The organism is [Clostridium] colinum (assembly GCF_940677205.1).
Classification (GTDB): domain Bacteria; phylum Bacillota; class Clostridia; order Lachnospirales; family CAG-274; genus Tyzzerella; species Tyzzerella colina.
The window spans coordinates 922743-1038085 of the sequence record NZ_OW712331.1 but is presented as its reverse complement, the minus strand read 5'-3'; the positions used below and the strand labels follow the sequence as shown (position 1 = coordinate 1038085).

Sequence of the window (115343 nt, the reverse complement as noted above, 5' to 3'; positions counted from 1 at the left end):
AACAATAAAAAACCTAATGATATATTAAATAATAGTTCGGGAGGTAGTTCAAGTTCTGGTAGTAGTTCAAATACTAGTAGCTCAAACTATAATAGTATAACTTCTGGAAGAAGTGCTAATATTGGTATAAATACTACAATTAATAACAATCTTCCTACAAATAATAATCAAGTAGTTACTCCAGGCCAAAAACTTAGCTTAGATATTATCAAGTTACCTACAGTAGAAGGACAAGCTAAAGTATTTAGTGATATTTCTTCTAATCATTGGGCAAAACCTCATATTGACAAATTATCTGCTGCTGGTGTTTTAAATGGTGCAAATGGAAAATTTAATCCTAATGGCCAAACTAAACGTGGTGATGTAACAATTATGCTTGTTAACCTTTTAGGCTTAACTCCACAATCTAATAATAAATTTGCAGATGTTAAAGATAACACATATTATGCTCCTTATATAGGAACAGCTTCTACATATGGTATTGTTAATGGTTCTAATGGTATGTTTAGACCAGAAGACATCATTTCAAGACAAGATACTATGGTTATGATTGCTCAAATTTTAAAATCTTTAGATGTTAATGTTAATATGGATACTAATACTCTATCTAAATTTAAAGATGTTAATGATATATCTAGCTATGCTAAAGAAAGTGTTGCTATATTAGTTAATTCTGGTATTATTTCTGGTAGTAATGGTAAATTAAATCCTACTTCTCCTGTTACTAGAGCAGAAATGGCTACTATTATGTCTAAATTATATGATGTTTTAGCCAAAAAGAATAATTAATTATATTAATAAATAAAGATTATATATAAAAATGGACTCAATAAGCTATATTAAAAAATTTAAATTATTGGGTTCATTTTTATTGTATATTTTTTATAAATTAGATATTATTAAGTTATATATTTAGCTTTAAGTAATAAAGACTTATAATATTTACAAGAATAAATAGAAATAAAAAATAATCAATTAGATTTATTTATATCAGTATTTGAGTCAATCATTAGCAGAATTTAAATTGAATACATACATTTAGTTGATAACTAGATTAGAAAAAAATATATATAATTAACACTAACATAGAATAAACAGGTATTGAAGATTATAAGATTAAAGATGGATAGGGTTTACTTCTTAAATTATAAAAAAAGTAAAGTCAAATTATTATATGTTTTTAATATGGTATTTTATATTTATTTTTTATAAAAAATAGATAATTGGAGAATAGTATATAATTAAATAAAAACAAGAGAAAGAAAGTTTTTATTATTAAAGAACAAAAAAGACTATAAGTTATCTTATCCTTAATTTACTTGAATTATAAATATATTAAAATTATAATGTAGATTTTTGTTGGGAATTATTAATTCATTAAATTAATTTAAATAATATAAAGATAAATTTAAAAATAAAATAAGGTTTATATAATTAAAGTCAGTGCATCTTAGTTATTAAAATATTATAACAAGAAATTAAAAAATAAAAAAATTACTTGGTTGAAATTATATAAAGTTAAAAATAATATATTATAAATACTAAAATATATAATAATTAATAATACTATTTTATATATTTTAATTAATTGACAATATTCTAGCTTTATTATATAATAACTATAATTTATATTTAAATAAGCTTGGAGGGATTATTATGGCAAATTTATTTAATAAAATAACTTCAGATGTATTAGGTACATCAGATATAGGAAAAATTATATCTCCAAAAGACTTCGATAAAGTAGAAGGTGACGACTACATATTATATGAAAGTGGTGAAAAGATTTATTTTGTTATAAAATCTAAAATGGATGAATATGTTTTTACTAATAAAGCATTAATTCATGTTGATGGAGAAAGTGCAATAAGTAAAAAAAGACAAGTTATAAGATATGATTATTGCAAGACTATTATTCAATCTGTTATATTAGAAACAGCTGGGACTATAGACTTAGATGCTGAGCTTAAATTTTATGCAAATGAGAAATTTTTTAGTATTGATGTTTCTATTAAACAAATAGAACAACTAAAAGATTTATATAAAGCTTTAGTTGAGATAGAAATTTGTCAAAGAAGCTTAAAATCTACTTTTTATAATGCAATTAAATCTTTAGAGCTTGCAAATAAATGTGTAATTAAAGATCTAAATAATCAACAAGCATTAGAACTAATTAAAGAACTTACTAAATTTAATTTTGAATATACAGAACAAGTTAAAAAAGAATATATTTATTGTGACTATGGATACATATTTGAAAAATATATTAATAACTAATTTTTATAAAATATAATTACTAAATAAAATAATATATATGACGTATATAAATATTCTTTTACAACATGAGTAACTCTTATTTTTTATTTAATTTTAAGATAAAAAATAGGGGTTATTTTAATGGATAAAGAAATATATAATAATATTATTAATTTTAAATAATAGAGTTTAAATATAATTTTAATGATATTTAAGAAAAAATTAAAATATTTTAAGTTATAAATTTTAGTGAAAAAATAAAAAACTTATATTATCTTTAAAATATGGTATCAATGATATTATAAGTTTTATAAATATAATATTTTAAAACTTTTTAAAATTGTAAAATTAAGGGAATAAGTATTTAATAGAGTAATACAATAAAAAACTTACTTATTAATAATAAAGCCTATAAAAATGTAAATTTAAGAATTATATATAGTATACTTAATATATTTAAAGATTAAAATTGATAAAGAAGTAAAACTTATAATTAAAATAAAGAATAGTAAAAAAATAATTAATTAGGTATATTTACAAATGTTATTATTGTTATATAGAATAAAATATATTATAAATTAATAATAATAACAAAAATATTCAAAAAATCAATAAAATTTAGATATAAAAAACTCTTATTAAAAGTAATGAAAATGAATTTTTGAAATTAAACTATAAATTAAAAAATTAATACTAATTATAAAATAAAAGTATCAAAACTTAATTAATTAAAATATAAATGATATATATTATATTGTTTAATAACTACAATATAATATATATCATAAAATATAACCTTTGTTAATACTGTTTAATTAAAAATTCTACAACTATTTCCAAAGAAATCTATAATTAAAATGTTTTTATTGTACTGGTGTTGCGTTTTTATCTTTTAAAACAACATCATGAGCTCCACCTTCTATAATACTTGTAGATGAAACTAGAGTTATTTTAGCTTTTTGTTGTAATTCTTCTATTGATAATGCTCCACAGTTACACATAGTATGTTTAACTTTACTAAGTGTTAATGCTAAGTTATCTTTAAGTTTACCTGCATATGGTACATAAGAATCGACACCTTCTTCAAAAGAAAGTTTACTTTCTCCACCCATATCATATCTTTGCCAGTTTCTAGCACGAGCAGAACCTTCTCCCCAATATTCTTTCATATAATTTCCATTAACTATAACTTTATTTGTTGGGCTTTCTTCAAATCTTGAGAAGTATCTACCTAACATACAAAAATCACAACCCATAGCAAGAGCTAATGTTATATGATAATCTTGTACTATACCACCATCAGAGCAAATAGGGATATATATACCAGTTTCTTCAAAATATTCATCTCTAGCTTTAGCAACTTCTATTACAGAGGTAGCTTGTCCTCTACCAATACCTTTTTGTTCTCTTGTTATACATATAGAACCACCACCAATACCTATTTTAATAAAATCGGCACCAGCTTCTGCTAAAAATCTAAATCCTTCTCTGTCTACAACATTTCCAGCACCTACTTTAACACTATCACCATATTTATCTCTAATCCATTTAATAGTTATTTTTTGCCATTCGCTAAATCCTTCAGATGAATCTATACATAATACATCGGCACCAGCTTCTACTAATGCAGGAACTCTTTCAGCATAATCTCTAGTATTTATACCGGCTCCTACTATGTAACTTTTATTGTCGTCTAAAAGTTCTAATGGATTTTCTTTATGAGAATCATAATCTCTTCTAAATACAAAAGCTACTAATCTTTGGTCTTTATTAACTATTGGTAAAGCATTTACTTTTTTATCCCAAATGATATCGTTAGCTTCTTTAAGCGTAGTTTTTTCATCTGCATAAATCATATTTTCAATAGGTGTCATAAAATCTTTAACTTTTGTAGATTTATCCATACGACTAACTCTATAATCTCTACTTGTTACAATACCTAAAAGTTTACCATTAGCTGTTCCATCATCTGTTACAGCAACAGTAGAATGTCCTGTTTTAGCTTTAAGGTTTAATATATCTTCTAATGTATCATCTGGTTTAATATTTGATGAGCTTGTAACAAATCCCGCTTTATGAGATTTTACGCGTCTTACCATATCTGCTTGGTCTTTAACAGTTTGTGACCCATATATAAAAGAAATACCACCTTCTTTAGCTAAAGCTATTGCCATTTTATCATCAGATACAGCTTGCATAATAGCAGATACTAAAGGTATATTCATTGTTAAGCTTGGTTTTTCTTTACCTTTTCTATATTTTACAACAGGTGTTTTTAAACTTGCATTATCTGGTATACATTCTGTTGAAGAATAACCAGGTACTAATAAATACTCACTAAAAGTTCTTGAAGGTTCTTCGTAATAATAAGCCATTTTTTTCTCTCCTTAAAAATATTTTTTAAAATTATACTAGCTTTTATAAAAAAAGGCAATACATTTTTTAAGTTTTTTTAATTTTATGAAAATAATATATTTTTTATAATTTTATTGTATTTTTTTGTATATTTTTTATAATAATTTTTTATTTTTTTGTATAATTATTAAGGTAAAATATTACCTGCTGATATATATAACTTATACCATTCTTCTCTAGTTAAAGTTATATTTGTAGCTTTAGAAATAGCTTCTAATCTATCTATATTAGTTGTACCTACAATAACTTGCATATTAGCAGGGTGTCTTAATATCCAAGCAGTAGCTATTGCCATATTTGTTACATTATATTTTTTAGCTAAATCATCTATTACTTCATTAAGTTCTTTATATTTTTCACTATTTAAAAATACACCTTCAAAAAATCCATATTGAAAAGGCGACCAAGCTTGTATAGTAATATTATTAAGCCTACAATAATCTAACACACTACCATCTCTATTTATAGCACCATATGTTGCCATATTAACTTCTAATCCTGAACTTATCATACTAGAATGTGGTATACTAAGTTGTAACTGATTTGCTATTATATCTTGTTTTAAATATTTTTTTAAGAGCTCCATTTGCATAGGGTTATGGTTAGACACACCAAAGGCTTTTACCTTACCTTGCTTATGTAGGCTATCAAAAGCCTCACTTACTTCTTCTGGCTCAACAAGTGTATCTGGTCTATGTAATAATAAAACATCTAAATAGTCTGTGTTTAATCTTTTTAAAATACCATCAACAGAATTTAATATATGTTCTTTAGAAAAATCAAACATTTTTTTAGGTATAATACCACATTTAGACTGAATAATTATATCTTCTCTTTTAATAATTGAATTTTTTAATATTTTACCAAATATTTGTTCACATTCACCTCTAACATATATATCTGCGTGGTCAAAAAAATTAATACCTAAATCATAAGCTTTTTCTATTAATTTTTGCGCTTTATCTTGCTCCAAACCATTTATTCTCATACAACCTAAAGATATAGCAGATGCATTTATATTACTATTACCTAAATTAAATTTTTTCATAAATATCAACCTTTCAAACTAATTTTAATATATTTTTTAAAAAGGTATGGTTTAACCATACCTTTTTATTAACTTAAGTAATTAAAATTCTAGCCTTTTATTAACATATTCTAACAATTCATCTATTTTTATACGTTCTTGCTCCATAGAATCTCTATGACGAATAGTTACACAACCATCTTCAACGCTATCAAAATCATAAGTAACACAGAAAGGTGTACCTATTTCATCTTGTCTTCTATATCTTTTACCAATACTACCAGCATCATCATATTCACAATTAAAATGTTTACTTAATGTATGATAAATTTTTATAGCATCATCATTTAACTTTTTAGATAAAGGTAGTATAGCAACTTTTATAGGAGCTATAGCTGGATGAAAACGTAAAACTATTCTAATATCTTCTTTTCCTTTATCATCTGTAAGTATTTCTTCGTCATATGCTTCACATAAAAAGGCTAGAGTAACTCTATCTGCACCTAAAGAAGGCTCTATACAGTAAGGTATATATTTTTCATTAGTAGTTGGGTCAAAATATTCTAACATATCTCCAGAATGTTGGCTATGTTGTTTAAGGTCAAAATCTGTTCTAGAAGCTATTCCCAAAAGTTCACCTTTACCAAATGGAAATTTATACTCTATATCAGTTGTAGCGTTACTATAATGAGAAAGTTCTTCTTCATCATGGTCTCTAAACCAAACATTTTCTTCTTTGATGTTTAGAGATTTCAACCAATTCATACAATATTCTTTCCAATAATTAAACCATTCCATTTCTGTTCCTGGTTTACAGAAAAATTCTAATTCCATTTGTTCAAATTCTCTTGTTCTAAATGTAAAGTTACCAGGTGTAATTTCATTTCTAAAAGATTTACCTACTTGTCCTATACCAAAAGGTATTTTTTTACGAGTAGTTCTTTGAACATTTTTAAAGTTAACAAATATACCTTGAGCAGTTTCTGGTCTAAGATAAACAACATTTTTGCTATCTTCTGTAACACCAGCATGAGTTTTAAACATTAAGTTAAATTCTCTAATATCTGTAAAGTTATGAGAATTACAAGTAGGGCAACCTATGTTATGCTCGTTTATAAAATCTTTCATTTGTTGGTGGTTCATACCATCAGGATTACCGCTAATATTATTTTGTGCCATATAATCTTCTATTATTTTATCTGCTCTAAAACGTTCATGACATTCTTTACAATCCATTAATGGATCACTAAATCCTCCTACATGTCCAGATGCTACCCATACTTGAGGATTCATTAATATTGCACAATCTACACCTACGTTATATTCACTTTCTTGTATAAATTTTCTCCACCAAGCTTTTTTTACATTATTTTTAAGTTCAACACCTAAAGGACCATAGTCCCAAGTATTAGCAAGACCACCATATATTTCTGACCCAGCATATACAAATCCTCTAGATTTAGCAAGAGCAACTATTTTTTCCATATTTTTTTCCATATATCTTCCTCCAAAGTTTAAAATATTGTAAATATATGTAATTCTATTTATTTTTATTATCTATTGTAGCTTGTACAAAATCTTTAAATAGTGGATGAGGTCTATTAGGTCTAGATTTTAACTCCGGATGGAACTGAACACCAACAAACCAAGGATGTACCTCTTTTTTTAGCTCTACAATTTCTACAAGTTTTTCATCTGGAGAAACACCAGCTATAATTAATCCTTTTTCTATCATAGCATTTCTATATTCATTATTAAATTCATATCTATGTCTATGTCTTTCATATATAAGCTCGTCTTTATAAGAGTCAAAAGATAGGGTATCTTTCAATAATTTACAAGGATAAGCACCAAGACGCATTGTACCACCAAGTCCATCAATGTCTTTTTGTTCTGGCATTAAGTCTATTACTGGAGCAGATGTATTTGGTACTATTTCAGATGTATGAGCATCTTTAAGACATAAAACATTTCTTGCAAATTCTATAACAGTACATTGCATACCAAGACATATTCCTAAAAATGGAATTTTATTTTCTCTAGCATATTTTATAGCCATTATTTTACCTTCTACACCACGTTCTCCAAAACCACCTGGAACAAGTATGGCATCTATATCTTCTAATAATTTTGTAGAACTAGTTTGCTCCAATTCTTCAGCATTTATCCATTTAATATTTACATTACAGCCTGTATGTATACCAGCGTGATTTAAAGATTCAACAATAGATATATATGCATCATGTAGTTCAACATATTTACCAACTAATCCAACTGTAACAGTTTCTTTTAGATTTTTTTGTTTTTCTACAACATCACACCAATCGGATAAATTTGGTTGTCTATTTTCAATTGATAACTTTTTACAAACTATATTAGCAAGATTTTCATTTTCTAAAAGAAGTGGAACTTCGTATAAAGAATCACAATCTATATTTTGAATAACGCAATCTTTATCTACATTACAAAATAGAGCTAGTTTTTCTTTAGCTTCTTTGCTTATTTCATTTTCTGTCCTACAAACAATAATATCTGGTTGGATACCTATAGATAATAACTGTTTAACAGAATGTTGAGTAGGTTTTGTTTTCATTTCTCCAGATTTTGCTAAATAAGGTATTAAAGTAACATGTATGTAAAGTACATTTTCTTTAGATACTTCGTGAGAAACTTGTCTTATAGCCTCTAAGAATGGTTCACTTTCTATATCCCCAACAGTACCACCTATTTCTGTTATAACTATATCAGATTGAGTTGTTTTGCCCGCTCTATAAACTCTTTCCTTTATTTCATTTGTAATATGTGGTATAACCTGAACTGTTGCGCCTAAATATTCACCTTTTCTTTCTTTATTTAATACAGACCAATATATTTTTCCAGTAGTTATATTATTATTTACTGTAAGATTTTCATCTATAAATCTTTCATAATGTCCTATATCAAGGTCTGTTTCTGCACCATCATCTGTTACAAAAACTTCTCCATGTTGATAGGGACTCATTGTACCTGGATCTATATTTATATATGGGTCAAATTTTTGTATAGTAACCTTATAACCTCTAGCTTTTAAAAGCCTGCCTAAAGAAGCGGCTGTAATCCCTTTACCTAAACCAGAGACAACTCCACCTGTAACAAAAATATATTTTGTATCCATATTTTCACCTCTATTGTAATTTTTTCTAATTTTATCATAACCTGTTAATTATATTACTATAAATAAAACTTGTCAATACATATGAAAATAGTATATCATATAATGTATTAAAGTGTCAAACATAGGATATAATTAAAAAATTTATTTATTAAATTAATTATTATTCTCAAATATCTTACTAAAAATAAAATAATTTTACAATATTTTTTATTTTTAGTAAAAATTTAATTAAAAAATATCATTTTTAATCTTTTTTATTAAGATATTTCGTGATATAATATAAAGAAAATATTTATTATGAAAAAATGTGAGGTTTTTATGAAAAAGTTTAATTTGTTTTTTTTAATATTTACTATATGTTTTGTAAATACAGTAAATATATTTGGACTTACAGATAACAATATATTTAAAGATCCAGTTTACAACACATATGAAGGAACAACAGAAGCTAAAGCATTAATAAACAATTTAAAATTTTCAGATGTTTATAATGGTTATTGGGCAAAAGAGGCTATAACAAAAGCAGGGGCTTTAGATATGGTTAAAGGATATGAAAAAACATATAAGCCTAATAATTATGTTTCAAATCAAGAGGCATTAGCTTTTGCAATTAGAGTTAGCGGGCTTGAGAAGCAAGCTCAAGAAGAAGGGCAAAGACTTAAAGCACAAGCTCAATCTCAAAATCCTTTAAATATTTGGTCAATTGGTTATTTAAGTTTAGCTAGAAATAACGGACTTATAACAAATCAACAATATAATGAAGCTATAAGCCAAAACCAAAGTTCTTTACCAGAAGGAGCATTTAAGCGAGATGCAAATGCTACAAGAGAGCAAGTAGTTAGTTGGATTATAAAGTCTTTAAATAGTATAAGAGTAGAACCATTAGTTTCTAATAGTCAACAAAGTATTTATAACTTTTCAGATTGGCAAAATACTTCAGTTGATTTTGTAGAAGATATAGAAATAGCTTTAGATAATGGTATATTAAAAGGAAACAATGGTAAGCTAAATCCTAAAGGTGCTTTAACTAGAGCAGAAATGGCACAAATATTAAGTAATATGGATAGTTTATATAATGAAGCAGTTGGTCTTACTAAAAAAACTGGAACAATTGCTGGTATAAAAGATGAACAAACAACTCAAACAGGGCAAGCTAAATTAGAAAGAAATATATATATAAGAAGTGCAGATGGTAAAGTAGATGTTATAAAATATATTATGCAAAGTAGTTCTTCACCACAAGCTTTAGATAAAGATACAGTAGTATATAATAATGGTGCTGTTACAGGGCTTGCTAGTGTTAGGGAAGGTAGTCAAATAGAATATTTGGTAGATGATCTTAACAAAACTATCAAATTTTTAAGTGTAAAAGATAAAACAATAAATACAACAGAAGCAAATGGTAAGATTAATAAAGTAGATTTTGCAAATGGAATGATACAAATAAAAGATAATGCAAACAAAACTTATAATTACTATGTAGCAGATGGCATAATAGGAACAGATAATAATGGTAATTATCTTGTTATGGAAGGTAAACGAAGAAAAGAAAAAGATTTACCTATAGGAAGTATGGTAAAATTAGAGCTTAAAAATAATATTGTAACTAAAATAACTTATGTAGGGGATGCTACATTATCAAATGAGCTTAGAGGTGTTGTTATAGAAAACAATGCACAATATGGATATCTTACAATAATAGATAACAATGGTAAAAAAGTTACAAAAAATTATTTTGCAGACCAAATAGAAGTGGAAAAACAACCATATTATGAAAATGGAGATAGTATTGGTTATTTAGACCAAATGTTTCCTCATTTTGAATACGACCCTAGGGATACTAGTATAGACCAAATAGAGGATGGAGATATTGTATTTATCACAAGCCGTAAAGATGACCCAACTTATATAGAAAAATTAAGTGCTTCACCTAATTATATTATGAAACGAGGTAAAGTTACTCAAATAAATAACAATGTTGATATAGTAAAAATACTTGTACAATTTGATAATGGACAAACTGCTTGGTATGATATACCTAGTGGGGTTTATACATCTAAAGGTGGTAAACCAATAAATTTATCTAGTGTAGTAGCTGGAGATTATGTTAAGTTACTTGTAAATGAAGCTATTTTATCTCCAGGTGAAACAATGGATTCTGTTAAAGAGGTATTAGTAGAAGATTCTGGTCATTTAATAGGTGATATATTAAAAGGTCAAATAGGTGCTATTGATTCTATTCAAAAAACACTATCTTTACAAAATTCATATAAACTTGGTAAATCTGGTTGGGAAGGATATCAACAAGTAAGAAAGCTTAGTATATCTAACAAAAATATTATGTATTATTATAATGGAAATAGAGTTTCTAAAGACTTTGTAAATTCTAAATTAAAAAGAGCTAATGGTGAAGTTTATGTTGCATTAGAAAATGGTTATTCAGGTAACACTATTAGTAAAATAACATTTAGAACAGGTAGAGATGAACCGTTAAACCCAGACGTTGTTACATTTGTAGATGGTGTAGGTGGATTTACATTAGCAAGTGGAAAAACTATAAAAACAGATGCAGGTACTATTGTTAGAAAAAATGGAAATCTTGTAGAGGCTACCAATATTAGTGTTAATGATTATGCTAGAGTATCTTTAAATGGTGATGGAAAAGCTGGTATTGTAGATATTTATGATGCACCAGTAGCAAATTCTGTAACAATAGCTAGAGGTAGAGTTAAACAAATAGAAGATAATAAATGGTTTGTTGTAAAATCTATGAGTCAATTAAATGGAGATAAATGGGAATATAGTCCAGTAGAAAGAAAATTCACAATAGATGAACAAACACTTTATATAACTGAAGAAGGTATTAAAAATATAAATCAATTTATTGGATATACAACAAATACTAGTATAGATAAAGCATTTACTATTATATTTAATGGTGATAAAGCAACGCACATTATAGATGCTCCATATCCTACAAAACTTGTGTCTGGTGTTGCTTATGAAACAGGGGATACGATAAAATTAAAAGATGGTAAATATATGAAAGACAATAAGTCTTGGGATGCTATTAGCGTTAAAGATGCATCAATAAATTTAAAAACTAAGCCAAATACTATTGTTGTTAAAAATAATAAAGTAACATCTGTAAATAGCATACAAAAAGGAGATAAACTAAGAGTAATGACTCAACAATTACCAAAAATAGAAAGTGGTATGACAATAGATGCAGTAATTATTTTTGTAGAAAACTAGTATTGTAAAAAATATATAGCTATTAATTTATTAAAAAATTAATAGCTATATATTGAAATTTTAATGGAGGAATAATAATGAAACTATTAAATAGATTAATGGCTTTAACCATAGGATTGTCTATTTTTACTACTAATGTTTATGGTGATCCATTAGATTTTGGAGTTTTTGGTGGAATAACAGAGGGTAGAAAGCTACCAAGAACAACTGAACAATTGTTAAATTCTAAAAAGAATACAAAAAATGAATTAAAATCTACTTATAAAGAAATGATATTTTTAACTGGCGAACCTAAAGAATATAGCGGTAATATTACTGTAAGCTCTAAAGCTACTAATTTAGCTGATAAAGGTAGCTATAAAGTTACTTATAAAGTTGCAAATGGAGATACAACGCCAAAAGGTATGACTGTTAATAGAAATATTGAATATAATGTTAATTATAGAAAAGAAGAAAATCAAACAATAAAAGACTATGATACTTCTAAATGGACAGAAACAATAACAATAGATGGAAAAACTTATACTATAGATAATAAGGCTTCAAAGTCATCTGTAAGTATAATAGAAGATAAAACACCAGGTGTAACTTACTATAAAGGTGATATATCTCATAGAGCAGTATATACATCTGGTGAAGATAAAATAACTCAAGACATAAGTGGAGTTATATATGGATATAATAGTGCTTGGTCTTCTACAGAAACTCAAAGATTGAATTGTACTATATCTACTAAAGATTGGCAAATGGAATATCAAATAAGACCTAGTGTATCTGTTAACAAAACTTTAGAATATTCTAAAAATGAACCAACAGCTATAAGCTTTGAAGGTAACTATAAAGAAGTTATGCAAAATAAAAGTGGTTTAAGTTATAATATTTATGTTTTACCACAACAATTTACTTACAAAACACCTACAACAGGTAATATTTCTATACCTAGTTTTAATACTTTTGAACAACTTGTAGCACCAGATGTAAGTTATTTAAAAGGCCATTTTGCAGAAGAGGACATTAAAAAAATGTTTAGTATGCAAATATTAACAGGAGACCCTAAATTTTATAAACCTAATGAAGCTATAACAAGAGGGCAATTTACTCAAATGTTGGTAAAGGCTATTAAGTTACCAATTGAAGATAACACTACATCTAATAATAAAAAAGCTCCAGTAGATATTGCATTTTCAGACGTTTTACCAGAAAGAAAAGAATATCCATATATTATGGCAGCATATAAGGCAGGACTTGTAGCTGGAGAAACAAATGGAAGTTTCTCTATAGATGACCCAATAGAAAGACAAGAAGCAATAGTAATTTTACTTAGAGCTTTAGGCCTTGAACATTTAGGGTTAGACCCAACACCTATTACACCTTTTGTAGATGATAGCAATATAGCTAATTGGGCAAAAAGAGAGGTATATGCGGCTAATAGAATAGGGATAATATCTGGTGATGAAGACGGTAAATTTAAGCCTAAATCATTTATTAATAAGGCAGAGGCGGCAGCTATCGTTAATAGATTAATAAATTATATGAGATATGATATGCAAGTAGATTATACAGAAAATATAGTAAATTTTCCTGACTAATTTGAATTAATATTTAAATATAAATAAGGTTGTATACATTATTTAGTTAAAATTAACTCTAAATGTATACAACCTTTTTATATAATTTTAAATTAAAATATAACCAAATTGTAAATAAAATCTTTTAGAAAAATTTTTATAATTTACATAAAAATTCTAATCACAAAACGGGACTTCATCTCGTATTGTGTAAAAAGCTAGATTTATGTGAAATTCAAGCCTTTGTGCCAAAAAATCAACAGTACTTTAAAAACTTAATAAGATTATTTTTTTTGAAAGATTGTAAACAAAGTCTACAACCTTATATAACTTCTATCTTTTTTTATCAAAATATAAATATATAAAAAATGGAGCTCCTATAGCTGATGTTATGGCTCCAACAGGTAGTTCAATAGGTGATGCAATTGTTCTTGCTATTAAATCACATAAAACCATAAAAGTTCCACCCAAAATTAGAGACATAAACAAAACATATTTATGCTTAGCCCCAAATATTTTTCTTGTTATATGTGGTGTAAATAAATCAATAAATCCAATAACACCAACAATAGAAACAATAAATCCAGTTAATAAAGATGACATAGCTAATAAAAATAACTTTAATTTTTTTACTTCAACTCCACTAATACTAGCTTGTTCATCACCAAATGTTAATATATCCATTTCTCTATGCTTAAAAAAAACTAAAATAAAAACAATAAATATAGCAGGATATAATACAAATAAATAGATATTATCTTTCATGGAAAAGCTTCCCATTTGCCAAAAAATAAGACTTTGTAAATCCTCTTTGGCAAATGTCATCATAATAGATAACATAGCATTGGCAAATAAAGAAAAGGCCATACCAGTAAGTATAATAGCATTATTTTGCATTGTTTTATCCATTTTTGTTGCTATAGTAATTGCCATAAAAACAGTTATTATACCAAAAATAAAACCAAAGATTTGCATAGAAAAAATACCAAAAATATATATTTTAAATAGTATGCATATACTAGCACCTAAAGCAGCTCCAGATGAAACACCCAAAGTATAAGAAGATGCTAGTGAATTTTTTAATAAAGATTGTATAATAGTTCCGCTTAATGAAAGACCAGCTCCACAGATAAAAGCTAATAATACTCTAGGAAATCTAATTTTCCATAATATAGCTAAAAAAGTTTCATCTATATCAATAAAATTAAAGTTAAATATTTTATATAGTAAAATATTTATAGAGTGTATAGGTGGAATAAAAACACTACCTATTCCCATAGCTAATATAAGGACTATACCACTAATTATTAAACATAATACTACTTTAAATATATTTTTCATAAAAACCTCTATACTAATTAGAATTTATAAGAATAGCACATAACATTTCTCTAAGTATTTTACAAGCAACAGCAGTAGAAACACCGCTATGGTCATAATGTGGAGAAAGTTCCACTATATCCGCACCAACAATATTAAGCTTAGACACTTCTTTAATAGCATTTATAAGCTCATTAAAACTAACTCCACCAGCTTCTGTTGTACCAGTACCAGACATAATAGATGGGTCTAAAACATCTAAATCAATTGAAAAATACACTGGTTTATTTTTTAATTTTTCTACTATTTTATCTAATGTGTCAAAATTAAATTTATTAATATAAGTATGACCTTGTTTAGCCCAATAAAATTCTTCTTTAGTACCACTTCTTATACCAAATTGATAAATTTTATCATCACCAATAAAATCCCAAACTCTTTTAAACACACTAGAATGTGATAATTTTTCACCTAGATATTCTTCTCTTAAATCTGTATGAGCATCAAAATGTATAATGTGTAAATCAGGATATTTATTAAAAGCTTCTTGTATAACAGGTAATGATATTAAATGTTCACCACCTATCATAAGAGGTTTTTTATTATGTTTAAATATATTTTTAGCTTGTTCTTGTATCATATCTAGAGCACCTTGAGTAGAACCAAAAGGTAAGTCTAAATCACCATTATCATTTACTTTATAGTCTTCTATATCTAAGTCAAAATATGGGCTATATGTTTCTAGACCTATAGATTCCATACGCATTGTTTGTGGAGCAAATCTAGTTCCTGGTCTAAATGTTGTTGTTCCATCAAATGGAGCACCAAAAATAATAATTTGGGACTCTTCAAAGCTACAATCACAACCTAAAAACTTTTTAGGCAAAAAATTTATATCCATATATTCAATCCTTTCTAAAAAATTATTCGTTTTCTTCTTCTCCAAGAACTTTTATTATTCCAGGTTCTTCGTCATCGTTCATAACAACACAATTTTGTTCCATATAATATTTATAAATAGAAATAATTTTTTCTGTTATAAGCTCACCAGGGATTATTAAAGGAATTCCTGGAGGATAAATCATAATAGATTCACCACATACTTGACCTAAAGCATCATCTATAAACATAGTACTTTTAGGTGAAAAATAAGCATCTCTAGGTAAAACTATTGTTTTTGGTTTTTCAAAAAAGTTAGCTATTTCTATTTTAAAAGCCTCTTTTTTACCATAAAATCTTTTAGATAAATCTTCAAAAGCACATACAAGCTTGTCTATTGTTTCATCTGTATCTCCAATACCAACAACAGCTAAAACAACATAGCTTTCTGCAAGTTCTAGTTGAATATTATATTCTTCTTTTAATATTTTATAAACTTGAAATCCAGAAAGACCTAGTTCATTTACTTTTATAACAAATTTTGTATCATCAAAATCATATATACCATGTTCATCATTTTCATCTATATAATCTTCAGATATAACAGATATTCCAGGAACTTTAGACAATTTTGCTTTTGCCTCTGCACATTTTTTTAATAGTTCAGCAAATATTTTTTTACCTTTTAAAGCAAGATTAGAACGAGCTATATCCATACTAGCTAACAATAAATAAGATGCACTTGTTGTTTGCATAAGATTTATAGTTCCTCTTATTTTATTTATATCTATTATTCCTTCATTATGGAATAAAGCCGAACTTTGTGTAAGAGACCCTGCTGTTTTATGTAAACTAGCAGTAGACATATCTGCACCAAGCTTCATAGCACAATCTGGAAGATATGGATGAAAAGGAAGATGAGCTCCGTGTGCTTCATCTACTAATACTGCTATATTGTGTCTATGACATATTTTTATTATTTTTCTAAGGTCAGATGCTACACCAAAATAGGTAGGATTTATGATAAAAATAGCTTTAGCATCTGGATGTGCTTTAATAGTTTCTTTAACAGTTTCTACTTTAACACCATTTGCTATACCATAATTATAATCTATCTCTGGTTGTATAAATATAGGGGTTGCACCAGATAAAATAATTGCATTAATAACAGATTTATGAACATTACGTGGTATAATTATTTTATCTTTTGGTGAACAAGCACTAAGTATCATTGTTTGCACACCAAATGTAGAACCGTTAACCAACATAAATGCATTATCTGCACCATATGCTTCTGCTAAAAGTTCTTCTGCTTCTAATATTACTCCAACAGGATGTGAAAGCATATCAAGTTCTTTTGTAGAGTTAGCATCAAAAGAGATTATATCTTCACCCATAGCTTTAGCAATAAAAGTATCTTTATTTTTTTTATGACCCGGAACGTCAAAGTGTACTATATTTTCTTCTCTATATTTTGATAGAGCAGTAAAAATAGGAGTTAACTTTTGTTTTTCTAAGTTCATTTTATATAACACCCTTAAATATCCTTTTGAGATATCGCACCCATTCTATAATTTATTTTTGAAAATTTATTTTATATTTAATTATATACCAAAAAAATAAATAGTCAACTTACATTTTAACATATTTTATATTAATTTCAACATAAATATTATAATTTTTTATAAATATTTATATTTTTTCCGTATAATTAATAAAATGTTGGGAATTTGTAGCAAAAGTATATAGCTAAAATATAATAAAGTATATTTAACGTATAACTAAAACATAATATATTAAATAATAATACTTATAATTTTTATAATTTCTATGATTTTAATAAAAATTTTAATAAAAATTTTTATTATCTATTTTTAAATTATATATATTATAATTTTAAATAAATATTCAACATATTTTTAGATAATTTTAACTAATGATATAAAATATCCTAAAATTTTACTAAACATATTATGAAAAAATATGTTGAAATTTATTTTTAAAGGTGTAAAATATATGATATATGATAAATAAATATACGAGGTGTTAAAAATGGAATATGATTTTTTATTAATCATAGCAATTATATTGCTATCAACTAAATTTTTTGGGCTAGTATCAGAAAAAGTTCATATGCCACAAGTTGTTGGTGCATTATTAGCAGGTGTTATATTAGGACCTTCTGTATTGGGTGTATTAACAGAAACAGAATTTGTTGTTCAAACTGCTGAAATGGGCGTTATATTGCTTATGTTTTTGGCAGGTCTTGATACAGATTTAGAAGAAGTTAAAAAGACTGGTATAGCCTCTGTTATAATAGCTATAATAGAGATTGTTGTATCTTTAGCTGGAGGAACTATAGTTTATTATCTATTTTATAAAGAAAATGCAAGTGTAGACCCATTATTTATGCTAAAATCAGTATTTATGGGTGTTATTATTACATCAACATCTGTTACTATCGCAATAGAAGCCTTAAGAGAAATGGGCAAATTAAAAGGTAAAATGGGTACAACTATATTAGGAGCTGCTATAATAGACGATATAATAGGGATTATTATATTAACAGTTATTACAAGTGTTACAGATTCTAATGTAAAACCTTCTAGTGTTTTTATAAAAATAGTTTTATTCTTTATTTTTATTGGTATATTATATTGGATAATACACAAATTAAAAGGATTTATTGAAAAACAAGACGGTAAAAGAAGATCTTCTATATATTCTTTAGCTTTTTGTTTTATTCTTGCCTATATATCTGAAAAGTTTTTTGGAATAGCAGATTTAACAGGTGCATATTTTGCAGGTATAATTCTTTGCAATATTGGCGTTAAAGATTATATAGCAAGAAAAGTTAATATACTATCATATCTAATATTTTCACCTATATTTTTTGCAAGTGTAGGTATAAAAACTAATGTACACGGTATAACAATGGGAATATTAATTTTTGCTGTAGTTCTTTTAATAGTATCTATTTTAACAAAAGTTGTTGGTTGTTTTATAGGTGCTAAAATCTGTAAATTTAATAGCTTTACTGCGTTAGCTATTGGTACAGGTATGGTAGCTAGAGGTGAAGTATCTTTAATAGTTGCTCAAAAAGGTGCTAAAGCTGGCTTATTAGATGAAACTCTTTTTCCAGCTGTTGTTATTGTTGTAATATTTACAACATTATTAACACCTATTATGTTAAAATTAGTATTGTCTGGTAAAAAAGCATCAGAACAAATAGATTAAAATTAAAAATATATAGAAATATAATAAAATTTATACAGTATTTAAAAGCCATATTGAAAATATTTTAATATGGCTTTTTATAAAATAAGTAATTTTAAAGATATTTTATAAAAATAGTTTTAATAATTTAAAAAAATAATGAGTATAAATTAAATAATGAATAACTTTAATTATATTTAAACTTATTTATTATAATATTTCAAGGATAGAAGGTGTTTTTAAATGCTATATAATATAGGCATTTATTTGAGAGTTTCTAAAGAAGATGAAAACAGTCAAAATGAAAGCAATAGTATAACTAATCAAAGACAGTATATTTATAATTATATATTAAGTAATAATTTAAAATATTATAAAATTTTAGAATATGAAGATGATGGAAAAACAGCTACAAATTTTATGAGAAAAGGAATTATACGTCTTTTAAATGATGTTAATAATAAAAAAATTAATTGTATCATAGTAAAAGATTTATCACGATTTGGAAGAAATTATATAGAAACTTCCCAATATTTAGAAAATATATTCCCAGTTTTAAATGTAAGGTTTATATCTATTAATGATAATTATGATAGTAATAATGAAATTACATATAATAACTATTTTAATTTAAATTTTAAAAATATTTTGTATAATTACTATAGTAAAGATTTATCAAAAAAAGTTAAAACAACACAATTAAATAATGCTAAAATAGGGAAGATACCAACATCTTCTGCGCCCTATGGTTATATTATATCAAGTGAAGATAAACATAAATTTGAAATAGATGAAAATGTGTCAGATATTGTTAAAAAAATTTTTAATATGGCTTGTGAAGGAAAAAGTTTTACACAAATAGCTAAATTTTTAAATGAAAATAAAATAGAAACACCCTTAGAATATAAAATAAATAGTGGTAAAATAAATAAATTGGGTAGATGTAAAGGAAAATTATTTTGGAAAAGTGTAACAGTTAGAAACATATTAAAAAATGAAGTTTATATTGGCAAAAGAGTTTATGGAAAGACAGAAATAAAAGAAGTGGGAAGTAAAAATTATATAAATATAGATAAAGAAAATTGGATTATTTTTGAAAATCATCATTTACCAATTATTTCTAAAAATACTTTTTATGAAGCTCAAAAAATTTTTAAAAATCCTAAAATAAAATGTAAAAGTAATGATAATATTTTTAAAAATACTTTAAAATGTGGATATTGTAATTATTATTTACAAAGAATAAATAAAAAAGACATTAAATATAAATGTAGTACTTTAAGATATACAAATAAATATAATTGTAAAGATTTTATAATAAAAGAAAGTGAAATAAAGGAAATAATTTTTAAGTATATTTTATATAGAGCTAATTTGGTAGAATATAATAAGGTATTTAAAAACATAATTATTAAAAAATATGAAAAAGAGTTACAACAAATAAAAAATATTAAAGATAATCTTTATGATAAATATTTAAAAGAAAATTTAACTAGAGAAATATATATGCAGAAAAAACAAGAATTTAATAAAAAAGAAGAAGCGTTGAAAAAAAATATAAATGATAATTTTGAAAATTTGATTTATTCTAATTTAAATAATGAAAATTCAAATAAATTTATTAAAACTTTTGTAAAAGAAATTAGAGTATTTGAAGAAAAAATAGAAATAGAATTTAATTTTTATGATTCATTAAATTTATAATAATATAAATAAAAATAAAGGTGGCAAAATAGGTATATAAATTTAGTTAAGTGTAGAATTAAAACTTGAATTTAACTCAAAGTAATTTTTATTAAAATTTAATAACCCTTCTTTACGCATTTTTGATAATTCTTTTGACATTGCACTTCTATCAACGCATAAATAATCTGCTAATTGTTGTCTATTAAAATATATATAAAAAGAAGATGATTTATTTTTAATAGATTGCTCAGATAAATATGACAATAATTTGTTTCGTATTGTTCTCTTAGATAAATGTTCAAATTTTTCAGTAATAGTTTTATTTCTTGTTGCAAGTGCTATTATTAGGTTTTGGATTAATTTTGTATTAAAAGAACAATATGGACAAGAAGGATTAAAAGCCTTTTTTATGTCAAAAAGTATAACTTTACTATTAGATGAAGAAATTGCATTAATCGAAATTGGTTCATTATTAATACAAGCATAAGATTCTCCAAACACTTCACCTTCACAGATTTCTATTAAAATATTTTTATTTCCCCAAAAGTCTTCTTTTTCTATATGTACAGTACCACTTACTACTAAAGATAAATAATTAATAGTATCTCCTACTTTATAAATATATTCACCTTTTTTATAAGTTTTTACATCAACAGCTAAACATTTTAAAATATTTTTTATCTCATCGTCAGAAACATTATAAAATAATCTTGATTTTTTTATTATTGGTATATATTTTTCCATTTTATCCACCTTTTTGTTGTTTATGCAACAGATTTAATAATTAAAATATTATATAATAAATATACAATAATTTTATTTTAATTATATATTAAATTTTATTTATTGTAAACAGATATTAACAGATATTAACTTTAATTTATAAGGAGATTTATTATGAATAAAATGTTTTGTTATCAATGCGAGCAAACAGCTGGAGGTAAAGGCTGTACTAAAATAGGTGTTTGTGGCAAAACACCAGAAGTTTCAAGACTACAAGACTTAATTATATATCAGTTAAAAGGAATAAGTTATTATGCAAATAAATTAATAGAAGATGGTAAAAATATAGATAAAAATATCGTTGCATTTGTTGAAAATTCATTATTTACAACGCTTACAAATGTAAATTTTGATGAAGATGTACATGAAGAAATATTAAGAAAATCTCAATCTATAAAAGAAGATTTAAGAAAATTAGTTACTAATTGTGAAGACATTAATGAACAAGCTCTTTATAATTTAAGTAGTACTAGAAAAGAAATGTTAGAGGATTCTATCCGTGCAGGAATAATGTATGATGAAAATTTAAATGAAGATATTCGTTCTTTAAGAGAAACTATAACATATGGTTTAAAAGGTATATCTGCATATGGACACCAAGCTAGAGAGCTAGGATATTATGATGATGAAGTAGATAAATTTTACTTTAAAGCACTATATTTAATTACAGATAATAGCTTGACATTAGAAAATTTAATAGAATTAGCATTAAAAACTGGCGAAATGTCTGTAGCTATTATGAAAAAACTAGATGAAGCTAATACTAGTATATATAAAAATCCAACACCAACAAAAGTAAATATAAATATTAAAAAAGGTCCATTTATTATAGTTTCTGGTCACGATTTAAAAGATTTAGAAATGTTATTAAAGCAAACAGAAGGAAAAGGAATAAACATTTATACACACGGTGAAATGATACCTTCGCACGGATATCCAGAATTAAATAAATATCCACATTTAGTAGGAAACTTCGGTGGAGCTTGGCAAGACCAACAAAAAGAATTTGATAATATTCCTGGTTGTATTCTTATGACAACAAATTGTATTATGAAACCTAGAGATTCTTATAAAGATAGAATATTTACAACAAGTGTAGTTGGTTGGGAAGGTATTAAATATATAGGTAAAAATGAAAATGGTGAAAAAGACTTTAGCGAAATAATAGAAAAGGCTTTAGAACTTGGGGGATTTGAAGAAGATAAAGAAAGAAAAGAGATAACAGTAGGGTTTGGACATAGTGCTTTATTAAGTAAAGCAGATAGAATAATAGAATTAGTTAAATCTGGAGATATAAAACATTTCTTCTTAATAGGTGGATGTGATGGTGCAAGGGCTGAAAGAAAATATTATACAGAATTTGCTCAAATTGTACCAAAAGATTGTGTAATATTAACTTTGGCTTGTGGTAAATATAGATTTAATAAGTTATCATTTGGTGAAATATTAGATATACCAAGACTTTTAGATGTAGGTCAATGTAATGATGCTTATTCTGCAGTGAAAATAACTTTAGCTTTAGCAGAAGCATTTAATACTAGTGTAAATGATTTACCATTATCTATAATATTATCTTGGTATGAGCAAAAAGCAGTAGCAGACTTATTAGCACTTTTATCATTAGGTATAAAAGGAATGTATATTGGACCAACATTACCAGCATTTTTAAGTGAAAATGTACTTAACTATTTAGTTAATACATTTGATATAAAACCTATTACTAATGCACAAGATGATTTAAAAAATTGTTTAAAATAAAAAATATATATAATAAAAGTTGTATATGATTTTAGTGGCGATTTAACTAATCAGTATGCAACTTTTTTGTGTAATTTTGGAAGTAAATAATACATTAAACCCAAAATTACTATTTTTAGAATAAATGAAAAAATAGATAATTTTAAATGTTTAATATAATACTGTTAATTTTGTAACAGTATTTATATTTCAAAATAAAGAGTGCATCAAAAAAATTTTTTTAATACATATATTTAAAAATAATTAGATATCAATTTAACTACTATAATAAATATTTTTCTAAAATAGGAATATTTTAGATGAAAAATTTAAACTATATTTTATATTTAAGAATATTATTAATCTTAAGTGTTATAGAAAATCATAATATTAAAAATCATTAAATTTACATGTTAGTGATAGTCAAAAATAAAGTATTTTAAATTGCATTTCTATAAATAATAATAAACTTATGAACATATTTTAATTGACAATTTATATTTCAAATAATAAAATATAAGTTAATAATAATTTAAAAGTTAGGAGTAAAAAATGGAAGTATATATTTCAATAATAAACCTTAAAACTTGGGATATTTTTAATAATACAAATATAAATACAGTAAATACATTTATAGCTAATAAATCAATGCGTAAAGGGTATAAAATATTGTTTTATATAAGTGGAAATAGTAAATAATATCCCAAAGGTATTATGGTTATGGTACTATAATAAGTGATACTCCAGAAATAATTCAAAAACAAAATGATTATTGTAACAATAAATTATCTGTATATGTAAATATAGAACGACTAGAAAAAATGTATTAATAGATTTTGAAACATGTAAAAAGTTTATTAAACAATTTAGAAATACATATAAAATTGATAAAGAAATTTTAAAAGAGTTACATTAATATATAATAAATTTTAACTATCTATTAAATAAAGTAAATAGTAATACTAATAAAAATTATCTAATACATAAATAATTAGAAATATTTAATAACAATTATTGATTATGTAATAAATATTAATAATTGTTATTTTTTATTTGATTAAAATAATTAATACTAATTGAACATTTAAAAATAAAGTTAAAACTTTTTGATATATTCTTTGAACATAAAACTTTTACAATAAATTTTATACATTATCAATTACTTCTAATAATTTTATAAAAGTTTTTAAATCAGATATTTTTTGAGATTTATTATTTTTTAAATCATTTATAATATTGTTTAATTTTGTAAAATCTAAATTTGTATTATTTTTTTCACCAAAAACATGATTATCAAGAGATAGCCCAAATATTTTAGATATTTTTATAAGTGTATCTAATGATGGAAAAGAAATAGCATTTTCTATTTTACTATAATGACTGTATGATAGTCCTAATTTTTCAGCAATATCTTCTTGAGTATAAGCTAGAGATTTTCGTCTTGATTTTATTCTTGATGATAGTTGTATTAAATCATTTTTTGTCATAATAAATCACTCTATGATAAATTATATTATGTATTTATATAGAATAAAATACTACTATTTAACTTTTATAACTTATAAATATTAAAATTTATATTAAAAAATACTAGAATAATTATAAAATATATGTTATAATTAGTTGAAAAAATTATTAAATATACAAAATTTAAGAAAAGGTGGTTTTTATGAACTGGTATAAGAATTTGAAAATTAAAATTAAATTTTCTATTTGTTTTGGGTTAATATCTATTTTAGTATTTCTATTAGGTTTATTAGGAATAAATTCTATTGACTTTATGAACAAACATTATCAAGAATCTATAACTTCTAATGAACAAATAGTAACTCAAGGCATAAATGTTATAGAAGATGTTACTAATTTAAGGGTAGTAGCATTTAATAGTATTTCTAAAATAAATGCTAGTAATGCTAATAGTATAAAATCTGAAATTGAACAAGTTTATACAATAGCTAAAAAACATCTGGAGGAATATCTATCAATTGTACAATCAGATAATAAAAATAATTTTAGAAAAGAAGAAATAGACCTTTTAAATTCTATAATAAGTTGGCTAGATGAGTATTATAATGGATTTATAGAATCTATTAATTACATTGCTTCTGGAAATACTACTAAAGCTAAAGAATTAGATGCTAAATTAACAGAAGTAGGCAATAATCTATTTTCAGCAGTATATAATACACCTATGGAAGCATTTCAAAGTCTATCAGATGATTTAAAAAAATCTGAAAAACAGTCTATAATACAAAAAATAATATTTTTAATAATTTTTGCTATAATACAAATATTTGTAATGTTATTTGGAATAAAATTAACAAGAGATATTAGAAAACCTTTAGAAAAATTAAAGGGTATAGCTTTAGATGTTTCTAGAGGAGATTTAAACACAAGTTGTAGGACAAACACTAGAGATGAGCTAGGTGAATTATCTAATGCTATTTCCGATATGTCTGAAACTTTCCAATCTATACTTGAAGATATAAATAAATTATCTGCCGAGCTTGATAAAGGAAATGTATCTTATAGAATAAATATTGATAAATATGAAGGCTCATTTAAAGAAGCGACTAATGCAATAAATATTGCAACTAATAACTTAATAGATGATTCTTTATATGTATTAGATAAAATAAAAGATTTTGGAGAAGGAAATTTTGATGTAAATGTTAAAGATTTCCCAGGAGATAAGTCTTTAATTAAAAATGGTATTATTGCAGTGCAAAGTGCATTAAAAAGTGTTTCAAAAGATATATCAAGCCTTATAAAAGCTGCAAATGAAGGAAACTTAGAATTTAGGCTTAATACTTCAAAATATGTAGGACAATGGAAAGAAACTACAGATGGATTAAATCAATTTGTAGAAAATGTAGTTACTCCTATTAAAGAAACTCAAAATGCTCTTAATCAATTTGCAATGGGTAATTTCTCACATAGAATAACAAATGAATATAAAGGTGAATTTAACATAATTAAGAAAACAGTAAATTATACTGCTGAAACTATTGATTCTTACATTTCTGAAATCTCTCATATATTAAATGAAATGGCAAATAAAAACTTTGACGTATCTATAGATAAAGATTATGTAGGAGATTTTGAAGAAATACAAAGATCTGTTAATTTAATTGTTCACAATCTTAATATACTTACAAAAGATATTATATCATCAGCCGAACAGGTATCTGTTGGTTCTAAACAAATATCACAAGCTAGTACATCTTTAGCGGAAGGGGCAACACAACAGTCTAGTTTTGTTGAAAAGCTTAATGAAACTATTAGTGTAATTTCTAAACAATCTATTGATAATGTAAATAGTTCTGAAACAGCTAATGAACTTGCATTACAAGCTAGAAATAATGCTAATGAAGGTAGCAAACAAATGGATAATATGTTATTAGCTATGGATGAAATAAATAATGCTTCTAATAGTATATCTAACATAATAAAAGTAATAGATGATATAGCTTTCCAAACAAATATATTAGCACTTAATGCAGCCGTAGAAGCCGCTCGTGCTGGTGAACATGGTAAAGGATTTGCAGTTGTTGCAGAAGAAGTTAGAAGCCTTGCTGCTAGAAGCCAACAAGCTGCTAAAGAAACAACAGAGCTTATAGAAAGTTCAGTTGAAAAAGTATCTGAAGGTTCAAAAATTGCAAATGATACAGCTAAATCTTTAGTTAGTATAGTTAAACAAATAGAGGAAATTTCTGTTCTTACTTCTTCTTGTGCAATGTCATCTAAAGAACAAGAAAAATCTATTGAGCAAATAGCAGATGGAATTGAACAAATATCATCTGTTACACAAAATAATGCTAGTGCAAGTGAACAATCAGCATCAGCATCAGAAGAGCTTGCAAGCCAAGCAGAAATTTTCTATTCTTCAGTGTCAGATTTTAAATTAAAAAATTTATAATAACTAATTATTATTTTGATAGTAAAAATAAATATTATATACTAATAGAAACTATTATAAACAGTGTAATCTCCTATACTAAATTAAATGTATAGGAGATTTTTTAATATAAAAAATAATGAAGCTATAATTATTAATTACTTAAATACTAAAAATAAAATATATAATTTTAGTTTATAAATTTTATATATTAAAAATAAGTATATTTTAATTTTTTATACTAATATTATATTTTATAACTTTCAAATAATAAATTTATTAGTATTATTGACTAAAAATATAATAATTGATATAATAATGTAAAATAAATTTTATGTTTAAAGCTTTTATTATTATTTTTAGGAGGTTTTTATGAGTAAGCATAATTTAATAGATATTAGAGTTCCTATAGAAGAAGATAATCCAGCTATTATCTTACATGAAGATAAATGTATAAAATGTAAATTGTGTACTAAAATATGTCGAGATTTTATAGGGGTTTATGGTAATTTTGATTTAGAAAAAACAAATGATACTGCTATATGTATTCATTGTGGTCAATGTGCTAATATATGTCCTGTAGATAGTATAACAGAGAAATATGAATATAAAGATGTAGAAAATATTATTAATGCTAATGATAAAGTAGTTATAGTTAGTACGGCTCCTGCTGTAAGAGTTGCCCTTGGAGAATTATTTGATATGGAAGAAGGGGAATTTGTCGAAGGTAAGATGGTTTCCCTATTAAGAGAATTAGGGTTTAATTATGTATTAGATGTAAACTTTGGTGCAGATATGACAATAGTTGAAGAAGCCTCTGAGTTTATAGAAAGAATAAAAGACGAAAATGCTGTATTACCTCAATTTACAAGTTGTTGTCCTGCTTGGGTAAAATATGTTGAAACATATCATCCAGATTTTATACCAAATTTATCATCTGCTAAAAGTCCTATTGGTATGCAAGGTGTAACAATTAAAACTTATTTTGCTAAAAAAATGAATATTGACCCATCTAAGATAGTAACAGTTACTATAACTCCTTGTTCTGCTAAAAAATTTGAAGTTAGACGTGATGAAATGAATGCATCTGCAAAATATAATAATGTAGAAGGCATGAGAGATAATGACTATATTATTACAACAAGAGAACTTGCTCTTTGGGCTAAAGAAAAAAATATAGATTTTACATCTTTAGAAGACAGTAAGTTTGATAAATTTATGGGTGAAGCTTCTGGAGCTGGTGTTATTTTTGGTAATACTGGTGGTGTTATGGAAGCTGCATTAAGAACATCTTACAATTATTTAACTAATGAACCAGTACCAGAGACTTTATATCAATTAGAAAGTGTTAGAGATTTAGAAGAAATAAAAGAAGCTACTGTTAATATTAAAGGTAAAGAAGTTAATGTTGCTGTTGTATATGGAACGGCTAATGCTACTAAGCTTATAGAAAAAATTAAAAGTGGTGAAAAAAATTATCATTTTGTTGAAGTAATGGCTTGTCCAGGTGGTTGTATAGGTGGTGGTGGCCAACCTAAAAAGAAAATACCAAAAAGAGATGCAGCACTTAAAAAACGTATTGAAGGTTTATATCAAAGAGATAATCAATTAAAAATAAGATCTAGTCATGAAAATGAAGAGATTAAACTATTATATAAAGAATTTTATGAAAAACCTTTAAGCCACCTTGCTGAAGAGCTTTTACATACTTCATTTACTAATAGAAGTAGTGATTTAGGCAATTAAATTCATATTTTATAAACCCTCCACATATATTATTATATAAAATATATATGGAGGGTTTAAATGTCTGAAGATAAAAAAAATAAACATAATATAAACATATTAGATAGGACAAACATAAAAATTACAGGCGTTTTAGATGTTATCTCTTTTGATGAAGAAATGATAGTTTCTGAAACAGAACTTGGAATCTTAATATTAAAGGGAATAAATTTTCATATTAATAAATTAAATTTAGATAGTGGTGATTTAGAAATAGATGGTGAAATATATAGCTTAGTGTATGAAGATAAATCTTCTTATGGAAAACCAGCTAGTGGTATATTAAATAAAATCTTTAAATAAGGTGTTTAAATTTGATTTTATCTGTTTCTTATCAACTTAAAATATTTTTAATATCACTATTTATAGGTTTAATATTAGGATTTTTTTATGATTTGCTTAAAATATTTAGAAAATATATTATACATAATAACTTTATAATAAACATAGAAGATACCATATATTGGTTATTTATGTCTATTATTATCTTTTTAATATCACTTTATCAAAATAATGGTGAAATTAGAATATTCTTTATAATAGGTATATTTACAAGTATGATTTTATACACTTTTTTAATAAGTCCAATATTTTTAAATATATCTACAAAAATTATAAATGTACTTATAAAAATAATTTTATTTATTTTTAGAGCTATTTCGATGCCATTTTTAATTATTTTTAATATTATACTTAAACCTTTAAAAAAATTAATTTATTTGTTAAAAAATATATTAAAAAAACTATTGAAAAAATATAGCTTTTGTGTAACAATATATAATAAAGGTAGAAATATTAAGTTTTATTTAAAATCTTTAATTATAAAAGGGGATAAGACAAAAGATGAAGAATTTAGAAAATAAGAAAAAATCTTCTAAAGTTGATAAGTTATATTTTATTATTATGATTTTTATAGTTTTAAGTTTTTCTTCATATTTATTTTATAAGTATAATTCATTAATTAAATATAACGAAAAGATTAATGAACTTAATATGAAAATTGACACAGCTAATAAAAAAAATGATGAATTAAAATATCAAACAGAATATAAAAATAGTAATGAGTATATCGAAAAAATAGCTAGAGATAAACTTGGTATGGTTAAAAGTAATGAAATAGTTTTTTATAATAGTAACAAATAAAAAAGTTGTATACTGTATTAGAGATAGTTAAAAATTTTAATTAAATCAAAGCAGTATACAACTTTTTTAAATTATAAATAATCAAAATGTACATAATAAAAATTCAATTATAATATAAATTTTAATAAAAAAAAGATTAATTTATATTAATTTACTAAACAATAAAAAAATCAATAATATAAATTATAAATAGTTTTAAATATATTTAATATAAAATCGTTAATTTTACCAAAAAACACTATATAAAAGGTTAAATGTTGAAAAAGTATCCTATATATGCTAGTATATAATATGTCTTATTTAATTATGAAAGGAATAATTTATTTATGGCAATAAATATAAAAAAAAGAGATGGTAGCTTAGAAAAATTAAGCGTTGAAAAAACTAAAAAGGTCATAGCCTTTGCTTGTGAGGACATAGAGGGTTGTTCTCCACAAGAATTAGAGCTAGATGCAAAGTTACAGTTTAGAGATGGTATGACAACAAAAGAAATACAAAAAACACTCATACAAACTGCTATTGAAAAAGTTATATATGTAGAAGATGATGGATATGGTAATTTAGTTAAAAAAATAAATATAAACTGGCAATATGTAGCATCTAGACTATTAATATATGATTTATACAAAGAGGCTGCTATAAATAGGAATTACAACCATTTTGGTTATGGAGATTTTTTAGAATTAGTAAAAAGTCTTACAGAACAAAATTTATATGGAAATTACATATTAGAAAACTATTCGGAAGAAGAAATAAAAGAACTTGGTAATTATATAAAAAGTGATAGAGATAATTTATTTAATTATGATGGATTAAATTTATTATCTAAAAGATATTTAGTAAAAAGTTTAGATGGAAAAATTTTAGAATTACCACAAGAAAGATTTCTTATTATAGCTATGCATATAGCTATACCAGAAAAAGAAAAAAAAGTATATTATGCTAAAAAATTCTATGATATTATGAGTACTCTAAAAATGACAGTTGCTACACCAACCCTTGCTAATGCTGGTACACCTTTTTATCAACTTAGCAGTTGTTTTATATCTACTGTTGGGGATAATTTATGGTCTATATATGATGTAAATCAAAAATTTGCTCAAGTATCTAAGCACGGTGGTGCTTTAGGTATATATATGGGAAAAGTGCGTGCTTTAAATAGTGATATTAGGGGAAATAAAAATTCATCTGGAGGGGTTATACCTTGGATAAGACTTTATAATGATACGGCTATTGCGGTAGACCAATTAGGAAGAAGAAAAGGTAGTGCCTCTATAACTTTAGATATATGGCATAAAGATTTATACGATTTTTTAGATTTAAAAACAAACAATGGTGATGATAGAAGAAAAGCTCACGATATATTTCCTTCTCTTAGCATACCAAATTTATTTATGGAGCGTTTAGAAAAAAGAGAAAATTGGGCTTTATTTGACCCATATCAAGTTAAAAAAGAAATGGGTTATTATTTAGAAGATTATTTTGATGATGAAGATAATAAAGAGTTTACAAACAGATATATAGAATGTGAAAATAATCCTAACTTAGATAAAATAGTAACTCCTTGTCTTGATATAATGAAAAAAATATTAAAAAGTGCTGTAGAAACAGGTACACCATTTATATTTTTTAGAGATACTGTTAATAGAGCTAATCCTAACAAACATAAAGGTATAATTTATGCCTCTAATCTTTGTCATGAAATAGCTCAAAATACAAGTGAAAGCAGTTTAATAGAAGAAGAAGAAAAAGATGATATTGTTACAACAAAAATAAAACCTGGAGATATGGTAACTTGTAATTTAAATTCTGTTAATCTTGGCAAAGTTTCAAAGGAAGAGCTTAAAGATTGTATTCCATTACAAATAAGAATGTTAGATAATGTTATTACATTAAATAAATTACCTGTATTAGATGCTAAAGTTACAAGTAATAAATATCGTGCTATAGGGCTTGGAACTAGCGGATACCATCATTATTTAGTTAACAATAAAATAATGTGGGAAAGCGAACAACATTTACAAGAGGCAGATAGCTTGTTTGAAGAATTAGCTTATAATGCTATAAAATCTTCTATGGAACTTGCTAAAGAAAAAGGGGCTTATGAAGCTTTTGAGGGTTCAGAATGGCAAACTGGAGAGTATTTTGACAAAAGAAACTATACATCTGAAAGATGGCAAAAGTTAAAAGAAGACGTAAAAAAATATGGTATAAGAAATGGGTATATAATGGCAGTAGCACCAACTGGAAGTACATCTAATATTGCAAACACAACTGCTGGTATAGACCCAATATTTAAAAAGTTTTTTGTTGAAGAAAAGAAGGGTATATATGTTCCCAAAACAGCTCCTAATTTATGTGATGAAAACTTTTGGCTTTATAAAGAGGCACATTATATAAAACAAGATTGGAGCATAAAGGCTTGTGCTATTAGACAAAGACATATAGACCAAGCTCAATCTTTTAATTTATATATAACACATGAGCTTAGTGCTAAAGACATTTTTGATATGTATATAAATTGTTGGAGAATGGGTATAAAAACTATTTATTACATTAGAAATCAATCTTTAGAGATGGATGAGTGTACAAGTTGTTCTAGCTAATATGGAGGTAAACTATGATAAAAAAGAAAATATTTAATGCTGAAGGTGAAAGAGGTACTATAAGTATAATAAATGGCAATACTACAAACCTTAGAGAATGGAATAGGATAAAATATGATTGGGCAACAAATATGTATAGAACTATGCTAAATAATTTTTGGATACCAGAAGAAATAGCTTTAAATGAAGACGTAAAACAATTTCCTTATCTTACAGATGGTGAGAGAAATGCCTTTGATAAAATAATTTCATTTTTAAACTTTTTAGATTCTATACAAAGTGAAAACCTACCCAATTTATCTAGATATATAACTGCATCAGAGGTTTCATCTTTATTAAACATACAAACTTTTCAAGAAGAAATACACGCCCAAAGTTATTCTTACATATTAGATACAGTTACAAATCCTATAACTAGAGATAAAATATACGATATGTGGCGAGAAGATGAACATTTATTAAATAGAAATAAATTTATAGCTAGTATATATGAAAACTTTAATCAAAACCCTACACAAGAAAATTTTATAAGAGTTATTATGGCTAATTATATACTGGAAGGAATATATTTTTATTCTGGGTTTAGTTTTTTCTATACACTTGCTAGACAAGGTAAAATGACAGCTACAAGTACTATATTTAAGTATATAAATAGAGATGAAATAACTCATCTTGTTCTATTCCAAAATATAATTAAAGAAATAAAAACTGAAAACCCTCAAATATTTACAAAATATTTAGAAGAAGAACTTAGAAATATGATGAAAACAGGTGTAGAACACGAAATAGCTTGGGGACAATATGTAACTAATAATGAAATATTAGGATTAAACAACGATTTGATAGATAAGTATATAAAATATTTATCTAATTTAAGATTAAAAGCAATAGGCTTAACACCACTGTATAGTGATATAACACAAAACCCTATGTCTTGGATAGAAAGTTTTTCAAAAATAAACAATACAAAAACAGATTTTTTTGAAGCAAAAGTTATAAATTATACAAAAGCTGCTATTTTTGATTTTGATAGCTTAGAATAATAAATAAAAATTTAATATATTACTTTACTATGCTATATATTGATTTGTTTTATAATTATTGATATAATAAAACATAAATTAAATTTTATAGAAAGGGCATAGTATGGAAAATATAAAAAAAGATATAATTATTTTAGCTATTGAAAGTTCTTGTGATGAAACTTCTATTGCTATTGTAAAAAATGGCAGAGAAGTTTTATCTAATATTATATCTTCTCAAATAAATACACATAAAGTTTTTGGAGGAGTTGTTCCTGAAATAGCCTCTAGAAAACATATTGAAGTGATAGATATTGTATTAGATGAAGCACTAGAACAATCAAACAAAACACTTAATGATATAGATGCAATAGCTGTTACATATGGACCTGGGCTTGTTGGTGCTTTATTAGTTGGTGTAAGCTATGCAAAGTCTTTAGCATATACATTAAAAAAACCACTTATACCTGTACATCATATAGAAGGGCATATATATGCTAATTATATAGAATATAAAGAGTTAGAACCACCTTTTATAAGCCTTGTTATATCTGGTGGACATACTCATATTGTACTTGTAGAAGACTATGGAAAATTTAAAATTTTAGGAAAAACTAGAGATGATGCTTGTGGAGAAGCTTTTGACAAAGTAGCTAGAACAATAGGATTAAGCTATCCAGGAGGACCAGAAATAGACAAACTAGCAAAACAAGGAGATAGATATGCAATAGATTTACCACGTGTAATGATTGATACACATGATTATGACTTTAGCTTTAGTGGTTTAAAATCTTCTGTTTTAAACTTTGTAAATAAAAGTAATATGACTAATACTCCATTTAAAAAGGAAGATTTGGCTGCTTCTTTTCAACAAGCAATAACAGATATTTTAGTTTTTAAAGCTATAAAAGCCTGCAAAAATAATAATTTAAAAACATTAGCTTTAGCAGGAGGTGTTTCTGCAAATTCTTTTTTAAGAGAAACTATGCAAGAGGCTTGTGATAAAGAAGGAATTAAGCTTTGTATACCTAGCTTAAAATTATGTACTGATAATGCTGCTATGATAGGATGTGCTGGATATTTTGAATATTTAAAAGGTAACTTTGCCGATTTAGATTTAAATGCTTATCCAAATTTAAAATTAGATAATATAGAAAAATAGAAAGGAGTATATATGACAGTAGATATTGAATCAAATAATTATGATGAATATATAACTAATAACGAAGATTTAATAATTTTAGACTTTGGTGCCACACATTGTGCTCCTTGTAAAATTGTAAACAATATATTAGAAGAAATAGAAGCGGAAAATAAAAATATAACTGTTGGTAAAGTTAATATTGAACATAGCCCAAGTATAGCTATGAAATATGGTATAATGAGTGTACCTTCAATTGTAATTTTAAAAAATAATAAAATTATACATAAAATAAACGGTTTAAAAGATAAAGAATTTATACAAAATTTAATAAATAATATTTAGAAAGGTGAAGTATGTTTAATAATATAGATATTTCTAATCATATAAGTTTTATAATAGTTTTTTTTGAAGGGTTAATATCATTTTTATCTCCGTGTATTTTACCTTTAATTCCTTTGTATATATCTTACTTAGCTGGTAATACCCAAATTTTAGAAAATGGAACTCTTATGTATAAAAGAAAAAAAGTTTTTTTACATACCTTATTTTTTTCTTTAGGTATATGTTGTACATTTTTTTTATTAGGCATATCATTTACTGCTTTAGGTAGATTTTTTAGTAAATACCAAACATTATTTACAAGAATAGGTGGAATAATAATTATCTTATTAGGTCTTTTTCAACTAGGAATTTTTAATTTTAAATTTTTACAAAAAGAAAGAAAATTTAATTTTGATATAACTAAAAGAGAGGTAAATCCTTTAATAGCATTTATTATGGGCTTTACATTTAGCTTTGCGTGGACACCTTGTGTAGGACCAGCATTATCATCTGTGTTAATTTTAGCTTCTAGCTCAAAAAATTCATTAGTTGGTAATATATTAGTTTTAGTTTATTCATTAGGATTTGTTATTCCATTTTTAATATTAGGTTTATTTACAACTAAAGTTTTAAACTTTTTTAAAGAAAAACAAAAGTTTTTAAAATACACAGTAAAAATAAGTGGTTTTTTATTAATTTTAATAGGTATAATGACATTTACTGGATATATGAATAGTATATCTAGATATTTAGTTATAGATAATAATAAAAAACAAGAGGTACCACAAGAAAAGCAAGAAATTAAAGAAACAGAGACAACTACAGAAGATGTTAATCAAGCTGAAACTAAAGAAGAGATGAAAGAATTACCAGATTTGTTTGATTTTACACTAACAGACCAATATGGGAACACACACACATTATCTGATTATAAAGGAAAAGTTGTATTTCTTAATTTTTGGGCAACTTGGTGTAAACCTTGTTTGATAGAAATGCCTCATATAGAAGAAATTTATAAAGAATATGGGCTTAATAAAGAAGAGGTTATTATACTTGGAGTAGCAAATCCGTCATCTAAAGATTATCTACATAATAGTGATGTATCTAAAGAAGAAATTATAAAATTTATAGAAGAACAAGGATATACATTCCCTATAGTTTTTGACGAAACTGGACAAACTTTTAAAGACTATTTTATTAGATCTTTTCCTACTACATTTATGATTAATAAAGAAGGAAAAATATATGGCTATTTATCTGGGGCTATAACAAAAGATATTATGAAAAATATTATAGAAGAAACATTAAAAAGTACAGAAAACAAATAATAAATTAATAGGAGATAAATAAATGCCAAAATTATATTTTAAATATGGAACAATGGACGCTTCTAAATCGGCAGACCTTTTAATGACTGCTCATAAATATGAACAACAAGGAAAAAATATAATTTGTCTTAGGTCTAACTTAGATACAAGAACAGAAGAAGACTTTATAGAAAGTAGAGCTTTAACTTATAAACACAAATGTTTTTGTTTTGATAGAGATATGAACATATACAATTTTATAAATGAAAAAAATGAAAAAAAAATAAATTGTATATTAATTGATGAAGCACAGTTTTTAACTAAAGCTCAAGTTATTGAACTTACAGAAATTGTAGATTTTTTAAAAATTCCTGTTATATGTTATGGTTTAAAAAATAGCTATATAAAAGGGGAACTATTTGAAGGTTCAAAAGCATTATTATATTTTGCAGATAGCATACAAGAAGTAAAAAGTGTTTGTCATTTTTGTGATAAAAAAGCAACAATGAATTTAAGAATAAAAAATGGTAAACCTATTTTAGAATCTACTGGAAATACAGTTGTTATAGGTGATACTAAAGAAGGAGAAGATTATTTTATTTCTACTTGTAGAAAACATTATTTTAACCCATTTAAAGATATTTAAAAATTTATATTGTCAATAAAGTAAATTTTTTATTTTATATTTACTTTATTGACAATAACTTTGTATAACTTTTTTATTTTATTAATTATTTAGCTTCGCAAATACCACAACCATTGCCTTGCATCATAAAAATTAATAATAATAAAATAAGCATACTGCTATCTCCACCAAAACCACAATCACCTTGCATCATCATTAATAAAAATATAATTATGATAAAGTTATTACCTCCAAAATTCATAATTATTACCTCCAAAAAAATTATATTTTAATTATATGTATTAGTTTTAGTAAAAATTACATTTTTTTGAAAAAAATTATTTAAACAAGCCTAAAAATGTTGTACAAGATTATTTTTTGTAAAAATTAATAACATTTTTCTTATTTTAGCATAGACTAAATTAAGAATTATTAGAAAGGCTTGTAATATGAGTAATGTAGAATTAATAGTTGAAAGTAATTTATCATTTGAAGAAGAAAATATATTAAAGTCTATAGCTAATATAAAATATAAAATACCTTTAATTAATTCGATTGTTATAGAGATAGAAGAACAAAATATAGAAAAACTAAAAGATTTAAAATGTTTAAAAACTGTTTTTCAAAATGCTCATATAACTATGCAGATGAATACTGCTAGAAAAACTGTAAATGCAGATATTATTCAAGAAAAGGGATATACAGGAAAGGGAATAGGAATAGCTATATTAGATACTGGTATTTCTCCTATAAATGATTTTTTATATCCTAAAAATAGAATAATAGCATTTAAAGATTTTATTAATAACAAAACAAAACCTTATGATGATAATGGACATGGAACACATGTGGCAGGTATAGCAGGTAGTAACGGGATAAATTCTAATGGAAAATATAGAGGAATAGCACCAGACTGTAATCTCATAGGTGTAAAAGTACTAAATAACGAAGGTAAGGGGAATGCATCAGATGTTTTAGCCGGTTTACAATGGATTATAGATAATAAAGAAAAATATAATATAAAAATTGCTAATTTATCTATTGGTACAAATAATACATCATCTAATGACCCTTTAGTAAAAGCTGTTGAAAAAATATGGGATAGTGGAATTATTGTTACAATAGCTGCAGGTAATGATGGACCTAAAAAATATAGTATTAGTTCACCTGCTATAAGCAAAAAAGTTATAACTATTGGTGCTTCAGACGATAATATAACAGCTAATGTATGGGGAAATCATCTTATAAATTTTTCTGGACGTGGACCAACTTTAGAATGTGTTATAAAACCCGATGTTTTAGCTCCAGGTGTTAATATTGTATCTTGTTTGTCTAATAATGTGTCAAAACAGTCTAATGAAGTTATAGAAAAAAATTATTTTTCTTTAAGTGGCACATCTATGTCTACGCCTATAGTTTCTGGAGCAATAGCATTATTATTAGAAAAATATAATAATTTACAACCAGACGATGTAAAACTTATGTTAAAAAAATGTTGTAAAAATTTATATTTACCAAAAAACCAACAAGGTTGGGGTCTAATAGATGTTTATAAATTATTATCTCAGGAGGTTTGTTATGCAAGAAAATAATGTAATCTATGAAATCGCACAAAAAATACAAGATAAACAAGTAGTAGAAAATGATATAAAAGAAGCCTTTAATTTAGTTACAAATTTATTTAAAACAAAATATATAGATAAAATAAATTTAGAATTAAAAAATAATGTTGATAATATCAAAAATAATCCTACTAAAGAGATTAATTTATTAAATGCTATTAAACCTTTTGTAATAAAAGAAAATCATAAAAATATAGATAATGCTATAAATTTAATAACAAATATATCTGCTTTAAATAGTATGATACCTAGAAATATAGAAAAAAATATTAATAATGAAGTTATAAAAGTTAATTCTTTAAATATAGACCCTTCTGTTAAAGAAGATGGCGTTTATGATATAGATGAAAATTGTTTATTTTTTGTAAATAATAGTTTTAATATTTCTAATAATTTAATAATTATTGTTTTAATATTATTGTTATTTAAAATGTAAATAAAGTAAAAATTTTAGTTAATTATTTTTTATATTTGTGATATTATAAATATTAGTTATTTATAAACAAAGGAGAAAAAAATGATAGAAAAAATAAAAGAACTTGTTAATACACTTAATAAAGCAAGAAAAGCATATTATCAAGAAAGTTATGAAATAATGTCCGATTTTGAGTATGATAAGCTATATGATGAGCTAGAAGAACTTGAAAAAAAGACAGGTATAGTGTTATCTAATAGTCCTACACAAAATGTTGGGTATGTAGTTTTAAGTGAATTAAAAAAAGTTAAACATAATAAGAAAATGTTATCTTTAGATAAGACAAAAGAAATATCTAAAATAGAAGATTTTTTAGACACAAAAGAAGGGTTATTATCCTTTAAAATGGATGGACTTACAATAGTTTTAACTTATGTAGATGGTAATCTTGTTAGTGCTGTTACAAGAGGAAATGGTGAAATAGGGGAAGATATTACTCATAATTGTAAAGTTTTTAAAAATATTCCTTTAAAAATTCCTTTTAAAGAGGAGCTTATTATACGTGGAGAAGCTTTAATATCTTTTAAAGATTTTGAAAATATAAATGAAAATTTAGATATAACAGAAAAATATAAAAATCCAAGAAATTTATGTAGTGGAACAGTAAGACAACTTAATAATGAAATTACAAAAGATAGAAATGTAAGCTTTTTAGCTTTTTCTTTAGTAAAATGTGATAAAGAATTTAATTTAAAATCAGAGCAACTAGATTTTTTATTATCATTAGGATTTGAAACAGTAGAATATGCTTTAGTTGATAAAAATAATGTTAAAAATACAATATTAAATTTTGAAAATAAAGTAAAATCAAATAAATTCGCAACAGATGGTCTTGTAATAACATTTAATGATATATCTTATAGCGATAGTTTAGGTGAAACTTCTAAATTTCCTAAAGATTCTATTGCTTTTAAATGGGCAGATGATTTAGCAAGAACAACATTATTAGATGTAGAATGGAATACTTCACGAACTGGACTTATTAATCCTGTTGCTATATTTGAACCAGTAGAATTAGAAGGAACTACAGTTAATAGGGCTAGTCTTCATAATATAAGCATTATAAAAAATTTAAAATTAGGCATTGGAGATATAATAAAAGTTTATAAAGCAAATATGATTATACCACAAATAGCAGAAAACGAAACAAAAAGTGATACCTTAAAAATACCTGAAAAATGTAATGCTTGTGAAGGTAAAGCAGAAGTTGTAAAAATAAGAGATGGATTAGCTTTAAAATGTAGCAATCCTAAATGTATTGCGAAAATAATTAACTCAATAGTACATTATGTATCTAGAGATGCTATGAACATTACAGATTTTTCTAAAGCAACTATTGAAAAATTTATTAATTGTGGATTTATAACAGATTTTACAGATATATATAATTTAGAAAAATATAAAGATGATATAATTAATATGCAAGGTTTTGGTGAAAAATCTTATACAAATCTTATAAATGCTATTGAAAATTCTAAAAATACGACGCTTCCTAGTTTTATATATTCTTTAGGTATAGAACATATAGGTCTTAGTAATGCAAAGCTTTTATGTAAACATTTTAATTATAATTTTGATAAAATAAAAAATAGCTCAATAGATGAAATTACATTAATAGATGGATTTGGAGATATTATGGCAAATTCTTTAGTTAATTATTTTTCAAATAAAGATAATATAGAGCTTGTAAATAAAGTATTTCCTTTATTAAATATAAATGATAATATATCTTTACAAGAGTACAATTTAGATATAAAAGATAAAATATTTGTAATAACTGGAGATTTAAATAATTTTAAAAATAGAAAAGAATTGCAAGAAAAAATAGAATATTTAGGCGGAAAAGTTACTAATAGCGTAACAAAGAAAACAAATTATCTTATTAATAATGATAAAGAATCTAGTTCATCTAAAAATAAAAAAGCTAAAGAACTAAATATAAAAATATTATCTGAAGAAGAGTTTTTGAAAATGTTATAATTTATTTAAGATAAATAAATAAAATTTATTTTTTATTATTTTTAAATTGTACATTATTATAAATTAGTAAACAAATAATAATGTACAATTACTTATATAAATACAAATATATAAATAATAACTAATATAATAGTAAAATTTTATAATATAAATACAACTATTCGTTAAAGTTTCATTTAACGAATAGTTGTAAGGATACCCTTTTTCTTTTAATTATGTTACTTTACTATATATAAGTATTATTTATATTACTCTATTTTTATTTTTTTATATAAATAATATTATAATTAAAAATAAAGCTAATAATTACAAATATTAATTGTTAATACTAGCTTTATTTTTACATCAAATATATTTAATTTTTATATCCAAATTGTGGTATATTATTCCATCTTTCACGGAAATAATGTGCTACCATTTTTGGTTTTCTATCTCTTGTAAATATACCTTTTTTATTTCCTTGTACTCTTAATATGCCTTGACTTGTTGCAAAATCTGCAAAATTCCAAACTTGTTCACCTACAAAATTTTTACATTTATCAATTACTTCGTGATTCGCTTTATAATAATCAATTTGATATTCTTCGGTAAACATAACAGGAATAGTATCGTGTAAACCAGCTACAGTATCTGCACCATATTCTGTAAACATTATTGGTTTATTAGGACATCTTTTTACCCAACCTTCTAATTCATCTTTTAACATTTTTTTAGCATCTTCCAATTCTCCACCAGCTATATACCAACCATAGTATCTATTAAGGCATAATACATCTACTATATCTCCTACTTTACATACATCTGGAGTAGATTTTAAATATGTAACAATAGTTACAGGTCTTTTTTGTGGGTCTAATTGTTTAGTTAAATTAACTAATGGTTCAAAATATTCTTTAGCCCCTTCAGAGTCTGAATCGGGCTCATTAGCAATAGACCACATTACAACACAAGGATGATTTTTATCTCTTAATATTAATTCTTTTAATGCTTGTTCGTGTGCTTCTTTTGTTTTAAGTTCTTCCCAAGTATTTCTTTTTCTTTGTTCACCTAAAGACAAAGTTGCCATAAAGTTTAAATGTAAACCAACTGCAGCAGTTTCATTAATAACAACTATACCTTCTCTATCTGCAAGTCTCATCATTTCTTCAGAATACGGATAATGAGAAGTTCTAAAAGAATTAGCTCCTATCCATTTCATTAAACTAAAGTCTTTAACATTAATTGCCTCATTTATACCTCTACCATTAATATGTGCATCTTCGTGTTTTCCAAAACCTTTAAAATAGAATGGTTTATTATTAATTAAGAATTTGCCATCTTTTACTTCTACTGTTCTTACACCAAATTCTTCTGTATAAGTATCTAATAATATATCATCTTTAAATAGCTCTACTTTCATTTTATATAGGTAAGCATTTAAAGGTTCCCATAACTTAACATTTTTTATCTCAAATTTACCTTTTATACAATTTAATGTTTCTAAGACATTATTATCTTCATCTATTATACTAACTTTAATATTTGTATTTTCATTTACTTTCACTTCGTAATCAATATAACCTATATTATCTTTATAATTTGTAACAATTTCAATATCTTCTATATAATTTTTAGGTGTTGTATATATTTTTACGGGTCTATGTATACCAGCATAGTTAAAAAAGTCAAAGTTTACATAATTTTTTATAATTTCTTTACCATCTTTTTGTACTTTTTTTATTATACCAACTGGTAAAGTAGATTCATCTACTATATTATTAACTGCAACTATTAATCTATTTTCACCTTCAAGCAAATTATTATTTATTTCTATCTCAAAAGGTGTATATCCCCCTTTATGTTCAACTATAAATTCTCCGTTTAAATATACTTTAGCTTCGTGTGTTGCAGAGCTAAATCTTAAAACTATTCTTTCATTTTTTAATATTTTTGGTACAACAAATGTTCTTTCATACCAAACCCACCCAATATGATTTTTAATTTCTGGACATTCTATTAAATCATTATATGATGAAGGAACAGCCATATTTATGGTATTTTCTAGAGGTTTTTTATACCATTTTTCCAAAAATCCATTGCCTTTATCAATTTTAAAACTCCAAACACCATTTAATTCTATAATATTTCTTGTTTCTGTAATTATTGGATATAACATATAATATTTCACTCCTAAATTTTATTTGTAATTATAATAATTAATTATTATTAAAATTATCTTCAAATTCTTTTATAATTTTATCTTCATACTTTGATGTATATAGGTTATTAGTAAATTTATATAAAATTTCTTCTTTAAATCTTTCCCAAGAAAATATTTCTTTTTTAACCATTATTGGATAAAATAATATATTATTTTTTTTAGCAGCATCAAAATCTCCTTTTGAATCACCAATCATAAGGACATTTTTAGAATCATATCCTTTTTCTAAAAGCTTACTTATACAAAATGATTTTGTACCTATGTTTTGTGTTAATATTAAATCTGTATACTCTATAAGTTTGTTATATTTCCATTCATCTAATACTGCTTTTTCATTAGCTGAAGATACTATAACTATATCTGCCAATTTATGAGCTTTTTCTAATGCTTCTTTTACACCTTTAAAACTTAACTTTTCATCATCTGTTAATAATTCTATACACCTATTAACATCTTTTGACCAATTTAAAGCCTTTTTTAAACACATAGTCCCCTTTTTTTCTATTTCTTTAATTAAAGATTGGTTAGAAAGTTCATTAGTATTTTTAACCCAGTTTAATAAATCATCTAACTCTTCTATTTTAACGTACTTTTGATTAATTTCTTCAAGTGCAATAGCAAGTCCTTTAAATCTATTTATACCTCTAGTTAGTGTATATAAATTAACATTGTTCCATTTTTCTAAAATATCTTTTTCCCATATTTGAAGATTCCACTCTTTTACCATACAAGGTCCAAAACATTTTATATGTTTAATATCCATTGTATTTATTGCACAACCATCTGAGTCTATGCAAATTAAAAAATTTTTTTCTTTATTAAATTCATTTAAATTTTTCACTTTATATCCTCCCAATTAATATCTAGTATCTTCTAATCCACAAAAAGCATCAACTGGGCTTATTCCTTTAAATTCAGATTTTCCTAACATTTTATCAACTAATATTTTAATTGTATCTTCCCTATTATCATAAGCGTTTATATACGTTTTAACTTGAGGTACATCTGCTAAATGGAATGGACAATTTACAGATATAAATATTGTTGGTACTTCATTTACATAAAAAGGAATATCTGGAGTACCTTTACTTGCAGGCCATAATATACGTTGGTCAGTATTAGGATTAATATTTGCTATATTTATTATTAAATCATAATTATTTGTTAAATCTGATATTGGACGTTTTGCGGCATATATATTGCCAAGTGCTACTCTCATTTCTTCTGGTGGAAGATTTTCTATTTTTTTCATAGGAGATTCATATATAGTAACTTCAAATCCCTCTTCTTCTAAAAATTCTTTTGTCATTTCAATAGCAGATTTTTTCTTACCACCCATTAGTTCAATAAATTTACCAAACCCACCTTCAAATCCTTTTATTTCAACAAGTAAAACTCTTTTTTGTTTTGTAGAAGATATAGGAAATATATTTTCATTATTTTTTACTAAAGTTATAGCTTTATCAGAAATTTCTTTTGCTATTTCTTTATTTTCTTTAATACCTATTTTAGACAGAGCAATATCTTTTTTTGGTAATATCTCTGTTTTAGCTTTTTTATGTAATCCTAATGTAGCTTTCATACCTAATATACGCATTAAAGCTTCTTCAAGTCTTTCATCTGTTATAATACCATTTTTATATCCTTCCATCATCCAATTAAAATCTTCATCTGGGTCATTAAAGAATAAAAATAAATCACTACCTGCTGCTATTGCTGTTGGTAGCATTTCACTACGTTTCATAGCAGAAGTCATTGCAACCATATGGCTTGCATCTGTTACAACTAAACCATTAAAGCCCATTTCTTTTCTTAATAAGTCTGTTAAAATATATTTATTTAAAGTAGCTGGTAATATTAATTCTTGTATTGTAGCATCTGGTTTAAAATGACGCACATAATTTGGTAATGAAATATGCCCGGCCATTATAGATGGAAGACCAGCCTCAAATAAACCTCTATATACTTTGCCAAAAGTTGCTTCCCATTCTTCAACAGATAAAGAATTTGGTGCAAAAGATAAATGTTGGTCTCTTTCATCTATACCATCACCAGGAAAATGTTTTGCAGCGGGTGCTATTCCACTTTCCATAATTCCTCTCATATACTCTAAAGAATATTCTAACACTTTATCAGCATTATTTCCAAAAGTACGACTAGATATAATAGGATTTCTCCAATTTACATCTATATCAACAATTGGAGCAAAACTCCAGTTACAACCAATAGCCGAAGCTTCTATACCAGAAATACGTCCCAATTCATATGCAAATTTTTTATCATTTGTAGCCCCTATTTTTGTTTCAGTTCCTACATATGTTCCATCTACACAAGCACCATTACCCCCGCTTTCGGTATTTGCAGCTATTAAAAGTGGTATTTTACTATTTTCTTGTAAAATTTTATTTTGTTCATAAACTTCTTCTGCTGTGCCAGGATTATAACGAACACCACCTATATGATACTTATTTATAACATCCTTTAAATACTGTTCATCTCTACTTTCACCCATATTAATAAATAATTGTCCAATTTTTTCCTCTATCGTCATATTAGATATAGTGTCTTTTACCCATTTTATATCTTCATCATTAAGGTTATAAGGTTTTGCTTTTAAATCTACTATCATAATTAAAATCCTCCATTTTTAAATATTTTTTTAGTTATGTTGTCTTCTTATTTCTAGTTCTTTTGTAATTTGATTTATTTTTTTCTTAGAAAGATTATATACAAAAATTAAAATTAAAGTTGTAGCTAAAAGACATAAAGCTGGTATACCTGTTGCAAGTGCTTTAATACCTGTAGCAACATCTTCTGTTTGAGTTGTTGAGCCAGACTGATAACCTAAAATGCCTAATGCAAATCCGGCAAATCCACCAGATATAGCTTGTGCTAATTTTCTTGCTAAAGAATAAGAAGAATAAACTGTGCCTTCATTTCTTTCTCCAGTAATATATTCTTGATAATCAATAGTATCACTTACTAATGCCCAAGTTACAGCACTCATTAACCCTTGGCCTAAACCATTAATAAACATTAGTATGATATATGTATTTACATTTAAGTTTGGTATAAAAAATACTAGAGCATAAATAATAGTCGACCACATACAACTAAATACAGCTGTTTCTTTTTTTCCTAGTTTGCTAATTATTTTAGTAGCAAAAGGTATTACTAAAAATGAGGATATTAAAGCACTAAGACCGCCTATAGAAATAAGGCTTGGGGCTTTAAAATAGTCTTTAAAAAGATATGCTGTTAAGCCTTGTGTTGTTAAAAGACCTGCCATTTGTGCAAATGATGCTAAAGCTATACCTAAAAAAGCTCTATTTTTAAATAATTTTAATATAGATTTTAAAAAACTATCATTATTTTTTGTAAGTTTATTATGTACTATTCTTTCTCTAGTAAATCTAAATGTAATAATAAAAGATATGCTTGATATTATAGCTAATATTATAGCACATTTTAAAAATCCAACAGCTGTAATTTCACCATCTATATTAAAAACTAATTTAGGGACTAAAAATACTATTATTATTTGAGCCAAAAGACCTCCTAGATTTCTAAATACTGATAAAGCTGCTCTTTCATTTGGGTCTTTACTCATAACAGATGATAATGAACCATAAGGGATATTAACAGCTGTATATAACATACCAAATAAAATATAAGTTATATATGCATATGGTAATGTTAAATTTTCAGGTAAAATAGGAATAGCTGTAAAAGTTAATATACCTACCAAAACCATTGGTATACCAAATCTAACAATATATGGTTTAAATTTACCATATTTTGAAACTTTAACTCTATCACATATAGTCCCCATTATAGGGTCATTTATAGCATCCCAAATTCTTGCTACTAAAAATAAAGTACCAACTGCTGTTGCGCTTATGCCTAATATATCTGTATAAAATAACATTAAATAACTAGATACAAACATAAAAAATGCACCACAGCCTAAATCTCCAAATGCATATCCTATTTTGTCTCCTATATTAAATGGCTTAACTTCTTCTTTTTTACTGATTAAATCAAGAATCATAAATAATCCCTCCCTAAAAATTATTATTATCTCTTAAAATATTTTTTAGATTTTTTATTATCACCTCTTAAAAATAATATAAAATTTATAAATAACATAATAATTAGAGTAATAAAAATAACTTGTATACTAGTATATTGGTATACTAGCATACAAGTTAAAAATATACAATAGATTTTTAAAAATATTTATTTTTTTCGGTTAAATATATAAATTTATATATATATTAATATACTATTTTGTAATATTATACTAAAGAAATTATTTGTGTAATTTTTTGTTGTTATATATTTAGTTAAATTCAAATTTTTATTTGGAAATTCTTTCTATATATAAATAACCATTTTTTAAAATAAAAACCTTATATAATAAAATATAATTGCTCTATAAATTATATTTTATCATATAAGGTATAATTAAAAATTTTATTATAAATTAATTATTAGATACTTTTTATTTTATTAAAAAAATGTTTTGAATCTCCAAATTCTCCAAACCCGACTTTTTCTCCAATACTCATAACTCTGCCCGTTAAACAACTTTTACATTTATTAGCATTATCTTCTATACAAGGTTTATTATCATATAATTGATATTTTTCTCTGTAATCTTCTAATGTTATAATAGGCATAAGAATATTAGCTCCAGCTTTTAATCCTTTTTCTCTACCCAAGCTGTCTAACGCTTGCAAAGCTGTTGTTGCAGCAATATTTACATCTTTTAAAAATATTCTTGTAACGGCAATCATTTTAAGGCCTAAAAGAAATCTATAGTTTTTGCTATCAACCGTATCAAGTTGTTTATCTAATACATATTTTCCTATTGGAGTATCTTTATGGACAATATAAGGACCCATACCTATCATATCTATATCCATATCTTTAAAAAATAAAATATCATCTGCTAAATCTTCAATTGTTTGGTTAGGCACTCCTATAAGTACCCCTGTCCCAACTTGATATCCTATTTTTTTTAAAGATTTTAAACAATCTACCCTTTTTTTAAAAGAATGTAAATTATTTTTAGGGTGAATATGATTATATAAATTTTCATTTGTAGTTTCTATTCTTAATAAATATCTGTGACCACCAGCTTCAAACCACTTTTTATATACATCTTCACTTTGTTCTCCCATACAAAGTGTTAAACCTAATTTGCCTTTTGACATTTCTTTTATATCCGAAATAACTTCTGTAACAAAATTAACAAAGTCTGTATCTGTTCTTTCACCCGATTGTAAAGTTATAGAACCATATTCATTATCTAAAGCCCATTTTGCCATTTTTAATATTTCTTCTTTATTCATAAAAAATCTATCTACTAGGCTATTACTTTTTCTAATTCCACAATAATTACAATCTTTTATACAATAATTAGAAAATTCTATAAGTCCTCTATAATGAGATATTTTACCAATGTATTTTTCTTTTATGGAATAAGCTTTATTAAAAAGTTTATTCATATCTTTTTCATCTTCTATAGACAATAATTTAATTAAATCATCTCTTGTAAGTTTATCTTTTTCTAGTATTTTTTCTATCAAAAAAACCATTCCTTTAAATATTTATTTTGTCTAATATACCACTTAAATAAGCAATAATAATACCATAATTAGTGGTAGGTATATTTTTACTTTTAGCCATATTTATTCTATTAAGAACATATTTTCTATTAAACATACACGCACCACATTGAATTATCAAATCATATTTTTCTAAATCATCTGGAAAATTATCTCCTGTTATTACAGTTATATTTATATTATTACCAAACCTTTTTTTTAACATATTTGGTATTTTTTCTCTTGCTATATCTCCATCTATTGCATTGTGTGTGCAAGCTTCCGCAATTATTATATTTGCATTTTCTTTTAAATTATCTAAAATTTTAACACTTTCTAAATAATAATTAATATCTCCTTTATAACCTGCAAATAAAACAGAAAATGAAGTCATTTTGCTATCTTTAGGTTTTTGCTCGTAAACCTCTTTAAAAATTTGAGAATCTGTTATTATAATGTCTGGTGATTTTGCCAAACTTTGTAATGCGTTAGATATGTCTTTTAAAGAAGTAGAAACAACTGTACACTTTTTATCTAATAACTCTCTTAAAACTTGTACTTGAGGTAAAATAAGCCTTCCTTTTGGAGCTTGTTTATCTTGAGGCATAACAAGTAAAACTAAGTCATTTTCTTTAACTAATTCTCCAGTTATTTCACGTTTATCATCATTTTCAAAATTATTTTTTATAGTGTAAATTAAATCATCAAATCCTATTTTTTCCTTACAACTTACAAGAATAGGATTAACTCCAAAATCGTTATATATTTTAGTTGCTAATATATCTACTTCTTTTATTAAATCTATTTTATTTAATATACATATAAATGGTATTTCTAATTTTTTAAACTTTTCAATCCATATGGCTTCAAACTCAAAATTATCTTCTGTAAATAATAAAATTGCTAAATCTGTTTTTAATAATGCTGTTTCTGTTTTTTTTAATCTTTCATTACCTAAACTAGTATTATCATCAAACCCTGCAGTATCAATTATTGTACAAGCCCCTAATCCTATTATTTCCATATTTTTATATACTGGGTCTGTTGTTGTTCCCTTTTGGTCTGATACTATAGATAATTCTTGATTTGTCAAAAAATTTATTAAAGAAGACTTTCCAGTATTAGTTTTTCCAAAAATAGCTATATGCTTTCTTTCTCCTTTTGGTACACTATTTAACATATACTCATCTCCTTTTTTAAAATCTAAAGTTTTGTTTACTATCATATTTTTTATTTAAATATTCTTTTGTTATACCTTTTACTTTTTCATTTGGTATATTTTCTACTTCTTTTTCAATTATTTTGCTTGCTAAATTTTTTACATTATAATCTCCATAATTTTCAGTATACTCTTTTAAGGTTAATAATGCATTAGGGTCACAACAATTAACTATTTGTCCAGATTTAGCTAATTTCATAAACCTATCTCCAGTTCTTCCTTCTTTATAACAAGCAGTACAAAAACTTGGTATATATCCTAATTTTAATAACCATTCAACTATTTCTTCTAAATTTCTCTCATCGGTTATAGAAAATTGCTCTGTTTTTTCTTCAGGTGCTATTGTATAGCCACCAACACTAGTTTTAGACCCACCGCTTATTTGAGAGACACCTATTTCTAAAGTTTCTTCTCTAACTTTTTGAGATTCTCTTGTAGAAACAATAATACCTGCATATGGCATAGATATTCTTAATACGGCAATTATTTTTTTAAATAATTCATCAGATATAGCATCGTTAAATTCTGAGCTATCTACATTATTACCATCTTTTATTCTTGGAACACTAACAGTATGTGGACCAACTCCCATACAAGCTTCTAAATGTTCAGCGTGCATTAAAAGCCCTACAAAGTCATATCTATACATATTTAAACCAAATAATACACCTATTCCAACATCATCAAGCCCTGCTTCCATTGCTCTATCCATAGCCTCTGTATGATAGTCATAATTATGCTTAGGACCAAATGGATGTAATTTTTCATAATTTTCTTTATTATATGTTTCTTGGAATAATATATATGTGCCTATCTCTGCCTCTTTTAACTTTTTATAATTTTCAACAGAAGTAGCTGCTATATTTACATTAACTCTTCTTATTACGCCATTTTTATGATTAACACTATAAATTGTTTTAATACTTTCTAAAACATAGTCTATAGAATTATTAACAGGGTCTTCACCTAATTCTATAGCTAATCTTTTATGCCCCATATCTTGTAAAGCCTTAACTTCTTGAATAATTTCTTCTTGCGTTAATTTTCTTCTTAAAATATCTTTATTTTTATGGTTATATGAGCAATATATACAACCATTAACACAATAATTTGAAAGATATATAGGAGCAAATAGAACTACTCTTTTTCCATAAATCTTATTTTTTATATATTTAGCTAAATTATAAATTTCATTGTTTATATCATCAAATTTACATTCTAATAATAAAAGAGCTTCTCTATGTTCCAATCCTTTTAAATTTTTAGCTTTTTCTAAAATATTACTAACTAATTCTTTATCATTTACTTTTTCTTCTACCCATTTAATAGTATCTAAAATTTCATTATGACTTATAAATTCTTGTGCCTTTTTTGAATATTTATTATACACAACCGTCCTCCTAAAATTTTTTATATTTATCATTATAATTATAATTATAATTACTAGTAATCTAATAGTCTATAAATATAATATACTAAATATTTTAATATATCAAGTATTTGCATAAAAATATTTAGTATTCCATTAATTTTAGTTAAAATTATTTATTATTCTTTAATTTTAAGAGACTTTTTGTTAATAGTTGTTGGTTAATTTTTTAAATTCATTGATATTAATTTAGCTAAAATTTATGTCCTAAAATATCTTTGTTTTATCTTAAATATCACTCAAATTACACTTAACCTCTATAATTTACTGTATATTCTCCTATATTTCTTTTTTCTCACTCTCTTTATTTAAAACATAATTTTTATTAATATATTTTTCTATACTTGGCATTAAGAGTCATTAAATTATTTGAAATTTTTAGTAGCTGTAGATATAGTACATCTACTATCACTTGAATTTACAATAAAACCATCATTTATTTAAAGTATATTTCTGTTAATTTATACTATATTTACTATAAATACGGGTTTAATAATTTTCTATATAATATTGAAATTGTCATGTAAAACTTCTTTTATTTTTAAAATAAAAGAATCTATATTTTGTGAATAATATAAATAAATTAATTTAAATAAACAAAATGTTAAAGTATATTTTTACTTTAATATTTTCTAAATACAAATATAAACTAAAAAATTTATTCTATTTAATATTAAGTCAATTAAAACTATAATTAAATTCATTATTATTCTTTTTGTATAACATCTTATTTCTATTTCATCTAGTGAGACACTAAGTGTATAATTATTCTAATAGATATTATGAGTAATATTGCTATTATTATTGGATTTATAATTAATTATAAAATATTTTATTTACATTTTTTCATTATTAAATTTTTTAATAGAATTATAAATATTTAATATTCCTATTCCATTTTAATAACTTATTATTTTTTATTTTAATATTTTTATCAAAATTTCTTAATAACTAATTATTAAAGTTTGATATATAATAAATTATTACTATTGCGTGTTCATATACTTTTTATTATAAAGTTTGTTGGTCTAATTCCTTATATCTATATAATTTATTTTTTACCACATATATCTACATTAATCACATATTCTTCATTTGATATTTATCCTATTTCAAATTTTGCCCAAATAAATTCATAATCAAATAGTAATTTTTAAAATATAACATTTAGTTTTTAATATGTAATATTATAAAAATATCCCTCTAATATCTAAGGAATAAAACTACCTTTTTAGTGCAAGAATAATTAACAACCTTTACCTTTTTATTCTTGATTTTTATACATTTTATATAAACTAATTTTTTTAAATTTCAATTTAATATTCCTTCACTTTTTACTAATATTAAAATTTAACTTTAACATTATCTTTACAAAGATGCTAAATTATCAATACATCCAATATAAGTATGATTATATGAATTAGAAAATATTTTATAAAATATAACTAAACAATTATTACTATATAACATAATATATCTTTATTAATTTTTTTAGGTATTAGTTGTGAAACTTTCAGAAAGATAGTAATATTCTTTATTTCCATTTAGTTCTAACATATAAATTTCCATAGATAGTATTTCAAATAATTTATCTACTTTATTACTACTATTTAATTTTACACTAAACCTTTTATTTCCTATTGAAATATTTATAGTTTTTTTCTAATTATTATTTAAACAAAATACCATTATTATTTATAATAAGTATATATAAACTTATATAGTTTAACTTAATAATACAGTACTTAAATAAGTTTTTATAAAGCAAATAACAATATCTCCATTAATTTATCATTTTATTTAAAATTTTTATTACATACTTTCTTTTAAAATTTTAACAATATCTTCATAAGCTAATTTTTTATAACCACCATCTAATATAAATGTACTATTTGCAATATGTTGTATCATATCCTCAGTTACACCAAGTTCTGTTATATTCATAACCAAACCAAGTTCTTTCATCCAATTTTCCATAGCTAATAAACCTTCTATTGCAATATCTTCATCTGATTTTTCATTAGGATTTACATTCCATACATTTATTGCAAATCTTTTAAATTTTTCTAATCCATAATTACATACATAACGATAATAAGCCATAGAAATAGCTGAAAGTGTCATACCATGAGTTGCATTAGTATAAGCCCCTATTGCCTGCCCTATCATATGCACCATCCAATCTGTTGATTTACCTTTTGATACTAAAGTATTTAATGCCCAAGTTGCAGTCCACATAATATTGCTACGAGCTTCATAGTTTTCTGGTTCATTTATAGCAATTTTTGAACTATAAATTAATGATTTCATTAAACCTTCCATAATATAATCTGACGTACAATCATCATTATTTGAAAAATACTGTTCAGTTATATGATTTAGCGTATCATAAATACCTGCAATCATTTGATATTTAGGTAAACTATAAGTCCATTTAGGGTTCATAATAGAAAATTTAGGAAAAACATCATCTCCAAATACATGACCTATTTTTAATTTAGCTTTAGGATTAGTAATAACTGATCCACCATTCATTTCACTTCCTGTTCCAACCATTGTGAGAATACAACCTACAGGAATAATTTTGTTATCAACTTCTTCCATTCTAATATAGTACTTTTCCCAAGGGTCTTCTTCACACCAAGTAGAAACAGATAATGCTTTTGAATAATCACAACAAGAACCTCCACCTACAGATAAAATTAAATCAATATTATTATCTTTGGCAATTTTACATCCTTCATAAAGTTTTTCTACAGTAGGGTTAGGCATAACATTTGGTAGTTCAAAAATATTTTTACCACAATTTTTTAAAATAGAAATAACCTGCTGATATAAACCAATTTTTTTAATAGCATCTCTACCATAAACTAATAATATATTATTTCCATATTTATCAAGTTCTGCATTTAAATTATCTAATGCGTCTTCGCCAAAATATAAACGAGTTGGATTACAATAACTAAAATTTCCTAACATAACTATATCCTCCTAAAAATTAAGTATATTAAAATAAACTACAAAATATAATATTATTTTCTATTACTATTAATACTTATTTTATATATTAATAATAGAATTTAATTATTTTATTTTCTTTATAACTTTAGCTGGAACTCCAGCAACAACTGTATTTTTAGGTACATTTTTAGAAACAACTGCACCTGCTGCTATAATTGCACCATCTTCAATAGTAACCCCTGGTAAAATTGTTGCATTAGCTCCAATCCAAACATTTTTTCCAATGTGTATAGAGCGTGGAAAAATATTTCCTCTTGATATTGGTTCAAACTGATGATTTAAAGTTACTAAAACTACATTATGTCCAATTAGTGTACCATCTCCAATAAAAACTCAACCTTGGTCTTGTATTTTACACCCACTATTAATAAATACATTATCACCAATAGTTAAATTTTTACCACAATCTGTATAAAATGGAGGAAATAATGTAAAATTTTTACCGACAGATTTATTTGTTAATTCTAAAAAAATATTATATATTTTCTCTGGTGTATTATACTGTGTATTTAATTGCAAAGTCAAATGTATTGCCTCTTGTGCAAGTTTACTCATATATTGATGTATTTCTGAACCACATATAACTTCTTTTCCACTATTCATATATGATAAAAATTCTTGTAAGTTCATAAAATTTCTCCTATATATTTTAAAATTTTTAATTTTTTATATTATAACACCCAAATATTATAATAACAAATACCTATATTGAATATGTATCTATGCTTTACAAGCATATATATAATTATTATAATATATTTAGAAAGGATTGATTACATATGGATTTTCGTGTTTTACAATATTTTTTAGCTATTACTAGAGAACAAAGTATTTCTTCTGCAGCAAAATCTTTACATCTTTCACAACCCACACTATCTAGGCAAATAAAAACTTTAGAAGAAGAACTTGGTAAACAACTTTTTATTCGCAGTAATAGAACAATAACATTAACTGAAGAAGGAATGTTACTTCGTAAACGAGCTGAAGAAATTACACAACTTGTAAATAAAACCAAAGAAGAAATTATACTATCTAATGAAACAATTGCTGGCAATATTTCTATTGGAGCTGGAGAAACTGGAGGAATTCGTCATATTGCAAAAGTAGACAAAAAATTACAATCTAAATATCCATTATTATATTTTCATATTGTAAGTGGAGATAAAATTACTGTTCTAGAAGAATTAGATAAAGGGCTTATTGATTTTGCATTAATATTTGGAGAAGTTGATTTATCAAAATATGATTATCTAACTTTACCATCTATTGATAAATTTAGTGTAATGATGCGTAAAGATGATATTCTGGCAAACTTAGATGTTATAACACCAGAAGATTTATTAGATAAACCTCTTATTGTTTCAAGACAGATTATTAGTGATTCTAATTTATCACAATTATTTAATTGTGATGAAAAACTATTAAATATAGTTGCTACTTACAACTTGTTATTTAATGGCTCTTTAATGGTAGATGAAGGTATGGGATATGCTCTTTGTTTTGATAAAATTATTAATGTTACAGGTAATAGTAATTTATGCTTACGCCCACTTTCTATACAAATTATGCCCAAAATGAGCCTTATTTGGAAAAAATATCAAGTGTTTACTAAGGCTTCAGAAAAATTTCTTCTTACTATACAAGAAAATATAGAAAACATTTTTTAATATAAAAACATAATTTGTATTAATTGATATATATTGAAAATACTAGTGTTTATTTAAATAAAAAATATGTTTAGTATTTTCAATATTTTTAATAATTAAGCTAAGATATAAATTAAATATTTATTAAACAATCTTTATATTATTTAAGTGTATCTATTTTACCTTAAATATATTTTTTCTTTATTGAATAAAACTTTGTAAAATAAAATTCATTAATATACCTTTTGTAAAGTTATTCCATCATAATAATGAAGTAATATTTCTTCATAACTACTTCCATCTTGTGCCATAAAATTTGCTCCATATTGGCTCATTCCTGCTCCATGACCATATCCCTTTGTTGTAAAATTTATACTATCTTTTGTTTTTTCTATTGTAAAATTTGTTGACCTAAGCCCAAACATTGTTCTTATGTCTCTGCCACTTATTTTTTTGCCACAAACCGTTACTTCCAAAACATAATCTGCTTCAGACCTTTTTGTTATATCAAAACTACTTATTATTTTATTTTTATCTAAATTGGAATATTTTTTAGATAATGTATCTATTATTTGACTATTTGGTATTGAGGTTGTGTATATAAAATTTGGTGCTTTTTCATCTACCTTACTATCTACACTTTTTATATAAGGTAAATTTTTACCCCATATATTTTCAGATACTTCTGTAATACCCGCACTTGTAGAGTGAAAAACTGCTTCTATCGGTTCATTTTCATACATCATAATAATTCCTTCTGTTTCATAAACTGCATTTTTTACCTTATTATAATAATTATCAAAATTACTTCCCCATTTATTTTTCATTTGTTCAATACTATTATATGCTTGTCCTATAGAATTATGGTCTACTGGTTTATTTATGTCATCTATTCTTTTATATGCATAAGTTCTAGCTGCAACTGCTTGAGCTTTTAAAGCTTCTTCTTCAAAGCTAATAGGCATCTCTGCGGCAACTACACCTAATATATAATCTTCAAAAATATTATTTTGTGGTTTTATATTATTTGTAGTTATATTTTCTTGATTATTAACTTTATTTCCATCTTGTAATACTTCTACATTATCTATCACGTCTATTTTATCCTTTGCTTTTATTTCATATAAGCCTTCATTATTTTTAAAAAAATATACTGTAAAACTTGGTATAAAAACAGCTATTGACAAAATATATGTAATAAAAATAAAAATACCTTTAAACATAAAATCACCTCAAAAAATTATATGTTTAAAAAGTATTTTTATTACTAACTATTGAAATTTTCTTAATCTAAGAGAATTTAAAAGAACAGATATAGAGCTTAAGCTCATAGCCATAGCTCCTATCATAGGATTTAATAACGGGCCTCCAAAAATATATAAAACACCACAAGCTATAGGTATTCCTATAATGTTATAGATAAATGCCCAAAAAAGATTTTGTTTTATATTAATTATAGTTTTTTTGCTTAATATAATTGTATTATAAACACCATTTAAATCATTTTTAATAAGAATAACATCTGCCGATTCTAATGCAACATCTGTTCCAGAACCAATAGCTATACCTAAGTCAGATTTAACTAATGCTGGAGCATCATTTATACCATCTCCTACCATAGCAACTTTTTTACCTTCATTTTTTAATTTATCTACATAATTAGCCTTTTCTATTGGTAAAACTTCGGCAAAAATATTTTTTATATTCACTTGTTTTGCTATTGCTTTTGCAGTTTTTTCGTTATCTCCTGTTATCATAAAAATATTAAGCCCCATATTAGATAATTTTTCTATTGCCTGTTTACTACCTTCTTTTATAATATCACAAACAGCTATTATTCCTTTTATTTTATTATCTATAGCTATATATATAGGTGTTTTTCCTTCTTCTGCTAAAATATCTGATTTTTGTTTTGCATTTTCTAAATCTATATTTAAACTATTTAAAAATTTTTCATTGCCGATAATGATAGTTTTTTTATCTATATTTACTTTTATACCAAATCCTGTCTTATCTTCAAATTTTTCTATATTTTCATATAGTTTTATATCTTTTTCTAAAGCATATTTAACTATTGCCTCTGCTAATGGATGTTCAGACATTTTTTCTGCAGATGCTACAAGCTTTAACAATTCTTCTTCGGCTATATCATAGCATATAATATCTGTAACAGTTGGTTTTCCTTCTGTTATAGTGCCTGTTTTATCTAATACTATGGTATCTAGCTTATAAGCCATTTCTAATGCTTCACCACTTTTTATAAGTATACCATTTTCAGCTCCTTTACCAGTCCCAACCATTATGGCAGTAGGTGTAGCTAACCCTAAGGCACAAGGACAAGCTATTACTAAAACAGATACAAATATTTTTAATGAAAATTCTAAGTCTTTATTTACAAAATACCATATTAAGCTAGCAGAAAAAGCAATAATACATACAATAGGCACAAAATATCTAGATACAGTATCTGCTATTTTTGCTATTGGGGCTTTAGTAGCTTGAGCATCTTCTATAATTTTTATAATATTAGCAAGTGTTGTTTCTTTAGATGTTTTTGTAACTTTAATTTTTATAAATCCATTTTTATTTATCGACCCTGCAAAAACAAGACTATCTTTTTGTTTAAGTACTGGTATACTTTCTCCAGTTAACATAGATTCATCTATATATGTTTCCCCTTCTATAACAATTCCATCAACAGATACTTTCTCTCCAGATTTTATAATAACTATATCATCTATTAAAACATTATCTATTGGGATTTTTTCTTCTTTACCATTATTTAATATAGTAGCATATTTAGGAGCAAGTCCCATTAGTTTTTTTATAGCCTCTGATGTTTTATCTTTTGATATAGTTTCTAAATATTTGCCTAATAATATTAAAAATATAACCATACCAACTGTTTCGTAATATAAAGAATGTACAGAGTGTAAATTACCGTTTATTATATTTATAGTATTATATAAACTATATAAAAATGCAGACGTTGTACTTATTGCTATAAGAGAATCCATATTAGGTTTGCCTTTAAAAAATAGTTTAAACCCTACTGTATAAAATTTATATCCTATAAGCATTATTGGAATAGTTAATATAAGTTGAATTATAGCATAATTTAAAGGATTTTTATCCATATTTATAAAATTTGGTAAAAATATATCAAACCCCTTAATCATAGGCGCCATTGATATAAATAATAAAGGTATAGAAAATATAGCAGAAAAGATAACTTTTTTAAACATAACTTTAATTTCTTTTTGTTTATAATTTTCTTTTTCTTCTATGTTTTCTTCTAAAATTTTAAACCCCATTTCTTCTATTTTATTTTTTATACTTGATAAACTTATATTATTATTATAAATAATTTTAGCTTTTTCTGTTGCAAAATTAACCTCTATTTTTTCAATTCCACTATTTTTTATAAGTTCATTTTCTATCCCTTTAGCACAACCTGCACAAGACATACCACCTATGCTAATAATCACTTCTTTAGTGTCATCTTTGTCTAAATATTTAAATCCTAATTTTTTAATAGTGATAAATAAAATTTCCATATTTAATTTTTCATTATATTGTATATATAATGTTTCAGTAGCAAAATTTACATTAGCTTTTTCAATGCCTTTTAAATTAGATATTTCATCTTCTAACCTTTTGGCACAACCTGCACAAGACATACCTTGTATTTTAACTGATTTATTCATTAATATCCCTCCTTATTTTATTATTTTTGATATAGTAGACATTAGCTCATCTAAAACTTCTTTATCATCATTTTTAATTTTTTCTACTAAACAGTTATTTATATGACTTTCTAAAATTAGTTTATTAACCGAATCTAGAGCAGATTTTATAGATAATATTTGATTTATAACGTCGTTACAATAAGCATCTTTTTCAATCATTCTTTTTACCCCTCTAACCTGTCCCTCTATTTTATTAAGTCTTTTATATAAATTATCTTTAAAATATTCATCTCTTTTAGTTTGGTTTTTCATATACTATACCCCCCTATCCTACTTTAGTATATTATATTTTATATATTGTGTCAATATTTTTTATTTTTTAGGCATATATTTTAATAATTTTACTATTGTTTTATACATAGTAATTTGCTATACTATAAATAACTATATATTGTTATAGAGAGGGATATTGTTATGATTTTAGATTTTAAACCTATATCTGAAAAAGATATAGAAAATATATCGTATTATTTTAACTTAAGAAATAACAAAACTTGTGATAGCGTTTTTTTAGATGTATATTTATGGAAAGACTTTTATAATGTAAAATTTAATATTTGGGATAATAAAGCTTTGCTTATAACTATGGTTATAGATGGTGAAGATTACTGTGCGTTACCTATGTGTAAAGAAGAACATTTACAAGAAGCTTTTAATGTATTGTTAGATTATTTTAACAATACATTAAATAAAAAATTAAAAGTTTATTTAGCTGATGAAGAAGGCTTAAATGTTTTAAATTTAGATAAAAATTTATTTGATGTAAAAGAAGTTGATGATGCTAAAGACTATCTTTACCTTGCAGAGGCTTTAAAAAATTTATCTGGTAAAAAACTTAGAAAGAAAAAAAATCATATAAATGCTTTTTTAAGAGAAAATAAAGGCAATTTTTACTATCAAACTCTTTGTTGTGAATCTAGTGACATTATATTAAACTTTCTAAATAAATGGAAAGACTTTAAGGGGGATAATACTGAAGAACATTTAGAAGGAGAACTTCAAGGTATTGAAGACATTTTAAAAAATTGTAAAGCGCTAAATGTAACTATGGCTGGTATTTTTGTAAACAATCAATTAGAAGCTTTTACAATCGGTAGTTATAATAAAGTTGAAAAAATGGCCATTATTCATATAGAAAAAGCTAACCCAAATATTAGAGGTTTATATCCTTATATAAACCAACAATTTATTATAAATAATTTTCCTGACGCTTATCTTGTAAATAGAGAAGATGATTTAGGTATCGAAGGACTTAGAAAAGCAAAACTTTCTTATGACCCTATAGGATACGCTAGAAAATATAGAATTATTCAACTATAAGGTGGTGATATTTTGATTGAATATCTATCAAAAAGTGATAAAAATAAAACAAGAAAAATATGGGAAAATATCTTTAAAGAGGACACAAAAGAATTTTTAGACTACTATTATAAACACAAAACTATTAATAATAAAATAATATGTAAAATTTTAAATAAAGAAATAGTATCTATGTTACACTTAAATCCTTATAAAATTTCTATAAATAATAAAACTTATGAGTCTTATTATATAGTTGCAGTTGCAACTTTAGAAAATCATAGAAAAAAAGGATATATGGCAGAAATTTTAAATACTTGTTTAAATGATATATATATAGAAAAAGTGCCTTTTGTATTTTTACGTCCTGCAAAAAAAGAAATCTACTTGCCTTTTGATTTTGAATATATATATAATCACAACTACTTAAATTTAAACATTAGCTCTTTAAAAGAAGTTGAAATATTTGAAAATGACTATCAAAATTTAGCCAACTTTACAAATAAATTTTTAGAAAATGAATATAACACTTTTTGTATAAGAGATTATGATTATATTAAAACATTACATCAAGAAGTAAAAAGTGAACAAGGAAATATAATTATGCTTTTTGATAATGATAAATTTATAGGATATTATGTTTATTGGGGTGTAAAAGAAAAAACAACAAGAGCTATATTTTTAGATAAAAAATTTACAGATATAAAAGAAACTAAACCTTTAGTTATGGCTAGAATTATAAATTTATATGAATTTTTTAAAAACTTTTCTTTAAAAGCTAATTATGATGATAAAATATCATTATGTCTTAATATAACAGATAATATTATTAATAAAAATAATGGTCTATTTAGATTAAATGTATCTAAACATAATTCTTATATAGAACCTTTAACTATGCCAGATAAAAATGTTTTAGATATAAATATTAAAGATTTAATAAGTATTTGCTTTAATTATAAACCTATCCACTTATTTACAAAAAATGATTATATACTAGAATTTTTTTCTAAAATAAATCTTTTAGATAAAGTTTTTATAGATGAAGAAGTTTAAATATTTTATTATAATATACTATTTTATAAATATAAACAGAAATTAGGTGTTTTATGGAGAAAATTAATTTTACACATTTACATGTACATACAGAATATAGCTTACTTGATGGGTCTTCTAAAATAAAAGAACTAGTTAGAGAAGTTAAAGAACTTGGTATGGACTCCATTGCTATAACAGACCACGGTGTTATGTATGGTGCAATAGATTTTTATAAAGAAGCCTTAAAAGTTGGAATAAAGCCTATTATTGGTTGTGAAGTATATGTTGCTTCTGGTTCTCGTTTTGATAAATCCTACTCTAAAGAAAATACATATTATCATTTAGTTTTATTGGCCGAAAATAACGAAGGTTATAATAATCTTATAAAACTTGTTTCTTTTGGGTTTACAGAAGGTTTTTATTACAAACCACGTATTGATATAGAACTTTTAAAAAAATATAACAAAGGGTTAATTGGTCTTAGTGCTTGTATGGGTGGTGCTGTTGCAAAAAACATTTTAAACCATTCATATGAAAAAGCAAAAGAATTTGCTCTTCTGTATAATAATATTTTTGGACAAAATAACTTTTTCTTAGAGTTACAAGACCACGGATTAGAAAATCAATCTACAGTTAATCAAAATTTAATAAGAATGAGTAAAGAAACTGGTATTCCTCTTGTATGTACAAATGATATACATTATATAAAAGCCGAAGATGCCGAGGCTCACGATATCTTATTGTGTATACAAACTGGAAAAACTGTAGAAGATGAAAACCGTATGCGTTATGAAGGTGGTCAATATTATTTAAAATCTCCTAAAGAAATGTTATCAATATTTCCATATGCACCAGAAGCATTAGAAAATACTTATAAAATATCTAATAGATGTAATGTTTCTTTTGAGTTTAATAAATACAAATTACCTATATTTAATGTACCTGATAATAAAAACGCCTTTTCTTATTTAAAAGAGCTTTGTTTAAATGGTTTAAACGAAAGATATGAAATAATAGACAATTATCTTACAAAAAGGCTAAATTATGAGCTAGATACAATCAAACAAATGGGGTTTGTAGATTATTTTTTAATTGTTTGGGACTTTATTAAATATGCTAAAGATAATAACATAATGGTAGGTCCTGGACGTGGGTCTGCAGCTGGTAGTTTAGTTTCTTATTGTCTAAAAATAACTGATATAGACCCAATAGAATACAATCTTATTTTTGAACGTTTTTTAAATCCAGAAAGAATTAGTATGCCTGATATAGATATAGACTTCTGTTATGAAAAAAGACAAGATGTTATAAATTATGTTATAGAAAAATATGGCTCAAGCCACGTTTCTCAGATTATAACGTTTGGTACAATGGCTGCAAGAAATGCTATTAGAGATGTTGGTAGAGCGTTAAATATCCCCTATTCAGATGTGGATAAAATAGCAAAAATGATTCCTATGGAATTAAAAATAACTATATCAAAAGCTATGGCACAAAATCCAGAATTATTATATGAATATAATAACAATGAAACAATTAAACATCTTATAGATATGTCTTTAAAGCTAGAAGGCTTACCAAGACACGCTTCAACCCACGCCGCTGGTGTTGTTATATGTGATAAACCAGTTATGGACTATGTACCTTTAAATACTAATGATGGAGTTATTACAACTCAGTTTCCTATGACAACCCTAGAAGAACTAGGTCTATTAAAAATGGACTTTTTAGGCCTAAGGACACTAACTGTTATTCAAAATGCTTTTAAAGAAATAAATCGTATACATAATTTAAAAATTAATGAACAAAATATAGATTATAAAGACCCTAAAATATATGAGCTTATATCAACAGGCTATACAGATGGTATATTTCAGCTAGAAAGTGCTGGTATGAAACAATTTATGAAAGATTTAAAACCAGAATCTATTGAAGATATTATAGCTGGTGTTTCTCTTTATAGGCCAGGACCTATGGATTTTATACCTAAATATGTAAAAGGTAAAAACACAAAAACAGATATAAAATATACCCACCCTCTTTTAGAGCCTATATTAAAACCTACCTATGGTTGTATAGTTTATCAAGAACAAGTTATGCAAATTGTTCAAGAATTAGCAGGATATTCTTTAGGTAGAAGTGACCTTTTAAGAAGAGCTATGGGTAAAAAGAAAACAGAAGAAATGGAGCTTGAGCGTAAAAACTTTATATATGGTATAGAAGGAGAAATTGATGGTTGTGTAAAAAGAGGTATAGATGCTAAAATAGCAAATCAAATATTTGATGAAATGCAAGATTTTGCTAAATATGCCTTTAATAAATCTCACGCTGCAGCTTATGCTGTTATAGCTTGTCAAACAGCATGGCTTAAAGCATATTATCCAGTTGAATTTATGGCAGCACTTTTAACTAGTGTATCTGATAATGCTACAAAAATATCTGAATATATACAAGATATAAAACGAATGAATATTGAAATTTTACCTCCAGATATAAACGAAGGATTTGATAGATTTAGTGTTTCTAATGGTAAAATTAGATTTAATTTATCCGCTATTAAAAATGTTGGTAAATCATTAATTAAAACATTAGTTAATGATAGAGAAAAAAATGGTAAATATCACTCTCTAAGAGAATTTTTAAAACGTTTAAATGGGGAGCTTAACTCTAGGGCTATTGAATGTTTAATAAAAGCTGGTGCATTTGATTCTTTAAGCGGTAAACGTTCACAATATCTAGCTATTTATAAAAAATATTATGATAGTATTAATCAAATGAAAAAAATAACATTGCAAGGTCAATTAGATATTTTTTCTCTAAATAATAGTACAGCTGAAAATATTGAAATGGATACATTGCCTAATATACCAGAATTTTCAAAAAATGAACTTTTAACTTTTGAAAAAGAAATGGTTGGTATATATATAAGTGGCCACCCTTTAGATGAATATAATGTACATTTGAAAAAATTTATAAGTAATACAACTTTAGATTTTATAAAAAATGAAGAAAATCAATTAGAAAATGTTCAAGATAACCAAAAAGTTACTGTTGGTGGTATAATAACTAATGTAACTTCAAAATTTACTAAAACAAACAAACAAATGGCCTTTTTAACTTTAGAAGATATATTTGGTACTATCGAAATTATTGTTTTTCCAGAAACTTTTACTAAATATAATAAATATTTAGAAGAAAATAATATTGTAGTTATAGACGGTAAAGCTAGTATATCTGAAGACCAAGCTCCAAAAATAATATGTTTAGACATAAAACCTTATGATATGATACAACAAATTGATAAAACACTTTGGATAAAATTACCTAAAAATATTAATATTTCTTTAAAAGATTTAGAACAAATTTTATTAAATAATACTGGTTTAACTCCTGTTATAGTTTATGATGAAGCTAAAAAAACAAAATTTAATTTAAATAATACTCATTGGGTAAAAATATCTGATAATCTTATAAATCAACTTACTAATATTTTAGATAAAAATTGTATAGTAATAAAATAATAATTAATTTATAAGTAGCTTTATTATATTTATATATAATTTTATCTATAGTATGTTATATTTTTGTCAATTTTCATGATTTTAAAAATTTTTAAATTTAGTATTGACTTAAGCATACTTTTAATTGTAAAATTTAAGTAAGTATATTAAAAAATTAAATCAATTGATTGAGGTGTTTTAATGGATAATAAAATCAAAAAAATCGGGATATTAACAAGTGGTGGTGATGCACCTGGAATGAATGCATCTATACGTGCTATCGTTAGAACTGCTCTTAAAAATGGTATTGAAGTAGTTGGGTTTATGCGTGGATATGAAGGTTTAATTACAGGTGATTATATTAACTTAGACAATAAAAGTGTTTCTGAAATAATGCAAAGAGGCGGTACTATCCTTTTATCTGCTCGTTGCAAAGAGATGATGACAGATGAAGGTAAACAAAAAGCTGTTGATATTTGTAAAAAATTAAATCTTGATGCCTTATTTGTTATTGGTGGGGACGGCTCTTTAACTGGTGCTCTTCATTTATCTAAACTTGGAATTAAAGTAATGGGTATACCTGGTACTATTGATTTAGATTTAGCTTGCTCAGACTATACAGTTGGTTTTGATACAGCTGTAAACACTGCTATGGAAGCTATAAATAAAATTAGAGATACTTCTTCTTCTCACGAACGTTGTAGTATAATTCAAGTTATGGGTAGAAATGCTGGGTATATAGCTTTATGGTGTGGCTTAATTAATGGTGCTGAAGAAGTTTTAATTCCTGAAAGACCAGATGTTACAGAAGCTGAAATTATTGAACTTATTGAAAACAATAGAAAAAATGGTAAAATAAGTAATGTTATTGTATTGGCTGAAGGCTTTACAAAAGTTGAACCTCACACTTTTGCTAAAACAATAGAACAATATACTGGTATAGAAACTAGAGCAACTGTATTAGGACATCTTCAAAGAGGTGGCTCTCCAACTGCTGTTGATAGAATGCATGCATCTATGATGGGCTACAAAGCTGTTGAAGAACTTTTAAAAGGTAATGTTAATAGAATTATTGTGTTAAAAAATGGAAATTATGTTGATGTAGACCTTGAAGAAGGATTAAACACTACTAGAACATATGATGATAGTCTTTATCAAATAATCAAAACTTTTGCTTAATTATATATAAGGAGTATTTAAAATTATGAGAAAAACTAAAATTATCGCTACATTAGGTCCTGTTAGTAATTCACCTGAAATGGTAAAAAAACTTATAGAAACTGGTATGAATGCTGTTCGCATAAACTTTTCTCACGGTAGTCACGAATCTCACGGAGAAACTATAAATACAGTAAAAAAAGTTAGACAAGAATTAAATATGCCTATTCCACTTATATTAGATACAAAAGGGCCTGAAATAAGAACAAAACTTCTTAAAGAAGAACCTGTTAAGCTTGAAAAAGGAAACAAATTTATTCTTACTACAGACGACATTGAGGGTGACGCTACAAAAGTTTCTGTTACATATGAAGATTTTGCTAAGGATGTTTATGTTGGCGCTACTGTATTAATTGATGATGGTTTAATTGAACTTAAAGTATTAGAAATAAACGGAAACGATGTTGTTTGTGAAATTATTAATAGTGGTATGTTAGGTTCTAGAAAAGGCATAAACCTTCCTAATGTTTCTATAAAATTACCTGCTCTTACTGAAAAAGATATTGATGATATTAAATTTGGTATAAAAATGGGCTTTGATTATATAGCTGCATCTTTTATACGTTCTGCTTCAGATGTATCACAAATACGTAAAGTTTTAGAAGAAAATAGTGGCTCTGATATCAAAATTATTTCTAAAATAGAAAACCGTGAAGGTGTTGACAATATTGATGAAATTTTAGAAATTACTGATGGTATAATGGTTGCTCGTGGTGACTTAGGGGTAGAAATTCCTTTTGAAGAAGTACCTATTATCCAAAAACAATTAATTGATAAATGTAAAGCAAAAGGTAAATTAGTTGTAACTGCAACTCAAATGTTAGAATCTATGATTACTAACCCTCGTCCAACTAGAGCAGAAGCTAGTGACGTTGCTAATGCTATATTTGATGGTACAGATGCTATTATGTTATCTGGTGAAACTGCAAAAGGTAGTTTCCCTGTTGAAGCTGTTAATGCTATGGTAAGAATTGCAACAAAAATAGAATCTTCTATAGATTATGTAGAAAAATTTTATAAAAATTATGGTTCTAAAACTAATAATATTACAGATGCTATTAGCCACGCAACTTGTACAACTGCTAGCGATTTAAATGCTCCTTGTATCATTGCTGTTACAAAATCTGGATTTACTGTTAGAGAAGTATCTAAATATAGACCACAATCTATTATTTTAGGCTTAACTCCTGATGAAAGAGTTCAAAGACAATTAAATTTAACTTGGGGTTGTTACCCTCATTTAGTAAATATTGATAATATTTCATCTGGTGACTTATTCCAAAATACTTCTAATATTGCTAATGAAAAAGGATTTGCTAAAAAAGGTGATGTAATTATCACTGTTGGAGGTACTCCTATAGGTCAAACTGGTGCAACTAATACTTTAAAAGCACAAGTTTTATAATTAGAATATATTTATAGTCTCTTATTAGATTAAGAGGCTATTTTAATTTTAATTTTAAATAATAAACATACTTAATATTAAGACTTATAAAAATTTATCCCCTACTCTATTAAATCATAATAAATTATATAAAAATAGTAAACATATTTTTAATTTTTAATTCATATATTAAAATGTATTTATTATGGTTTAAGGAGGTTAATATGGAACATTTTAATATTTATAAAGACATAGCAGAAAGAACAAATGGAGATATATACATAGGTGTTGTTGGACCAGTTAGAACAGGAAAATCTACTTTTATAAAGAGATTTATGGATTTATTAGTAATACCTAATATAGAAGATGAACATAATAAAGAACGCACAAAAGATGAACTTCCACAAAGCTCAGCTGGTAAAACAATTATGACAACAGAACCTAAGTTTATACCCAATAATGCTGTATGTATAAATTTAGAAAATAATGCTAAATTTAATGTAAGAATGATAGATTGCGTAGGTTATGTAGTACCTGGTGCATCTGGATATATGGATGAAAATCAACCAAGAATGGTATCTACACCTTGGTTTAATGAAAAAATACCATTTGAAGAGGCAGCAGAAATAGGTACAAAAAAAGTAATTACAGATCATTCTACAATTGGAATTGTTGTTACAACAGATGGAACTATTACCGATATACCTAGAGAAGATTATATAATAGCCGAAGAAAAAGTAATTAAAGAATTAAAATCATTATCTAAACCTTTTGTTATATTATTAAATACAGAAAAACCTTATTCACAAGCAACAGAAATTTTAAAACAAGATTTAACAGAAAAATATAATTCACCAGTTATAGCAGTAAACATTGCTCAATTAAAACAAGATGATATTAACTCTATATTAGAAAAAGTTTTATATGAATTTCCAATTAAACAACTAAATATAAATCTTCCAAAATGGATTGAAACATTAGATATAAATCATTGGTTAAAACAAAGTATAGTACAAGATACTAAAAAAATATTATCAGAAATTAATAAATTACATAATATAAAATCTACAATATCTATATTAGAAAATAACGAATATATTAAAAAAGCATACATAGATAAAATAGAATTAGGAGAAGGTTTAGGTAATATAGAAATAGGCCTAAATGATAATCTATTCTATAATGTATTAAGTGAAACTACAAATATGAATATTAACAATGAGTATGAGTTAATATCTACTATAAAACTTTTATCTCAAGCAAAAAAAGAATATGATAAAGTTAAATATGCTATAGAAGAAGTAAAAACAAAAGGTTATGGAATAGTTACACCAACATTAGATGAAATGATATTAGAAAAACCTGAACTTATAAAACACGGTTCAAGATATGGAATAAAAATTAAAGCAACGGCTCCTAGCTTTCATCTTATAAAAGCAGATATTCAAACAGAAGTAGCACCAATTGTTGGTAGCGAAGAACAAAGCAAAGAACTATCTCAATATCTTTTAGAACAGCTTGAAAATGAAAAGGATAAAATTTGGGATTATAATATTTTTGGTAAATCTTTATCCGACTTGGTAAATGATGGACTTAATACAAAACTATACAGAATACCTGAAGATACACAATTAAAATTACAAGAAACATTACAAAAAATAATAAATGAAAATAACGGTGGATTAATTTGTATTTTATTATAAAATATGTATACTAATAAAATTGTAAAGAGGCTAAAAAATTATATATTTTTGCCTCTTTAATATAATTTTAAATTTTCATAGTAAGAGAAATTCGATTTTTATTAGTGTCTACCAATAAAACTTTAACATCTACAATATCAGATACACTAACTACTTCTAAAGGGTGTTTAATAAATTTATCTGTCATTTCAGATATATGTACAAGTCCATCTTGATGAACACCAATATCAACAAATGCCCCAAAATCTATAACATTTCTAACAGTCCCTTTTAGTATCATTCCTTCTTGTAAATCTTCCATAGTTAAAACATCACATCTAAGAATAGGCATAGGCATTTCTTGTCTTGGGTCTCTTCCTGGTTTTTCTATCTCTTTTATAATATCTATTAATGTTGGCTCTCCTACATTAAGTTCTTTAGATAATTTTGATATATCTATATTTCCATTTATTTTATTACTTTTTTTATTTATATCTATATCTAACTTTTCAATAAGTATGTTTGCAATTTGGTAACTTTCTGGATGAACAGAAGTATTATCAAGTATTTCATCTCCATCTGTTATCCTTAAAAATCCAGCACACTGTAAAAAAGCTTTAGGACCTAATTTACTTACCTTTAAAAGCTCTTTTCTATTTTTAAATTTTCCATTTTCTTCTCTATATTTAATAATATTTTTAGCAACAGTAGATGATATACCAGATATATAAGATAGCAATGAAGCCGAAGCTGTATTTAAATCTACACCAACATTATTAACGCAACTTTCTACAACACCTTCTAACATTTTTGATAATCTATTTTGATTTATATCGTGTTGATATTGGCCTACACCTATACTTTTAGGTTCTATTTTTACAAGTTCAGCCAGTGAGTCTTGAAGTCTTCTTCCAATACTAATAGCACTTCTAAGTGCAACGTCATAATCTGGAAATTCATCTGCACCTAATTTTGAAGCAGAATATACAGAAGCACCTGCTTCATTTACTATAATATAAGATAAAGGACTATCTATTTCTTTTATTAAATCTACCACAAATAACTCGCTTTCTCTAGATGCGGTTCCATTTCCAATAGCTATAATTTCAACTCCAAATTTTTTTATATATTGAGTTAATAATTTTTTAGCTTCATCTATTTTACTTTCAGACCCTGTTGTAACATATATAACACCAGTTTTTAAAACTTTACCTATACCGTCTATAATAGCTATTTTACAACCTGTTCTAAACCCTGGGTCTATAGCCAAAACAACTTTATCTTTTATTGGTGGTTGCATTAATAATTGTTTTAAATTTTTACCAAATACTTTAATAGCTCCTTCTTCAGACTTTTCAGTCAAATAATTTCTTACTTCTCTTTCTATTGATGGAGCTACAAGTCTTTTATAGCTATCTTCTATTGTTTCTATTATGTATTTACTATTATTTTTCAATATTTTAGATTGTAATATTTTTATAATATCTTCAAAAGGCTCCTCTATTTTTACATTTAAAAATCCTTCTTTTTCTCCTCTATTGATAGCTAAAATTCTATGCTCTGCTATTTTATTAACTGGTTCAGAAAAATCATAATACATATCATAAACCGATGGTTCATCTTTAGTAGCTTTTGTAACAATAATACCTTTTTTAAAATACTCTTTTCTTATTATTGCTCTATATTCTGCATTATCCGATATAATTTCCGCTATAATATCTTTCGCACCATTAATAGCCTCTTCTATTGTTTTTACATTTTCATTAACAAAATTTGTAGCTATTTCTTCTATATTATCACATTCATTTTGTTCTAATATAATATTAGATAAATCTTCTAAACCCAGTTCTTTAGCTATTGTTGCTCTTGTTCTTCTTTTTGGTCTAAATGGTCTGTATATATCATCAACTTCTGTTATTGTTTTAGCATTATCTATTGCTAATATTATTTCTTCTGTTAAAAGTTGTTGCTCATCTATAAGCTTTTTAATATTTTCTTTCTTTTCTTCTAAATTTCTAATATAATTTAGTCTATCAAAGATTTCTCTTAAAACTTGGTCATCTAAAGCTCCTGTCATTTCTTTTCTATATCTAGCTATAAAAGGAATTGTATTACCATCATCTATTAAATTTATTATATTTTCTAAATAAGATTTTTTTATATTAAATTCTTGTTGTAAAATTTCTATTACGTTCATTTATATACCACCTTATTGTTGTACTTCTTTTATATCATTTCCATATATAGTATAAAATTTATAATTTAAATTATCTAAAAATTCCATTAAAATAAATGAGCAAATACTTCCACCTCTTGGAAATGATATACTACCTGGATTTAATATTAAAAAATTATCTTCTGCAAAAACTAGAGGCTTATGTGTATGACCATATAAACATATTTTAGAATTTAACTCTTGTAATCTATAATAAAGCTTATCTATACCAAAATAAACATTATATTCATGCCCATGTGTTAGAAAAACTTTATGACCATTAATATACACTACTTTTTCATTAGGTATATCCGTAAAATCATTATTTCCTGCTACCTGTATAAATGTTTTATTTTTATAAATTTTTTTTACTTTTTCTATGTCTTCTACATAATCTCCTAAATGTATTATTATTTCCACTTCGTCTTCAAACATTTTTATAGCTGTTTTCATATTTTTTATGTTTGAATGACTATCACTAAATATTAATGCTTTCATAAAATTACACCATTTTTTCTAATATTTTTTTCATTTCATATAATGCTTTTCCACGATGACTTATTTTATTTTTTTCTTCAATAGACAGTTGAGCTAATGTTTTTTTAAAGTCTACTAACCAAAATATAGGGTCATATCCAAAACCATTTTCACCTTTAATTTCATACCCTATAATACCTTCTATTGTACCTTTTGTTGTAATAGGCTTTTCATTTGGTATTGCTAACGCAATAACACTCACAAACCTAGCTCCTCTTTTTTCTTCTTCTACACCATCTAACATTTCTAATATTTTTTTATTTTTTATTTCATATGGTGTATTTTCTCCTAAATATCTAGCTGAATATACGCCAGGTTCACCATTTAAATAATCTATTTCTAATCCAGAATCATCTGCTAAAACCATTTTATTAGTTAATTTCATTATTTCAATAGCCTTTTTTAGGGCATTTTCTTCAAAAGTTTTTCCATCTTCTACAATATCTATATTTAATCCTATTTCTTCCATAGACTTTACACTGAAATAATTTCCTAAAATTGATTGTATTTCTTTTATTTTACCTTTATTCTTAGTAGCAAAAATAATTTCATTCATAAATATCCCCTTTTAAAAATTATTATATAGTATACCTATTTTATAATAATTTTATAGTATAGTCAACAATAAGTACTATGTTTATTTTAAATAAACATAGTACTTATTTTAAAAGTCTTTTAATTTTTTATATGATGTCTTCCTTTTGGTACAATCATAGGTGTTTTTGAAATAGGGTCTTGAATAACAACACAGTCCAAATTAAATACTTGTTTCATTAAATTTTCCGATATAACCTTAGAAGGTGTACCATGACATACAAGATTACCTTTATTTATCGCAAAAATATAATCTGCATATCTTGCCGATAAATTTATATCATGTAATACCATAACAATAGTAGTTTTATTTTTTCTATTTATATCTGTTAATAAGTCTAAAATTTCAATTTGATATGATATATCTAAATAAGTTGTTGGTTCATCTAATAATAATATATCTGTTTGTTGTGCCAATGCCATAGCTATCCAAACTCTTTGCCTTTGTCCACCAGATAATTCATCTACATTTCTATTAGCCAATTTTTCAATATTAACAATTTTAAGTGCATTTTCTACTGCCTTTCTATCTTGGCTAGAAATTCCTTTTAAAAATTTTCGATAAGGAAATCTTCCTCTAGATACTAAATCAAATACACTTATTCCCTCAGGTGCAATTGGAGATTGTGGTAAAAGCCCTAAAATTTGTGCTAATTGTTTTGTATTAAAATCTTCAAGTTGTTTATCATTTATAGTAATTGTTCCAGACTTTGGTTTTAATAATCTCGCAAAACTTTTTAACAGTGTGGATTTTCCACAACCATTGGATCCTATTATTACGCTTATTTTATTAGGTGGTATAGTTATATCCACACTATGAATTATTTCTCTATTATCATAGCTTAAAACTAAATTATTTCCTTTTAATATTTGTTTATTATCCATATTATACACTACCCTTTTTATTTAATTTAATTAATAATATTAAAAGATATGGAGCACCTATAATACCTGTCATAACACCAACTGGATATCTTGTATTAAAAACAAATTGTCCTACTAAATCAGATAATAAAACTAAAATAGCTCCTACTAAACCAGATATAAATATATTTTTAGACCCTGTTCCTACTAAATTTTTAGCTATTGGTCCAGACAAAAATGCTACAAAAGATATTGGGCCTGTAATAGATGTAGAAAATGCTATAAGAAAAACTGCACTTATTATTAATACTACTCTTACTAAATTAGTTTTTACTCCTAGAGTAATAGACAACTCTTCACCCAATTCTATAATTTTTAGATAATTTTCTAAAATTAGTATTACAGAAGTAAAAATAATTGTTATAATAAATAAACTTAGTATACTTTTCATTTGTACACCATTTAAGCTACCACTAAGCCATCTTAACGCCTCTGAAATATCATATTCATTAGCACTTACCAACATATAAGAAATTAATGCATTTAACATAGTTTGAACGCCAATACCTATTAATATAAGTCTATTATTAGAAAAAATATTTCCTTTTGAAATAATATAAATTAATATAGCTACAATTACTCCAAAAATAGTAGCTATAACGGATACGATAACTCCTGAATAGTTTAATATTAAAATACAAAATACAGCTGCTGAACTAGAACTTGTACTAATTCCTATAACATCTGGACTAGCCAAAGAATTTCTTAAGATTGTTTGAAATGTATTTCCAGCAATAGCAAGTGACATACCAACTAAAAACCCTGATAACATTCTAGGTAATCTTATTATTAATATAGCAAAATTGGCCCCATCTATTTGTTGTCCCATTAAAACTTTTATTACCGTTAAAATAGAATATTTTTCCTTGCCACTTATTAATATAACAAGTCCTAAACTTATTATTAATAGTATTAAAAATATTGTTATAATTGTTGTTTTTCTCTTCCTTTTTAAATATCCATAATCAATATAATTTAAATTTTTCATAATGAACGCACCTTTGCTTTCATTGAAATAATAATAAAAATAGGAGCTCCTATAAATGATGTAACTATACCAACCTCTAGTTCACTATGTGCTCCTAAAATTCTGCCTATTACATCTGAAAAAGTTAGCAAAACGGCTCCTATAAATGATGATATAAAAATTATTAATTTAACATTACTACCAAATAATAACCTCACTATATGCGGAGCCATAAGCCCTATAAAACTAATAGGACCCGCTAATGCTGTTACTGTTCCACAAAGTAAAATTACTGAAATAGCACTAATAGCTTTTGTTAACCCTATTTTAACACCTAATCCTGTTGCAACTTCATCTCCTAAAGATAATAAATTTAAAGATGGAGCAATAATAAAACTCAATATTACACCAATAATAATAAATGGTAGCATTGATATTATAGATTGCCATGTTACACCACTAACACTTCCAACTTGCCAAAATCTAAAACTACTAATAACTTGGCTCCTTGGTAACATAATAATATTTATTAACGATGATAAAATTACACTTATTGTTACACCAGATAAAGCAAAATTAATTGATGATACACCATTACCAATAGATGCGATAAAATATACAAATATAGCAGTTAATGATGCTCCTAATAAAGCGAGTAATATATATTCTCTATATGTAGTAATACCTAAAAATGCAATGCCACAAACAACAAATAGAGATGCACCTGTATTTATACCTAAAATACTTGGATCTGCTATAGGATTTCTTGTTATTGACTGCATAATTGTACCAGATATAGCTAAAGCACCTCCAGCTATAAGACTAAAAACTGTTCTAGGTATTCGTTCTTTAATAACTATTGATTCAAAACTATTATTATTTAAATTATTTAATGTATCTATAACTATTTTAAATTCAATATGTTTAGCACCAAAAATTAATGAAGAAAATATACATAATATTAATATTATTAGTATTATAAAAATTAATAATATGTTTTTATAATATTTCATTATATTTTATCAACTGCCTTACTAAGTATTTTAACATATTCTTCAATAGTAGCTGGTATAGATAAAGCTGATGGAGTAGCAGAAGCTGCAAGAGGAGTACCATCTTCTATAAGTGCTACTGAACCTCTTTTTATAGCTGGTATAGTTCCAATTAGTTTATCTTCTTGTAAAGATTTCAACAACTTCTCATCTCCATAACATATTATAATATCTACATCATTTAATATTTCAACATTCTCAGCACTTATTTCTAAAGCAAAAGAATTGGACTCCTTTGAGAGATTTAAAATACTATTTGGTAAATTAAATCCTAAATCCATAAGATAATTTACTCTAGGGTCTTCTGGTAAATATATGTAAAATTTTCCTAAATCTGATGGATTAAAATAAAGAAATGCAACATTTTTACCTTTAATTTGTGGATATTTGCTAGTTTCTTTTATTATTATATCTTCTAAATTTAAAACTAATTCTTTTCCTTTTTCTTCCATACCCATAGCTTTTGAATTTAAAATAATTTGCTCTCTCCATTTAGTTTGCCAAGCTAATCTAGGATAAGCTATAACAGGCGCTATTTGACTTAGCAAATCATAATCTTCTTTTGTTATACCAGAATATGATGCTAAAATAACATCTGGCTTTGAATTACTAATTGCCTCAAAATCTAATCCATCTGTATCATCAAAAACATTAGGATTTTCTTCTCCTAGCTCTTTAAATTTTGCACTTGTCCAAGGTAGTAGCCCTGTTTCATCATTTCCACCATAATTAGCCTTTGATACTCCAACTGGTAATATCCCAAGAGATAATGGAACATCTTGATTTCCCCAAGATATTGTTGCTATATGTTCTGGTTTACTATTAATTACAGTTTCTCCAAATGCATGTTTTATAGTAATAGGATATTGTTCATTAATTTTACTATTTTTAATATTTATATTTTTATTAGAGGTATTACTATTTTGTACATTTTCATTATTAAGCGTACATCCAGTAATAGTAATACCTAAAATTACAATAGAAATTAAATTTATTTTTCTTAATTTCATTTTATACCCCCTGTTAACTTATGTTAGCTTTAATAAATTTTAGTTGTCTACAATTAACTATATTTATAATATAATAAATAAATTATTTTGTCAAGATAAATTAATTTTAGCTATATAAATTAAATTTATAAAAATATAAAAAAGCGAACCCTGTTAGCTAAGATTTTTTATTTAGCTTATTAGGTTCACTTATATCATTAATTTTTTGCTATAATTTATAGTACTTTACCTTTACTTAATTTTTATTTTTTATCTAAATAATATGTATTAAATATTGTAATAAATTTTAGCTATTTTTTGCTTTTATTTCTTCAAACCATTCTTCTATAACATGTTGAGGTAATTTATTTTCATATTGTGACCATACATTCTCATATTTATATTCTGCTTTTAAACTATTTTTTTTCACATTGTAAATTAATTTTATTTCTGTTGGCATTTCTCTTTCATTTTCTAAACATAACTCTTTTATTTTTTCTATATCTTTATTTAAAATATCTAATACAAACCCTTGACTTTCACCAGAAACATCATATATTTCATCGCCATTGTATGCATCATTTAATTTATGCTTCATTAATATATTTCCATTAATATTGTAAAAATAATCACTTGATAAGCATTTATCTTCGTAACAACCATAAATATATATTTCATCTGCTCTATCTTCTACATATTCCATACAAATATCTACCATATCTGCCTGTATTTCACTAAAATTATCTTCAAATGTTTTTTCCATTTTTTCTTCCTTTATTTATTTTTTTTTAATATGTATTAAATATTGTAATAAAATTTAGCTATTTTTTGCTTTTATTTCTTCAAACCATTCTTCTACAACATGTTGAGGTAATTTATTTTCATATTGCGACCATACATTTTCATATTTATATTCTGCTTTTAAACTATTTTTTTTCACATTATAAATTAATTTTATTTCTGTTGGCATTTCTCTTTCATTTTCTAAACATAACTCTTTTATTTTTCTAATATCTTTATTTAAAATATCTAATACAAACCCTTGATTTTCATCAGAAACATCATATACTTCATTGCCATCATATGCGTCATTTAATTTATGTCTATCTAATATTTTACCATCAATTTTATAAAAATAATCACTTGTTAAAAACTTATCTTCATAACAACCATAAATATATATTTCATCTGCTCTATCTTCTACATATTCCATACAAATATCTACCATATCTGCCTGTATTTCACTAAAATTATCTTCAAATGTTTTTCCCATTTTTTCTTCCTCTATTTACTTTTTAATTTTCAATAAAATATAATATTTATTAAATATTGTAATAAAATTTAGCTATTTTTTGCTTTTATTTCTTCAAACCATTCTTCTATAACATCTTGAGGTAATTTATTTTCATATTGTGACCATACATTTTCATATTTATATTCTGCTTTTAAACTATTTTTTTTCACATTGTAAATTAATTTTATTTCTGTTGGCATTTCTCTTTCATTTTCTAAACATAAATCTTTTATTTTTCTAATATCTTTTTTTAAAATATCTAACACCATACTTTGATTTTCATCAGAAACATCATATACTTCATTACCATCATATGCATCATTTAATTTATGTTTCTTTAATATCTGTCCATTAATATTGTAAAAATAATTACTTGATAAACACTTATCTTCATAACAACCATAAATATATATTTCATCTGCCCTATCTTCTACATATTCCATACAAATATCTACCATATCTGCCTGTATTTCACTAAAGTTATCTTCAAATGTTTTTCTCATTTTCATCTTCCTCTCTAATTATCTAAATCAACACTAAATTTATCACCATCTATTTTATATTCAATAATAAACTTGCTTGGTCTAAGGTCATCATTATTATACTCTATTTTCATATTTATTTCAACTTTTTTATTTTCTTCTAGTGCTTTAGCCCATTTATTTTCAAGCGCTTTATATTTACTTAAATTATTAATTGATGATTGAGATACTAAGTTATCAATTTCTGGAGAGCCTCCAAATCTATCTCCAGCTAAATGTCCTGCGTGGTCGCCTTTTAGTTTCCCTGGTGTGTTTTTTGCATGTTTCAAGCGTTTTGTTCTTTTCGTTAATTGTAAATCATCTGTTTCAAATTTACATATTCTTCCTTTACTATCTGTTTCATAAATATAGTTATATTCTCCTGTCATATATCTTATGTTTGGCTTTAATTTTCCATTTTCTAAATGAGAACCATCTGTTATTATATCACTAGCTATATTAACACCTTGTTTTCTCTTTTTAGCTTTATTATTATTGTTATTATTCATATTTGGATTTTTTACTTCTTCTGTTATATCTTTTATATTATTGCTAAATTTTTTAGGTGTATCATCAATTATATCTGCTGGAATGCCTGCAAAGGCTAGATTTTCTTTAGGCAAAATTTGATTTATTACATTTTCAAATCTTTCTTTAACTGACCTTGCTTTATTTTTTATTTCTTCTTTCTTTATTTCTTTTAAACTTTTACCTATCTCTTTTTTTGATGTTTTATCAGTAAATTCCTTTGTGCCCTTTTTTAAACTATTTATTGCTTCTGGTATAGCATCTTTACCTTTTTTTATACTATTTCCTACTTCTTTAAATGGTATTTTTTTTAATGCTTTTACACCATCTCCTACTAATGGTACAAATCCTACTGCATCTAAAGCTAAATCTCCTACACTGCTCCATTTCCACTCCCAGTTTTGAAAATCATATACTATTTCTCTTATATCTGCTACTTGCCCTACAAAAGGTATACATCCAACACCTATTTCTCCTAGTGTTCCTAATAAATTTGTTTCATCTTCGGCATAGCTTCCTTTTATCATTTGATTGAGTGATTTTTCTAAATAATTTTCGCTTTCTTCTACAAATTCTCCTATTTTTTCTCCTAAATCTAAACCTTTTTTTACTGAATTTGTAAATTTAGTATTGCCATATTCACCCTTTCCTTCTTCATTTAAAGATTGTATAAATTCTTCTCTGTTTTTTATAAAATAGTCATTAGCTCCCGTTACTACTTTACCTTTTAATGGACCATAAAAAAATCCATTTTCCTTTATATCTTTTGTTTGTTTCTTTAATTTATGTGATATTTTTTCCTTTTCTTTAGGTGCTTTTTTCTGCTTTTTCTCTTTATTTTTAGGCTCCGTTGGACTTTTTATTTTATCGTTAGGTTGTTTTGTAGCTTTTACTACATTACCTATTGTACTTTTTGCTTTATTTATTATACTTTTGCTTACCGTTTTGCTAGCTTTTACTAAAACACCTACTGTACTTTTTGCCTTTTTTGTTATACTACTTATTTTATCTTTTATACGGTTTGAACCTTTAGGTTGTTTTGTTGCACTTACTGTTTTGCCTATAGAACTATCGGCTTTTTTTGCTAAATTTTTTATTTTTCTTTTAATCAAATATTATTCTCCTTTCTAAAGTTTAATATAACTTTATCCCTTCTAATTGTTCTTTTGTAAAATTTAAATTTAATATCTGCTCTTTTTTAAATTTACATTCTTGAAATATACATTCTTCAAAATTTGTATTTTCTATTATAGCACTTCTAAAATCTACTACTTCAAATCTACTACTTCTAAAATCTACATTTGTTAAATTGGTATTTATTAGATTTGCCCCTAAATAGCCAACTTCTACTTCATCATTTATCTTTCCTTTTCTCATTATACAATACGTCATTTTGCTATCACTTAAATCGGCATTTTCAAAGTTTACTTCACTTAAAAAACTTGATATTATATTACTATTTCTTAAATCAGCCTCTTTAAATTTTGCCCCATTTAATATGCTATATGATAAATCTGATTCTTTTAACTCACTTTTTCTAAAGTCTGCCCCTCTTAAATCACATTTTCCTAAATTAAAGTTATTTAATACTAAATTTTTAAAGTCTTTATTGCAATATTCTTCTGGCAATTTTTTGTTCAACCATTTTTTTATTTTTATTGGATTTTTATTAAAATTTTCTGTATATATTAAATCATATATATCATAAAATTTACCACTATGTATATTAAAAATATTTTCTTTATTTAAGTTATTATATTCTTCTGTTTCAGTTAATTCTATAATACTATTTCTCATAATACTTACTATATATTTATGAAAATTATCTACAATTTTTAACATTATATTATTTATATCTGTATTGTTTATTTTAAATATGTAACCTTTTCCTTCTTTTAATAACTTGTCCCACATTTTTTGATAATGCTTATATATATATTCTACATTATATTCTCCTATTTTTATATCACCTTTTAAATACCACTCTTTATCATATATATAAATATCATATTTATAATTTTTATTTATTATTTTTGTTAACATCAGATTATAACTTAAATATCCTATTCTTGTATCACTATGTTCTTTTTTTATTTTTTCACTTATATTTTTAAAATTTAGTATAAATTCTTTTTTATATTCTTCTATATTTTGTTGAAAATCTTCTTCTAAATTTTCTAATGTTTCTTTTAATATTGGCTCAAAATAGTTAGAATAAAAATGTTCTGGTATGTACTCAATCATCTTTTACCTCCTTTACATCTATTATTTTTCTTTTATAGTTAAAATAATATCATCTATTATTTTTTCCCATTCTTTTTTTTGAAAAATATCACAACTAAATGTTAACATTAACAATCCAATGTTAAGAGGTATAAAATACATTTTATTAAACAAATCACCGTCTATGTTATTTACAATAAATGAAAATGTACCTATTTTCTTTTCACTTGTTTCTATTATTTTTATATCTTCCATTTTTGTTGATGGATACATTCTTTTAAATTCATATAATATACCATCTCTTACTTCTTCTATTTCTTCGTTTAAAATTTCTCCTTCTTCTAAACAAAAATTAAAATTTACTGTTGTATCTTCACTTGTGTATACATAGTCTAAATCATCATCTACTGGATATTTAATTTTCAATAATTCATCATTCATTAAATCAAAATCTTTAGGTAAAACTATATTTATTTTGCCTTCATATAACTCTTTTTCTTCCAATAACAATTTCTCATATTTTACTATTATATATCCTTTTTCTATATCATTTTCTATATTAAAATAATTAATTCTTTCTTCATTTTTTGCTTCTCTTAAATTTTTTATTAACTCTTCTTGATATCCCATTTAATAAACTTCCTTTCAAATATTTTTACAATTAATTAAAATGTGTTACCTCATCTATTACTATATTTGAATCTTTTGTTGTTATCGCTATTTTATCATTTGATTTTATTTTTAATTTTTCACTTTCTATTTTTATATTTTTTTGTGAATACATATTTATATTTTCGTTAGATATTATTGATACCCCTTTATTATCTTCCATACTTAAATACAAACTTTCTCCATTTGTTGTAAATTTTAATTCATTTGGAGACATTTTCAATTCTTTACCTTCTTTAACTCTAAAATATTTTACAGAAGTATCTTGTGTATTTTCATTTTCTCTTCCGTCTTCTCTCAATACTCTTCTTAAATAAGCGTCTTTTTCACTTTTTGTTGGTATATATAGTTCGATTTTACTACCAATTTCTGGCATTACATACCAACCTGTATTACCTTCTGTTGTATAATTGCTACCAAAACTGTATAAATAAGCTTTATCTTCTTCTTGTTTTTCGTCTATTTCAAGATGCACTTTTATTTTATCTTTTTCTACTTTTATAACTTTACCATTTATTACTTGTCCTATTATTTTATCATTATATAATTTTTCTTGTTTTATATTTCTTTCCAGTTTTAATTCATATGTATTTATTAAATCGCTATTTTTAAATTCTAAATATTTTTTAACTACAACTAATTTTAAATTTTTAAAAATTAGTTTATCTCCTATTTCATAGTTATATTTTGCTTTTATTTCATAGCTTATAAAATCTTCTTCAGTTACTTTCATATGATTTGCTTTTATATTTAAATAAGTTTTCATATCTTTTTTCAACTTATATTCATAAGCATCACATATGTATTCTTTTCCTTTTTTTATTCCTACAAAAATATTAGGTTTTTCTGTTTTTATATCTGGACATAATTTTAATTCTAAATAAGAGCTTAATCTCTTTAAAAATTCCCAATCTGTTTCATTATACTGTATAAATGGTATATGTAAAGTTTTAGTATCATCACCTATAAATATCGTATTTCCATTATTTTCTTTTACTATATTATCTATTAATTTTCTATATGTTAAGCTTTTATCTTGAAAACTTCTGTTTTTCTTTTTCAAATCTAACATTATAGAATAACTCATTGCTTCAATTTCAAAGTTATATAAATTACCTTCATGGTTTAGCTTTATTTTAGTTATTACTCCATAAAATATATCTATTTCTTCTAATTTTTCTTTCATTTCATTTTCATAAATACTTCTTTTACCTTTTATTTTTAAATTATCTGTTATGCTTAATTCTTTAAATCTTTGGATATTAGATTTTTCATTATCTAATATCCCTTTTATTAATATGTTAGAATGTTCATTTAACTCTTCTTTTAGTTCTAAATTTTCTATTATTTTATATTTAAATGGTAAATCTATTGTTAAATCTTCAGTTACTATATTCATATTTTACACCTCACTTTAATTTTACTGGTATTAACTTTATTCCATATGGTAAACTTTTTAATATATTTTCTGCTAAATGTATTGACATTACAATTCTTTCTACTGTTTTATATTTAATTTTAAAAATATATTTATCTTTTATTTTATTTTCATATAAAATTATATCTTCTATATTATTTATATCTTCATCTACTATACAATCTAATATATCAACATCTATTTTATAATACAATATTTGTATTTTATTATAAATATCTGTTATAAAAAATGGTATAGATTCAAAATTATCATATACACAAAATATATCATATAATTTTTCAGATATACAAAAATAATATTTAAAAATATTTTTTTCTAATATGTAATCTTGAAATTGTGTATGTTTACTTGTTTCTAAATTAACTATAAACGGTTCTTTTGGTTCTAAATAATTAAAATTTATTTTTAATTTATTTGTTAAACTATTGTCTTCTTCTAAAATAAAATATTCCATTGTTATACACCTACCATTTTATGTTAAATTTAATTATATTATTAGCTATTTAATGTTATTTTGTCAATATATTTAAAATATTTTATTATTAAAACTTATATAATAAATGTTAGAGCAAATAAATAGAGCTTTTAAAAAAATTAATAAAAATTTTTACTTGATTTTATATTAAATTAAAAATAAAGTTTCATACTTATTATTATTTTAATACAAAAAAGTATGATTTTTATACCATACCTTTTCAAATTTACTTTATTCACTATTTGGATTACCTTAAATATTGACAAGTAACCTTAATATTAAAGAGGATAATAGATATATCTATCTATCTATTATCCTCTTTAATAAAATTATTTACTTCTTCTATTAATATCTTCTTTAACTTTAGCTGCTTTACCAATTCTATCACGAAGATAGTTAAGTTTTGCACGTCTAACGATACCATATCTAACAACTTCTATTTTCTCAATTCTTGGAGAATGAATTGGCCAAGTTCTTTCAACACCAACACCATAAGAAATTCTTCTTACAGTAAATGTTTCACGAGCACCTCCATTTTGTCTTTTAAGAACAGTACCTTCAAACATTTGGATTCTCTCTCTTGTACCTTCAACAACTTTAGCATAAACTTTAACAGTATCACCTACATTAAAGTCTACAATATCCTTTTTAAGTTGTTCATTTTCAATTTCTCTAATAATGTTATTCATAAGTAATCCCCTTTCAAATTAAATGTTCTTATTATCTTATTATAACAGCGGAACATTCGTATTACATATCTTGTCAATTATAACATATATATTTTTTAATTTCAAGTATTTTTTATTTTATTATAAAATAAATTTACTAAATGTTGAAAATATAAGTTATTATATAAATAAATTTATTTATAATTACGATTAATCATTAATACTATTTATAGATAATTCCACCACCAATAACATATTCACCATCATAAAACACTGCCGCTTGTCCTGGTGTTACAGCTCTTTGTGGTTGTTCGAATATAGCTTCTATCATATTATTTTCTACTTTTCTTATTATACAAGGAGCTTGTTTTTGACTATATCTAAGTTTACCTAAAGCTTTTATTTCACCATCTATATCTTTAATACTCATAAAATTAAAATCTTTTATTAAAACATTAGTTTTAAACAAATCTTTATTTTCACTTAAAACTATCTGGTTTTCATCTGCCTTAATTTCTGATACATACATAGGCTTACCAAAAGATATACCAAGCCCTTTTCTTTGCCCTATTGTATAATTGGTTATTCCTTTATGTTTTCCTAAGATATTGCCACAGCTATCTATAAAGTTACCTTCTTTAATTTTAAAATTAGAATTTTCTTTAATAAACTTAGCATAATCACCATCTGGTACAAAACATATATCTTGACTATCTGGTTTATTTGCTACTATTAGTCCTATATCTTTTGCTATTTTTCGAACAGTATCTTTATCATAATCTCCAATAGGCATTAATGTTTTTTCTAATTGAAATTGATTTAAGTTGTATAAGGCATAAGTTTGGTCCTTATCATTTGTATTAGCAGTTTTGATAGTATACCTATTAGTTTTAGGATGTTTTTCTATTCTTGCATAATGACCTGTAGCAATATAATCTGCACCTAATGCTAATGCTTTGTTTAAAAGAGCATCCCACTTTACATATCTATTACAAGCAATACATGGATTAGGTGTTAAACCTTTTGAATATTCATCTATAAAATAATCTATAACTTTTTCTTTAAATTCTCTTTTAAAGTTTAATACATAATAAGGTATACCTATTTTTCTAGCAACACTTCTAGCATCATCTACCGCAGAGAAGCCACAACAACCGCCGTTATCTTCTAAGCATTCTCTTTTTTCATCTTGCCATATCTGCATAGTAATTCCTATAACGTCATATCCTTGTTCTTTCAATAAATATGCTGTAACAGAACTATCTACTCCACCACTCATGCCAACTACAACTTTTTTCATAATTATCTCCTATTCTTCATTTGCTATGTGATGATGATGGTCAGAGTCTCTAGGTGGCTCTAATCCTTCTATATTTAAATTATTTTTTTGTGCATAATCCCATAATGCCGCTTGTAATGCTTCTTCAGCAAGACAAGAACAATGTACTTTAACTGGTGGTAATCCATCTAAAGCTTCCATAACAGATCTATTTGTTATTTTAAGAGATTCTTCAATAGTTTTACCTATTATAAGTTCTGTTGCCATACTACTTGTAGCAACAGCAGCACCACATCCAAATGTTTTAAATTTAGCATCTTTAACGATATTATCTTCTATCTTTAAATACACTTTCATTATATCACCACATTTAGCATTACCTACTGTACCAACACCACTAGCATCTTCAATTTCTCCTACATTTCTAGGATTCATAAAATGATCCATAACTTTTTCACTATATTGCATAATCTTTATCTTCCTTTCAATCTATCTAGTATATATCTATAATAATTATTTATAAAATTGATATTATATTTTATTAATTATTTTTACTAGCTAAAAATTCTTCATATAAAGGTGACATTTCTCTCATTCTAGCAACTATAGGAGGTAACTTTTCTAACAAATAATCTACATCTTCTTCTGTGTTATATAAACCTAAAGACAATCTAAGGGAACCATGCGCTTTTTCGTGAGGTAAACCAATTGCTAAGAGTACATGTGATGGGTCTAAAGACCCTGATGTACAAGCACTACCACTAGATGCACAAATATCATTCATATCTAAAAGTAATAAAACAGATTCGCCTTCTATAAACTCAAATGATATATTACAATTTCCTGGCATTCTATTTTCTCTAGCACCATTTAGTCTAGAATATGGTATACTCTCTAATATTCCATCTATAAGCTTATTTCTTAATTTAGTAAGTCTTTCTATTTCTGTATCTAATTCTTTTATTGCAAGCTCAATAGCAGTTCCCATACCTATAACACTATTAATATTTTCAGTTCCTGCTCTTCTATTTCTTTCTTGAGCTCCACCATGAATTAACGGTGTAATTTTTATTCCTTTTCTTATATATAAAGCTCCTATACCTTTAGGTCCATAAAATTTATGTGCAGACATAGATAAAAGGTCTATATTCATTTCTTTCACATCAATCGGTATATGCCCTACTGCCTGTACTGCGTCTGTATGGAACAATATACCATTTTCTTTAGCTATTTTACCTATTTCTTTAATCGGATTTATTGTGCCTATTTCATTATTAGCAAACATTATAGATATAAGTATAGTATCTTCTCTTATAGCATCTTTTAATTGTTGTATACTTATATTGCCTTCATTATCTACTGGTAAATATGTTACTTCATATCCAATAGTTTCTAAATATTGACAAACATGTAATATTGCATGATGCTCTACATTAGTAGTTATAATGTGCTTTCCTTTTTGTTTATAACTTTCTGCAATTCCTTTTAAAGCCCAATTATTAGCCTCAGACCCCCCACCAGTAAAATATATTTCATTTTTATCTGCATTGATAGCTTTTGCTATTTTTTCTCTATTATCTTCTAAAATAGCTTTGTTTTCTCTAGCTATCTTATATATGCTAGAAGGATTACCATAGGCTTTTTCCAAATTTTCTATCATAACCTTTGCTACTTCTGGTCTTATTTTTGTTGTTCCAGCATTATCTAAATAAATTTCTTTTTTCATAAAAAACCGTCTCCTATTCATTTGTTATTAGGTCTTTAAGGCTTATAGAATGAGCTGTTTCTGATAATTTATTGCTTATCATTTCCCAAGCATCTCTTACAACACATTCATTACAATTTGCATTACCACATTTCTTTTTAGGTGGTTGATTTTCTAAACAATCTACAAGAGCAAGACTTCCTTCTAAGATTAGTAATAAGTCTCCAACAGAAATATCTTCTGGATTTTTATTTAAAATATATCCCCCTTGAGCACCTCTAATGCTCTGTACAATACCAGATTTTTTTAAAACAGCCATAAGTTGTTCTAGATAATTTTCTGGTATTCCTTGTCTTTGTGCTATACTTTTAAGTGATACACATTTTTCTCTATCGGCATTCATAGCTAAATCCACCATAGCCTTTATTCCATATCTACCACGTGTTGAAATTTTCATATTTTCCTCCTATAATATATAAAAATATAACTATTATTATCAATTTTTATAAATAAATCAAAAAATTTTAAGTTATAAAATTGTATAATACTTATATAATAAATATTATATAATTAAATTACCACTTTATTTTAATAATGTCAAGTATTTTAGTATATTTTATTTATTGTTACGTTTGTATAAAAGTACATTTATTATTATCTATATTTTATTTATAGTTCATAGTTCTAAAATAAATTTATATGAATATTATTTATTTAGTTAATATTTTAAGGAGTGGTTTATATGAATAATAACTTAAAAAACATCCCTATACAATTTTTAAAAAATTTTTCTTTTAATGATAATTATAACACAGAAGTATACATATCTTCAACTAAAATTAATAAAAAAACTGAAAATCTACCTAATGATAACATATGGATTTTACTTATAATATTAATTATATTCGATATTATATAAAATATAATTAATATTATAAATTACACTTTTAAAATACTCTATCTTATTAAAGATAGAGTATTTTATTTAAATATATCTTATAAAATAAATTTTTTATTATATTTTTAAAAATTTCATAATTTAAATTACTGTTATTTTTTATTTAAAACCTAATGCTCATAATAAATATAACATCTTATAAATCTTCAAAAATAGTAGGTAGTTTAACTTTAAATTCATCTAAAATCATATTAGATATTTCTCTTATTTGTGGATGAGCTGTTTTATCTGTTCTTAATTTAAAAAAGTGTCTCCAAGCTCTTAAATTCATAGTTACAACTATTTCTGTTTTTAATGAATTAGGTAATATAGCTCTTGCTTCTTCTGGTTTTGCTCCATTTTGTATAAGTTCGTTATATTTTTTTTCTATCATTTCCATTGTTTCTATCCAGATTTGTTTATTTTTCTTATCTTGTTCTTCATCTGATGAAAAAAAACAAGGTTCTATAAATGTAAGCTCATTACCAAATCTATCATTACAATAGTTGCAATATCTTGTACTTTCTTGAGAATAGCTAGCTATTCTATGTCTTACTATTTCATGACTAACCCCTCTGTCACATATTATCCTAACAGTTATTTTTTCATGCTCTATAACAGATTCGTGTCCAAGTTTTATAATGTTTTTTACAAACTTTTTAGCACTTTCACTATTAATTAAATTTTCACTTTTATAACAAGTTCTGCCTGCTCTTTCTATGGTTTTTAAAATTTTATCTTCATCTAAATCTTGTTCTATAAAAAATGTGGGCTTTATAATATTCATATTATACTCTCCTTTTCTTATATAGGTTGTCTACCTTGTAATGCTCTAGAAAGTGTTACCTCATCTATAAATTCTAAATCACCACCAACAGGTACACCGTGAGCTATTCTCGATACTTTAATACCAATAGGTTTTAATAATCTACTAATATACATTGCCGTTGCTTCTCCCTCTATATTAGGATTTGTAGCTAAAATAACTTCTTCTACTGTGTTATCTTGTAATCTTTTTAAAAGCTCTTTTATTTTTATATCTTGTGGTGTAATACCTGTCATAGGAGAAATTGCTCCATTTAAAATATGGTATAAACCTTTATATTCTTTTGTTTTTTCATATGCCGCCATATCTCTTGGGTCTTCTACAACCATTATTATTGTTTTATCTCTTTTTTCATTAGAACAAATATGACAAGGGTCTTTATCTGTAATATTACAACATATAGAACAATATTTTATACTTTGCTTTGCATCTAATATACTGTCTGTAAGTGCTTTTGCATTTTCCATAGGCATATTAATTATATAAAAGGCAAGTCTTTGTGCAGACTTACCTCCTATACCAGGCAATTTAGATAGCTCTTCTATAAGTTTTGTTACTTTATTGCCATAATAATTCAATATAAATCACCTCTAAAAAAGTCCTCCTGGAAGACCCATTCCACCAGTAAATTTGCTCATTTGACTAGATGCAGACTCTTCCACTTGTCTAATAGCTTCATTAACTGCTGTTAATATTAAGTCTTGGAGCATTTCAACATCATCTGGGTCTACTACATCTTTGTCTATATCTATACTTTTTATTTCTTTTTTACCAGTTATAACTATTTTTACTGCTCCGCCACCGCTAGTTATCTCAAACTCTTTTGTTTCTAGCTCTGCTTGCATTTCTTCCATTTGTTTTTGCATTTTTTGTGCTTGTTTCATAAGGTTATTCATATTCATTCCACCTGGGAAACCTCCACCAAATCCACCTCTAGCCATAATCTATTTCCTCCTAAAATATTATTTTATAATTAATTCTTTTTAATTTTAAACTATTTTTATATTTAAATCAATATTTTAATTTAATTTTTTATAATTAATCTACATTAATTATATCTTCTGGAAAAAGTTTTATCATATCTTCTATACTATTTGTATTATCTGTTTGATTATTGTCTTTAATCATAAGTTTTTTATATTCTTCTTCATATTTTTGTTTAGATATTATCTTTATTTCATATTGCTTATTAAATAATTCAAATAATGCTTCTTCTAATTGTTGTTTAATCTTTTCTAAACTTGGTACAAATGTACTATTAGAAACAATATATAAAAATTTGTCTTCTAAACTTTTAGGTGTAGAGTTTTCCAAATATACTTTTTCTGGTTGGCTAAATTTATTTATAAGCATACTATAATTATCTATTGCAATTTTTAAATCTTCAGATACTGCCAACTCTCTATGTTTTATTTTTTCAGCTTGTTTTTCTGTATCTATATCTACATTTTTTTCTATATATACTGTTTTAACATTATTTTCTTCCATCTTTTTTTCTAAAAAATTAATCTTTTGTTTTATATCTGTAATATCTTCTTCCGCTATAGCAGAGCATAACTTTATACAACTAGCTTCTAATATAATTCTTTCATCAAAAGAATACTTTAACATAGACTGTATATTAGAAAATTCATTTATAAGTTTTATTAAATATTGTGTATCTATTTTTTCAGCTTGTTTTTTTAATTTTTCAAGTTTTTCTTTAGAAATATCTATATTATTATTTTCAGTTGTTGATATAGAACAAATAATAAGGTTTCTTATATGACCTATAAAGTCTGTAATAAATTGTGAAATATCTCTACCATTTTGTACAATCTCATCTATTATGTTTATTACATCTAGTGAAGAAAAATTTATAATTGCATCTGTAAACCTGAAAAATACTTCATCATCAACAGCTCCAACGATTTCTAAAATTTTATCTAAAGTTAATTTTTCTCCATAATAAAATGATATACATTGGTCTAATATACTAAGAGCATCTCTCATAGCTCCATCTGATATTTTGGCTATATAATATAGAGCTCCATCATCTATATCTATATTATCGTTCTCCATATATTTTTTCATTGCTTTAGCCATATCATCATTAGATATTCGCTTAAAATCAAACCTTTGACATCTAGATAATATAGTAACAGGTATTTTATGAGGGTCTGTTGTAGCTAAAATAAATATTACATAGCTTGGGGGTTCTTCCAAAGTTTTTAAAAGTGCATTAAATGCGCCTATAGAAAGCATATGTACTTCATCTATTATATAAACCTTAAATCTTCCATCTGTTGGAGGATATTTTACTTCTTCTCTTATTTCTCTTATATCATCTACACTATTATTACTTGCTGCATCTATTTCTATTATATTTAAATTTCTATTTTCATTAAAAGCTTCACACATAGAACATTTATCACAAGGCGAATTATTTATAGGTTGTTTACAATTTAAAAGCTTTGCAAATATTTTTGCAGTAGATGTTTTACCTGTCCCTCTAGTGCCACAAAATAAATAAGAGTGGCTTATCCTATCTGTTTCTAATTGATTTTTTAATGTTTTAACTATATGGTCTTGACCTATTACTTGTTCAAAATTTTTAGGTCTAAGTCTTCTATATAATGCTGTATAGCTCATTTTTTCACCTCTTTAAATATATTTTGCTATATTTAAAATTATCCTATCTTTTTTTGTTTTTCCAATAATATTTAATACCTTTATTCTTCCTACACCTCTAAGAGTTATTATATCATCTTCTTTTACATTTTTAGCTCCATTTATATTTACAACAAAATTTACAAAGGCCTTTTCACCTTTTATATAATCCGATATTTTGCCTCTTGCTAAATTAAACGCACCTGATAAAACTGCATCTAACCTAAGAGAAGATACTATTATAGCCTTTTCTTCTAATTTAGGCTTTGGTATATTACATTCTTCTAAAGTTAATATTTTAGTTTTTACTTTAGTAGAAGAAACTTTTTCTAAATTTATATTTACGTATTCTAATATATCATTATATAAAAAACAAATAGCTTTATCATCATTTATTACTATATCTCCTACTTTACTTCTATCTATTCCAAGTCCTAAAATGGACCCTAAAAAATCTCTATGATTAAGTTCTTTACTATATTTTTTATTATATGTTATTTCTAATACTGATATAGGAAAATCATTATTATTGGGCTCTATATATTCTGGAAAAAAACCAATAATAACTCTTTCTGCATCACTAAATCCACCAAAAATCATTATATTTTCTTGTATGTAATATTTAGATAATAAAGTATTAAATTCTAAATATTTTAATATAGGCAAAAAATCTGTAAATGTATTTTCGTAATTTTTTTTACAAAAAATCAATTGGTCTATTATTTTAGAAAATAATATTTTATCATCTTTATTTGAAATATTGTTTAAAAAATCTTGTTTGTTAATCATAATAACATAGTCCTTTAAATAAAAATTAAACTTTATAAAATAATTAAAATTAACTCTAGTTGTATATAACTGCTATACCAACTAGAGCTAATATCTATCTTATAAGAATATTAAATAATATACTTTGTATAACTTGTAATAGTAATATCAATATTATTGGTGAAAAGTCTAACATCATACCATCTCCTAAAGGAGATTTTCTCAACATTTCTCTTATAGGATATAAAAGAGGTTCTGATAAAGCATAAACTAGTTTTACTATCGGATTATTTCTATCTAAAGGTATCCAAGATAATATAACTCTTATTAATATAATAAAATCTATAAATCTTATTAATAATTCAAAAGATTTGTAAATCAAAATATTCATTTATTATCGCCTTCCTTTTATCTCCACATAGAATTTGGTATTTTTATACCACTAGCTTGCAATTTATCTTTAAGCTCGCCAGACATTTCTACATTAACTGGAGCTATAATCATTATTTTGTCAGATATAAGCTGTATATTACCTTCTAATGCATAGCTAGCACCGCATAAAAAGTCGCTTATTCTTTGAGATACTTCATATTCTACCATTTCAAGATTTACAACCACTATATTTCTATCTTTTATTTGTAAAACAACCTCTGCTGCATCTTCTAATGTAGCTGGGTTAAACATACAAACACCCATCTGTACACTTGTATTTATATTCACTATGTTAGAGCTTGGTCTTCTTGATGAATATCTATTAAATGATGTTACGTTATTATTAGTAGCTCTTGCTTGTTCTCTTTCTATATCTTCTTCTTCAAACTCTTCCATATCATCATAATCATCATCATAGTCATCTCCAAAAAACATATTTTTCATTTTGTCCATTATGCTCATTTATTCTTCCTCCAAAAAATCAATAGTTTCTTTCTCCAAATATACCTGTACCTATACGAACCATATTAGCACCTTCTTCGATTGCAATATGATAATCATTAGTCATACCCATAGACAAATATTTCATATTTATATTATCTTTGTTTTTATCCTTTATGTCAACAAATAATTTTCTCATTTTTCTAAAATATTTTTTGTTTTCCTTTGAATTTTCAACAAAAGGTGCAACACACATTAACCCCTGTAATGTTATATTTTTAAAATCTTTAACTTTTTCTACAACACAAGACAATTCTTCTTCTAATAATCCATTTTTTGATGGTTCATTTGCAATATTTATCTCTAAAAGTATTGGCATATTTTTATTAATGTTAGATGCTCTTTTATTTATTTCATTTAAAAGTTTTATGCTATTAACAGAGTGTATAAGTTTTACTTTATCTATTATGTATTTAACTTTATTTGTTTGCAAATTACCTATAAAATGCCAAGATGCATCTTGTATATGTTCATATTTTTTTAATAATTCTTGAGCTTTATTTTCTCCAAAATCTTTTATACCCAAATTTTTTAATATTTTAATTCGTTCTATATCGATAGATTTTGTAACACCAATTATTTCAATTTCATCAATTTTTCTGTTAGACTTTATGCAGGATTTTTCTATATTATTAGTTATAATTTCTATATTTTTACGTATTATATCTAAATCTGTCATTTTGTAACTATTTCCTCCCCTTTTACAACAGATAAATCTGGTGCATATCTATCATAAAGTTTTATATTTGTATTTTTATTTGTATCTAATATTATAAATTGGTCATTTTGAACAGAGTTTTCAGTATTTATATTTTTAAAATTATATATTCCAGAATTTACAATATAAATCCCTTTTTTAGTAAATATTTGGTTTAATTGTAGCTCTTTTTTTGTTTCTGGCTGTATAATAAAGTCACCTATTTCTAAAATACCAGGTGATATAGAGACATATGTATATTCTCCATTTTCTTCTTGTCCAGATAATTTTACTGGAACAGTTACTATTTCTCCAGTAGACATTTTTTTATTTACATTACCATCAACTATATATGACGTAGGTACTTTTAACAACTCTTCTTCAGCTATTGCGTTTATATTTATTTTAAATCCTTCTTTTGGTTTACTAAGCTCAAAGGTAATATTTCTTTTGTTAATAAAATCTATCATATTTTTATTAGATTTCATAAGAACATAGCTTTCTTTTTCACCTATATCCATTTTATCTATAATAACCTCTAAAGGTTTTAATTTTCCATTATCATTAATATATATATCTCTTGTTTCGCCTTGTTCCCAACTAGAAATATTTTGAGTTTTTATATAACTTGCTATATAAAAATTATTATCTTTTACTATCTTAAAAACTGGCTCTCCTTCTAAAACATTAACCTTATACTCTTGTTCATTTTCTGGTTTCATAAGAGTTTGCTCTTTTGTAAGAGTATCTTTGTTTTCAAATGTAAATGTTGTTTCAAGCCCATCTGTAGAATATGATAATATTCCAGAATCATTGCTTAATAAATTTTCAATATTTTGGTTTATTTTTTGTTCTTTATCTGCTTTTTGGTTAGATAAATCTTGAATACTTCCTGTATTTTCTGATAATAACATTTGATTTCTTATAGTAAGTTTTTTACTAACATAATCTTTTAATTCATATATCTTTGAAATATTATATGTAGAAAGTTCGTTTATAGCTATGTCTAAAGTTTTTTGTATTTGATTATCTATCCTTTTTACATCTTCATGAAATATAGATAAATCATCTCTTTTTTCTTGAAGCTGTAATATTTTTTGATTTATAGCCTCTACGTCTTCTTCTGTATTTTTTATAGCTTCTTGATTTTTTACACTAGCAATGTTTTCACCTTTTTTTACTCTTTCATTTTCACTTTTATTAAATGTTATTATCCCATTTTTAGAAGCCTTATATACTATTTCATCTCTAATTATAACACCTTTTATTGAGCTTGCATTATCTATAGTACCATATTGTATTGTTTCATAGTCAATTGGTTTTTTATTCATACTTTTAAATATAGACACACCAAAATATGATATAATAACTATAAACATTATAAAAGTAAATAATCTTGATATAATAGATATATTTCTATTTTTTACTTTCTTTTTTGCTCTGTATATTTTTTTATTTTTTATCGGTTCTCTACTAGAAGAATAATATCCAGTGTTACGATTATTATATTTACTATTACTATATCTGCTATTATTTGTTTGATACTTATTTGTATTAGCATGAGAATAAGCTCTATTATAAGTCGGATATGGATAGTTTTTATTTTGATTTGTTATTTGTTTTTTACGTATATCACTTATATTTTGTCTTTTATTTATATTTGATTTTTTTACATTTTGTTGTTTTCTATCCATATGTCACCTCCTTATAAATTTATAATAGCTTGTAATATATCTTAAATATTGTTTATATAATATATATAAATAAAAGTAAAGTAGTGATGAAATGAAGTATATTAAAAATTTAAGCTATTATATTATACCACTATTGGTTGCATTTTTCAATATATTAATTATAATTGTTCCTAATGTAGTTATATCTTCTGCTCAATCTGGCCTTATGTTGTGGTTTAATAAAATTTTACCATCTATATTGCCATTTTTAATAGGTACAAATCTATTAATTCATTTAGGATTTATAGATTTTTTAGGAACACTTTTAAATCCTTTTATGAGAAAAATGTTTAACTTACCTGGATGTGGGGCTTTTGCTTTAGTATTAGGTATGCTATCTGGTTATCCTATTGGAGCAAAAATAACATCTATCTTAAGAGAGAATAATAAAATATCTCAAATAGAAGCTCAACGTTTAGTTAGCTTTACTAATAATTCTGGTCCTCTTTTTATTATTGGTACTATCGGTATAGGTATGTTTCAAAATATGTATGTAGGTTATTTAATATTGGCTATACACTATATATCGGCTATAACCGTTGGTATTTTATTTAGGTTTTACAAAAACTCTGGTACTATAATTATAAATAATAATATTTCTTTTAAAGAAGCCTTATTAAAATTAAAACTTGCTAGAATAAAAAATAATAAAACTATTGGAGAGATATTAGGAGATAGTGTTAAAAGTAGTTTAGAAACTATATCTATTGTTGGTGGTTTTGTTATTTTATTTTCTGTTATATCTGAACTTTTTAAAGTATCTGGTATATTTGATAAAATTGGAAAATTATTTTTTAGTGAAAATTTACAGCCCTTTAGCAATGGTCTATTTATGGGGATTATAGAAATAACAAACGGAATAAATATTTTATCATCTGTTGGTGGTATTTATGCTATAATTATTACCTGCGGATTAGTATCTTTTTCTGGTTTATCCATACTAGCTCAAACCTCAAGTATGATATATAAATCGGATATTAAAATAAGCTTATACATATTTTCTAAAATATTACATAGTATTTTTGCAATTATATATGCTATAATTTGTATACCTATTTTTAATTATTTAATAGATAATAATACTTCTTTAGTTTTTAATAGTTTTAATGATGAAAGCTTTAAACATTCTATACTATACTTTATATTTGGTATTTTAATACTAATATTATTAGCTATATTTTGTAATCACAATTTTAAGAAAAAAAAACTATCAAAAAAACGTAAATATAAGTTTTGACAAAAAGTATAATTATACTATATAATTGTACTAAATTATTAGTATAATTGTAGGTGAAATATGGTAGAAATAAAAATAAATAAATCTAATGAAAATCAAAGATTAGATAAATACCTTTTAAAATTTTTTAATAAAGCACCTAAGTCATTTATTTATAAAATGCTTAGAAAAAAATATATTAAATTAAATAATAAAAAAGCAAGCGGAAATGAAATAATTTTTAATAATGATATTATAAGTATTTATCTGTCTGACGAAACTATAAGTAATTTTAAAGAAGATAAAAATATACAAAAAACTAATCAAGACTTTAAAATATTATTTGAAGATGAAAATATTATTTTATGTTATAAGCCTATAAATTTAGTCTCTCAACCAGATGTACATAATAAAAATAATTCTTTAAATGACCAACTTATTTTTTATATGTATAAAAATGGTGAGTATACTAAATCTTCAGATTTTACACCTTCTATATGTAATAGGTTAGATAAAAATACAAGCGGAATAATAGCTTTTGGTAAAAATTTTAAATCTTTACAAGCTTTAAATACTTTATTTAAAGAAAATTTAATAGAAAAATATTATTTAACCGCCGTATATGGAAATGTAACTAAACCTGGTATTATCGAGCTTTATCATAAAAAAGAAGGTAATAAAGCTATTTTGTCTAAAGAATATATACCAAATAGTAAAAAAATAATAACAAAATATGAACCTATAACTGTTAAAGATGGTAAAACTTTATTAAATATACAGCTTATAACCGGAAAAACTCATCAGATTAGAGCCTCATTAGAATATACAGGTTACCCTATAATAGGAGATAAAAAGTATAACAACAATAAAAATAATACAGATTTTGATTTAAAATATCAATTTCTACATTGTTATAAAATATATTTTAAAAATCATACCGGTTATTTAGATTATTTATCTGAAAAAACTTTTATTTGTGGTTATATGGATAAATCATTTCAAAACATTTTAAATTATTTTAACTATAAAATACAAAACTAAGGAGAATTTTATGAAAAATGTAGAAATATATACAGACGGTGCTTGCTCTGGTAACCCTGGACCTGGTGGCTATGGAATTATTTTGTTATATAAAGAACAACGTAAAGAATTTTCTAAAGGCTATAAACTAACTACAAATAATAGAATGGAAACAATGGCTGTAATTAAAGCTTTAAAATTATTAAAAGAACCTTGCAATATAACTTTATATACAGATTCATCATATGTAGTAAATTCTATAAATAAAGGTTGGGTTTATAACTGGAAAAATAATAACTGGAAAAATTCAAGTAAAAAAGATACACCAAATGTAGACCTTTGGGAAGAACTCCTTCTCCTATTAGAAATACACAAAGTAAATTTTGTATGGGTTAAAGGCCACGCAGATAATGAAGGTAATAATCGTTGTGATTTTCTTGCTAGGCAAGCTATGAAAAGTGAAAATTTATCAGAAGATGTAAATTATCGTCCTTAAAATTATAATATTTATAACCTATAGATAGAGTTAAGTTTAACTCTATCTTTTTATATTTAATAAAAATAATATTAGGAATTTTTTTAAGACAAGTATAATAAATATATTAAATAAGTTTAAAAATTTAAATATTTTAGGAGTCTTTTATAAATGAATAAATATAAAGTTGCTATGTATTTAAGAATTTCAAAAGAAGATAATAAAAATTTTGAAAGTGAAAGTATAATAAATCAAAAAAATATGATAAAAGCTTTTATCAATGAAAAAGATGATTTAGAATTAGTCTCTATTAAAATTGATGATGGTTATTCTGGTTCAAATTTTAACCGTCCTGCTTTTCAATCTATGTTAGACGAAGTTAAAAACGGTGTAATAAATTGTATTATTGTAAAAGATTTTTCAAGGCTTGGACGTAATTTTATAGACTGTGTAAAATATATAGAAAAAATATTTCCTATGTTAAATGTAAGATTTATATCTATAAATGATAATTATGATAGCTTAGAAGAAAATCAAGAAAATAGCTTAATAATTCCATTTAAAAATTTAATAAATGATGCTTATATTAAAGATATAGCTATGAAAATTAAAAGTCAAAAAATTATGAAAATGAAAAATGGAGAATTTATTGGAGCTTTTACTACCTATGGATATTTAAAAGATTTAGAACATAAAGGTAAGTTAATTGTAGATGAATTTGCTTCAGAGGTTGTAAAGGAAATATTTAGACTTAAAATAAAAGGATATAGTGCTCAAAAAATAGCTGATAAATTAAATGAAAATGGTATTTTATCTCCTATGGATTATAAGAAGTATATAGGCATTAATTTTTCTACATCTTTTAAAAAAAATGATAAATCAAAATGGAGCACTATAAGTATTATTCGTATTTTAAAAAATAATATTTACACTGGAGATTTAGAACAAGGAAAAACTACTACAATAAATCATAAAATAAATTTAAAATTAACTAAAGATAAAAAAGATTGGTATGTTATAGAAAATAATCATACCCCTATTATTAGTAAAGAGGATTTTAATCTAGTTCAAAGGTTGCTAAATAAAAACACTAGAGTTAGCCCAAAAAAAGACTTAATTTATAGTTTTTCTGGTCTAGTATTTTGTAAAGACTGTGGAAGAAGTATGATAAGAAAAAACTGTGGAACAAAAATAAACCCTAATTATAATCTTATTTGCTCTGGATATAAAAATGGAAATAAATGTACAAGTCATATTATAAAATACAATATATTAGAACAATTTATTTTAATTTATATTAAAAACTATATAAAAGATACTGTAAATATTGAAAATATACTAGAAAACATCTATAAAACTCCTCTTAAAAATAGTAAAATAAAATCTCTTAATGAAACAAAACAAATAAAAGAAAATGAATTAGAGATATATAAAAAATATAAATTTAGAATATACCAAGATTATCAAGAAAATTTACTTACTAAAAGTGAATTTTTAGATTACAGTAAAAAATATGATTTGTACATAAAAGAAACAATAAACACAATAAAAAAATTAAATGAAGAAATTAATAATATTTGTAATAATAATTTCAATAATAATGACTTTATAGAAAATTTTAAAAAGCATAAAAATATAACTACTTTAGACAGAGCTTTTATAGTTAATATTATACATAAAATAGAAATTCTTAATAATAAAACTATAAATATATATTTTAAATTTCAAGAAAAATTTATAGAAAAATTAAATGAAAATTTTATAGACTATAAAGACGAAGTAAAGTTTATTTTAAGGAGCACTATTAATGAGTAGAAAAAATAAAATAAATAGAAATATTTATAAAGTAGCATTTTATATTAGAATATCTGTTGAAGATGAATTTAATAATTCGATAGAAAATCAAGAAATATTACTTCAAAATTATATAAAAAATAAAGAAAATTTTAAATTAATTGATACATATATAGACAATGGCTTAACCGGAACAAACTTTGAAAGAAAAAGATTTGAAGATTTAATTTGTGATATTAATAAAAATAAAATAAATTGTATAATAGTAAAAGATTTATCCCGCTTTGGAAGAAATTATATAGAAACTGGTAAATATTTAGAAGAAGTATTTCCTAAAAAAAATATAAGATTTATATCTATAAATGACAATTATGATAGTATTAATAATGATTGTTTTGATATTTTGAATCTGCATATTAAAAATATAGTTAATGATATGTATTCAAAAGATATATCTAAAAAAATATGTTCTAGCCTTAAAGCTAAACAACTAAATGGTGATTTTATAGGAAGTATCGCTCCTTTTGGATATAAAAAAAGCAAAAAAAACAAATATCAGCTTGAAATAGATAAAAATGTTTGTAATACTATAAAAATTATATTTGATTTAAGAATTAAAGGAAATAGTTATTTATCTATTGCTAGAAAATTAAACGAACAAAAAATTTCTTGCCCTAATAAATATAAGTTTGAAAATGGTATTCTATTTGATGAAAAATATAAAAGTTGTATATGGACTGAAAGTACTATAAAAAAAATACTTAAAAATCAAGTATATATAGGCCACACTATTCAAGGCACAAAAAGAAAAGAATTGTTTAATAATAAAAATATAAAATATGTTTCAAAAGACAATTTAATAATAATATATAATACCCATGCCCCTATTATAGGTAAAGAAACTTTTTCTAAAGTTCAAAATATTAATACTAATAACCGTAAAAAATATAAAAATTCTATAAATAATATTTATAAAAAATCAATTAATACCTATCGCAACGTATTAAAATGTGGAGAATGTGGAGCTAATCTATATTTGATAAATAAAAGTAAATCTTATTATAAATGTACCAAAAACAAAATAGATAATAATATTTGTAATTTTAAAAAAATATATAAAAATGATATTGATGAGATTATCTTTACATATTTTAAAACTGAAATAAATTATTTAAATATTAAATTTAATAATCAATGTGAAAAGTTAAAAACTTATAATAAAACCTTAAATTATTTTAAGCTACAATTAAAAAATTTTAGTAAATATTATGAAAAAATTTATACACAATTTTTAGAAGGTATTTTATCTAAAAATGATTATATACATATTAAAAAAAAATACCAAGAAAAAGAAAAACATTTATTAATAAAATATAACTTAATAAAAAATGAATATGAAAAGTTAAATAACTCATATATAGATAATTTTAATTTACAAGACAAGTCAATCTTAACAGAATATTTAATAAATAATTTTATTAAAAAAATTTTAGTTTATAATAATAATCGTTTTGAAATATTTTTTAATTTTAAAGGTGATTTATGAAAATAGGTGTTTATACAAGATTATCAAAAGAGGATAAAAATAAAAATGAAAGTGAAAGTATAATAAATCAAAAAAATTTAATAGAAAATTTTATAAAAAACAATAATGAATTAAAAAATTGTGAATATTTTTTTTATACTGATGATGGATATGTTGGTAGTAATTTTGAAAGACCTGAGTTTAAAAAATTAATTGAAGATATTAAAAAAAATAAAATAAACTGTATAATAGTAAAAGATTTATCTCGCTTGGGACGAGATTATATAAAAGTAAACGAATATTTAGATAAAATATTTCCTTTTTTCAATATAAGATTTATTTCCATTAATGATAATTATGACAGCAAAAATAATAAAAATACAACTAATGATTTAGACATTTGTTTTAAAAATATTATACATTCTTATTATGTTAAAGACTTATCTAAAAAAGTTAAATCTGGAATGATTTCAAAAGTAAAACAAGGCAATTATATATGGACTTATGCTCCTTTTGGATATAAAAAAAATAATGAAACTAAAACCCTTGAAATAGATAATGAAACTGCTCCTATTGTAAAAATAATATTTGAATTATTATCAAAAGGTTATAAATATAATGAGATTTGTAAATTTTTAAATAATAATAATATTCCTACAAGAAAGTATTTTAAAATAAAAAATAATGAAATAAATAATATAAACCAAACAGAAAATAAAATGTGGAAAGTGCAGGATTTAAAAAATATTAAAACAAATGAAGTATATATTGGTAATAGTATAAGTTTTAAAAGAAAACGAATAAAATGTGGAAATAATAAAACAACAAAGTCTAACAAAAATGAAATAATACGAATAGAAAATACTCACCCTCCAATAATATCAAAAGAAGTTTTTGAAAAAGTTAATTCATATAAAAGAAAATCTACAAATAATATCGTTAAAAATATTTTTGCATATAAATTAAAATGTGGTCATTGTGGATATAGTTTACGATATTATAAAGTATTAAAAAATGGAAATGTTGTAGATAGAAAATACTATTGTTATAGCAAAAATGAAAATCAAAATTCAATTTGTTATAAAGGAGAAATATGTGAAACAAATATAAAAGAAATAATATTAGAAAGTATAAATACACTAATTTTAGCATATTTTAAAAAAAATAATCTCTATAATAAAAATATAAATTTAGACCAAAATTTAGATTTTTATTATAAGCAACTAGAAAAGTATAATAAATTAAAAATGTCCTATTATGAAAAATATTTAGAAGGAGAAATTGAAAAAAATAATTACATAAATATTAAACTAGACATTGAAGACAAAATAAATAATCTTAAAATTAGTTCAAACATATCAACTGCTAAAAATGATAAAGTATTAAACAAATCTTTATTTCTCGAACAATTGGATAAAAAAATAGTAGATGTTTTTATAAACAATATTTATATATATAATGAAAATAATATAAAAATAAATTGGAAATTTAAATTAAAATAATAAAAATGTATAAATAATCATTTAAATTTTTTAATTTATAAGTAATAATACCAGTTTTTACTCTATATAAAATTTATAAATTTTTAACAATTTTATGTTGGTTGTTTTTCAAAACTATGCTATAATAGTTTTAGATTATTTTTGTAGAGTAGGTGTAAAGATGAATTTATCATTAAATGGTAAAATATTAAGTGTAGGTATGTTTTTTGATAATTTAAATTTGTCAAAACTTAGCATACCTAGCATACGTATATCTGATATTATTGATATATTAATAGTAGCTATTTTTATATATATAATAATGAACTGGATTAGAGAAACTAGAGCTTGGTCTTTATTTAAAGGAATGATAGTTATACTTGTATTAAGTATTTTATCTTTTAGGCTTAACTTTTATACTACATATTGGATTATACAAGAAACATTTTCTGTAGGTGTAATGGCTATTTTAATATTATTTCAACCAGAATTTAGAAAAGGTCTTGAGCAAATAGGTAAAGGTAGCATAACTAAAAATATATTTAACAATAATATAAACGATAAAATTATACCTCAAAATATTTTAGATGAAATATTAACTGCTTGTTTTGTTATGGGAAAGTCTAAAACTGGTGCTATTATTGTTGTGGAGCAAAAAGTTGCCTTAGGTGATTTTGAAGAAAGTGGTATACCTATAGATGCAATAGTTACAAATCAGTTACTTATAAATATATTTGAAGATAAAACACCTCTTCATGATGGAGCTGTTTTAATAAGAAATAACCGAATAAAAAGAGCTACTTGTATCTTACCTTTAACTCAATCTGAAATAGGATTAGATTTAGGCACTAGGCATAGAGCAAGTGTTGGTGCTAGTGAAGTTAGTGATGCTTATATTTTTGTTGTTTCTGAAGAAACAGGAGCAGTATCTATAGCTCATAATGGAAAACTACACAGAAATCTTACAAGACAACAAATTGAAGAAATGTTTAGCCAACAAGAAAAACAAAATAACAAAAAGATAAACATTTGGAAAGGAAGAGCATAAATGTATAAAAAAATAAAATATTTTTTTACAAATAATCTTTATTGGAAAGCCCTATCCGTTTTACTTGCAATTGGTTTATGGTTTGTTGTTATGAATATAAATAATCCTACAGAAATAAAATCTTTTACCTTAAATATAAGCCTTTTAAATGAAGAAAAACTTGCTGAAAATGATATTTCTATTTTAAATATAGATGAAATTAAAAGTCAAAAAGCTGAAATAAAAATAAAAGGTACAAGAACTACTTTAGATGAACTTAGTAAAAAAGTTAATAGAGATAATATAAAACTAGCTTTAGACTTAGACCAAGTTTTAGGATATAACATTGGAGATGAACCTTTAGAAGTTGTAGCTAACCTAAAACCAACTATGCCCAATATCCCCTATCCTAACAATAACTTTGAAATAGTAAGTTTTTACCCTAATACTTGTAATGTATATTTAGATAAAATTGTAACTATCCCTAAAAAAATACACCCTAAAACAGTTGGAGAAACTAGATCTGGATATATAGCCTATGAGCCTGAAATTTCATCTGAATATATACAAGTTACTGGACCTAAATCTATAATTGATAAAATACAAGTTATATATGCTGAAATTGATATAACAGACCAAACCTCAACTATAACTAAAAATGTAATTCCTGTTGCATATGATAAAAACGGCAATAAAATAACTGATATAAAATTTAATATAGAAGAAGTATCTATTAAAGTCCCTATCATATTACAAGGAGTAATTAATATAATTGAACCAAATTTAATTGGTCAACTACCTGATGGATTTATTATAGACAGTATTTCATACAAACCTAAAGTAGTAGAGGTTGTAGGTGATACAAATAATTTAAAAAAATTAACAAAATTAAACTTGCCAGATATAGATATAAGTGGATTAACTGAATCTACTGAGTACACATATGATATATTACCAATATTAAATCAATATAATTTAAAATTAAAAAATCATAACAATAGTCAAATAAAAATTTATATAAATATAAAAAAAGCTACAACAAAGCAGTTAACTATACCTACAAGCAATATTAGTATATTAGGATATAATGATAGTTTCTTTATAGACATGCCTGAAGAATTTTCTATAAATATTGTTGGTGAAGATAATTTTATAAATAATATTGACGTATCTAAAATAAAATTTAGCATAGATGTTACAGACCTTAAAGAAGGTAGCTATAATATAAAAATTAATACTGAATTACCTGAAGGTGTTGAAATTGTATCTCAACCTTATATGGATATAAAAATATCTAATAAAGCTAAAGAAGATATAAGTGAACCAATTTCTAATAAAGATGATAATGAAACCATTGAAAATACTACTTTAAAAGAAAAAGAAGTGATTGAAAGTACTACTATTACGGAATAAGATATTAATAAATTAAATTCCAGATAAAATATTTTTATGCTTTTCATAAAAATAAAGTATACCCTTTGATTCAACTTGTATAAAAGCCTTATTTTTAGAGAATTTACCCTTGTATATATAAATCAAATTTTTTCATATAGTTTAATTTTATCTTATTAAAAGGTTATAGACAAAATCTATAACCTTTTAATAATTTAACTAATTATTAATTGTATATTCATATTATGTTCATATTTATGGTATATTATAGCATATATAATATATGTGTTTCGATAATTATAATTTTATATATAACTTAAGGAGTTGTTAATATGGACATAATTTTAAATAGTATAATGTTATTTTCTTTAATATCTACCCCTATAGATAAATTTGATCTAAAATCATATAGATTATATACAAATAATAAAAAAATTTATAAAAAAGAAAACCAAAAAATTGAATCTGAAGATATAAATAATATTATAACTGAAATAGATAGTAATTTTAATATTATATCAAATTTATTAACTGAAAAAAAACAAATATCTAACGATATAAGTCTTAAATTTAATAATAAAATAAAAAACAAGGAAAAATTGTCTGAAGAACAGATGAATTATTTTAAAGAATATAATGATATAATATCTGAAGAGGAAAAAAATATATCTACATATACTTCTAAAATAAATAATAAAAAAGAAATGATAAGCTTAAAAAATGAACTTATATCAACTGAAAATAATTTTAATATAATATATAAAAAACTTACTAATATATTAAATAATCAAATAAAAGCTATAGCTAGTCTATATAAAATTATTTTTCATTTAAGACTATCGCTATCTCTTATATAAAAATTTATAAAAAATAAAAAATGTACATAATTAATAAAAATATGTACATTTTTTATTTTTTATATAAAATTTTATTTATGCTAATGCTCTTTCTAATTTGTCTATCTCATTATACGGAAATTCTTTTAATAGCTCTTTATATTGATGTTGTGTTAATCCTTCTGTTGAAATATACATTTCTATTTTTTTATCTGTATCTGCATTAATAAAATCTTCCTTAAATCTTTTAAATTCCATTAATTCCATTTTTTTGCCTCTTTTCCTTTTAATACTTCACTTATTCCCATAAACAATAAAAACCAACCAAAAATTTTTTTAAGTATTTCTCCTTTTAAGTTTATTGCAACAATAGAACCTATTATAGCACCTATTAATCCAAATAATATTATCTTTAAAAGGCCTTCTTTTTCAATAGTTTTATTTTTATTATGAACAAAAATAGCTATAACAGCTGTAGGTATAAAATATAATAAATTAATATTTTGTGCTATTTTTTGTTCATATCCAAAAAGTAATGTAAGTGCTGGTATTAAAATAGACCCACCACCTATGCCCATACCACTTAAAATTCCAGACATTAAACCAATTAAAAATAACCAAATCATAAAATAAGTCTCCAAGCTCCAATTAGCATAAATAGTCCAAATATTTTATGAAGCCAATTAGACGGTATCTTTTTTAAATATTTAGCACCTAAAAGACCACCTAGTAACCCACCTAGAGATATAATTACTACTGATTTAATATCTATATTTACCCCTTTACAATATATAAAGATACTAACTATTGATAAAGGTAAAACAATAGCTATTGCTGTAGAGTGTGCTTTGTGTTCTTCCATTTTTAAAAATTTTTCAAGACTTGGTACTAAAATAGTACCTCCTCCAGAACCAAAAAGTCCGTTTAAAAATCCTGCTACTAAACCTATTATAGAAACAAAAAATTTTTATTCAAACCATCACCACCTTGGTTATATTTTGGCTTAAATAAAAATTTTTATACTAATTTTTCTATTTTTTATTTTTCTTTTCTATTTTTTCATATTCTTTACAACAATTTTGCATAAAACATATAGTACAATTAGGATTTCTAGCTTTACATATAGCTCTACCATGAGCTATAACTTGAGTATTATATCTTATCCAATGCTCTTTAGGTAATATTTTCATAAGCTCAAACTCTATTTTTACTGGGTCATCACCTTTTACAAGTCCTAGTTTTTTAGATATACGTTTAACATGTGTATCTACAACAACACTAGGTATATTAAAAATATGACTTCTTACAACATTGGCCGTTTTTCTGCCTACACCTGCTAAGCTTGTTAAATCTTCTATACTATCTGGAACTTGTCCATCATAAACCTCTAAAAGTCTTCTTGTAGCTAAAATTATATTTTTTGCTTTATTATGATAAAATCCAGTTGGTTTTACATCTTGCTCCATTTCTGATAAATCTGCCGATGCAAAACTTTCTAAAGTAGTATATTTTTTAAAAAGTTTTTCTGTTACAATATTTACTCTATCATCTGTACATTGTGCACTAAGCATAGTTGCTATTAAAAGCTCATATGGTGTAGAGTGATTTAAATAACATTTATCTTCTGTTTTATAATACTCATCTAAAAGTCTTGTAACTTCTTTAACTCTTTCAGCAAGTCTCATTAAAATTACCTCTTTCTAAATAGTAATATTTAACCTTATATATTAAATCATTTTTTGTGTAATAATCAAATAACATATATGTTTCACCTTTATTTATTTGCTCAAAATTACTATTTATCATATTTTCTATATCAATATTAAATTTTTCAAAATAACACATTCTACTAATTTGTTTTGAATCATAATTTTGTAAATGAGGTACATATTTTTCTATATTTTCTTTATTATTATAAAATGTTCTTTCTTTTTCTTTAAAACTACTATTATACTCTGTCTTTATCCATAAAGGCAAACTTTTTAAATTATCATTTAACATAATATCAAATTTTATAATTTCATTTAGTATATCTTTGTTAATATTATTTAAGTTATTTAAAAAATTGTACATTATCTCATATAATTTCATTTTACTATGGCTAACATTAAAATAATTATTATTTTTCCAATATGATGCTAATTTTTCAAAAAAATCAAATGGTGATTCAAAAAATTTTATGCCATATTTTATTGTATTAATAGCTTTACCTGAGTTATAGTAAGTTTCTACCATTTCTTCTATATTTCTAATTATATTCATTTGTTCATAATCTATAAACTTTGTATATAATACCTCATATGGTGCTTTATCTTTATATACAATACCATATTTGTCTGCATTTATCCTAAGCCCAGATCCTTTTAAAAGTTTTAAAAATCCTAATTGAAACTGCTCTGGATATATATTAAAAACATTATTAAAAGAAGTTTTAAATATTTCATAGTCTTCAAAAGGTAATCCTGCTATTAAATCTAAATGCTGATGTATATTTTTTAACTCTTTTATTTTTCCTACTTTATCAAAAAGCTTTTGTAAGTTAGTTTTTCTTTTTATAGCTTCTAATGTAACCTCATTTGTAGACTGTACCCCTATTTCAAATTGGAAAAGGCCAACTCGTGCTTTTTTTAACGTATTTATCATATCATCATCTATTATATCTGCTGATATTTCAAAATGAAAATTTGTAACACCATTATCATTATCTATTAAATAATTCCATATTAATAAAGCAAATTTTTTGTTACAATTAAATGTTCTATCTACAAATTTTACTTGCTTTACATTATTTTGTAAAAAAAACTTTAAATCTTTTTTTACCCTTTCTTCACTTAAAAATCTAAGCCCTTTTTCTAAAGATGATAAACAATACTGACAAGTATAAGGGCAACCTCTAGATGCTTCATAATATAATATTTTATTTTCAGTACCATTAAGTCCTTCTTCATAAACAAAAGGTATTTTATCTAATTGTAATAATTCTCTATCTTTTGTTACAATAATGTTATTATAAAATTTAAAAGCTATTCCATCTATTTCTTCAAATGATTTATCTATACATTTTACATTGTTAAATTTATCTATAATTTCTTTTACAGTTTGCTCCCCTTCTCCAATGCAAACTATATCTACCCCTTTTTCAAAAAGGTAATCATAATCATAACTTACCTCTGGTCCACCTACAAATATTGTTGTATTAGGTAAAAGTTTTTTAATTGTAGATATTATATCTAAAACTATGTTTATATTCCATATATAACAAGAAAATCCTAAAATATCGGGCTTTTCTTCATATATTTTATTTATAATAACATCTTCATCATTATTTATAGTAAATTCTTCTATATGTATATCTGTATTATTTTCTTTACAATATGCATATATGCTTCTTACCGCTAAAGATGTATGTATATATTTTGCATTTATTGCAACTAATAAATTTTTTATATTAATCACTCCTTATTTTTTGGTGCGTGCATTAAAATATGTTAAGCCTTCTTTAACCTCTATTTCCTTGTAATATAAAAGTTCTTCTACTGTAACAAGTTGAAATCCTTGTTTTACAAGTTGTGGTATAACAACCTCACAAGCATCTGCAGTTGAAGTATATAAATCATGCATTAATATAATATCTCCATCTTTAACATTATTTAAAATTGCTTTTTCAATAGATTTAGCATTTTTAGTTTGCCAATCTTTAGTATCTATATTCCACATAATGAGCGGATAATTTACAGTTTTTTTAACATTTGAATTAGCAGCACCATAAGGAACTCTAACCATACTTGCTTCTTTTCCTATTATATTTTTAAGCTTATTATTTACAATATCAACTTCTGACTTTACTTGTTCAGTAGATAGTTTAGTTAAGTCTTTATGATTTGCTGTATGATTTCCTATTTGACAGCCTAAATTAACCATTCTTTTTAAAATATCAGCATCTTTATCTATTCTTCTAGATACAATAAAAAAAGTGGCAACAGAATTATTTTTTTCTAATATATCTAATATTCTAGTTGTAGTAGCACCATTAGGTCCATCATCAAAAGTTAATGCTACCATTGGTTTATTTTTATCTATTTTTCTTTTATTAATGCTTTTATTTCCTGTTTTTATATCTTTTACAGTAGTAGTTGTTGTTGATTTTATAGAGATTGTAGTTGTTTCTGTTGTTGTTTCTGTTGTTGATGTTAAAGTAGTTTCTTTTGTTGTTGTAACAGTCTCTTGTTCTAAATAATATTTTTTTATATAAGGTAAAACTTTATCAATTGGTATTTTCAATAATATTTCTTCTTGTTTTTTATAGTCATAAAAAAATATTTCTACCGATTTATCATTAAAAAATACTTTTTTATAGTTATTTTTATCTGGTTTTATATCATTATAATTTTCACTTTGTTTAGTTATATTAATACCATAAGTATTTAAAAAATATTGTTTTACATTCATAAAAAATAAATCTTCATAACCATTATTAAATAAACTTGGTATTTGTATTTCTTTATTTTCTTCTATATTTATAGCATATGTTTCATAAAATTTAATTGGATTAGGATATGTATTATAATTTCTTTCTATAATAAATTTTACAAATAAAATTTTATTATTAAAAATACTAATTTCTGTATCTAATTTAAAATTCATCTTATCTTCATTATAAATAGCCTCATAATTAGAAAAATCTTCTTTAAAACTATCAGCTAAATATTCGATATGTTTATATATTTCTTGATTAATAGTATCATTATTAAATACAGGATATTTAATCTTATATATAAGTGAAGTATCATATTTTTCTAATTTTTTAAACTCGTATTTTAACTCATTTTTATTGATATTACTATAATATTTACTTTCACTTTCCTTTATATCGTCATTAACATTTCCTATAGACGTTACAGGTATTGCTATTATACTAATAATTATAATTATAAATGCAAAAAAATTTAATTTCTTCATCAACGTATCCTCCAAGTTAGCATTATTTATAATTATAACACAATACTATTTATTTTTCTATTTATTTTTACATAATTTTATTTTATATATCAAAATTCTTTTTTATTTTTACTTGATTATAAACCTCTCTTTTAGATATACCTCTATCTTTTGCAACTTTTTTCATAGCTTCTTTAATATCTATGCCTTCTTTTACATATTGTTCCACTTGTTCATCAATAGATATATTATTTATTTGTTGTTTTTGTTTATTTAATATACTTTCCTCACTAGCCCCTTCCAAAACAATAACATATTCCCCTTTAGGTATATTATTTTCAAAATAATTTATAGCCTCGGACAAGGTAGCTTTTAAAACTTTTTCGTGCTTTTTAGTTAGCTCTTTTACTATAGATATATTTCGTTCTCCAATATGTTCATAAAGTTCTTTTAAAGTAGTTAAAAGATGATGCGGTGCTTCATATAATATATAAGTTCTAGTATCATTTTCTATTTTTTGCATAACTTCTTTTCTTACTTTTTTATTAGATGGTAAAAATCCTTCAAAGCAGTAACTTCTAGTTTTTAGTCCAGATAAAATTAAAGCTGTAATAGAAGCTGTAGCCCCTGGTAAAACAGTAATCTCTATATTATTTTCATAACATAATCTTATTAAATCTTCTCCAGGGTCACATATACCTGGCATACCTGCATCACTTACTAAAGCTATATTTTTATTATCTAATAATAAATTAATAAGTTTTTTACCCTTTGTTTCTTTATTATGTTCGTGATAGCTTTCTAAAGGAGTTTTTATTTCATAATGATTTAACAATTTAATAGTATGTCTTGTATCTTCAGAGGCTATCAAATCTACTTCTTTTAAAGTTTCTAAACATCTTAAAGTAATATCTTTTAAATTACCTATTGGTGTCGCACAAACATATAATTTACCTGACATTTTTAACTCCTTTAATTATAATATATTCTATTTATTTCATCTGTATATTCTCTATTTTTGTTATACACTATAAGATTTGGTAAAACTTTAAGCAAAGCTTTTCCATTTTTAACACTTTCTATTAAAACCATATTAGGTTCTTTATCTTGATAAGGTTGAATTAATCTAATTGTTTTAGGCTCTAAATTATATTTTCTTAAAGTGCAAATTATATCACAAAGCCTACTAGGCCTATGTACCATATAAAACTTACCATTTGGCTTTAACAAAAAAGAGGTTGCTTTTACTATATCATCTAAATTACAATGTATTTCGTGCCTAGCAATAGATTTTGCATCATATTCATTTACTATACCTCCACCTTTATTCATATATGGAGGGTTTGAAGTTACAACATCTATACTATTTTTTTTAAATTTTTCAAATACATTTTTTATATCTAAATGAAAAATTTCAATTTTTTCTGTTAAATTATTAAGCTTAACACTTCTTTTTGCCATATCAACACTTTCTTCTTGTATATCTATTGCAAAATATTTATAAGCATTTGTTTTTGCACTCATAAGTATTGGTATTATACCAGTACCTGTCCCTATATCAAAAACTATATCACCTTTTTTTGCCTTTGCAAAATCTGATAACAAAACTGCATCTATTCCAAAACAAAATTTTTTATAATCTTGTATAATAACATAATTATTCCTATGCAAATCGTCTATTCTTTCATTTTCTTTTAAAATATCCATTAATCTTCTATGTCCTTAAGCTCTTCCATACATATTTCTTCTTTAACTATTTTTCTTTTAATAATTTCTATTTCAGAAACATTAAAAAATTCTACTGTAGGTGTATCTTGAGCAGTTTTTCTAACAGCTGCTTTTATTGTTTGTCTTAAAACATTTACAGATAATACTTCGCCAGTACCTTTATCTGTTTTTATAATATCCCCTTCATTAGGTAAATTTTGTATAAGCTCTTCATATGCTTCTTGTTCATATTTTAAACAACACATAAGCCTACCACAAACTCCTGATATTTTAGTAGGATTTAAAGATAATTTTTGGTCTTTTGCCATTTTTATAGAAACTGGTTGAAAATCTCTTAAAAATGTTGCACAACATAAAGGACGCCCACATATACCAATTCCATTTACTATTTTAGCTTCATCTCTAACACCTATTTGTCTAAGTTCTATCCTCATTTTAAAAATAGAAGCTAATTCTTTTACCAGCTCCCTAAAATCAACTCTACCTTCTGCAGTAAAATAAAATATAATTTTATTTAAATCATAAGTAAGTTCAATGTCTATAAGCTTCATATCTAAATTATATTTTTTTACTTTTTCTACAAATATTATTTCAGCTTCTTTTTCTCTTTCCAAATTTTTTTTATGTTGGATTGTATCATCTTCTGTAGCTATTCTGATAAGATTTTTTATTTCAAAATCTATTTTATCATCGTCTATTATTTTATTTTCTATCTCTACTATACCATATCTTATTCCTTGAGCAGTTTCTACTATAACTGCTTGTTTTTTATCAACTTTTTTCCCATTAGGGTTAAAATAGTATATCTTTCCTCCTTTTTTCAGTCTAACACCAATTATTTCAGCCATTTTATTTCTCCTTTAGTCTTAAAAATAAACATTCCATAACCATATTAAAGTTGGAATTTTGTTCTAAATACATTTTTGCTTTTAATAAAGCATCTATCTTGTTTACTAAATTTTTAATAGACATATTTGATATATCTTCAACATTTTTTTTAATATCTTTTTGTATAATATTATCAAAATTTTTTGAATACTTAAATATTAAACTATCTCTATAAACTAAT

The 115343-nt window shown here is 24.5% G+C and carries 100 protein-coding genes and 2 pseudogenes (2 of these 102 cut by a window edge); 39 read left to right on the top strand and 63 right to left on the bottom strand.

Translation table 11 applies throughout. The features are described from left to right. Together NBW53_RS05040 and NBW53_RS05035 are read left to right on the top strand one after the other, a co-directional pair. On the top strand, nt 1–789 hold the 3' end of the coding sequence (locus NBW53_RS05040) for an S-layer homology domain-containing protein (RefSeq protein ID WP_250277169.1). 2340 nt of this gene lie to the left of the window's left edge; 789 of the gene's 3129 nt are visible here — the last part of the coding sequence; its start codon lies off the left edge, out of view; it ends in the stop codon at nt 787–789. Nucleotides 790–1656: 867 nt separating this feature from the next. Then, complete coding sequence (locus tag NBW53_RS05035) at nt 1657–2277, top strand: PH domain-containing protein (RefSeq protein ID WP_250277168.1); 621 nt, start codon at nt 1657–1659, stop codon at nt 2275–2277. An 842-nt stretch (nt 2278–3119) separates the two neighbouring features. On the opposite strand, the gene NBW53_RS05030 is transcribed toward NBW53_RS05035, so the two are convergent. The 4 genes from NBW53_RS05030 to NBW53_RS05015 form a co-directional block, all read right to left on the bottom strand. Further along, on the bottom strand, nt 3120–4631 hold the full coding sequence (locus tag NBW53_RS05030; protein WP_250277167.1) for an IMP dehydrogenase: 1512 nt from the start codon (nt 4629–4631) through the stop codon (nt 3120–3122). A gap of 167 nt (nt 4632–4798) precedes the next feature. Beyond that, complete coding sequence (locus tag NBW53_RS05025) at nt 4799–5719, bottom strand: aldo/keto reductase (RefSeq protein ID WP_250277166.1); 921 nt, start codon at nt 5717–5719, stop codon at nt 4799–4801. Nucleotides 5720–5800: 81 nt separating this feature from the next. Then, entirely contained in the window at nt 5801–7195 is a 1395-nt protein-coding gene (locus NBW53_RS05020; protein WP_250277165.1) for a glycine--tRNA ligase, read from the bottom strand. Nucleotides 7196–7238: 43 nt separating this feature from the next. Then, nucleotides 7239–8852 (bottom strand): CTP synthase, encoded by a 1614-nt coding sequence (locus NBW53_RS05015; protein ID WP_250277164.1) that lies wholly within the window; start codon nt 8850–8852, stop codon nt 7239–7241. A 318-nt stretch (nt 8853–9170) separates the two neighbouring features. Between NBW53_RS05015 and NBW53_RS05010 the strand changes: the two genes are divergently transcribed. Beyond that, a complete protein-coding gene (locus NBW53_RS05010; RefSeq protein WP_250277163.1) occupies nt 9171–12107 on the top strand; it encodes an S-layer homology domain-containing protein in 2937 nt (978 codons plus the stop codon). A gap of 77 nt (nt 12108–12184) precedes the next feature. Beyond that, nucleotides 12185–13696 carry an S-layer homology domain-containing protein gene (locus NBW53_RS05005; protein WP_250277162.1) on the top strand — a complete coding sequence of 504 codons (1512 nt, stop codon included), beginning with the start codon at nt 12185–12187 and terminating at the stop codon, nt 13694–13696. 312 nt (nt 13697–14008) lie between these two features. Here the strand turns inward: NBW53_RS05005 and NBW53_RS05000 are convergent, their stop codons facing one another. From NBW53_RS05000 to NBW53_RS04990, 3 genes are read right to left on the bottom strand one after another with little or no spacing between them, the layout of a single operon-like run. Then, on the bottom strand, nt 14009–15016 hold the full coding sequence (locus tag NBW53_RS05000; RefSeq protein ID WP_250277161.1) for a FecCD family ABC transporter permease: 1008 nt from the start codon (nt 15014–15016) through the stop codon (nt 14009–14011). Nucleotides 15017–15029: 13 nt separating this feature from the next. Further along, nucleotides 15030–15896 (bottom strand): agmatinase, encoded by an 867-nt coding sequence (speB, locus tag NBW53_RS04995; protein ID WP_250277160.1) that lies wholly within the window; start codon nt 15894–15896, stop codon nt 15030–15032. A gap of 22 nt (nt 15897–15918) precedes the next feature. Continuing rightward, nucleotides 15919–17397 (bottom strand): aminotransferase class I/II-fold pyridoxal phosphate-dependent enzyme, encoded by a 1479-nt coding sequence (locus NBW53_RS04990; protein ID WP_250277159.1) that lies wholly within the window; start codon nt 17395–17397, stop codon nt 15919–15921. Nucleotides 17398–17926: 529 nt separating this feature from the next. Between NBW53_RS04990 and NBW53_RS04985 the strand changes: the two genes are divergently transcribed. Beyond that, complete coding sequence (locus NBW53_RS04985) at nt 17927–19111, top strand: cation:proton antiporter (RefSeq protein ID WP_250277158.1); 1185 nt, start codon at nt 17927–17929, stop codon at nt 19109–19111. A gap of 222 nt (nt 19112–19333) precedes the next feature. Then, nucleotides 19334–20794 carry a recombinase family protein gene (locus tag NBW53_RS04980; protein WP_250278981.1) on the top strand — a complete coding sequence of 487 codons (1461 nt, stop codon included), beginning with the start codon at nt 19334–19336 and terminating at the stop codon, nt 20792–20794. A gap of 42 nt (nt 20795–20836) precedes the next feature. On the opposite strand, the gene NBW53_RS04975 is transcribed toward NBW53_RS04980, so the two are convergent. Then, nucleotides 20837–21520: a Crp/Fnr family transcriptional regulator gene (locus tag NBW53_RS04975; protein ID WP_250278980.1), complete on the bottom strand. Its 684-nt coding sequence runs from the start codon at nt 21518–21520 to the stop codon at nt 20837–20839. Nucleotides 21521–21673: 153 nt separating this feature from the next. Between NBW53_RS04975 and hcp the strand changes: the two genes are divergently transcribed. Continuing rightward, a complete protein-coding gene (gene hcp, locus NBW53_RS04970) occupies nt 21674–23317 on the top strand; it encodes a hydroxylamine reductase (protein ID WP_250278979.1) in 1644 nt (547 codons plus the stop codon). A 531-nt stretch (nt 23318–23848) separates the two neighbouring features. Continuing rightward, nucleotides 23849–23995: a hypothetical protein gene (locus NBW53_RS04965; RefSeq protein WP_250278978.1), complete on the top strand. Its 147-nt coding sequence runs from the start codon at nt 23849–23851 to the stop codon at nt 23993–23995. A 446-nt stretch (nt 23996–24441) separates the two neighbouring features. Here NBW53_RS04965 and NBW53_RS04960 read toward each other — a convergent pair whose 3' ends face one another. After that, nucleotides 24442–24783 carry a helix-turn-helix domain-containing protein gene (locus NBW53_RS04960; protein WP_250278977.1) on the bottom strand — a complete coding sequence of 114 codons (342 nt, stop codon included), beginning with the start codon at nt 24781–24783 and terminating at the stop codon, nt 24442–24444. A gap of 182 nt (nt 24784–24965) precedes the next feature. Here NBW53_RS04960 and NBW53_RS04955 point away from each other — a divergent pair, with 182 nt between their 5' ends. The 11 genes from NBW53_RS04955 to NBW53_RS04905 all read left to right on the top strand — a co-directional run bounded on the left by NBW53_RS04955 (nt 24966) and on the right by NBW53_RS04905 (nt 37168). After that, entirely contained in the window at nt 24966–27215 is a 2250-nt protein-coding gene (locus NBW53_RS04955) for a methyl-accepting chemotaxis protein (protein WP_250278976.1), read from the top strand. A 351-nt stretch (nt 27216–27566) separates the two neighbouring features. Continuing rightward, the gene (locus NBW53_RS04950) at nt 27567–28940 is read left to right on the top strand and encodes a [FeFe] hydrogenase, group A (protein ID WP_250278975.1); all 1374 of its coding nucleotides are present in this window, start codon (nt 27567–27569) and stop codon (nt 28938–28940) included. Nucleotides 28941–29000: 60 nt separating this feature from the next. Next, a complete protein-coding gene (gene yabP / locus NBW53_RS04945) occupies nt 29001–29282 on the top strand; it encodes a sporulation protein YabP (RefSeq protein ID WP_250278974.1) in 282 nt (93 codons plus the stop codon). An 11-nt stretch (nt 29283–29293) separates the two neighbouring features. After that, nucleotides 29294–29842 carry a spore cortex biosynthesis protein YabQ gene (gene yabQ, locus NBW53_RS04940; protein ID WP_250278973.1) on the top strand — a complete coding sequence of 183 codons (549 nt, stop codon included), beginning with the start codon at nt 29294–29296 and terminating at the stop codon, nt 29840–29842. Continuing rightward, a complete protein-coding gene (locus tag NBW53_RS04935) occupies nt 29823–30122 on the top strand; it encodes an FtsB family cell division protein (protein WP_250278972.1) in 300 nt (99 codons plus the stop codon). Before yabQ ends, NBW53_RS04935 begins: the two co-directional genes overlap by 20 nt. Before the next feature lie 326 nt (nt 30123–30448). Next, the gene (locus NBW53_RS04930) at nt 30449–32728 is read left to right on the top strand and encodes a ribonucleoside-diphosphate reductase subunit alpha (RefSeq protein WP_250278971.1); all 2280 of its coding nucleotides are present in this window, start codon (nt 30449–30451) and stop codon (nt 32726–32728) included. 14 nt (nt 32729–32742) lie between these two features. Beyond that, nucleotides 32743–33771: a ribonucleotide-diphosphate reductase subunit beta gene (locus NBW53_RS04925; RefSeq protein ID WP_250278970.1), complete on the top strand. Its 1029-nt coding sequence runs from the start codon at nt 32743–32745 to the stop codon at nt 33769–33771. A gap of 103 nt (nt 33772–33874) precedes the next feature. Continuing rightward, the gene (gene tsaD, locus NBW53_RS04920) at nt 33875–34912 is read left to right on the top strand and encodes a tRNA (adenosine(37)-N6)-threonylcarbamoyltransferase complex transferase subunit TsaD (protein WP_250278969.1); all 1038 of its coding nucleotides are present in this window, start codon (nt 33875–33877) and stop codon (nt 34910–34912) included. Nucleotides 34913–34924: 12 nt separating this feature from the next. Further along, complete coding sequence (locus NBW53_RS04915) at nt 34925–35236, top strand: thioredoxin family protein (protein WP_250278968.1); 312 nt, start codon at nt 34925–34927, stop codon at nt 35234–35236. Nucleotides 35237–35247: 11 nt separating this feature from the next. Then, on the top strand, nt 35248–36543 hold the full coding sequence (locus NBW53_RS04910; RefSeq protein ID WP_250278967.1) for a redoxin domain-containing protein: 1296 nt from the start codon (nt 35248–35250) through the stop codon (nt 36541–36543). A 22-nt stretch (nt 36544–36565) separates the two neighbouring features. After that, nucleotides 36566–37168 (top strand): thymidine kinase, encoded by a 603-nt coding sequence (locus NBW53_RS04905; protein ID WP_250278966.1) that lies wholly within the window; start codon nt 36566–36568, stop codon nt 37166–37168. Nucleotides 37169–37253: 85 nt separating this feature from the next. Here NBW53_RS04905 and NBW53_RS04900 read toward each other — a convergent pair whose 3' ends face one another. Further along, a complete protein-coding gene (locus NBW53_RS04900) occupies nt 37254–37409 on the bottom strand; it encodes a hypothetical protein (RefSeq protein WP_250278965.1) in 156 nt (51 codons plus the stop codon). 385 nt (nt 37410–37794) lie between these two features. Between NBW53_RS04900 and NBW53_RS04895 the strand changes: the two genes are divergently transcribed. The 3 genes from NBW53_RS04895 (at nt 37795) to ligA (ending at nt 41224) form a co-directional block, all read left to right on the top strand. Further along, nucleotides 37795–38739 (top strand): S8 family peptidase, encoded by a 945-nt coding sequence (locus tag NBW53_RS04895; protein ID WP_250279007.1) that lies wholly within the window; start codon nt 37795–37797, stop codon nt 38737–38739. Beyond that, complete coding sequence (locus tag NBW53_RS04890) at nt 38726–39205, top strand: hypothetical protein (protein ID WP_250278964.1); 480 nt, start codon at nt 38726–38728, stop codon at nt 39203–39205. Before NBW53_RS04895 ends, NBW53_RS04890 begins: the two co-directional genes overlap by 14 nt. Nucleotides 39206–39286: 81 nt before the next feature. Next, nucleotides 39287–41224: an NAD-dependent DNA ligase LigA gene (gene ligA / locus NBW53_RS04885; RefSeq protein WP_250278963.1), complete on the top strand. Its 1938-nt coding sequence runs from the start codon at nt 39287–39289 to the stop codon at nt 41222–41224. A 355-nt stretch (nt 41225–41579) separates the two neighbouring features. On the opposite strand, the gene uidA is transcribed toward ligA, so the two are convergent. The 11 genes and pseudogenes from uidA to NBW53_RS10120 all read right to left on the bottom strand — a co-directional run bounded on the left by uidA (nt 41580) and on the right by NBW53_RS10120 (nt 55335). After that, nucleotides 41580–43379, bottom strand: a complete 1800-nt coding sequence (gene uidA / locus NBW53_RS04880) for a beta-glucuronidase (RefSeq protein WP_250278962.1) — start codon at nt 43377–43379, stop codon at nt 41580–41582. 40 nt (nt 43380–43419) lie between these two features. Beyond that, nucleotides 43420–44265, bottom strand: a complete 846-nt coding sequence (locus NBW53_RS04875; RefSeq protein ID WP_250278961.1) for an HAD family hydrolase — start codon at nt 44263–44265, stop codon at nt 43420–43422. Between the two features lie 15 nt (nt 44266–44280). Further along, the gene (locus NBW53_RS04870; RefSeq protein ID WP_330651644.1) at nt 44281–46053 is read right to left on the bottom strand and encodes a glycoside hydrolase family 3 protein; all 1773 of its coding nucleotides are present in this window, start codon (nt 46051–46053) and stop codon (nt 44281–44283) included. A 30-nt stretch (nt 46054–46083) separates the two neighbouring features. After that, nucleotides 46084–47475 carry an MFS transporter gene (locus NBW53_RS04865; RefSeq protein WP_250278960.1) on the bottom strand — a complete coding sequence of 464 codons (1392 nt, stop codon included), beginning with the start codon at nt 47473–47475 and terminating at the stop codon, nt 46084–46086. Between the two features lie 442 nt (nt 47476–47917). After that, a complete protein-coding gene (gene hydE / locus NBW53_RS04860) occupies nt 47918–49018 on the bottom strand; it encodes a [FeFe] hydrogenase H-cluster radical SAM maturase HydE (RefSeq protein WP_250278959.1) in 1101 nt (366 codons plus the stop codon). Nucleotides 49019–49031: 13 nt separating this feature from the next. After that, nucleotides 49032–50261 carry a [FeFe] hydrogenase H-cluster maturation GTPase HydF gene (gene hydF / locus NBW53_RS04855; protein ID WP_250278958.1) on the bottom strand — a complete coding sequence of 410 codons (1230 nt, stop codon included), beginning with the start codon at nt 50259–50261 and terminating at the stop codon, nt 49032–49034. Beyond that, nucleotides 50233–51645 carry a [FeFe] hydrogenase H-cluster radical SAM maturase HydG gene (gene hydG, locus NBW53_RS04850; protein ID WP_250278957.1) on the bottom strand — a complete coding sequence of 471 codons (1413 nt, stop codon included), beginning with the start codon at nt 51643–51645 and terminating at the stop codon, nt 50233–50235. The genes hydF and hydG overlap by 29 nt, the downstream gene beginning before the upstream one ends. 1407 nt (nt 51646–53052) lie before the next feature. Then, nucleotides 53053–53325 (bottom strand): annotated as a pseudogene (locus tag NBW53_RS10175) (cyclophilin-like fold protein). A gap of 171 nt (nt 53326–53496) precedes the next feature. Further along, a complete protein-coding gene (locus tag NBW53_RS04845; RefSeq protein WP_250278956.1) occupies nt 53497–54663 on the bottom strand; it encodes an iron-containing alcohol dehydrogenase in 1167 nt (388 codons plus the stop codon). A gap of 105 nt (nt 54664–54768) precedes the next feature. After that, a pseudogene (locus NBW53_RS10125) lies at nt 54769–54936 on the bottom strand (DapH/DapD/GlmU-related protein); the annotation flags it as partial. A gap of 102 nt (nt 54937–55038) precedes the next feature. Continuing rightward, nucleotides 55039–55335 (bottom strand): LbetaH domain-containing protein, encoded by a 297-nt coding sequence (locus tag NBW53_RS10120; protein WP_334302888.1) that lies wholly within the window; start codon nt 55333–55335, stop codon nt 55039–55041. Nucleotides 55336–55484: 149 nt separating this feature from the next. Here NBW53_RS10120 and NBW53_RS04835 point away from each other — a divergent pair, with 149 nt between their 5' ends. Beyond that, nucleotides 55485–56372, top strand: a complete 888-nt coding sequence (locus NBW53_RS04835) for a LysR family transcriptional regulator (protein WP_250278955.1) — start codon at nt 55485–55487, stop codon at nt 56370–56372. Nucleotides 56373–56584: 212 nt separating this feature from the next. Here NBW53_RS04835 and spoIID read toward each other — a convergent pair whose 3' ends face one another. From spoIID to NBW53_RS04820, 3 genes are read right to left on the bottom strand one after another with little or no spacing between them, the layout of a single operon-like run. Then, the gene (spoIID, locus tag NBW53_RS04830; protein ID WP_250278954.1) at nt 56585–57574 is read right to left on the bottom strand and encodes a stage II sporulation protein D; all 990 of its coding nucleotides are present in this window, start codon (nt 57572–57574) and stop codon (nt 56585–56587) included. A gap of 48 nt (nt 57575–57622) precedes the next feature. Continuing rightward, a complete protein-coding gene (locus NBW53_RS04825) occupies nt 57623–60058 on the bottom strand; it encodes a heavy metal translocating P-type ATPase (protein ID WP_250278953.1) in 2436 nt (811 codons plus the stop codon). 12 nt (nt 60059–60070) lie between these two features. Next, complete coding sequence (locus NBW53_RS04820; protein ID WP_250278952.1) at nt 60071–60352, bottom strand: metal-sensitive transcriptional regulator; 282 nt, start codon at nt 60350–60352, stop codon at nt 60071–60073. 162 nt (nt 60353–60514) lie between these two features. Here NBW53_RS04820 and NBW53_RS04815 point away from each other — a divergent pair, with 162 nt between their 5' ends. From NBW53_RS04815 to spoIVA, 6 genes are all read left to right on the top strand, one after another. Further along, entirely contained in the window at nt 60515–61420 is a 906-nt protein-coding gene (locus NBW53_RS04815; protein WP_250278951.1) for a DUF2156 domain-containing protein, read from the top strand. A 12-nt stretch (nt 61421–61432) separates the two neighbouring features. After that, on the top strand, nt 61433–62455 hold the full coding sequence (locus NBW53_RS04810; protein WP_250278950.1) for a GNAT family N-acetyltransferase: 1023 nt from the start codon (nt 61433–61435) through the stop codon (nt 62453–62455). A gap of 62 nt (nt 62456–62517) precedes the next feature. After that, nucleotides 62518–65958 (top strand): DNA polymerase III subunit alpha, encoded by a 3441-nt coding sequence (locus NBW53_RS04805; RefSeq protein ID WP_250279005.1) that lies wholly within the window; start codon nt 62518–62520, stop codon nt 65956–65958. Nucleotides 65959–66138: 180 nt separating this feature from the next. Continuing rightward, the gene (pfkA, locus tag NBW53_RS04800) at nt 66139–67116 is read left to right on the top strand and encodes a 6-phosphofructokinase (protein ID WP_250278949.1); all 978 of its coding nucleotides are present in this window, start codon (nt 66139–66141) and stop codon (nt 67114–67116) included. 25 nt (nt 67117–67141) lie between these two features. Then, nucleotides 67142–68560 carry a pyruvate kinase gene (gene pyk / locus NBW53_RS04795; RefSeq protein ID WP_250278948.1) on the top strand — a complete coding sequence of 473 codons (1419 nt, stop codon included), beginning with the start codon at nt 67142–67144 and terminating at the stop codon, nt 68558–68560. Nucleotides 68561–68763: 203 nt separating this feature from the next. Beyond that, nucleotides 68764–70242, top strand: coding sequence for a stage IV sporulation protein A (gene spoIVA / locus NBW53_RS04790; protein WP_250278947.1), 1479 nt, complete (start codon nt 68764–68766; stop codon nt 70240–70242). A 67-nt stretch (nt 70243–70309) separates the two neighbouring features. On the opposite strand, the gene NBW53_RS04785 is transcribed toward spoIVA, so the two are convergent. The 20 genes from NBW53_RS04785 to NBW53_RS04690 all read right to left on the bottom strand — a co-directional run bounded on the left by NBW53_RS04785 (nt 70310) and on the right by NBW53_RS04690 (nt 88756). Continuing rightward, nucleotides 70310–72418 carry a Tex family protein gene (locus NBW53_RS04785; RefSeq protein WP_250278946.1) on the bottom strand — a complete coding sequence of 703 codons (2109 nt, stop codon included), beginning with the start codon at nt 72416–72418 and terminating at the stop codon, nt 70310–70312. Between the two features lie 12 nt (nt 72419–72430). Continuing rightward, on the bottom strand, nt 72431–72934 hold the full coding sequence (locus NBW53_RS04780; RefSeq protein WP_250278945.1) for a metallophosphoesterase family protein: 504 nt from the start codon (nt 72932–72934) through the stop codon (nt 72431–72433). Between the two features lie 4 nt (nt 72935–72938). Then, nucleotides 72939–73529: an XTP/dITP diphosphatase gene (locus tag NBW53_RS04775; RefSeq protein WP_250278944.1), complete on the bottom strand. Its 591-nt coding sequence runs from the start codon at nt 73527–73529 to the stop codon at nt 72939–72941. A gap of 119 nt (nt 73530–73648) precedes the next feature. Then, nucleotides 73649–74452: an ABC transporter ATP-binding protein gene (locus tag NBW53_RS04770; protein ID WP_250278943.1), complete on the bottom strand. Its 804-nt coding sequence runs from the start codon at nt 74450–74452 to the stop codon at nt 73649–73651. A 1-nt stretch (nt 74453) separates the two neighbouring features. Further along, nucleotides 74454–75479: a FecCD family ABC transporter permease gene (locus tag NBW53_RS04765; protein WP_250278942.1), complete on the bottom strand. Its 1026-nt coding sequence runs from the start codon at nt 75477–75479 to the stop codon at nt 74454–74456. Beyond that, nucleotides 75476–76471: a FecCD family ABC transporter permease gene (locus tag NBW53_RS04760; RefSeq protein WP_250278941.1), complete on the bottom strand. Its 996-nt coding sequence runs from the start codon at nt 76469–76471 to the stop codon at nt 75476–75478. The genes NBW53_RS04765 and NBW53_RS04760 overlap by 4 nt, the downstream gene beginning before the upstream one ends. Next, nucleotides 76471–77520 carry an iron-siderophore ABC transporter substrate-binding protein gene (locus NBW53_RS04755; protein WP_250278940.1) on the bottom strand — a complete coding sequence of 350 codons (1050 nt, stop codon included), beginning with the start codon at nt 77518–77520 and terminating at the stop codon, nt 76471–76473. Before NBW53_RS04755 ends, NBW53_RS04760 begins: the two co-directional genes overlap by 1 nt. 286 nt (nt 77521–77806) lie before the next feature. Beyond that, nucleotides 77807–78262, bottom strand: a complete 456-nt coding sequence (locus NBW53_RS04750; RefSeq protein ID WP_250278939.1) for a hypothetical protein — start codon at nt 78260–78262, stop codon at nt 77807–77809. Nucleotides 78263–78316: 54 nt separating this feature from the next. Next, entirely contained in the window at nt 78317–78772 is a 456-nt protein-coding gene (locus tag NBW53_RS04745) for a hypothetical protein (protein WP_250278938.1), read from the bottom strand. Between the two features lie 68 nt (nt 78773–78840). Next, nucleotides 78841–79296, bottom strand: a complete 456-nt coding sequence (locus NBW53_RS04740) for a hypothetical protein (RefSeq protein ID WP_250278937.1) — start codon at nt 79294–79296, stop codon at nt 78841–78843. Nucleotides 79297–79310: 14 nt separating this feature from the next. Continuing rightward, complete coding sequence (locus NBW53_RS04735) at nt 79311–80954, bottom strand: DNA/RNA non-specific endonuclease (protein WP_250278936.1); 1644 nt, start codon at nt 80952–80954, stop codon at nt 79311–79313. 22 nt (nt 80955–80976) lie between these two features. Further along, nucleotides 80977–82086 carry a pentapeptide repeat-containing protein gene (locus NBW53_RS04730; protein ID WP_250278935.1) on the bottom strand — a complete coding sequence of 370 codons (1110 nt, stop codon included), beginning with the start codon at nt 82084–82086 and terminating at the stop codon, nt 80977–80979. Nucleotides 82087–82107: 21 nt separating this feature from the next. Next, nucleotides 82108–82695 (bottom strand): hypothetical protein, encoded by a 588-nt coding sequence (locus NBW53_RS04725; RefSeq protein ID WP_250278934.1) that lies wholly within the window; start codon nt 82693–82695, stop codon nt 82108–82110. Between the two features lie 31 nt (nt 82696–82726). Next, on the bottom strand, nt 82727–84133 hold the full coding sequence (locus NBW53_RS04720) for a phage late control D family protein (protein ID WP_250278933.1): 1407 nt from the start codon (nt 84131–84133) through the stop codon (nt 82727–82729). Between the two features lie 10 nt (nt 84134–84143). Further along, nucleotides 84144–84626: a hypothetical protein gene (locus NBW53_RS04715; RefSeq protein ID WP_250278932.1), complete on the bottom strand. Its 483-nt coding sequence runs from the start codon at nt 84624–84626 to the stop codon at nt 84144–84146. 350 nt (nt 84627–84976) lie between these two features. Then, the gene (gene rplS, locus NBW53_RS04710; protein ID WP_250278931.1) at nt 84977–85336 is read right to left on the bottom strand and encodes a 50S ribosomal protein L19; all 360 of its coding nucleotides are present in this window, start codon (nt 85334–85336) and stop codon (nt 84977–84979) included. A 202-nt stretch (nt 85337–85538) separates the two neighbouring features. Next, nucleotides 85539–86615 (bottom strand): tRNA 2-thiouridine(34) synthase MnmA, encoded by a 1077-nt coding sequence (gene mnmA / locus NBW53_RS04705; RefSeq protein ID WP_330651642.1) that lies wholly within the window; start codon nt 86613–86615, stop codon nt 85539–85541. Nucleotides 86616–86624: 9 nt separating this feature from the next. Continuing rightward, on the bottom strand, nt 86625–87062 hold the full coding sequence (nifU, locus tag NBW53_RS04700) for a Fe-S cluster assembly scaffold protein NifU (RefSeq protein ID WP_250278930.1): 438 nt from the start codon (nt 87060–87062) through the stop codon (nt 86625–86627). Nucleotides 87063–87135: 73 nt separating this feature from the next. Next, nucleotides 87136–88320: a cysteine desulfurase NifS gene (gene nifS / locus NBW53_RS04695; protein ID WP_250278929.1), complete on the bottom strand. Its 1185-nt coding sequence runs from the start codon at nt 88318–88320 to the stop codon at nt 87136–87138. A 13-nt stretch (nt 88321–88333) separates the two neighbouring features. Next, complete coding sequence (locus tag NBW53_RS04690; RefSeq protein WP_250278928.1) at nt 88334–88756, bottom strand: RrF2 family transcriptional regulator; 423 nt, start codon at nt 88754–88756, stop codon at nt 88334–88336. Between the two features lie 285 nt (nt 88757–89041). On the opposite strand from NBW53_RS04690, the gene NBW53_RS04685 reads away from it, so the two are divergent. Further along, a complete protein-coding gene (locus tag NBW53_RS04685) occupies nt 89042–89218 on the top strand; it encodes a hypothetical protein (RefSeq protein WP_250278927.1) in 177 nt (58 codons plus the stop codon). 175 nt (nt 89219–89393) lie between these two features. Here the strand turns inward: NBW53_RS04685 and thyX are convergent, their stop codons facing one another. From thyX to NBW53_RS04640, 9 genes are all read right to left on the bottom strand, one after another. Then, on the bottom strand, nt 89394–90023 hold the full coding sequence (thyX, locus tag NBW53_RS04680; RefSeq protein ID WP_250278926.1) for an FAD-dependent thymidylate synthase: 630 nt from the start codon (nt 90021–90023) through the stop codon (nt 89394–89396). Nucleotides 90024–90040: 17 nt separating this feature from the next. Then, on the bottom strand, nt 90041–90640 hold the full coding sequence (recR, locus tag NBW53_RS04675; protein ID WP_250278925.1) for a recombination mediator RecR: 600 nt from the start codon (nt 90638–90640) through the stop codon (nt 90041–90043). A 12-nt stretch (nt 90641–90652) separates the two neighbouring features. Continuing rightward, nucleotides 90653–91006, bottom strand: coding sequence for a YbaB/EbfC family nucleoid-associated protein (locus NBW53_RS04670; protein WP_408647052.1), 354 nt, complete (start codon nt 91004–91006; stop codon nt 90653–90655). Nucleotides 91007–91100: 94 nt separating this feature from the next. Beyond that, nucleotides 91101–92693 carry a DNA polymerase III subunit gamma/tau gene (gene dnaX / locus NBW53_RS04665; RefSeq protein WP_250278923.1) on the bottom strand — a complete coding sequence of 531 codons (1593 nt, stop codon included), beginning with the start codon at nt 92691–92693 and terminating at the stop codon, nt 91101–91103. A gap of 12 nt (nt 92694–92705) precedes the next feature. Next, nucleotides 92706–93500 carry a YlmH family RNA-binding protein gene (locus NBW53_RS04660; protein ID WP_250278922.1) on the bottom strand — a complete coding sequence of 265 codons (795 nt, stop codon included), beginning with the start codon at nt 93498–93500 and terminating at the stop codon, nt 92706–92708. 94 nt (nt 93501–93594) lie between these two features. Continuing rightward, nucleotides 93595–93870, bottom strand: a complete 276-nt coding sequence (locus tag NBW53_RS04655; RefSeq protein WP_250278921.1) for a YggT family protein — start codon at nt 93868–93870, stop codon at nt 93595–93597. Nucleotides 93871–93887: 17 nt separating this feature from the next. Continuing rightward, complete coding sequence (locus NBW53_RS04650; RefSeq protein WP_250278920.1) at nt 93888–94373, bottom strand: cell division protein SepF; 486 nt, start codon at nt 94371–94373, stop codon at nt 93888–93890. 19 nt (nt 94374–94392) lie between these two features. Then, nucleotides 94393–95091, bottom strand: a complete 699-nt coding sequence (locus NBW53_RS04645) for a YggS family pyridoxal phosphate-dependent enzyme (protein ID WP_250278919.1) — start codon at nt 95089–95091, stop codon at nt 94393–94395. Next, nucleotides 95088–96803 (bottom strand): HlyD family efflux transporter periplasmic adaptor subunit, encoded by a 1716-nt coding sequence (locus tag NBW53_RS04640; protein ID WP_250278918.1) that lies wholly within the window; start codon nt 96801–96803, stop codon nt 95088–95090. Before NBW53_RS04640 ends, NBW53_RS04645 begins: the two co-directional genes overlap by 4 nt. A gap of 91 nt (nt 96804–96894) precedes the next feature. Between NBW53_RS04640 and ylbJ the strand changes: the two genes are divergently transcribed. The 9 genes from ylbJ to NBW53_RS04595 all read left to right on the top strand — a co-directional run bounded on the left by ylbJ (nt 96895) and on the right by NBW53_RS04595 (nt 107629). Next, on the top strand, nt 96895–98079 hold the full coding sequence (gene ylbJ / locus NBW53_RS04635; protein ID WP_250278917.1) for a sporulation integral membrane protein YlbJ: 1185 nt from the start codon (nt 96895–96897) through the stop codon (nt 98077–98079). 60 nt (nt 98080–98139) lie between these two features. Then, nucleotides 98140–99099, top strand: coding sequence for an RluA family pseudouridine synthase (locus NBW53_RS04630; protein WP_250278916.1), 960 nt, complete (start codon nt 98140–98142; stop codon nt 99097–99099). A 10-nt stretch (nt 99100–99109) separates the two neighbouring features. Next, a complete protein-coding gene (gene rnhA, locus NBW53_RS04625; RefSeq protein ID WP_250278915.1) occupies nt 99110–99574 on the top strand; it encodes a ribonuclease HI in 465 nt (154 codons plus the stop codon). Nucleotides 99575–99724: 150 nt separating this feature from the next. Further along, a complete protein-coding gene (locus NBW53_RS04620) occupies nt 99725–101368 on the top strand; it encodes a recombinase family protein (RefSeq protein ID WP_250278914.1) in 1644 nt (547 codons plus the stop codon). Next, nucleotides 101361–102893 carry a recombinase family protein gene (locus tag NBW53_RS04615; RefSeq protein WP_250278913.1) on the top strand — a complete coding sequence of 511 codons (1533 nt, stop codon included), beginning with the start codon at nt 101361–101363 and terminating at the stop codon, nt 102891–102893. The genes NBW53_RS04620 and NBW53_RS04615 overlap by 8 nt, the downstream gene beginning before the upstream one ends. Beyond that, nucleotides 102890–104374, top strand: a complete 1485-nt coding sequence (locus NBW53_RS04610) for a recombinase family protein (RefSeq protein WP_250278912.1) — start codon at nt 102890–102892, stop codon at nt 104372–104374. The genes NBW53_RS04615 and NBW53_RS04610 overlap by 4 nt, the downstream gene beginning before the upstream one ends. A gap of 94 nt (nt 104375–104468) precedes the next feature. After that, complete coding sequence (gene cdaA, locus NBW53_RS04605) at nt 104469–105401, top strand: diadenylate cyclase CdaA (RefSeq protein WP_250278911.1); 933 nt, start codon at nt 104469–104471, stop codon at nt 105399–105401. Beyond that, nucleotides 105402–106793 carry a CdaR family protein gene (locus NBW53_RS04600; RefSeq protein WP_250278910.1) on the top strand — a complete coding sequence of 464 codons (1392 nt, stop codon included), beginning with the start codon at nt 105402–105404 and terminating at the stop codon, nt 106791–106793. A 311-nt stretch (nt 106794–107104) separates the two neighbouring features. After that, nucleotides 107105–107629, top strand: coding sequence for a hypothetical protein (locus NBW53_RS04595; RefSeq protein ID WP_250278909.1), 525 nt, complete (start codon nt 107105–107107; stop codon nt 107627–107629). 75 nt (nt 107630–107704) lie between these two features. On the opposite strand, the gene NBW53_RS04590 is transcribed toward NBW53_RS04595, so the two are convergent. The 10 genes from NBW53_RS04590 to NBW53_RS04545 form a co-directional block, all read right to left on the bottom strand. Further along, entirely contained in the window at nt 107705–107875 is a 171-nt protein-coding gene (locus NBW53_RS04590) for a hypothetical protein (RefSeq protein ID WP_250278908.1), read from the bottom strand. Then, nucleotides 107866–108234, bottom strand: a complete 369-nt coding sequence (locus tag NBW53_RS04585) for a sulfite exporter TauE/SafE family protein (RefSeq protein WP_330651641.1) — start codon at nt 108232–108234, stop codon at nt 107866–107868. Before NBW53_RS04585 ends, NBW53_RS04590 begins: the two co-directional genes overlap by 10 nt. Further along, the gene (locus NBW53_RS04580) at nt 108231–108503 is read right to left on the bottom strand and encodes a TSUP family transporter (protein WP_250279002.1); all 273 of its coding nucleotides are present in this window, start codon (nt 108501–108503) and stop codon (nt 108231–108233) included. Before NBW53_RS04580 ends, NBW53_RS04585 begins: the two co-directional genes overlap by 4 nt. 136 nt (nt 108504–108639) lie before the next feature. Then, entirely contained in the window at nt 108640–109293 is a 654-nt protein-coding gene (nth, locus tag NBW53_RS04575; protein ID WP_250278907.1) for an endonuclease III, read from the bottom strand. Beyond that, nucleotides 109280–111064, bottom strand: a complete 1785-nt coding sequence (locus NBW53_RS04570) for a B12-binding domain-containing radical SAM protein (protein WP_250278906.1) — start codon at nt 111062–111064, stop codon at nt 109280–109282. The genes nth and NBW53_RS04570 overlap by 14 nt, the downstream gene beginning before the upstream one ends. Nucleotides 111065–111067: 3 nt before the next feature. Continuing rightward, a complete protein-coding gene (locus NBW53_RS04565; RefSeq protein WP_250278905.1) occupies nt 111068–112567 on the bottom strand; it encodes a polysaccharide deacetylase family protein in 1500 nt (499 codons plus the stop codon). 82 nt (nt 112568–112649) lie between these two features. Further along, entirely contained in the window at nt 112650–113507 is an 858-nt protein-coding gene (gene rsmI / locus NBW53_RS04560; RefSeq protein WP_250278904.1) for a 16S rRNA (cytidine(1402)-2'-O)-methyltransferase, read from the bottom strand. A gap of 11 nt (nt 113508–113518) precedes the next feature. After that, nucleotides 113519–114253: a tRNA1(Val) (adenine(37)-N6)-methyltransferase gene (locus NBW53_RS04555; protein ID WP_250278903.1), complete on the bottom strand. Its 735-nt coding sequence runs from the start codon at nt 114251–114253 to the stop codon at nt 113519–113521. Beyond that, on the bottom strand, nt 114253–115122 hold the full coding sequence (locus NBW53_RS04550) for a PSP1 domain-containing protein (RefSeq protein WP_250278902.1): 870 nt from the start codon (nt 115120–115122) through the stop codon (nt 114253–114255). Before NBW53_RS04550 ends, NBW53_RS04555 begins: the two co-directional genes overlap by 1 nt. A gap of 1 nt (nt 115123) precedes the next feature. Then, a protein-coding gene (locus NBW53_RS04545) for a DNA polymerase III subunit (RefSeq protein WP_250278901.1) crosses the window boundary here: on the bottom strand, nt 115124–115343 show its 3' end. It continues 761 nt past the right edge of the window; the window shows 220 of its 981 coding nt (coding positions 762–981); the start codon falls outside the window, past its right edge; its stop codon occupies nt 115124–115126.

What these genes read in the sequence shown, in the direction of transcription:
- NBW53_RS04585 (WP_330651641.1), bottom strand. Translation starts at nt 108,234, where the DNA reads ATGATTTGGTTATTTTTAATTGGTTTAATGTCTGGAATTTTAAGTGGT.
- thyX (WP_250278926.1), bottom strand. Translation starts at nt 90,023, where the DNA reads ATGAATATTATAAAGCCCACATTTTTTATAGAACAAGATTTAGATGAA.
- NBW53_RS04985 (WP_250277158.1), top strand. Translation starts at nt 17,927, where the DNA reads ATGGAATATGATTTTTTATTAATCATAGCAATTATATTGCTATCAACT.
- NBW53_RS04660 (WP_250278922.1), bottom strand. Translation starts at nt 93,500, where the DNA reads ATGATTAACAAACAAGATTTTTTAAACAATATTTCAAATAAAGATGAT.
- dnaX (WP_250278923.1), bottom strand. Translation starts at nt 92,693, where the DNA reads ATGAGCTATACAGCATTATATAGAAGACTTAGACCTAAAAATTTTGAA.
- NBW53_RS10120 (WP_334302888.1), bottom strand. Translation starts at nt 55,335, where the DNA reads ATGAACTTACAAGAATTTTTATCATATATGAATAGTGGAAAAGAAGTT.
- NBW53_RS04835 (WP_250278955.1), top strand. Translation starts at nt 55,485, where the DNA reads ATGGATTTTCGTGTTTTACAATATTTTTTAGCTATTACTAGAGAACAA.
- NBW53_RS04935 (WP_250278972.1), top strand. Translation starts at nt 29,823, where the DNA reads ATGAAGAATTTAGAAAATAAGAAAAAATCTTCTAAAGTTGATAAGTTA.
- NBW53_RS04900 (WP_250278965.1), bottom strand. Translation starts at nt 37,409, where the DNA reads ATGAATTTTGGAGGTAATAACTTTATCATAATTATATTTTTATTAATG.
- NBW53_RS04750 (WP_250278939.1), bottom strand. Translation starts at nt 78,262, where the DNA reads ATGGAAAAAACATTTGAAGATAATTTTAGTGAAATACAGGCAGATATG.
- NBW53_RS05025 (WP_250277166.1), bottom strand. Translation starts at nt 5,719, where the DNA reads ATGAAAAAATTTAATTTAGGTAATAGTAATATAAATGCATCTGCTATA.
- nifU (WP_250278930.1), bottom strand. Translation starts at nt 87,062, where the DNA reads ATGCAATATAGTGAAAAAGTTATGGATCATTTTATGAATCCTAGAAAT.
- NBW53_RS05015 (WP_250277164.1), bottom strand. Translation starts at nt 8,852, where the DNA reads ATGGATACAAAATATATTTTTGTTACAGGTGGAGTTGTCTCTGGTTTA.
- NBW53_RS05005 (WP_250277162.1), top strand. Translation starts at nt 12,185, where the DNA reads ATGAAACTATTAAATAGATTAATGGCTTTAACCATAGGATTGTCTATT.
- NBW53_RS04595 (WP_250278909.1), top strand. Translation starts at nt 107,105, where the DNA reads ATGGACATAATTTTAAATAGTATAATGTTATTTTCTTTAATATCTACC.
- tsaD (WP_250278969.1), top strand. Translation starts at nt 33,875, where the DNA reads ATGGAAAATATAAAAAAAGATATAATTATTTTAGCTATTGAAAGTTCT.
- NBW53_RS04610 (WP_250278912.1), top strand. Translation starts at nt 102,890, where the DNA reads ATGAAAATAGGTGTTTATACAAGATTATCAAAAGAGGATAAAAATAAA.
- uidA (WP_250278962.1), bottom strand. Translation starts at nt 43,379, where the DNA reads ATGTTATATCCAATAATTACAGAAACAAGAAATATTATAGAATTAAAT.
- NBW53_RS04870 (WP_330651644.1), bottom strand. Translation starts at nt 46,053, where the DNA reads ATGATAGTAGATTTAAAAGCAAAACCTTATAACCTTAATGATGAAGAT.
- nifS (WP_250278929.1), bottom strand. Translation starts at nt 88,320, where the DNA reads ATGAAAAAAGAAATTTATTTAGATAATGCTGGAACAACAAAAATAAGA.
- NBW53_RS04615 (WP_250278913.1), top strand. Translation starts at nt 101,361, where the DNA reads ATGAGTAGAAAAAATAAAATAAATAGAAATATTTATAAAGTAGCATTT.
- NBW53_RS04780 (WP_250278945.1), bottom strand. Translation starts at nt 72,934, where the DNA reads ATGAAAGCATTAATATTTAGTGATAGTCATTCAAACATAAAAAATATG.
- NBW53_RS04685 (WP_250278927.1), top strand. Translation starts at nt 89,042, where the DNA reads ATGAATAATAACTTAAAAAACATCCCTATACAATTTTTAAAAAATTTT.
- rplS (WP_250278931.1), bottom strand. Translation starts at nt 85,336, where the DNA reads ATGAATAACATTATTAGAGAAATTGAAAATGAACAACTTAAAAAGGAT.
- cdaA (WP_250278911.1), top strand. Translation starts at nt 104,469, where the DNA reads ATGTTGGTTGTTTTTCAAAACTATGCTATAATAGTTTTAGATTATTTT.
- NBW53_RS04640 (WP_250278918.1), bottom strand. Translation starts at nt 96,803, where the DNA reads ATGGATAGAAAACAACAAAATGTAAAAAAATCAAATATAAATAAAAGA.
- NBW53_RS04745 (WP_250278938.1), bottom strand. Translation starts at nt 78,772, where the DNA reads ATGGGAAAAACATTTGAAGATAATTTTAGTGAAATACAGGCAGATATG.
- pfkA (WP_250278949.1), top strand. Translation starts at nt 66,139, where the DNA reads ATGGATAATAAAATCAAAAAAATCGGGATATTAACAAGTGGTGGTGAT.
- NBW53_RS04960 (WP_250278977.1), bottom strand. Translation starts at nt 24,783, where the DNA reads ATGACAAAAAATGATTTAATACAACTATCATCAAGAATAAAATCAAGA.
- yabP (WP_250278974.1), top strand. Translation starts at nt 29,001, where the DNA reads ATGTCTGAAGATAAAAAAAATAAACATAATATAAACATATTAGATAGG.
- ylbJ (WP_250278917.1), top strand. Translation starts at nt 96,895, where the DNA reads ATGAAGTATATTAAAAATTTAAGCTATTATATTATACCACTATTGGTT.
- NBW53_RS04930 (WP_250278971.1), top strand. Translation starts at nt 30,449, where the DNA reads ATGGCAATAAATATAAAAAAAAGAGATGGTAGCTTAGAAAAATTAAGC.
- NBW53_RS04740 (WP_250278937.1), bottom strand. Translation starts at nt 79,296, where the DNA reads ATGAGAAAAACATTTGAAGATAACTTTAGTGAAATACAGGCAGATATG.
- NBW53_RS04725 (WP_250278934.1), bottom strand. Translation starts at nt 82,695, where the DNA reads ATGGGATATCAAGAAGAGTTAATAAAAAATTTAAGAGAAGCAAAAAAT.
- NBW53_RS04630 (WP_250278916.1), top strand. Translation starts at nt 98,140, where the DNA reads ATGGTAGAAATAAAAATAAATAAATCTAATGAAAATCAAAGATTAGAT.
- NBW53_RS04890 (WP_250278964.1), top strand. Translation starts at nt 38,726, where the DNA reads ATGCAAGAAAATAATGTAATCTATGAAATCGCACAAAAAATACAAGAT.
- NBW53_RS04950 (WP_250278975.1), top strand. Translation starts at nt 27,567, where the DNA reads ATGAGTAAGCATAATTTAATAGATATTAGAGTTCCTATAGAAGAAGAT.
- pyk (WP_250278948.1), top strand. Translation starts at nt 67,142, where the DNA reads ATGAGAAAAACTAAAATTATCGCTACATTAGGTCCTGTTAGTAATTCA.
- NBW53_RS04645 (WP_250278919.1), bottom strand. Translation starts at nt 95,091, where the DNA reads ATGACAGATTTAGATATAATACGTAAAAATATAGAAATTATAACTAAT.
- NBW53_RS05010 (WP_250277163.1), top strand. Translation starts at nt 9,171, where the DNA reads ATGAAAAAGTTTAATTTGTTTTTTTTAATATTTACTATATGTTTTGTA.
- NBW53_RS04905 (WP_250278966.1), top strand. Translation starts at nt 36,566, where the DNA reads ATGCCAAAATTATATTTTAAATATGGAACAATGGACGCTTCTAAATCG.
- spoIVA (WP_250278947.1), top strand. Translation starts at nt 68,764, where the DNA reads ATGGAACATTTTAATATTTATAAAGACATAGCAGAAAGAACAAATGGA.
- NBW53_RS04715 (WP_250278932.1), bottom strand. Translation starts at nt 84,626, where the DNA reads ATGGAATATTTTATTTTAGAAGAAGACAATAGTTTAACAAATAAATTA.
- NBW53_RS04975 (WP_250278980.1), bottom strand. Translation starts at nt 21,520, where the DNA reads ATGGAAAAATATATACCAATAATAAAAAAATCAAGATTATTTTATAAT.
- NBW53_RS04770 (WP_250278943.1), bottom strand. Translation starts at nt 74,452, where the DNA reads ATGGATAATAAACAAATATTAAAAGGAAATAATTTAGTTTTAAGCTAT.
- NBW53_RS04550 (WP_250278902.1), bottom strand. Translation starts at nt 115,122, where the DNA reads ATGGCTGAAATAATTGGTGTTAGACTGAAAAAAGGAGGAAAGATATAC.
- NBW53_RS04720 (WP_250278933.1), bottom strand. Translation starts at nt 84,133, where the DNA reads ATGAATATAGTAACTGAAGATTTAACAATAGATTTACCATTTAAATAT.
- NBW53_RS04590 (WP_250278908.1), bottom strand. Translation starts at nt 107,875, where the DNA reads ATGGAATTAATGGAATTTAAAAGATTTAAGGAAGATTTTATTAATGCA.
- NBW53_RS05030 (WP_250277167.1), bottom strand. Translation starts at nt 4,631, where the DNA reads ATGGCTTATTATTACGAAGAACCTTCAAGAACTTTTAGTGAGTATTTA.
- NBW53_RS04755 (WP_250278940.1), bottom strand. Translation starts at nt 77,520, where the DNA reads ATGAAATTAAGAAAAATAAATTTAATTTCTATTGTAATTTTAGGTATT.
- NBW53_RS04825 (WP_250278953.1), bottom strand. Translation starts at nt 60,058, where the DNA reads ATGAATAAATCAGTTAAAATACAAGGTATGTCTTGTGCAGGTTGTGCC.
- NBW53_RS04925 (WP_250278970.1), top strand. Translation starts at nt 32,743, where the DNA reads ATGATAAAAAAGAAAATATTTAATGCTGAAGGTGAAAGAGGTACTATA.
- NBW53_RS04910 (WP_250278967.1), top strand. Translation starts at nt 35,248, where the DNA reads ATGTTTAATAATATAGATATTTCTAATCATATAAGTTTTATAATAGTT.
- speB (WP_250277160.1), bottom strand. Translation starts at nt 15,896, where the DNA reads ATGGATATAAATTTTTTGCCTAAAAAGTTTTTAGGTTGTGATTGTAGC.
- NBW53_RS04955 (WP_250278976.1), top strand. Translation starts at nt 24,966, where the DNA reads ATGAACTGGTATAAGAATTTGAAAATTAAAATTAAATTTTCTATTTGT.
- NBW53_RS04650 (WP_250278920.1), bottom strand. Translation starts at nt 94,373, where the DNA reads ATGAGCATAATGGACAAAATGAAAAATATGTTTTTTGGAGATGACTAT.
- NBW53_RS04865 (WP_250278960.1), bottom strand. Translation starts at nt 47,475, where the DNA reads ATGATTCTTGATTTAATCAGTAAAAAAGAAGAAGTTAAGCCATTTAAT.
- NBW53_RS04980 (WP_250278981.1), top strand. Translation starts at nt 19,334, where the DNA reads ATGCTATATAATATAGGCATTTATTTGAGAGTTTCTAAAGAAGATGAA.
- nth (WP_250278907.1), bottom strand. Translation starts at nt 109,293, where the DNA reads ATGAGACTTGCTGAAAGAGTTAAAGAAGTTACAAGACTTTTAGATGAG.
- NBW53_RS04965 (WP_250278978.1), top strand. Translation starts at nt 23,849, where the DNA reads ATGGAAGTATATATTTCAATAATAAACCTTAAAACTTGGGATATTTTT.
- NBW53_RS04815 (WP_250278951.1), top strand. Translation starts at nt 60,515, where the DNA reads ATGATTTTAGATTTTAAACCTATATCTGAAAAAGATATAGAAAATATA.
- NBW53_RS04620 (WP_250278914.1), top strand. Translation starts at nt 99,725, where the DNA reads ATGAATAAATATAAAGTTGCTATGTATTTAAGAATTTCAAAAGAAGAT.
- NBW53_RS04895 (WP_250279007.1), top strand. Translation starts at nt 37,795, where the DNA reads ATGAATACTGCTAGAAAAACTGTAAATGCAGATATTATTCAAGAAAAG.
- ligA (WP_250278963.1), top strand. Translation starts at nt 39,287, where the DNA reads ATGATAGAAAAAATAAAAGAACTTGTTAATACACTTAATAAAGCAAGA.
- rnhA (WP_250278915.1), top strand. Translation starts at nt 99,110, where the DNA reads ATGAAAAATGTAGAAATATATACAGACGGTGCTTGCTCTGGTAACCCT.
- NBW53_RS04915 (WP_250278968.1), top strand. Translation starts at nt 34,925, where the DNA reads ATGACAGTAGATATTGAATCAAATAATTATGATGAATATATAACTAAT.
- mnmA (WP_330651642.1), bottom strand. Translation starts at nt 86,615, where the DNA reads ATGAAAAAAGTTGTAGTTGGCATGAGTGGTGGAGTAGATAGTTCTGTT.
- NBW53_RS05035 (WP_250277168.1), top strand. Translation starts at nt 1,657, where the DNA reads ATGGCAAATTTATTTAATAAAATAACTTCAGATGTATTAGGTACATCA.
- hydF (WP_250278958.1), bottom strand. Translation starts at nt 50,261, where the DNA reads ATGATAGTAAACAAAACTTTAGATTTTAAAAAAGGAGATGAGTATATG.
- NBW53_RS04730 (WP_250278935.1), bottom strand. Translation starts at nt 82,086, where the DNA reads ATGATTGAGTACATACCAGAACATTTTTATTCTAACTATTTTGAGCCA.
- NBW53_RS04565 (WP_250278905.1), bottom strand. Translation starts at nt 112,567, where the DNA reads ATGAAGAAATTAAATTTTTTTGCATTTATAATTATAATTATTAGTATA.
- spoIID (WP_250278954.1), bottom strand. Translation starts at nt 57,574, where the DNA reads ATGTTTAAAGGTATTTTTATTTTTATTACATATATTTTGTCAATAGCT.
- NBW53_RS04760 (WP_250278941.1), bottom strand. Translation starts at nt 76,471, where the DNA reads ATGAAATATTATAAAAACATATTATTAATTTTTATAATACTAATAATA.
- NBW53_RS04845 (WP_250278956.1), bottom strand. Translation starts at nt 54,663, where the DNA reads ATGTTAGGAAATTTTAGTTATTGTAATCCAACTCGTTTATATTTTGGC.
- NBW53_RS04555 (WP_250278903.1), bottom strand. Translation starts at nt 114,253, where the DNA reads ATGGATATTTTAAAAGAAAATGAAAGAATAGACGATTTGCATAGGAAT.
- hcp (WP_250278979.1), top strand. Translation starts at nt 21,674, where the DNA reads ATGAATAAAATGTTTTGTTATCAATGCGAGCAAACAGCTGGAGGTAAA.
- NBW53_RS04785 (WP_250278946.1), bottom strand. Translation starts at nt 72,418, where the DNA reads ATGAACGTAATAGAAATTTTACAACAAGAATTTAATATAAAAAAATCT.
- NBW53_RS04655 (WP_250278921.1), bottom strand. Translation starts at nt 93,870, where the DNA reads ATGAATATTTTGATTTACAAATCTTTTGAATTATTAATAAGATTTATA.
- NBW53_RS04765 (WP_250278942.1), bottom strand. Translation starts at nt 75,479, where the DNA reads ATGAAAAATTTAAATTATATTGATTATGGATATTTAAAAAGGAAGAGA.
- NBW53_RS05020 (WP_250277165.1), bottom strand. Translation starts at nt 7,195, where the DNA reads ATGGAAAAAAATATGGAAAAAATAGTTGCTCTTGCTAAATCTAGAGGA.
- NBW53_RS04600 (WP_250278910.1), top strand. Translation starts at nt 105,402, where the DNA reads ATGTATAAAAAAATAAAATATTTTTTTACAAATAATCTTTATTGGAAA.
- NBW53_RS04690 (WP_250278928.1), bottom strand. Translation starts at nt 88,756, where the DNA reads ATGAAAATTTCAACACGTGGTAGATATGGAATAAAGGCTATGGTGGAT.
- NBW53_RS04990 (WP_250277159.1), bottom strand. Translation starts at nt 17,397, where the DNA reads ATGAACTTAGAAAAACAAAAGTTAACTCCTATTTTTACTGCTCTATCA.
- rsmI (WP_250278904.1), bottom strand. Translation starts at nt 113,507, where the DNA reads ATGTCAGGTAAATTATATGTTTGTGCGACACCAATAGGTAATTTAAAA.
- NBW53_RS05000 (WP_250277161.1), bottom strand. Translation starts at nt 15,016, where the DNA reads ATGAAAAATATATTTAAAGTAGTATTATGTTTAATAATTAGTGGTATA.
- NBW53_RS04820 (WP_250278952.1), bottom strand. Translation starts at nt 60,352, where the DNA reads ATGAAAAACCAAACTAAAAGAGATGAATATTTTAAAGATAATTTATAT.
- NBW53_RS04775 (WP_250278944.1), bottom strand. Translation starts at nt 73,529, where the DNA reads ATGAATGAAATTATTTTTGCTACTAAGAATAAAGGTAAAATAAAAGAA.